Consider the following 115,343-nt stretch of genomic DNA (forward strand, 5'->3'; position numbering starts at 1 on the left):
GATGATGTCATCAACAGATTGACACTCTCTAGCTAAATCCTTGATTCTCATATTTTCGTAATTTTGCATAATGATCATCTCCTATAGGAAAGTTATGGTCATTTACACAAAATTTTATACGTTCTCGGAAGCGGTAGAAAATGCGGTGTTCACTGGGTTAAATATAGTGGGAGAAGCAGTAGTAGATGAGGTACTGTCAAATGACATGCAGGATATTGAGCTAGATGATGCTTTTGAGCTAGGGAGCGGTGTAAGGGGAGCTATTCGAAAAAATGGAGCGAAGGTTGTAGCAAAGAAAGCTGCTGGAAAATTTACTCATAAGGCTATGATTGGCTCACTAGCAGCTAAAAAAACTATTCTACTACTAAATGCTAACGTGGTTACCGGCGCATTAGTAACTGGTATGCTTTCTACCTTAGACATTTCCCGAGCTATAAAAGGTGAGATGTCTAAAACGCAGCTGTTTAAAAACATCACGAAAACAGCTGCAAATGTGGCAGGTAGTATAGGAGGTATGGCAATCGGTGCAGCCATAGGTGCTCTAATTCCATGGGGGAGTACAAGCACTGGGGCCCTAATAGGCGGTATAGTTGGTTTAATCATTGGTAGTATCGTCACATCTAAAATTGCAAGTAGGATTTTAAATCGTTTTATTGAAGACGATGCAAAAGAGATGCTAGATTTATTCGAGGTACAGCTCGAGCAGCATGTATACAATCATTTGCTGAACGAAAAAGAGCTTCAAAATCTTTTGGATTTATTTAAATCGAAATACAAAATCCCTAAATTATTGCGTCAAATGTTCAAGTCCAATGATCGTGAACAGTTTGCGCGAGAGATAATTCAAAAGGAGCTTGTTAGCATTTACAGTAATCGTAAAACCTTAAAGCTACCGACTATAAATGAAATCTATAAGGCTTTATTAGAAATGAAATAACAAAAGGCCATTGCTGAGAGCTATTCAGTAATGGCCTTACGTTATATATATGGAAAGAGATTGATTGCCGACATATCAATCTAGCCTCTATTTTTAAACTTCTTTGTTTCTCTCCGTAATTTCACAACCGTCATCTGTACAAGTTGCATCTGAATCAGTTTGAATATGCTGAAGAGGCGCGGTTTGATTTTCTTCCTCCCAAACTTTCTTCAATGTTTGGACGAAGGCTTCGTGAGGCTGCGCTCCAGAAATGGCATATTTTCTGTTGAAAACGAAGAAAGGCACTCCTTGAACACCGAGCTGTTGACCTTCTTGCTGATCCATTCGGACTTCATCTAAATAATCAGAGCTTGTTAGAACCTTGCTTGCTTCCTCACGATTTAATCCTACTTCGGTAGCTAAGTCTAAAAGAGTTTCGTGCTCACCTAGGAATTGAGATTCTAAGAAGTGAGCGCTTAAGAGACGTTCTGTTAATTCGCCACCTTTTCCTACCGACTCTGCATATTTCACTAAGCGATGCGCATCTAATGTATTGGTTTGTTTCATTTCGTCAAATTGGTATGCCAATCCTACTGTTGCTGCATTAGCAATGACCTGCTCATTCATTGCCTTTGCCTGCTCAGGGGACATATTCATCTTTTTAGCAAGCATTTCATGAACAGTTACACTTTTATCGCTTGGTAGATGAGGCTGTAGCTCAAAACTTTTAAAGCTAACTTCTACCTTGTCTTTTTGATCAAACTCCTCTAAAGCCTGCTCTAAACGACGCTTTCCAATATAACAAAATGGACAAACAAAATCCGACCATACTTCAATTTTCATGACTGTTCCCTACCTTCCTATTGATAGAGTTAATATAGCATAAATCATATAAAGAGCGGTCCTTGTTTGCTTAGACTAGCTACTTCACCGGAGCTTCTCCTAGAAAGAGAGCAATTTGTTGGATAAGGTCCCTCCAATTTAAGGAAGCGCGTGCAATGGATTGTAGCTCATAGCAAGTGCTTGAGAGTAATTTCTCATCGCTTGTTACTTTTTTTAATGTGTTAGCTATCCCTTCCCAGTCGGATGTGGAGTGTATCTTTCCATATCTTTGGTTGTACGTAATATCGGAGACGCCGTCCACGTCTGTGCAGATCAAATAACAACCATTCTTAGCTGCCTCTGCTAAGACATGAGCATGACATTCTACTATGGAGGTAAGGGTAAATATTTTCGCAGCTCTATATTCTTGTTCTAGGAGAACTTTATCGTAAATGGGACCTAAGATTTTTACTTGAGAGGCATAAGTATTTCCCTCTAATAAGGTTAATAATTTGGCTTTGAAATCCTCATTCATTGGTCCAACTAAGCGAAATTCCCAATTCGGAATTCCTGCAGATAAGAAAGCTATTATAGCTGGAAGGACTTGTTTCTCTGGGGAATCTAATCTACCTACTGTTAAAATTACATTTTTTTTATCTTTAAATAAAACAGGTTCTGTAGGAAAAAATTCATAAAAACCGTTTGGAATTCTTTTTACATTTAAATTCAGCATTTCGTTAATTTTATTTTGAATTGGCTCGCACTCAGAGGTAACTAAGTCACAGAGATTCAATAGTTCTTCAAAATAAGGCTCTTGTAATAACCGAGATAACCAGTATCGATTTACATCTAGTTTCATATAAATTTTCCCAAGCGGGTTATACATTTTATATGTCTTCAAAATAGATAGATAAGATGGGTAAGGACCAAATGCAACCGCAATATCAATTTCATGCGCATGCTCTATCATGTATAGTTTCATATTTTCCTCGAAGTTTCCCTCGGAGGAAACACGTGCAAACTTAACATTAGGAAAGGTCTCATGGAGTAATGTCTGGTTAATGTGAGCAGTTACTATGGTTACCTCGTATCCTAAATATTCACCAAGTAATATTGGAACAAGACATACATCCTTGAATAGATGAGCATCACCGAGCGTATAGGACTCAATACTGCACACAAGAGCAATTTTTTTGGACAATCTTTCAGCCCCTCTGGCTTTTATCTTTAACATATGTAAGTCAGCAGGAATGTTGAATGGTAAAGCAGAACTAAACGATTATGTATCGGTTTAAGAATTATAAGGGGCGATAATGGATGGACATAAATAAAATTATAAATAAATTAGGGATCACATCTTATACAAGTCTTGAAGAGGTACAGGGGGGAAAAGACTGCTTAGTATATAAAATACGAATACCGGATGGTACTAATCTTGCCCTTCGGATCCAACATGCGGAACGATATGATCAATTTTTATATGAAAAGAATATAAAGGAACTTGCATTAGAAAGTGGTATTCCGGTACCTATTGTGTATTCAGTTATAGTGGAAGATTCCTATGCTGCTATGCTAATGGAATGGATTAAAGGAGTAACTGTACTTCAAATGCTAATAGAAAAACCAACTGTAGCTCATCAGCTAGGAGCAGAATTTGGAAAGACACATGCAAAACTTCATCACATAACGGTACCGGAATCTTTAGAAATCAGAACTCCCAATTGGTTAACCCCAATCGGTTCAGAAAAAAAGATAATCGAAGAACTGCCACCAGCTAAAGAATGTCTTATTCACTTAGATTTTCATCCACTAAATGTTTTAACAGATGGTAGCAAGATTACGGGAGTAATAGATTGGACTAATGTAGCGTTAGGTGACCCAAGATTTGATTATGCAAGAACTCTATCTATTTTACAGATAGAGGGATATCGTCATTTTAAAGATAATCTATCTCTTATAAAGGCATTTGAAACAGGTTGGAGAACGGGCTATGAAAGTGTTGACGGGTCTTATAATAACCTTCCAGCATTTTTTGTTTGGGCGGGTATCAGAATGCAACGTGATATGGGGAATTCCTTAAGTGTAGAGCAGGAAAAGGACATAAAAGAATGGATTAACAGCTGGGGAATACATTTTTAAGAGTAGACCTCTTCTTGAGGTTATTTGTTTAATCCATTTGTATAAGGGAATTTAACAGGTAACACACTCTGTTTAAAGGAGAGGATTAATATGAATAAAAATGTCGCAGAGGTTATATTAGACCAGCTATCCCTTTTAGGGGTTAAGCGAATTTATGGGGTAACTGGTGATACTATTATTGGGCTTTTAGACGCAATGGCCAAACAGGATAAAATCGAATTTATTGCTGTAAAGCATGAGTCTGTGGCAGCATTCATGGCTTCGGCGGAAGCAAAACTGACTGGTAGATTAGCAGTATGTACTTCTACAATGGGCCCAGGTGCAGCCAATCTTTTAAATGGTCTTGGTGATGCATATTCAGACAAGGCACCTGTATTAGCGTTAACGGGTCAGGCGGAACAAAAAGAAATGGGGACAGACTTTCAGCAATATGTCGATCAGCAGGAGCTATTTAAGCCATTTGCAGCATACTCAGCAAACTTAAATAGTGAGAATGCCATCGTTGATTTACTTCAGAAGGCAGCTGAAATTTCTCTACAGCAGAGAACAGTGACTCACATATCGGTGCCTAAAAATTTATTTGAAAAAGAGACTACTGCAAAGGCTAGACAGCTCCCGAAAGTATTAGAGGGAACAGGCACCTTTGAACTAAATGATTTAGAAGAGGTAGCGGGAGTGATGAAACAGGCACGACAACCAATGATTTTAGCTGGTGCAGGAGCAAGAGGAGCAGCAGGAGATATAGCAGAGCTGGCTACGACTTGGGGAGCAGGAATTTTATTAAGTCTAGGCGGCAAAGGGATTTTTGAGGATGCTAAACCTCATCTCATCCAAGGGATTGGCGAGGGAGGAAATCCCCATGCCCCAAATGTATTTAAAGATGCGGATGTAGTTCTAATAGCAGGAGCAACATGGTGGCCGGAGGGATATGTACCAGAGGGTGCGACTATTATCCATATTGACCTTCATTTAGAGCATGCCAAGAAACGAGTGGCAGCTGATTATGGGATTAAGGGTAAAACTGAGCAGATTATTCCTCTTCTACTAGAAAGCATGAAAGGCAAACAGAAGAATGAAGAGTGGCTTAATCGTATAGAGGCAGTAAAAGAGAAATGGGCATATCAAAACGAACAGGAAGGTCAAATACAAGGATCTCCCGTTCATCCATCACGAATAGCAAGAGGACTAGAAAATAGGATAGCAGACGATGCAATCATTGCTTTAGACACAGGTGACGTAACAGTGTGGATGAATAGGAACTTCCGTCAAACAAACCAAAAGGTTCTCTTTTCAGGGTATTGGCGTTCCATGGGATTTGGGCTTCCTGCAGCAATTGCAGCAAAGTTAGAGCAACCAGAAAAACAAGTGGTAGCCGTGGTGGGAGACGGTGGTATAGAAATGACGTTAGCTGATTTATTGACTGCTACTCGTTATGGTCTGGATATCACGGTAGTAATTTTTAATAATGGAGCACTTCAAATGGAAAGCGATAAGATTCAAGCTGCTGGCAATGAAGAGTTAGGGACACAACTGACTAACCCAAATTTCGTTCAAGTGGCCGAGGCCTGTGGTTGGAAAGGGTTCCGAGTGGAAACGGATGAACACTTAGAAGAAATATTAAGCAAAGCCCTCCAAACTAAAGGACCAGTATTAGTCGACGTATGGACCGAGCAAGCATTTTTCCCAGAAACAGAATAACAAAAAAAGAAGCCCCAGAATAGGGCTTCTTTTTAAAAAGGGAAAATCCACGTCTGCATGTGGTCAGACGTGGATTTAGTCACCAATTAAAACATTGGGAATACGTAAGAGATTAGGAACCAAAGGATACCAAAGAATATTATTAGGTAAGCAGCATACTTGATGAAGGTTGCTCCTACCATCCCAGAATCAGTTCGTTCTTCACGATGTACTTCTACGCGTTTTTCTTCTTCAGCCATGTTTATTCCTCCTCTCACGGTATTTTTGAATATATTTTAATTAGGAAGGTTAATAAATGATTACCCACAAAGAAATTTGAATAAACCTATCGGGGATAGAAATGAGTTGAAGGGCATAGAGTCCTGTATTAAAATGAGGTAAATTGGAGGTAATAAAATGACGACAGCATTGCCGAAATGCCCAAAATGCAATTCCGAATATACATATGAAGATGGCTCTCTTTTAGTTTGTCCTGAATGTGCTCATGAATGGTCCTTAACAGAAGAAGTAGGAGATACAGCAGAAGAGTTGGTGGTGAAGGACTCTAACGGGAATATCCTCGAGGATGGAGACTCTGTTACAGTTATTAAAGATTTAAAAGTAAAAGGGAGCTCTTCCACGCTAAAAATCGGGACGAAAGTAAAGAGTATCCGCTTAGTAGATGGAGATCATAACATTGATTGTAAGATTGATGGCTTTGGGGCCATGAAGTTAAAGTCTGAGTTTGTGAAAAAGAGCTAATATATCTAAAGGAAGTGTGCAAGATGAAAGAGGAAGATCAAATATTTAGAGCATTTTTAAGAAGTCACATTGATTGGTTGTTAGAGGTGCAAATTGCAATAAAAGAAAAAGACCTTGAAAGAGCCGAGGAACTAATAGATAAAGTGATAAAACAAGCCAAGAACACATTAGAGGATTAAAAGAAAAGCTCACTTGAAAAGTGGGCTTTTTATTTAAATCAAGTTTGACAAATGATAGAGGTAGTCCAGTTTCATAATTAAAATCGAACAATATGTCTATATTTATTGGTTTATCCTCAAGAGAGCTGAAATTAATTTTTCTTTATTCTTAAAAAGAATATAATCTCATTGTGCCTTGTGCCTTATTTATCTCGTGTGTGTTCTTCATTAAAGTTAGAAATTAAGAATGTGACTAATGTATCTACTTTTAAAAAAAATATCACTTTATGCAAGCGTTTGCATTATAATGAATATATCAAATACTTCTGATGGGGGTCGGAGAACATGAAGACAAATAAGGAGCCTTGGTGGAAACGAAGTGTAGTTTATCAAATTTATCCACGTAGCTTTATGGATTCAAACGGAGATGGAATTGGGGATATACAGGGGATTATTTCTAAATTAGATTATATACAGAAGCTAGGTGTCAACGTTATTTGGTTGAGTCCTGTTTTCGACTCTCCGAACGATGACAATGGCTATGACATAAGAAACTACCGTACTATTTTAGATGAGTTTGGAACAATGGAAGATTTGGATCAATTGATAAGGGGAGCAGAAGCGAGAGACTTACGTATCGTAATGGACCTTGTTGTTAACCATACCTCAGACGAACATAAGTGGTTTGTCGAGTCCAAATCCTCAAAGGACTCTAAGTATAGAGACTACTATATCTGGAGGGAGGGGAAAGACAATTTGCCGCCGAATAACTGGGGCTCTGTTTTTTCCGGATCTGCATGGGAGAAGGATGAGGCGACAGATTCCTACTACTTACATTTGTTTTCTAAGAAGCAACCAGACTTGAATTGGGAAAACGAAATGCTTCGTAACGATATATATGAGATGATGACCTATTGGCTAGATAAGGGCATAGGCGGCTTCCGAATGGACGTTATTAATTTTATCTCCAAGGTGGAGGGACTACCGGATGGAAAGGTTGGACAAGGACAGCTATATGGCGATGGAAGTCCCTATTTTATGAATGGTCCTAAAATCCATACATATTTAAAAGAAATGAATGAGCGTGTTCTTCAAAACTATGATGTACTCACAGTAGGTGAAATGCCAGGAGCTTCTCCTAAGGATGCTCAGTTATATACCAATCCTGCCAACAAAGAAGTGAACATGGTATTCACGTTTGAACATATGGATTTAGACAGTGGTCCTTTTGAAAAATGGGATGCAAAGCCACTGGATTTAGTTGCGTTAAAACACAATCTTGAGAAATGGCAGCATGCACTTCATGGAGTAGGATGGAATAGCTTATATTGGAACAATCATGACCAGCCTCGTGTCGTTTCTCGTTTTGGAAATGACCAAGAATATCGTGTTACTTCTGCTAAAATGCTAGCTATTTGTCTTCATATGCTACAAGGAACTCCTTATATTTATCAAGGAGAAGAACTAGGTATGACTAACGTTAGATTTGATAGTATTGAAGACTACAAGGATATCGAAACGATTAATATGTATAATAGTAAAATAGAACAAGGTATACCAGAAGACGCTATTATGCGTGGTATTTATGCTAAGGGTAGAGACAATGCACGTACACCTATGCAGTGGACAAGTGATGGAGGATTTACAACTGGTACCCCATGGATACAGATGAACCCGAATACTACTGAGATTAATGTGGAACAGGCATTAAACGATTCTTCTTCCATCTTTTATACGTATCAAAAGCTTATTGAGTTGAGAAAACAGCACGACATTATAACTTATGGAAGCTTTCATTTGCTATTTCCAAACGATCCAAAGCTTTTTGTATATAAGCGCCAAACGGAGAAGGAAGAATGGCTTGTCATCTCGAATTTCTCAAATAGTACAGAGAAACTGCAATGGACTAGCTGTGAGGTAGATGGTCTTAGTGGAAAAGTAATAATAGCTAATTATGACTCTCTAGAAATAGACGAACAAGGGATAAGTGTACGTCCCTATGAAGCAGTAGTATTAGCTTTTGAAAGGAGATTATAAAGTGAAGAAGGTACTTGGCATAGATATTGGTGGAACCAAAATACGGATGGGCGTTGTGAATGAGACTGGAGAAGTCTTGGCTGATATAACAGTACCTACAGAGCTTCCCCTATACCCATATTTAGAGGAGCAGGTCTTAAAGATAAAAGATCAGTTCCCTGACATCTCAGGAGTTGGCATTGGGACCAGAGGAATGGTAGATGCTGAAACTGGAACAGTCACCTTTGAAAAGGAGCTGCCTGGCTGGGAGGGCACGCCAGTAAAACCGCTATTAGAGACAGCTACGGGACTTCGAGTCGAGTTAAATAATGACGCGAACTGTGCGGCACTTGCAGAGGCACGTATTGGAGCTGGAAGTAACTTTTCAAAAGTAGTTTGTGTAACGGTTGGTACCGGTCTTGGCGGTGGCTTTATATTTGATGGTCAGGTTATGAATGGTGCGAATGGTGGAGCTGGAGAAATCGGACATCTTATTTTATATCCTAACGGGTTAGTTTGTGGTTGTGGACGACCAGGCTGTAGTGAACAATACGTATCAGGAACCGCATTAAAGAGATTGATTAAAGAAGAGCATGTGATTGATCCGACTACAGGGGAATTAGCTAAGCCCCATACTTTATTTAAGCTAGCTTCTCGGGAGATTGAAAGTGCAAAACGTGCAAGAGATCGTTTTATAGCAGACTTTGCAATTGTTCTTTCTACCCTTCAAGCAGTAATTGATATGGATTGTATAGTTATTGGCGGTGGCGTTTCGGAATCTGCCGATGAATGGTGGGACTTGCTAATCGAAAAAGTAAAACCATTAATGCTTAAACCAGTTGAAATTAAACGAGCACAATTTGGTAATGAAGCAGGTATGCTTGGTGCCGCAATGCTTGTTGTGTAAATAAAATGCTTTGTCTCTTCTGGGACAAAGCATTTTTTAAAAGAAAAATGAAGAATCGGTCGGTTAAGTCAAATAATCGGTCGGTTTCACGAAAATATCGGTCGGTTCAACCCAATAATCGGTTGGTCCCGCCGGAAAATCGGTCGGTCCTGCAGTAAATAGGAAATCTCTACTGAAAAATGAAAAACTGTAGCCCCCAACAGGGAGGCTACAGTTTTAATATCCAGGCTTTTTAAGGATCTTAAAGATGTTTCGTTTATAGTCTTCTACTCCTGGCTGATCAAAAGGATTAATGTCCAGCAAGTAGGCACTATACGCACAAGTCATCATGTAGAAATATAATAAGTGGCCAATATGCTCTTCATCTAGCTGTTCCATCGTTAATGTGATTTGAGGAACACCACCATCTAAATGGGCAGAGGCAGTTGCTTCGTGACATGCTTTATTGAAATCATGTAACGTCAGACCGCTTAAGTAGTTTAGCTCATCACGATTATCCTCCGCTTCAAAGACCGTTAAATCATCTGAAACTTGTTCGATCATGAGGAATGTTTCGAATAGCATTCGCTTACCATCTTGGATGTATTGTCCTAATGAATGGAGGTCCGTTGAGTACAGTACGGAAGCAGGGAAAATACCTTTTCCTTCTTTTCCTTCACTCTCCCCAAATAACTGTTTCCACCATTCTTGGACATACTTCAGCTTCTCGTCAAAGGTAGCCATTATTTCCACAGGATATCCCTTACCGTATAAATGATTTCGGATGACAGCGTATTTAATAGCCGCATTCGAATGAACATCCATGACTTGAAATTCCTCTTCTGCTTGTTTAGCCCCTGCTATTAATTGGTCGATATTATGCCCAGCTGCTGCAATTGGTAATAGGCCAACTGCTGTAAAGACAGAATAGCGGCCACCGATATCTTCTGGTACTACATAGCGTTTGTAGCCCTTTTCCTTCGCAAGAGACAATAAAGCACCTTTTTCCTCGTCTGTAGTGACGATAATGCGAGCTGCAGCCTCTTCACCGTAGCGTGCTTCCATGTACTGGCGTAGGAATCGGAAAGCAATAGCAGGTTCGGTTGTCGTACCCGACTTAGAAATAACATTTAAAGTTACTTCCTTAGAGTCTAAGTAAGTAATCAATTGCTTTAAATAAGCACCACTAACTAGCTGTCCCGCGAAGATGACTTCTAATTGGCTGTCCTTTTGGAATGGAGTAGCGAGTGATTCTAGAACTGCTTTGGATCCAAGGTAAGACCCCCCAATCCCAATGACAACTAATACATCTGAATTAGAGCGAATATGCTCTGCGGTTTGTTTTATATCTTGTAAAAAAGCTTGCTGAGTGGAGCTTGGCCAATTAACCCATCCTAAAAAGTCAGATCCCAATCCTGTTTTTGACTGGATAAAATCATGAGTAGCCTCTAGTTTGTTATGTAATTCTTCTGTAAGGAGGCTTTGGTAATCCTCTGAGTAATTAACGGAAATTTTCATGAAGTACCCCTTTATTTTACATATTTTAATGACTTAATTTTACCATACCCCTCGGGAAAAGTTAAAAAAAGCTATCATTATATTTATTCTTCCTGCTATTGGCCGAGTTGACTCCAATACTACTTGTATATATTGAGAGTAGAAGCTAAAGAGGAGGATAAAAATGAAGATCCAGCAAATTGATTTGTGGGTATCTAACTTAGAGGAAGTGGTCATCTTCTACCGAGATACATTAGAGTTTCCTTTAACGTTATGGAAAGCTACCGAGGCCACATTTCAAATTGGAAATAGTTTGCTTAGATTTATTAAGGACAGTGAAGCCAAGGATACTTTCTATCACTTTGCTTTTAATATACACTCAAATATGTTTTCAAAGGCTAAATTATGGCTGCAAGAACGTGTAACGTTATCTATAGAGGAAGGGAAGGATGAGGTAGAATATAGTGGTCTTTTTAAAGCAAGGTCCTGCTATTTTCAGGATCTGGCAGGAAACATAGTGGAGTTTATTGCAAGAGAAGCAATTACACCAAAGTCGCATGCCATGCACTTCACTTCAAACAATGTTATTGAAATTAGTGAAATTGGATTAACTACCCACAATATCATTGAGTTCGCAGACAAAATAATGGAACTAGCGATCCCTTCACAAGATGAAATAATAGTGGATGAACCAGAACATTTAAACTTTATGGGGCATCAGGAGGATGGGGTATATATATTGCTTGGGCCTGTAGGTAGGAGATGGTTGTTTTCGGATAAAAGAGCAATAGCCTCGCCAGTGACAATCTACACAGACAAGGGCATTATAAGTAACGTTTTATAAAATTAGAGGCTAGGATAGACCTGCCTCATTACATAAATGAAGCTCCTTACATCTACTATCTGTAAATGTAAGGAGCTTTTAATATGACCGTATTTACTGGACTTCCATATGTAAGTCTCCAGTTTTAGCCCATCCTCGCTTTTTAAGCAGGTGATAAGCTGTCATAGAGATAACTGCCGGTGCTATAATGCCTAACACGATATACATAAGAAGCACTCCAATACCTTGGTTTGCTAGAACATTTAATGGAGCGATGAATGAATTTAGTCCAAGCCCCGCTAATGTAAATGGTACCTCAAAATTAAAGATTAATATAGCAATCGGAGCACAAATAATTGAGGATAGGAATGGCCCAATTACTAACCGTGGATTTTTCACCAAATTAGGTACTTGAACTTTAGGTGTCAAGAACGATTGTGCAATGTTCGCACCTAAGTCATTTTCTTTAAAGGACATAGCTGTCCATCCTGCAAATTGTGCTGTACACCCGATTAATGCTGCGGCACTAGATACTGGGTCTAGTTGTAACGCAATTGCGATTGCTGCTGAGGAAGCAGGAGACATGAGGAAAATACTCCACACCAGTGCAATAACAATCGATCCAAGTAAAGGAGATCCAGAAACAGAACCAGCAATAAACTCACTTAATTGCTGTAACAAAGGGGTAGTGACAGCTGCTAACCCAACCCCCGCGACACCACCTATCAGGATGGCGCAAAAAGGAATCGCAAGCATATCAAGCTTTGTTTTTCCTGCAATACGTTTTCCTACCCAGATAGCAACCACGGCTGCAAGTACTGCACTAATTGGTTGTCCTGTTGTCAAAACCCATAATCCATCTTGTAGTATGAGAGCATTCGCTCCAATGGTACTACAGGCCATCGCACTAAAAATAACTAATGTATTCCCTCCGAGCTGATAAGCGATACCTGCACCAATTGCTGGAGCAAGCATCAATTGAGCAGTTTTTCCAATAGCGATAAACCCTTCCCAGCCTGTAAACGTACCAATAGTTTCAATAAGTAGTCCAATTCCTAAAGTGACAAGAACGGCGTTTGCTAGTCCTTGGGAACCTCTGTACATTCGGTCGATTAGGTATGTCTTAGTTGCTTGCTTCATGATGATTCCTCCTAGTTATATAATATATCGCATAAAATATACCGAATATATTAAAAATAAATAGTCCTTATTTGGACTAACGCAATACGTTATATGTGAATAATAAAAAAATATTATTCCAACCTTTTAAATTGTTATAATATTAATATAATTTATAATAACAGTCAATACTTATTTTTAAATAGATAAAAGAGGCTGGGACAAAACTCTCCTCAAAAATAAAAAGCCTCGAAAATTCTACGACCTTGTAAATTTTCGAGGCTTCTATTCAAATATACCTGTAGTTGTTTTCCGTTACAGTGGACGCTTTCCGGGGGCACGGCTTCAATCTCCTCGTCGCTTCGCTCCTGTGGGGCTTTCAGCTCGTGCTGTTCCCCCAGGAGTCGCCACCTTCACTTCAAACAACTAGATTGAAAGGTAACTTACAAGAAATTGTGCGGACCTTAAAAATGAAGTAAAAACATGAAATCGAGTTTCCGTTTCATGTTTTTTAATTTATAGACTAGTTACGTCCCAGCCTCTTTTGAGATTAACTTTTAGATTGTTTCAATTTCATAACACCTACTACATAAGAGCATTTTCTAGTATAACGTCAAGAATGATTCAGGTGAATGGATTAAAAAACCTTCCATTGTTAATAAAAATAAATAAAACCATTAATAAAAATAATGAAGATGATATTAGAATAGCGATCAAATCTCTTTTTCTGAATTCCTTTAAGCTAAACCAGGAGCGAGTTTTAAATTTACCGAAACCTCGAAGATCCATTGTATTGCTGACTGTTTCAATACGTTCCAGACTAGAAAAAATAAGTGGCATTATAATAGAGCCAGCATTTTTTATTCGGGTAAATAGTTTTTCATTATTAGACATGTCCACCCCGCGAGCCTGCTTAGAACGAGAAATGGTTTTAAAATCCCTTTGTATATCAGGGATATAGCGTAGAGCAATAGAAACCGAGTAGGCAAGTCGATAGCTTACACCGATGCGGTTTAGAGAAGCTGCAAACTCACTTGGATGTGTGGTGACTAAGAACAAAAGAGCAGGAGGGATTACTGCAAAATATTTCAATGTAATATTTAACTGGTAAAACAATTGCTCCTGCGTAAGTGTATAGCGCCCCATGGACCCAGTAATAGGGTGGGAGGTACCATAAATAGTTGTCCCATGTTGAGGGGCGAACAAAAATATGGCTATATTGTTTAATAATAAAAACACGAGGATAAAACCAAGCACTAAGCTGATATCCTTTAATTTAATATCCGATATATAAAATAAAATAAAGCTACCGAGCAACAGCACCATTAAAACTCTTGTGTCATACGTTAACATGGCTGCAGTGGACCAAAGTAGGAAACAGATTAGCTTGGTTGAACCTGTTAGGCGATGGATAATAGAGTCACGATCAAGATAGCTTAGCAGTTCGTTGCCCATTAAATCGCACCTCCCGATCATATTGTATAAATTGCTCTACAAAATCAGAGGGATGCTCAATTTTAAGCTGCTTAGCAATCTCATATAAGGAAGATTCCTTTAAGTTAGCCTCTAGAATTAAAGAGGGATTCGATAGGATATGGGCTGGTGAGTCATCCACTAATATCTTCCCCTCTGTTAACACGATTGCGCGGTCTGTATATTCCGTCATTAGGTGCATATCATGGGTAATTAATATAATGGATGTACCCTTCTTCGTTAAATCTTCTAAGAACGTCATTAGTTCTGTAGTATGCTTGTAATCCTGCCCCGCTGTAGGCTCGTCCAATAATATAATTGGGGGCTCCATGATGAGGATAGAAGCAATTGATAAACGTTTTTTCTGCCCATAGCTCAAGGCTGCAATCGGCCAGTTTCTGAAAGGGTATAATCCACAAGTCTTTAATGTTTCCTCCACTCTTCTGTTAACTTCCCTATCTGATAGTCCAAATTGAATAAGTCCAAAAGCAACTTCATCGAAAACTGTTTGCTTAGAAAACATATGATTTGGATTTTGGAGGACAAAGCCTACACGATGAGCTCGTTCCTTGATAGAGTCGTTAATCGCATTAAAACCCTCGAAATATATAGTGCCTTCAGTAGGTCGTTCAAAACCACAGATAAGAGATGAAAGGGTAGATTTACCAGCTCCATTGGCTCCGATAAGGCTAATCATTTCTCCTTTATGTAATTGAAAAGACACGTTTTTAATAATGTCTAAATGATTCCCGTAGTGGAAGCTGATGTCATCAAGTGTCAGGACAGGCTCATTTTTATACCCAAGCTGAATTGGAGAGCATCTTGCATCGCTAAATGTTTTTAGCTTCTGCCGGAAGGAGTCATTTACAATGCTGTCAACCTTAGTTAGATTGGGGTGATCATTCAATTCACATCCAGCATATTTTAAAGCTTTAATGTAAAGTGGTTCTCGTATCCAATTATCCGTTAATAACGATCCTGCCAATAGCTCATTGGGGCTGCCGTCTGCAACTATCTGACCGTGATTCATTAATATTATGCGATCGATAGGTTCTGACAAAACATCCTCTAATCTGTGTTCTACAATGATAATCGTTTTGTTGCTATCTGCATGAAGCTGATCAATCAGTCTCATTGCTCCCTTCCCAGAAGCAGGATCAAGGTTAGCAAGAGGTTCATCAAACAATAGAATATTCACATCGTTTACTAAAACGCCAGCAAGAGCGACTCGTTGTTTTTGACCGCCCGAGAGCTCATGAATCCGAGCATCTAAATGATTGGACATTTTTACTAAAGAGGCTGCTTTTTGAACGCGTTCATGCATTTTTTGTGTGGGTACAGCATTATTTTCTAGGGAAAAGGCTATATCCTCGCCGACAGTAAGGCCAATAAACTGACCATCCGTATCCTGGAGTACCGTACCAACCTCCTGTGAAATGGTAAAGAGATCAAGCTCTCTGGTCTCTCTCCCATGAATGGTAAGGTTTCCTGTCATACTGCCTTTATAAGCAAAAGGGGCAAGCCCGTTCAGGCAATGAACGAGCGTGCTTTTCCCAGAGCCGGATGGTCCGACAATAGCTACTTTTTCCCCTTCGTAAATCACTAAGTTGATATCGTGCAAAGTAGGTTCGGATTGACTATTATATTGAAAGCTAAAGTGTTTAAATTCGATGACTGGCTTTTTCATGTAAATCTCCTTATCTACTTATTCCTCGTAGCTCAGGCTTCCTTTTTTAGTTCTTGTCTTTGCATACGCAGTAAGCAATAGTGTACCTAGAATTGCAACTGTAATAATATTAGAAGCAGCAGCGACGATCCCTTGTGTAAATACTTTATTTGCAGGCTCTGCATAAATAAGAATGTCCAATAATGGAGCTATTAAAGCCCATGCAATAACTTGAACAATGATTTGAATAATGTTAAATAATATGATGTGTTTTTTACCAAACTCTCCATCCTCAAAAGAAAACTTCTTAAAATATAATCCGATACCTAATCCAACAAATGCGGATGAAATGACCCAGCTCCACCATATAGAACCATAAGAAGTAAGGTCGTTTAAAGCATGACCAAATAATCCAACAAATAAACCCGCTATCGGTCCAAAAATAGCTGAAATGAGTGCTAAAAAAGCATAGGATGTTTGAATTGTCGTATTAGGTATACCGGTAGGGACTGCAGCAAACTTAGCTAAAATTAGGAACACAGCTGTTCCGATACCTATTGCAACAACCGTCCTAGTTGAAAAGATAGATTTTTTCATTTCATTTCTCCCCCTATATATTTTATTGCCAGTCATCCAATTAAGTGATTGTAATAACAGCTTTCCGGATCGTTATTGCTGTATTAGCACCTGTTGAAATTTTATAGGTATCAGCAAAGGAGCCTTGATTTAAGGCAATTCCTATATTATCAAGAGAATTCACATACATGAGTGCATCCCCTAATTCTGCGGCAGCGAAAGAACGACCATACGTAACTACTCCCTCATAGGCTACCTCTCCGTTAATAGAAAGCGAAACGTCAAATTTATCTCCATATTCTACATTCAGCTGCTTAAACTGTAGACGATGAATATTAGTCCAAAGATTGCCGAATGGTCGATCGATGACATCAATGACTCCTGTAATCGAATTATTTTCAATAACTGCCTCCTTTAATGGAAGTTCCACGATAAAGGATGTAGGGATAGAAGGTCCGATGTCCTCCATATGAATGTCACCAGAAGCAAGTCGTGCCCCTGTATAAGCAAAAATATCACGTCCATGAAACGTGTGAGATTCTCCAGAATTCGGTAGGCGGTTTTTAGACTCCTCAATTTCTCTCACTTCTTTAATACCAATAAATCGATTAATGTGGGTTAATGTGCCATTGTCCGGGGTGACGATATATTGATCGTTTACGGTCTTTGCAACTACACTTCTCCGATCCGATCCAACACCAGGGTCTACTATGGAAACAAATACTGTATCACTTGGCCAATAGTTGATGGTTTGTAAGAGACGATAGGATGCCTCCCAAATATTGTACTGAGGAATTTGGTGTGTCAGATCAAATAGCGGAAGTCCACGCTTCACACTATTGGCTACCCCATGCATGGCACTTACTGCACCGTCGTTGATACCAAAATCTGATTGAAATACTAATAAACCTTCTGTCATGTTAAAACACTCTCCTCATTGTTTTTGGAGGAGAGCGAATTAAAAAACTCGCCCTCCTCAATCATTGGATTGAAAAGGACGAGATACTCGTGTTACCACCTTTATTCACTACTTATTCACATAAGCAGCCTCAGCAAGTACAGAAATTCCGTTAATATGAAATTCTAGACTGTGGTGTGGATAACGGGTACCAATCCCGCTAGCATCTCAGGCGCAGGTAACTGCACGTTCAATGTAGTGCTCAGAGGCCATTGTTCAAATGGTGTTTTCTGCTTCTTTTCAGCTACCGAAGCTCTCTTTGAAGAAAACCACTCATCTTACTTTTTCTCTTCATCGCATTAACTTATTATAGTGAATTTACAATTAATTCTGATAACTGTCAAGCATTTTTTATAGTTCCTTTATACTTTCTTCCTGTGCCTTTTCCCATTCTTCTCTTAAAATACCCATTCGAATGGAATCATAGTAAACACCATTATATAAGCGGACTTTACGAATTCTTGCCTCCATAGACATTCCAAGCTTTTCTCCGACCCGAATCATCCGTTTATTACCTGACCAGGTCGTATAGCCTACTCGGACAAGTGGCATTGTAGTAAAAAGGTGGTTCATCCAAAGTCTCATAGCGCGGGTTCCTAGCCCTTTACCCCAGCTTGGAGCTTCATGAAAGCCTATACCCATCTCAAGCCATTTAGAAGGTTCATGCTCCCAATAATATGAAACGATTCCACGCAATATACCATCTACTTCAATCCCCCAAAAGCTTTTACTATCCACGTAAGACCCTGCTTTTTCCATAAATACCTCATAGGGAGTTGGCTTATAGTCATAATAAGGAGCATCCCACTTTTTCCACTCAGGCTCCTCATCTTTACACATTAATTCCCACAGTCTAGATAAATCATTGTACTGAATTGGTCGTATGATTAATTCTTGATCTTGATACAAGTTGTTTTCCTCTTTTCGTATTAGGTCTGTTTTTTTCTGTTTGTATTGAAAAGAGAAATGCTAGAAGTCTACTTTTCAATCACCATTAGTTTGTTTTTCATTCTCTATCAGTCCCTTCCATACTAGTAAACTAAGTATATAATAATTTTAGAAAAATGAGAAAATAAAAAATATATCGTGGTATAATTTTACTAACCAAATAAGGAAAGGGGATAGTTCTATGTTTTGTGCATTAAATTTTGTAGAGGTGAAATATAGCTAAACAAAAGGAGAGTCCAAATGAAATTAGAAACTGAGAGATTAGAAATTATCCCTTGTACGGAAGAAACTGCTCAAATGGCGGAAAAGCAAAGCTATGATAATGGGCCACAGATTTCTATGTCTTTAGAGATGCTTAAAGCGGATCCTTCCTCAATGGGTTGGGGAGCGTGGCTGGTGATAAAGAAAAGTGATGGTCAGGTCATTGGGGATATTGGTTTTAAGGGAAATCCTAATGTAGATAACCAAGTAGAGGTAGGCTATGGTTTATTAAAGGAGTATTGGAATAAAGGCTATGCAACAGAGGCAGTAGGCGCCATCATTCAATGGGCTTTTGCAACTGGTAAGGTGGATGCAATTATTGCGGAAACACTTTCCGATAATCTTGGCTCCATGCGTGTATTAGAAAAGCTAAATATGCAACGAGTAGGAACTTCTGAGCAAATGGTCAATTGGAAATTGGTGAAATAAAACAAAAAATCCTGTGATAAAAAACACAGGATTTTTTATAAATATATGTATTAATTTCTCAAGGCTTTTCCTAGCTCCTCGATCGAGCTAACAATGACGCCGTTTTGCTTGATCAGTCCAATAACAAACAAGTTGCGGTACATAAATTGATTTTCGGTTCCATCTTCAATTAATGCGTTAATTTTTTTCTTATTTTCCCGACCTTGTTGGCGTGTATCGGTATAGAGTGCATAAATTGGCCGATTTAACATAGAGAATGCACCAATTTCTGCTGCAACACCAGAATCTATTTCAACTCCATCAATTACGGCAACAAGGAAGTCACTCTTCTTCAGGGCATCGATGTCTGCACTAGCGATAAGCAGGCTATCTGCATAGGCCATTTTATCATTAATTGCTGTATTTTCCTGTGGTACATATAAGTCAACGCCTGGGAGTGAAGCTCGAATCTCCTTTGCTACTAGTTCATTTACTAAACGATCTCCTAATCCAAATAATCCATTTGCTAAATAACCTTTTTTCATCATTCATCCTCCTTTTCCATCTTTCATTGTAGGGAATTTTATATGAAATGCATAGGTAAAAAGGAAATAAGATTATATAAAGAGAATTATCAGAAGGGGAACTTATATGAAAACCAAAAGCTTATATTTTATTAGACATTGTAAGGCAGGGGGACAAGAATCGAATGCTCCTTTAACAAAAGACGGGGAACAAAGTGCCAAAGACCTTGTGCCGTTGTTAGAAAAATTACAGATTGACTATATCATTTCTAGTCCCTTTAAGCGGGCCGTCCAAACAATCGAGCCTTTTGCTCACCAAGCTGGTTTGAAGATACATATTGATGAAGCGCTAAGTGAGCGTATTTTAAGTAAAGAGCCTATGGATGATTGGCTAGTGCAATTAAAGAAGACTTTTGAAGATATAGATCTTACCTTTCCCGGTGGAGAATCTAGCCGAGAGGCACTTGGCCGTATTTTGAATGTAGTAAATGAGGTGTCAGGTATAAAGGGTGTTAAAAATGTGGGAATAGTGTCTCATGGGAATATCATGTCTCTATTAATCAATCATTTTGATAGTACATTTGGTTTTGACGAATGGAGTCGCATGAAAAATCCAGACATTTTCTTGCTAGAAGGCAAAAATATTAGTCGTGTAGAAATAGAAAAAATCCTGTCTAATTAAAGGCAGGATTTTTGTCATAATATAATACGCTTTTAAGATTCTTTACTGCTTGAGGAGCTTGAAGGTATACGAATATTGCTCATTTGACGTTCTTGTTCTTGCTCAGCGATTATATCGTTGTCCTCAGCGTTATCACGGGTAACCTTTTGGGTAAGGATTGCCCCTACTGCTACTAAAATCATTACTGCAATATAATATCCTTTTTCGTTTAGCTGCAAATTATCTGCATTGTATAGCCCAATACTAAACATGACGACCCCTGCAAAAAAAGTGAAATAAGCTAGCACCGTAAAAGCCATCGTATTTCTTCGTCTATACCTCTTTGTATTCATGACATACGCCCCTTTGTATTGGTTTTAATTGTTATTATATGAATTATATTCTAGCACGAAAGGATAATAGTGTAAAATATTCTAAAGTATATGATTATTGTTAAAGATTTATAATTAGACATATTTCGTTATTATTCTCTAGCTTTAGAAATATAGTGAGATGCTAGCACTTGGCAAGGTATAAATAAAATAATAGGAGATGGAAAATGAAATATAGCATACCGGAATTAGCAGAAATACAAACACTAACATCCAGAATAAATACAATTCAATCATTACCAGGTAATCCTATGGGAGCAGAACGAGTAGTAAGAGGCAATACCCATGCTTTTGCTGTGAAGGAAATACCGGGACCTGCTTTTAATACGGTGAGAGGATTAAATAGTTACGATTTAAAATACTTAGATGAAATCCTTTTCTTTTATAAGGAGCTATCTGTTTCTTTTCGAATAGAGGTTACTCCACTGAATAGTTCTGATCAACTGTTTCGCAAGCTATCAGATATGGAATATTATCAATCTGGTTTTCATTCCTCCTTTATAAGGTCTGTCTCTAGTATTAAAAGTGGAAGTTTGTCGACAACTATCGAAGTTCGTCCTCTTAAAAAGGATGAATTTAACTTGTTTTCAGCTATCTATATAAATGCTTTCGGTCTGCCTACTTTTATACAAGACGGGATACAGCAAAACAACCAAATATTATATGACGTGCCGGGCTGGAATTTTTACTTAGCACTTCGACAAAATGTCCCAGTAGGCATTGGAGTTTTATATGTGGAAGGGGAACTTGCCACCTTGGCAGCTGCCGCAACTCTACCAGCTTATCGGGGAATGGGAGTACAGCGTGCACTGCTAAATAAGCGAATAGAGAAAGCGGTGGAGCAGGGTGCAAAGTATATTACTAGTGAGGCTGTTTTCGGAAGTAGTAGTCATCGAAACATGGAACGTCAAGGGATGAAGTTAGCCTATACGAAAGCTATATGGACAAAGCGCTAAGGGAGTGATGGGCATGTATTATCGACGAAAGTATTATCGTGTAAAGGAAGAATTTGTGGAGAGCTTCAACAAGCTATTCAATGAAATTAATTTGCCGAATCAGTTAAAGCATGGTTCTCGCCTAGTAGGAAGATGGATGACGGCTACAAAAGATGATTTAGTCGAGATTTTTGCCATTTGGGAATATAACAGCTACGAGGAATATTTGCAAATAGAGGCTGCAGTAAGAAGTGATCAGCCACATGTTGCAAGCGTTAAAGACTGGTATGAACAATATGGTGGCAAGGAGTATGTTCAAGAAAATTTTTTAATAGAAGTAAAAGATGAAAAACTAATATCAACGGTAGAGAAAAATTATGACTAAAATGCTAGCTGTTTTTTTAAGAATGGGTTTAGGAATTGCCTTATTTCCATTAACCATATGGAATATAACCATGAATCACAAAAATAAAATAAATCCTCCAGGCAATATTATTAAAACTAAGAACTCTAATGTACACGTTATATTGGAAGGAGAGGGGCCTGATGTAGTCATATTAGAAGCGGGATTAGGCTCAATCTCTATTGACTGGTCCGAAATTCAGCCCAAAGTTTCTAAGATTGCTAAAGTATTGTCCTATGATCGAGGAAATTACGGATGGAGTAAAACAAGACGACAAGCTCTAACTGCTCGAGATTATGTAGAGGAGTTAAAGGAGCTGTTGGAAAAGTTAGATCTTCAACCACCTTATACTTTAGTAGGGCATTCCTTTGGAGGACTTATCATGAGGCTATACGCGAGCTTGTATCCAGAACAGGTGAAGGGTCTACTCCTAGTCGATGCTGTGCATGAGAACCAGTATGCTCCTGGTAACCAAAACAGAGGATTTAAATGGTTGGTGACTTTTGGGTATGTGACTTCTCTTATGGGTCTGCCTAGAATATTAAAGCAAAAGGCAGGAAGAAAGTTTTTGCTTGGAGAGAAAAATCATTATTTAAATTATACTGGGTATACAATGGGGGCTTACCAAACGATTTATCAAGAGTATATGGATATTGTCATTTCAGCAGATCAATTAAAGAATGCAAAGCCCCTTTTAAGTAACTTGCCTGTCACTGTATTAAGTTCTAATAACCTCGAGGAAAGATGGGTTCAACAGCAGCTTTTGTTATCCAAGTTAACAGCCAGGACAGAGCATATCCAAACAGATAAAGGTCACTCTATTCATTTAGAGGATCCTTTCGTAGTTACCAATGCTATTATCAAGTTACTAAACACAGAAGAATCCAGAAATGTTTAACGTACAACAAATTTTAACAAAAATAAAAAGCGTAAACCGTCCTTTTGTTTTAGGGGTAGACGGGCTAAGTGGAGCAGGAAAGACTACTTTTACGGATCAACTAGCTCAAGAACTGCAGGAAGCGGGTCATAAGATTGTTATTATCCACCTTGATGATTTAATAGAGGTTCGAGAAAAGCGTTATAACACCGGGCAACCAGAATGGTATGAATACTATAGCATGCAATGGGATGTTTTAGACATTCAGGAAAGATTGTTTAAGTCAATTCATGAGAAGGCAAAGGTTCTTCAGCTTAAATTTTATAATGCCCAAGAAGATCAGTGCTTATCAAAGGAAGTCCCCCTGAAGGACTGTACAGTTCTATTAATTGAGGGGGTGTTCCTTCAACGTAAGGAATGGCGTAGTTTTGTTGATTATTTAATCTATTTGGATTGTCCGAGAGTGATTCGAAACAGACGGGTGTTGAAGCGAGATTCCTATATAGGAGATATGGAAGCACGGCTAAATAAGTATGAACGAAGGTATTGGAAGGGTGAAGAGTTTTACCTAAGGGAAGAAAGACCATTGGAACAAGCAGATCTAGTTTTAGATGTAGAAAACGCCTCTATCATAAAAAATGTGCAATAAGTTAAATAGAAGGATAAAAAGCTAGTCTTGAAGAATATATCTAATATTTAATTTGACGGGGGGATGAAAGTGTTTAATGAGGTTAAGGTCGAACAGGTAACATCTACCGTAGAACATATGGAGGAGCTTTCTGAGCTATTAATACAAGTGGTAGAAGATGGTGCCTCTATTGGCTTTTTGCCTCCAATGGAGCTAGCTAATGCCATGGATTATTGGGAAGATGTCTTAACTCCTGAGGTTATCTTGTTTGTTGCAAAAAGGAACAATCGTATTATTGGTAGTATCCAGCTCCATCTCTGTAGTAAACAAAATGGTATGCACCGTGCAGAGATCGCTAAACTAATGACTCATCCCCATTACCGGAGAAATGGAATAGGACGGCAGTTAATGGAGAAGGCAGAAAATAGAGCTGCAAGAGAGGGTAGATCCTTGATAGTTTTGGACACAAGAGAGGGCGATGCTTCCAATAATTTATATACTTCTCTAGGATATATACAGGCTGGCAAGATTCCCGGTTATGCCAAATCTGCTAATGGTGAAATGAGTACGACGATTTTTTATTACAAAAGAATAGAGGAATCTATTTAATACCGATGAGATAGATTACTTCTAACATTATACTTCAAAAAAGCATCAGAAATTTTACTGTATGTAAAATTTCTGATGCTTTTTGTGTTAACGTAAATACATTTTTCAGCAAATATTTAAATTAGATGAAAAAATAACTTTTAGGGAGATATAAGGTTCCATTAACCCGTCTATTTAAGTCGAAAATAAGAATATTTTGACTATTTTTGTATTATTCTAAGAAGTTTTATCGAATAGATTGAAAAGATCTGAATCAAAAGTATAATAATCTTAATCTTCTGTTAAAAAGCAGAGAAATTTAACAGAAGTAGAGGTGGAATATTCTATATACCTATAGAAAAGGAGGGTAATTAAGTAATTAGGTTCATTGTCCATAATACTTTAGTTCTAGGTAGAGAAAGTGACTGGGGGGAAGTGAAATTCGGAAAATAGTAGTGGTTATTACATTTATACTACTGGTTTTTGTTGGTTCTAGCTACATCTCGGCAAGTAGTATTAACTATTTTTCTCTAGGAAATTGGTTTGTCAAAGTTCAGGAAGTGAAGGAACAAAAAGAGGTTGACGAGTCTATTAGTAATTCGTTAGTAGGATATGAAGTGATTCTTAAAGACTCTTTACAGTATCTAACTGACTCTATTCAAGAAAACCTTTTAGAAAAACAAATCTATCTTTCTAAAAAAGAGATTACAAAAACACAAGGAGAATTTAAGAGTGAGTTAAGTGAAGTTGTAAGCGATCTTGAAAACATGAATTTGGATGAACCAACTATTGAGAAGGAACTGGAAGAACAACTGGAACTAGATATCGAAAATACGTTTAAAAAAGTACTAGAAGGAATTTAAATAAACTATTAACTACTACTAACTAAAAGGGGATATTTAGGATGATGAAAACAGTTAAAGGGAAAATAATAACAGGAACAGTGGCTGTTACATTACTTGTTGGAGCGGGATCTGCATTTGGGGCATCTAATGCTGGAGAAATGCTACAAAATTGGTTTAATACGCAGTTTGGTGCAGCTACCGAGGAGTTTGATGAGACGGTAGGTGGATATCAAGACGATAAAACATTAGTAGCATCAACTCAGTACGGGGCTTTAGAGGCGAAAGCTACCAATAAGATTGGTGAATCTCAAGAAGACTCTACTGCAGGTGCTGCTTCTAAGATTGATAAAGACTTGCAAGAGCATAAGGCAGCTTTAGAGGCGAAAAAAGTAGAGCTTACTAATTACACTAATGCTGAGTTCACTAAAATTTATGAGGCAGAAAAAGAGAATATACGTCTTCTCTGGTTAGAGGCAAATCGAAAAGCAGAAAGAGATATGGAGGCACATACGATAGCCGAAGGATCTGCTGCTTTAGATACATTAAATGCTGAATTAGAAGCTGCAACAACAGCAGCACTTTCTGAGCTAGAAGCAGCAATAGAAGCTTCCAAGTCAGGTCTTCAGGCTACCATTGACAATCATGTGGATACTAAAACGGATGATTTGAAAGGAAAAATAGATAAAGAATTAGCAGACTTTACGCTTTGGACACAAATGATGACTAACTTCATGATTCAGACCCAAACAGATGCAATAGAAGCAGCTGCCAAAGATTTAGAGACAGCAGCGTTAACTTCTATGCAGGATTTAGTAAATGGGATAAATGAATAGGAACTCGGTAAGGTTACCAGGTTAGGGAAGATTACACCTTAAGATGGAGGATGTGAAATGAAGAGATATTCTAAATATGTTCAAAAATATAAGGTGGTTCTCCTTGTCTTTCTTATCCTGTTTGCTATGGCGATAGGAGGGGGTATTAGAACCGCTTTTGCTGATCAAGACATTGCGCTTATGATGAGTAATTGGTTTAACAAGAAGAAAGAAGCTTCCGTAGCAGATATAGAACAAGCGATTACAAAGGAAAAACAAATTCTTTTAAATGACCTTGAAGTTTCTTTATCTAGAGAAATGCAGAAAGCGGCAGACCAATTAATATCGTTTGCTAATCTTGAAAAACAAAATAGAATAGTATCTCTAAACGAGTATGCTGAGTCCTTGAAGTCTCAGATGAAAATAGACAACTCTGAACAGGAGAAAGTTATTCGGAATAACCTGGATGCTATTGTTGCACACGCAAAGGCTCAAATGGATGGACAAGCTAATGAACTAACATTACTTCCGATTCCTCCTGTAACGGAGGAAAAAGAGAAAGAAGCTCCTAACGTTCCATTAGAGAATGAAGAAGAGCAAGGAAAAGGGGAACAAGAAGAGCATCCTAATAATACAGATCAGGAAGGAGAAAAGAAAACAACCCCTATAGATGATAAGGATAATACAGTGGATCCGATAGTAGGAGCTGATCAACCAAAGGTAGTTGATATCTATTCCATTACAGATTGGTTTAACCCACCTAATATACAAGGTATTCTAGTTGAAGAGATTGAAATCCCAAATGGCGTATTTTCAATTAATAATTCATTTTCCGATATATTAATGAATCCTCAAGCTGCGGATTCTATGAGAAGTATACTTCGGGGAATTGAAAAGCACCCACAATTCGCTGAAATCCAATATAAGTCAATAGATGAAATGTCTCGAATATGCCCTGCTTTGTTTAACGAAACCATTTTATATATGCTTAACAAATCGCTTGTTCAAATAAAAATATAATAAAAAAATTACGAGTGTTAGGTTAATCAGCAATTAGAATTGTTGATTAACCTGGCACTCGTTTCTTTATAGCGTAAATTAATTTACCCTATAAAAATATAATATTGCTTTTTAAAGTAATTTAAATTACTATTAAAAGTAATTGAGGGGGGATAATGTGGAAGAAATAAGATTAAATGTTGCTTTACTTCGAAGAAAGGTGCCAAACCTAACGACTGCAGCTAAATCTATTGGAATACGTCCTGCTACAGTTTCTAACTTATGCACTGGGAAAATCGATTTAGGAAAAGCAGAGGTAAAGACTCTTGTTGGTTTAGCTTCCTTGGCAAATTGCACGGTAGATGAATTAATCATTAGGGGGGAGAAAAAAGACATGATTGAAACTCAAATTAAAGCATTGGACTTTTTTGCGCCATTAGTAAAAGGAGGCACAACGGGCTTGGTTGCTAGACCTGGAATGGGACAGCTAGTAATACTAGCCGAGCTCATGCATCGTTTTAAAGAAAGTGGTTTTACTTCCGTGTTTTTATTGCCAAAAGAAGAGCATAGTGAATTAGAGGGGACCACGGAGTTAGCTGATATTGTAACTACTTCTATAGAGGAAGCCTATCAAAAGCTCGCACACATATCTGGGGAAGCAGTTTTTATTACTGATAGAAGCTATATTATTTCGGGGGAACTATTAGATTTGCAGGAAAAAATTCTTTCGGACAATATAGAGGGTATTACAACTATTTTAGTCGACTTATCAGGAGATGTAGTGGATGAAGAAATGCCATTTGGACCATTAGAAACGGTTTGGCAGTTAGATGCAGACCTTGCAACTCGTCATATGTATCCAGCTATTCATCCCATTTATTCGACGTCATCGATAATGGAGGGAACGGATGTGGACCAACGTCATTTTGGTTTAAGACAACGCGCCCAAAAGCTACTACGACGTTATAGAGAATTACGTTCTATTGTAATGGTACATGGGATTCAAAAGCTTCCGGAAGGGGAGCAAACAACCTATGATCGTGGAGAGAGGTTAGAGGCATATTTGACGCAGCCATTCTATGTTGCGGAAAAATTCACTGGTCCAGGAGAAGTTGTTTCTATAGAACAAACGTTGAATGATGTGGAAGCAATTCTAGAAGGAAAACAAGATCAGGAAAGTGTAGAGAAGTTAAAGTTTATTGGGTGCTTGAGCTAAATAAAAATAGGTGAGAGATGTAAATGATATAGTCATTTGCATCTTTTTTTATTTGGGTGGTTAATCGTCGGTCTAAACCAAGCGTTAGCTTATTTGTTTAAGAACAGGAATTCAGGGAAAAACTACAAATAAAAAAATATATTTGTTCAAGGGAAAGGAGGACGCCATGACTACTTTAAAAAGTAATGCACCTACCAAAGAAAATCAAAAACGTTATTCCAAAAAGAATATGTGGACTGGAATACTGTTTGGATTAGGAGTCGTTGCCTTTATAGATGAAGTGGTTTTCCATCAAATCTTACATTGGCATCATTTCTATGATAAATCCACAACAGATATTGGCTTAGTTTCCGATGGATTATTCCATGCATTTAGCTTCTTTGCTACTGTGGGCTCGGCTTTTTTAATGGCAGATCTTCATCGACGCCAGGCTTTTTGGCCAAAAAGATGGCTAGGAGGCATCTTTTTAGGAGCCGGAGTTTTTCAGCTATATGATGGTACGATCCAGCATAAGCTAATGGGTTTACATCAAATTCGTTATAATGTCGATATTCTCCCGTATGACTTAGTTTGGAACATAACTGCAATTTTAATGATTATCGTTGGTTTAGTTCTATTAAAACAAACGAGTACTAAGAGTGGAGGTGATTAGGATTGCATCATCACCAACAAGAAAGTGGTTTAAATATCGATATTGCTCAAATACTACTAGGTGCTCCATTTATAATCATGCTTTTTTTATATTTACTAGCCGTATATATGTCTAATAAAAGTAAACGAAAGTGGCCAAAATATAGAACGCTATTATGGGGAGTAGGAATTGTTTTAGCAATTATATCTGTATCGGGTCCCCTCGCACAGCAAGCACATACAGACTTTGTAGCTCACATGGTTGGTCATTTGTTTTTAGGGATGCTAGCACCGTTGCTTTTAGCTTTAGCGGCACCAATGACACTATTTCTTAGGGCTTTGCCGGTCAAAACTTCGCGAAGTATTACTAGAATACTTCGAACTAGATTTATTCACTTTTTTCAAAACCCAATCGTTGCATCTATATTAAATGTCGGTGGACTTTGGTTGTTATATACCACACCTTTATTTGAAATGATGCATGAGAATAGTTTGCTTTATATCTTCATTCATATACACATTTTTCTAGCCGGCTACCTTTTTACAATCTCCATTATATATATTGACCCAACACCTCATAGAAAGAGTTATATATATAGATCAGTGGTTTTTTTATTTGCTCTAGCGGGTCATGCCATTCTTTCCAAATATATTTATGCAAACCCTCCAATTGGTATTTCGAAAACAGAAGCAGAAATGGGAGGGATGATTATGTATTACGGTGGGGACGCTATTGAGATAGGATTAATTATTATTCTTTTTTACCAATGGTTCAAACAAACCGGTCCTAAAGCTGAGATTATTAATCCTACACCTATCAATAGAAAAGAGGAGCTTATATGAAGGAGAATAATGCAAAATATACGGTTGCAGGCACTAATATTGAGGAAGTTAAAAGGCAAAATGCTAATTCTGGGTTAACTTATAATGAGTTAAACGAATTGATAGCTAAACAGTTAAAGGATGAGGAAATAAATAGTCAAAAATCAACTTAAAAGAAAGGACTGTGGTTTTGAAATGTATTTCAAAGCATTTCTCATTAAGTTTATTATGACAACAGCCGTCATTTGGATCGTACTAGGTTATTATGGGGTAGAATTATTAAATATTTTTATTACAAGTATTGCTTTAACTGTTTTAGGCTTTGTAGGTGATATCTTTTTAATGCCAAAGATCGGTAATATGCTTGCAACCTTTGGTGATTTCATACTGGCACTTGCAGTAGTTTGGCTAATAGGTATTTACTTATTCGACCCTTCCGTTCCTGCAGGAAGAGCAGCATTTATTATTTCTCTTATATTGATAATCGGAGAAATGTACTTGCATCAATATATAAAATTGCATATTTTCGAACCAAGAGTAACAAATCCAAGCGATAAAGCAGGTTATTATCAAAGAACGGATACACAATTGGAATTTGCAAAAGCATTTAGTAAAGAGGATTTTAAGAAAAAATAAAAAATGTATATTTTATCGTTTATAGCCCATTCTAATACGGTAGAAGGGGGGTAAAACAAAATGTCAAACAACAACAACAACCGTAATAACATCAACCGCAACAACAACAATAACAATAACAATAACAACAACGAATTCGGTGAAGAGTTCAACTTTGAAAACCTAAACAACAATAATAACAACAATAATGACAGAAACAACCGCAACAACAACCGTAATAATAACAACAATAACAATAACAACAACGATAATAACAATAACCTGTAGTTTTTAGGTTAAAAAGGCAACTTTACCTTCCTGGTAAAGTTGCCTTTTGTTTAAAAAAACAAAATAAGTGGTACCTATAGGTTAAGAAACGGGGGAATGGAATGTGGTAAACAAGTTAAAGGAGTTAGAAGTAGAAAAAGCATATGTTACTTTTATGTTCCCATTCGCCTTTCATGAAAATCAGAGACAAAAAATGATGGAAACGCTAGAAAGGCATCATTTTAAATTTTTTAATTTAAAAAACAAAGCACTTCAAGCTGGTTATTATGGAAAAGGAGTAAAAGTTCGACATGAACAACTAAGTCAATTTTTTTTACCTTATATAGAAGATAAACTATTCCCCCAAACCACCAAAAATAGGGGGTTTTTAAGATATTCAAAAGAAATAAATGAGGAATTCACATGGGAACTTAAAGAACAAAAAAGTAATTTTCTTATTAATAGCGTAGACATCACGCTATGCCCCTTTGGAATTGGGGTTATAACAATCCGTACGTTAAAGGAAGGGCAAGAAAATTTGTCAGAGTTCCTGCACTTTATTTCTCACTTTAGAGTATTAGAACCTAAGCTGGAAGAGGAACAGGGAGTTAGTATATATAATGATTCCTATAAGTTTGAAACAACAAACCAACTAGTCTTAGATTACTTATGCCCGTCAGTTAAGCCATTTATTATAAGGAATGAACATTTAGAAGGATATTATGGTAGTCTTCCTTTTTTTGAAGATGCAAGAATGCTTTCTTCCGTTTTTCTCGTAGTAAAGGAAGATCAAGAAATTTTATCGGAACATCTGTATCGGGTTGCACAGGTTGATGGTAAAATGGACGGAAATCCATATATATCTAGCACTAACCCTGAGTACATCGAGCAATTTGTAGAGAAACGATTACATAATCGATGGGCTCCATTTACATATACTATTACCTCTGAGAATGTTCAGGCAACTGTTACAAAAATAGACGAGAAAGCTTCACCAAATAGCATCTCTGATTTTATGGGAACGATGTATTATAACTTATTGTTGCATTACTACTATAAGATAATGCTATTAAAACTCTCATTTGAGCATAGTGAGGTAAGCTGGTCCAAGGACAAAGAGTACGTGAGAGAGCTTATGGAGCTTATTTCTAAATTTTATTCAAGATACTACTTTGGTCAGGTTTCTCCAAGGCAAGAAGGGAAGGAGCTTACCCATTTACTTCGAGAGGCATTTAATCTAAACCATCTCTTTATTGAAGTAAAAAAGACATTGGATGATTTGTATCGTGCTCAAGATAACCAAACAAGCACTCGTCATAACATGCTTTTGTTTATGCTGACAGTCTATACGACCATTTCCGGTATCTATGGGATGAACTTGGTAATAGAGGATTGGAAGGGATTCACGGACTGGTCTAAGGTACCTGGATACTCATTCTTTGAATGGATATCCCTTGTTACTGCACTAAGTGGAATTGGATTGGCTATTGCGCTACTTGTAAGTACAGGCGGCAAAGGGTTGGCGAATAGATATAGAAAGTGGAAAAGAGAACGTACAGATTGATCCCCTATTAGGGGATTTCAGAGTGTAGACAAAAGGGTTGGAAATCGAAACGATTTCCAACCCTTTTGCTATTATCACAGTTTACAATCTGGAAAAGAGCAAATTCAGCTCTCGATTTTGTTTATTTTACGCCATTTTTGGCGTTTTCCAGGTCCAACTGGCCAACTTCTTAAAATTTAAGGCAGCAAAAGTTAGCAACGCCTGCATGGACAAATTTTTTAAGACCCTTTAAGGTTGTCCATCGCATACCATGCTTTTCTTTGGCATCGACAAAGCCACGCTCGATCGTCTCTTTACGCTTCCCGTAAATTTCTTTCATTTCATAGTTATGACTTCATTGGTTTGATTTTTCGTCATCATATCGCAGAGTAAGAATAAACAAAAGATGATTCAACGTCATATCTGGCAAGACTATTTGGATGTAGCTGAGGACTTATCATTCATTTTATAGAAGGCACCGTTGATTGGAGCGAAGAACGGCGACTCCTGCGGGAACAGCGCGAGCTGAAGACCCTGGACTGAGCGCAGCGAGGGAAGCGGCTGAAGCCGTGCCCGCGGAAAGCGTCCGTTCGTAGCGGAAATCAACTCTCCCTCGCGTTATTTCTATTTTAAAAGAAAAAAGACTGTAGGCAAACTCCATATTTTTTGGAGTTTGTCTACAGTCTGTAATCCCCTAGTAGGGGATTTTTTTGTATAAGAAGATAATGTTACATTGTCTACTTTATGTTGATAAAGTGCTAGATTATAGGATAATAATAGTTACAAGATAAAAGAAAAAATGGGGTAACGTTGTGAATTCTGAAAAAACATCTAAATCAATTGTATTACCGTTAATAGTTTCTATTGTTGCGATTTCGTTTGCAGCTATTTTTGTGAAATGGTCCAATGCACCAGCAACTATTTTAAGTATGTATCGAATGATCCTAGCTAGCTTATTGCTTTTGCCAGTTGTCTGGATAAAAAGGAACGAATTTAAAAGAATTTCAAAAAGTGAATGGTACCTTTTGTTCTTCTCTGGAATGTTCTTAGCTTTGCATTTTGCTCTCTGGTTTGGCTCGTTGAAGCTAACTACTGTAGCAAGCTCAACGATAATACTAGCGCTCCAACCAATTATTGCTTTAATCGGTGGAATGATTTTGTTTAAAGAAAGAACTACTGCTAGTGCCCTGCTTACTATGGGAATTGCTGTTGTAGGTGCTGTTATGGTGGGCTGGGGAGATTTTGGCCTTAGTAAAAGTGCCATATTAGGAGACATTCTTTCATTTTTAAGTGTCATTGCAGTAGTGGGGTATTTACTAATTGGTCAAAGTGCTGTAAAGAAAGTATCTCATTGGATTTATAGTTTCTGTGTATTTGGATTTGCTGCAGTCGCTTTAATTCTTTATAATGTTGTCACTTCGGTTCAATTAACAGGCTATGATGCAAAGGAATGGGGGATTTTTGTTTTATTGGCTGTTGTTCCTACTATTTCACATCTTATAAATAACTGGCTTCTTAATTATGTAAATGCTACGACCATTTCTATGAGTATTCTTGGAGAGCCTGTCGGAGCAACAATATTAGCTGTTATTATTCTAGGTGAACGTATAGTTGCTTGGCAGATAATCGGTGGCCTGATAGTTTTAGTTGGAGTCTTCTTTTTCCTTATGCAACAAATCAGTGGATATAAGAAAATAAGTAAAGCAAAGGTGGGGTGAGTTTACATGAATAACGCGGCGATGCTAAAAATGACATTGTCCATGGCTATTTTTGGTTCAATCGGTTTTTTTACAGTAAAAACCGGTATTCCTGCTATAGAGCTAGTGTTTGTTCGCTGTATTTGTGCAACCCTTTTCCTTGGTGCATTATGGTTAATCACTGGTCAGCATAAGACAGAAAAGTGGGGAAGAAGAGAAGTGGGTCAAACTCTTCTATGTGGCATCTTCTTAGTTTTCAATTGGGTATTCCTTTTCAAGGCTTTTGAGGTTACTTCTATTACGGTTGCTATAACCATATATAATTTGGCTCCGATATTTGTATTGTTACTTGGAACCTTATTTTTGAAGGAGAGGATGACATGGACTTCTCTCATTGCAGTCCTAGTCTGCTTTCTTGGGAGTGTTATGATTGTCGGTATTAACACTACTCAGTCATTCTCAGAATTTATGGGCTCGGGTTTTCTTTGGGCGCTTCTTGCTGCTCTTTGTTATGCAATGACTATGCTTCTTGGAAAAGGTGTTAACCAGTTAAGTGCATATGCAATGACTTTTTTGCAGACTTCAGTTGGAATAGTAATTCTGTTACCGTTCCTGCGGTTCCATGTATTTGAAGGATTAACTACGGAAAACTGGATTTACATACTTGGTACGGGCTTGATACATACAGGTTTTGTTTATTATCTGTTTTTTGATAGTCTTAGAAAGCTAACCGCTGTAGTAATTTCTGCTTTAGTATTTGTAGACCCGGTGGTAGCTATATTACTCGATACACTCATCTTAGATTTCCGTCCAACACTTGTCCAAGCTTTAGGGATATTCATGATTTTCGGAGGAATTATTTATACACTTATTGAATCGAGTAAGAGGGATTCCACAGGATCGCATTAGCCGAATATGCTAAAAGGTAGCTATGACTATGAAAAAGTCATTACTACCTTTTTTATTTACCTTTGTAAGCTTCGTTTTCGGACAGGAGACAATATAAGGGTGGATATGATTATCAAAGCAGCTATAACAACCGCCGAATAGAATAGCCCTCCGTAGCCATCTTGTGCAGCTATTGTAGTCACTTGATTGATACTTTTTAAAAGAGTCTGTAGTAATGTTGGATCTTGTATTTGGTCTAACAATGGTGACATAGTTTCCTGGGAAATAATTTCCCCGTTTTTCAGCACTTGTTGTGAAAGGTTCTGAAACTCCTGGAGTTCTGCTTCACTAAGGTTTGCTTCTTGGATGTTTTCCTGTAATATTCTTGGGAAATCATTTTGAAAGATGGTTGGCATTTCGGTAAATCCTCTCGTAATAAATCCTGCATAAATAGTTGGAGCAATAGTCATTCCAATTTGTCTGCTTAAAGAGAGGGTTGCTAAGGCTGTGCCCTTGTCAGTATTTAGTTTTTCGGTTGCCAATATATTTAAAGGTGCTCCCAAAATTATACCCATTCCAAATCCAGCTACTGAAGACGCGATGATGAAATGCCACTTAGCTTCAATCCAAGTAGGGAACAATAGAAAACCAATGGCAGAAATAATACCAGATAAAAATACAGCTACAATCGGTCCTTTTTTATCGACTAACATACCACCCATCGCTGCGCCTAAACCAGCTGCTAATGCAAGAGGTGTCATCCAATATCCAGCGTTTTCTTGGGCTATCCCAAGCACTTGCTCAGAAAAGGCAGGGATAAAAATCATACCTGCTAATAGAGCTCCTGAAAACATACCGATTAACAAGGTTAATAAGTATGACGATTCGGATAGCAGACGAAACGGAAGGATGGGATCACCCCCACGTTTTTCTAATCTACTTTCATGGAATAATAATAGAAGTAAAAGAACAATCCCTGCTAAGATATATCCATATACCTCTAACTCCAGCAAGCTCGTAAAGAAGTTGACTCCTTCAATATTAGTCAACCCATACATAATTCCGAGAATAGACAAGGAAAGTAAAGTAATTCCTAGTAAATCGAGTTTTCCAACTGCTGCATCCTTTGTTTCTTCTAGTTTTAAAAAACCAAGTATAACAAGAGCGATTGCAATAGGTATATTAATGAGAAACAAGAAATGCCAACTTCCTGTAAGGTCTAACAATACACTACCAAGATTGGGTCCTAATACTGCAGCAATACCATTCATCCCCCCTAGCATACCTAAAGCCTTACCTTGTTTTTCTACCGGCAGAGTGCTTAAAATATGAGAGCTTCCGATAATGAATATACCGCCTCCACCTAAAGCTTGGATGAAACGGGCGATTAAATAAAAAGTGAAGTTAGGACTTAAGGCAACTAGCAAGGAACCAATCCCAAAAATGGCAATCTCCACAATGAAAAGCCGCTTGCGACCATAACGATCAGAGAGCTTTCCTACTATTGGTACGCTGATTGCAAGACCGAGAGTGTAGAGTGTTATTCCCCACGCCCCCCAGTTTGCATTAACCTCAAAAGAACTATTGATGGTTGTAAGAGCAGCACTGATAATCCCGTTATCAAGAGCAGCCATAAAAACACCAATAGAAAATAATACGATTGCCCATGTTTGAGAAGTATTTTTTTCTGTCATACCATTCCCCCTCTCTTTTTATTTGATATCTAACTTATTTATACAATATTTTACATTAGCGTTATATCTTTTGATAGCCTAAATAATATAGATATACGTATAAAAATGATATTATTAGAGCAACCATTCAAAGGAGAAAATATAAATGCCAACATATCATTATACGCAGCCGTTAGAGATAGAAATTACCCCTAAAACCACAGTATACAAGGAAGATGGAAAGGAAATTTGCACTTTTCAACGGTATTACTCAAATAAACTAAAGCGGTTCTTGGATAGAGCCATGGAATACCGTTACTTCCTTCGATATGACATATATGATTTAAATGATCAAGTTATTTTCACGTGTAAAAAGGTATCAAAGAAGGGAAGGGTATTTTTTCAAGCGTTTGATTATGAAACAAAAGAACACTTCACTATAACCTATGATAAATGGAAGGAACTAGTGGCGGACCTCTTAATTCTTGGTAAGGATTTAAATATAGTAATTGAAAAGGAGCTTGAAGATTGGACGAGCTATGTTTGGGAAGGTAAAGAAATTGCTAGATGGAGAGCAAGGGTAGAGGGGGAGTTCTTGATAGAACTCGAAATTCATGAAGAATCTCCTATTCAAAATCCTGCTTTTTTTGTGGCTATTAGTCAATGTGCATTATATATCGGTAGTTAATTTGTGTAGCTTTGCAGGTGTTTTTAGTAACCTCTGTAAAGCTTTTTTATATGTCTTAAGAAAAGTTATATTCTTTTACTTTTTCTACAAAATGGGATATTCTATAAATGTATCGTGCACGATGTATTTATGCAAGGAGCGTTTGACATGAAGAAAGAGAAACCCTCTAAATTAGAGCAACAGCTATGTTTTGAGGTGTATAAGACTTCCAGCAACTTTGCTAAGCTGTATGCAAAAACCTTAGAGCCTTATCATTTAACCTTTCCACAATATTTGGTTTTGTTAGCATTATGGGAAGAAGATCATTTGCTAACGAGGGATATTGGAAAACGATTGGAGTTAGGCATTGGTACATTAAACCCGATTATTAACCGAATGATTGATCGGGGATGGCTCGAAAAGAATCAATCTAATGAGGATAAAAGAGCTTATATTATTTCTTTAACTGACAGAGCTAAAAATGCAGAAAATGAAATTGAACAATCTATTTTACAGAAAATTACTAGCTGTAACTTCCTAGACATGAATGCTATTACACTCATGTCCCAATTAAAAGAACTGAATACTTTTTTATCGAAAATGGAGGAATGATGAAAATGAGTATTTATGACATTAAAGTACAAAAATCGGACGGAACGGAATATGACTTAAGTATGTACAAAGGAAAGCCAATGTTAATCGTTAACACGGCAACTAAGTGTGGGCTTAGTAATCAGTTTGACAGCCTCGAAAATCTATACAAAAAGTATCAGGATGAGGGACTAGTAGTGCTTGGTTTTCCATCCAATCAGTTTTTTCAAGAGCCTGGAAATGGAGCGGAAGCAGAACAGGCTTGTCGTATGAGCTACGGAGTAACCTTTCCCATGCATGAAATGGTAAAACTAAATGGCAGTGAGGCACATCCGTTATTTAAATACTTGACGACGCATACCAAAGGATTGCTTTCAAGCAAGATTAAATGGAACTTCACAAAATTTTTAATCGACAAAGACGGAAATATAGTTAAAAGATACGCACCAACTGACAATCCTAATGATTTTGAAGAAGACATAAAAAATTTAATAAATGAATAAAGTAAAGGACCTGGATTGCCAAAGATCTAGGTCCTTTATGTTTAAGTTTTAGGAAAAAAAGGAATAAAGAGAAAAAGAGACGAAATGGGGAAATAGCATGGAGAGACTAACTGTAAAAGAACAAACACTACTTGCCTATTACGTGTGCAATTTTCTGGAAAAGGGATCAGAAGGTAGCTTATCAAAAGCTTTGAAGGAAGGGTTAGGTGACCGACTCTCTACCATTCAGGAGGAACTTACAAAAAAAGGTCTGTTGAGTAAAGAGGATAAAATGATAACAAATGAAGGAATTTTATACATGGATAACACTTTACACATCCAATCATATGCAACAGAAGGAAATAAACTAGCATACGTCAAAGATAGCTTACAAATAAATGAAATCGAGCTTTCGGAGCCCGCGTTAAAGCATTACATTCATCAAAATATTGGAATTGAACAACCATCTATTCATTAACCATAAAATACGTCTGACTCTAAAGAGTCAGACGTATTTTATGTCCACTATTGTCCAAAATGCTCAATATTACTTGCACTTAAATTATTCCCATCGGGATCTTTAAATCCAAAACCTCCTAGACCCTCCTCATTTACATTCAGTGGCCCAACCTCAACTTTATTTTTCTTCAACCATTGATAAAAATCTTTTAACAAAGGCGTATAAAAGTCGATGATACTATGGATCACATTAGAGTGAGTGTTAGTAAAAAATAAAGGTCGAACTTCTTTTGTTTCTACTAAAAAAATAGTAGGAACTCCTTTCGTATGAAAGGAAAGCATGGCAGTCTTGTCTCCTTTAGATTCAACATGAACCCCGAGAACAGTCATATAAAAATCCATGGAGCTCTCTAAATTACTGACGGGTATTTCTACAGTGGCGATACGAGAGATAAAGTGAGACATCTGCGTTAGACCTCCTATAAAGAATATACGTACTAATATATTCTATTTTTACCCTTATTTTCCCTCTATAAATCTAATAAATTTTAGCATAATTTAAATAAAATATAATAAAAATGTAATAGTAAACTGTCCACTTTTAACTTGAAGCTTAATTTTAAATTAAATGAAAAGTATAAAATATTATTAGTAGATTGAAGGATTCTATGGTAAGATTTTTCCTGTGAAAAAATGAAAGTAAAGAAGGAATAAACTTGGCAATTAGACAAAAGAAGGATTTAGGAGAAAAGCTAAGCTTATTTCATTTAACTTGGCCAATCTTTTTAGAAGTATTTTTGTTTATGTTAATGGGAATAGCAGACACTTTTATGTTAAGTGCAGTATCCGATAATGCTGTTTCAGGAGTTGGGGCAGCCAACCAATATATCCATATTGCGATATTAATCTTAGAGGTAGTAGGTAATGGTGCTGCTATCGTAGTTTCACAATATTTAGGTTCTAGAAGATATATAGAGGCCTCAAAGATTTCCGGTCTTGCCGTAACTTTAAATCTTGGTGTAGGAATTATTCTTAGTATTGGATTTGTCATATTTTCTAAAAGTATTATGGCTGGTATGAACCTAGAGGGAGAGGTCCTTGAGTTTGCCAATCAATATTTGATGATTGTTGGCGGTGGTATTTTTCTTCAAGCATTGATTAATGCTTTGGCTGCCATTATCCGTGTACATGGTTATACAAAGCAAACCATGTTTGTTTCGCTAGGGATGAATATAATTCATGTCGTGGGTAACTATGCCTTAATCTTCGGTAAATTTGGCTTTCCTGAGCTAGGTGTACAAGGTGCTGCCATATCATCTGTAGTGAGTCGATTTATAGCGCTTCTTGTGTTCTTTTGGCTTCTATATCAAGTAATGGAGTACCGTGTGCAAGTAAGCTACTATTTCACCATCTCTAAAGAGTATGTGGGAAAAATACTTAAAATAGGTTTACCTTCAGCTTTTGAACAAATTTTATATCAAGGCTGTCAAATCGTATTTTTATATTATGCGACTTATTTAGGAGCAGAAGCATTGGCTGCTAGGCAGTATGCTGTCAATATATCGATGTTTACGTATTTGTTTGCAGTCGCAATAGGTATGGGAACTGCAATAATTGTCGGGAGGTTTGTAGGGGCCAATGAAAAAGAGGAGGCCTATAAATCTGTTTGGTATAGTGTAAAAAGGGCATTTGTATTTACATTAGCAATGGTTGCTGTTGTAATCACGTTCCGTCATCCTTTGATGAGTTTATTCACCGATAACGAGGAAATTATTAAAATTGGAGCTTCTGTACTTGTCTTAAGCATCATACTTGAAACTGGTCGTACGTTGAATATAGTAATTATCAATTCGTTGCGTGCCGCCGGGGATGCAACCTTCCCGGTAATAATGGGCGCCTTATCTATGGTGATGATGAGCGTGCCGTTAGGATATTTATTTGTTTTTGTTCTTGATATGGGACTACCAGGAATTTGGTTAGCTATAGCAGCAGATGAGTGGCTACGTGGAATTATCATGTTCTTTAGATGGAAGAGTAAAAAATGGGAAAAGTATGCGCTTGTTCATGAAAAAGAAGAGAACTCTGATTTAGACAGTCAGACAGTCTAATGTTTAGCTGTCAGATTAAAAACCATCGACAGCTAAATGTCGATGGTTTTTCTGTTACTTAGATGATAATTATAGAACTAATGAATTAAACTTTAGCTTCTTTAATTGTTCGATGGCTCTTTTTAGTATTTCTACATTTTGAACCAATGCAATTCGTACATAGCCAGCTCCTGCTGAACCAAAGACAGTACCTGGAACCATCACCACACCAGTTTGATCGATTGCCTCGAAGACAAATTCCTTATCTGAGATTTCATAAGGGTACTTAGCCCAAACGAACATGCCACCATTAGAGGGTGCTACATTCCATCCAAGGTCTCTTAATCCATCCATAACTACTCTGTGTCTTTCAGAGAAGGTTTTGCGTAGTGATTCCGTAATTTCCTCAGCGTGATTAAGAGCAACAATTCCTGCCTCTTGAATTGGACCGTAAATGCCAAAGTCTAAATTAGATTTTAATTGTTTCATAATACCGATCATTTCCGAATTTCCAGCGATATAAGCTATCCGGGTTCCTGCCAAACTAAAGCTCTTAGATAAGGAGTTAATCTCCATGCCTACTTCAAGAGCACCAGGTGTTGAAAGAAAGCTACAAGGAGAGTCTCCAGTAAAGTAAAATTCAGAGTATGCTGCATCGTGTAGAATAATGACATTATATGTATTAGCAAAAGCAACTACCTGTTGGAAAAACTCCTCGCTTGGCATAGCAGGTACCGGGTTTCCAGGTAAATTTAATATCATTAGTTTGGCTTTTTGAGCTATTTCTGTTGGAATTGCACCTAGATCAGGTAAGTAGTCATTCTCTTCTAGAAGGTCCATATAGTAAGGCTCTGCTCCTGCCAATTTTATACCGGCATCATACGCAACATATCCAGGGTTGGTCGTTAGAATGATATCCCCCTCATCACAAAAGGCTAGAGGTAAATGGACTAGTCCCTCCTGAGAGCCCATCGTTTGGACAATTTCGGTCTCGGGATTTAATGGAACGTTATAACGTCGCTGATAGTAATTAGCCACTGCCTCGTAAAAACGCTTCGTTCCACTTAATGTATAGCCATAAGAATCTGCTGAAAAGCTCAAATCAGATAGTACTTTCCTAGCCGCCTCACTTGGCGGGATGTCAGGACTGCCTAGGCTAAGGTCATATAGCTCGAATCCGGATTCTTTTTTTCTGGCTGCCGCTGCTTTTAAGTCACCAAAGATTGCTGGCTCAAATAAGGACATTTTAGTAGAAGGTTGAATGATCAATGAAAGCACTCCCTTGCAAACAATTAATAAATTTTATGTATCATCATAACACAAATTATATTAATATTGAGAAAAATATAAGATATTGTTTTGTAATGGGGAGTAAAAGCCATAAACAGAGCTTTATTTAATCATCAAATATTTTTACGTAGTACATTTTATAAAAAAAGAAGGCTGTTGCCAGCCCCCTAAAAGTAGTATTTAGTGAGATAGTGGATCAGTTTGCTCCACTTCCTTTTTGCTTTTTTCTTCTAATATTCCATCCGTCATGACATACACTTTATCGCAGTATTCAATTAAACGAGTATCATGAGTTACCACAATCGTAGTAGTTTCATTATTTTCTGTTTCTTTCTTCAATAGCTTCATCACTTCGTATGCACGATCAGAGTCTAAAGAAGCGGTTGGTTCATCAGCTAACAGAATAGAAGGCTTACTATATAATGCCTTGGCAATTGCGACACGCTGTCTTTCACCACCAGATAAATCAGAAGGATACTTTTTACGCAACTCAGTAATACCGAGGTTTTCGTACAACGTATCGAGCTCTTCTTTTGTCATATTGTCTTTTTTTACATTATCGAGTAATTTCATCTGTTTATCTACTGTTAGAAAAGGTACCAAGTTGGAGGCCTGCAATATAAAGCCTATTTCCTTAAGTCGAATTTTAGACCGTTTTTTTTCATTTAAATTGGTGAGATTTTGATTGTTTACAATAATCTCTCCGCTAGAAGGGGATTGCAGCCCTCCGGCAATGGTCAGGAAAGTACTCTTTCCTGAACCTGAAGGACCAATCACTGCAATAAGTTCCCCTTTATCGGCTACAAAATCAGTTTCCTTTAAAGCATCAACCTGCTTATGACCTGAACCGAATGTTTTCTTTACCTTATCTAACTTTAAAATTGCCATTTACTTATCCTCCAATCGCCTTTAACGGGTCTATTTTCACAATGGTAAATACAGAGAAAACTGCTCCTAGAATTGCAACAACAACTAATACAGCGCCATAGATTAACATAGTCGTTAAATCAAAGGCTACAGGAACTGCACTTGGTAAAAATTTTCCTGTTAAAATCGTTAAGCCGAATCCTACGACAACTCCTATGAAGGCAAGGAGAAAGGTTTGGACGATTACTGAAACTGAGAGATAACCATTAGAAATTCCTTGGGCCTTCATGACACCAAACATACTAATTTTTTGAACGGTTAAAACATACAGGAAAATTGCAACGATGACAGATGAGATCCCAAATAGGAAGTAAATCATAAAGTTTAAGGTAAGAGATTGCTCAGTGTACCCAGGAAGGCTCTCTATGAAGTTCTCAATCTCAGTAATTTGAAGCTCATCATTGCTTGTATTTATAGCATCTAGGCTGTCATCCGAAACAACAATACCATTTATTTGATCCTCATTTGCTTCAGCTGCTTCACCGAACTTTACTTTATGAAAGGTTGCTAGTTCCCCATAGAGCACGGGTGCACCATTAAATCGTGAGCTTTCTGTAAAGCCGACGATCATTAATGTTTCATCCGTAGATGAAAGTTCTAGTTCATCTCCGATTTTAAAACCCTCTTCTTTTAAATTATCACTTGCTACTACTTCATTTTCGTCGGAGAATTCTTCACCTTCACTGACTTCTGGCATCAAAAATTCTTCTTTGTCTATGCCAAATATAGACACATTCTGCTTAGAATCCCCGTTTGTCGCAATAGCACTTATTTGTCCAAGTATTGCCTTATCCTTAGCTTCGATGTTATCTAATTCATCGGTGCTAATAAATGATTGCGGTAGACTTTTATCCGATTCCTCGGCAAGTACAATAGCAGTTGCATTCCACTTGTCTACTGCTTCGCGATTTAGGTTTGCTAACCCGGTAGCAAGCCCGGAAAGGAAAAATACAAGGTATGCCACTAACATTAAGACTCCTATGATTAGAAAAAAGCGTAGCTTATTTTTTTTAATTTCATTCCATGCTAAAAACATTCCATTCACTTCCTATCTCTTTTATTAAAGCTGTACTGCTGTTTGATAGAGGCTATCGGCTGTTACAGCAACTGTTTTAGTATCATTTGAAATATCTCTAATTGCCTCTACAAGGTTTGACACTTGAAACTCTACTTGGTTTATATAGTCGGTGTTTTCATCTATAGAAAAAAGGATTTTATTGAATTTCCGATTAGTATCCTGGGAGCTTTCTAATCCTAGCTCAACACTCTTTTCCATATTTGCAATAGTGTTAACGGCTTTGTTTGTAAGCTTGGTAGAGGTTTGTACCAAGTATGTAATTTCTTCTACAGAGCGTTTAGACTGCTCCGCTAGTTTTCTTACTTCCTGTGCCACCACTGCAAAGCCTTTTCCATGCTCACCTGCTCGAGCTGCTTCTATAGATGCGTTTAATGCCAGCAAATTGGTTTGTTCCGCTATTTGCTTTACTAGCCCAACGATGTGAAAAATCTCTTCCGAAGAATGTTTTAAATCAACAATAATTTTTGCCATTTCTCCTGTATTACCAGTGACAAGCTCCATTTGTTTTTGAAGAAGTTCTATTAACTTGTTACCGTCGTTAGCTTCTGTTTGTATTTGTTTAACGCTGTCCATATTAGCCTGAACACTTTCACGTATCCTAGCGGTATTCAATTCGACCTGTTCCATGGAGGTAGTCGTCTCATCGGTTAAGCCTGCCAAGTCCTCACTTATTGATGAAATTTTACTTTTTAACTCTGTTTTAACTGTATCGTATTGCTGTTGGCGAAGCTTCACGTTTTCTTTTTCATATTCTTCTAGCACAAGCTGCATTTCTAAATTAATAAGCTTAGATATAGTAAGAGAGATCTCTTCTTTTTGGGCGTGATCCCTTATTTCCTTGTTAACTAACGAAATGATTATTGTTTGTATTTGATGGAAGGTCCCCATATACCACTTAGGCTCTAATCCAATCCGAAAGTGCATTTGGGCTAGTCTTCGTTTTCTCTCAATGGTAGTTTCCGTGAACTCACCACTAAACATCTCTATAATATAACTGCCGACTGTTTTCTTAAGACGCTCGATTTGAGTTCTTTCTTCAATAATTGCTCGTAAGGAGGGAACAGAAAGGACTTGCTCATAAAAAACAGAGACAATATCGTCTATACCCTTTTCCACATAGGGCTGAAACGTATGTATCATTCTTATATCGTCCTTGCCTAGACCAATTAACTTCATTTGCTTCTTTAATTCTGGATATAGCTCCAACTGTATAACTGGTTCTTTTACGGTTGTATTTATTTCCGTTTCTTTAAACCATTTTTTCGCAAAAGGTATTACCAATCTAATCTCTCCTTATTGAATAAACTTGATGAATACGTGCAATTGGATTTTCTTATACTCTTATTATTAACAGGACGTATTACGTTTGTCAAATGTTTGTATAATATTATTTATAATACATTATACAAATTAGTTCCGAATGAATCATGCAAATATACTCTATTAATCCCTCGGTTTAGAGATATTAGGGTGAGGATTTTATGCTAGAATTTTATTTTTAGTAGAACTACTGTATAATGTTGAGGGAATGATGTTATACTATAGATTAATTAACAAAAGCAACAACAGCTTTTACATAGAGGCTGAAAGGATGAATATGGATGATGCAAGCTCGCCCAAATAGTAGTTATAATATTCAGCAGGTGTCTAATGTAACAGGTTTGTCAAAGCAGGTTATTCGGAAATGGGAAGAGCGCTATGACTTGATTCAACCTGAACGTTTAGATAACGGCTATCGGGTTTATAGTGAAGAGGATATAAAGAAGCTTTTAAAAGTGAAGGTATTATCTGAGAAGGGATACTCTCTAAAGCAAGCAGTTGCGCAGGTTTTGGAGGAAAAACAATTAGATCATGCCCAAGTGGAGCTACCTATAGAAAAGGAATCCTCCTTTCCAGAGTTTAATGATTTTGTTTTTAAGCTGTTGGAGCATGGGACAGATCTCGATGAAATAGAGCTAACGTATACTTTGCAGCAAGCATACTTTCACTACGGGTTAGAGAATTTTTTAGATAAGGTCGTATTACCCTTTTTACTCGAGGTGGGAAACCGATGGGAAAAGGAAGAATGGGATGAGTATCAGGAGGCTGTTTCTAGTATGATTGTGCGTGATTTCCTCGTGCAAATTCGTCGTAATTTTCATTATAGGGATGATGCGCCACTAGTGATAGGGTGCTGTCTTCCTCATGAAACCCATGAAATCCCGGTTCATATTTTATTACTACAGTTTATGATGAAGGGGTGGAAATCCTTTTTAGTAGGTGCTTCTCCTGCACCAGGTGCAATAGAGTCCATGGTAGAAAAACTAAAACCACAAAAAGTACTATTATCAGCTTCGACAAGCATACCCTTTGAACGCAACCCTAAATTGTTAGCAGGTTTGGATCAGTTTGCTGAAAATCATAAAGAAATTAAATTTTATATAGGTGGAGCAGGTGCTATGCAATACTTTGCCTGCAAAAATTTAAAAAATATAAGCTTAGCCAATTCTATAGAAGAAGTAATCAATTAAAAAAGCTACTTGTTTTCCATGAGAAAACAAGTAGCTTTTTTGGCTGTTTAGGAAATTATAAAGTTCTGAATCTGTGGACCAATTGATGTCTAGCTCCACCGCCTTGCCCCTCGGGGTCAAATGGATAAAAGGTGCTCCTGCGCAAGCTCGTCGCAAACAAGAGCGTTTGCGGTGGCTGAGGAACTGCCTCCTCGCTTTTTCCCATTTGCCTGTCGGGGCAGACATAGGCGCTTGCGCTTTTCTTGCTAATTCCGTTAGAAATTAGATGTCAGACTAATATTCCGCCTGTTTTTAAATACTTTTCAATACCTTCTGCAGTACGATAAGCTAATGCTCCTACGGTACCTGTAGGATTCATACCTGAATTATGAGGGAAAGCGGATGCTCCTGGTACAAATACATTTTCACAATCCCACATTTGAAGGTAACTGTTCAATGCACTTGTTTCAGGGTCAGCACCCATAATCACTCCACCAGTGTTATGAGTGGTTTGATATTTTGTCGTATCCCAGTCTCCTTGATCTCCAGGAACTGTGATTTCATCAGCACCCATTTCTTCAAGAATTTTGGCAGTAATTTCTCTAATATATTTTTGTTGATTTTTTTCGTTGTCATGATAGTTAAACGTCATACGGATAAGTGGATCTCCAAAAGCATCTTTATACGTAGGATCCAAATCAATATAGTTATCCTTATGAGGCATAACAGCCCCTTGAGAGCCTACTGATAGATTGCGGTTTGCCCAGTAAATAGTGGCATCCTTGTATTCCTTACCCCAGGCTGGAGTTCCTTTTGGTACACTATTACTTGAAATAGGTCGTTTACCGTAATGGCCAAGAGCAATGTTGCCTCCGTGTATGAAGTCTAAATCAGAGTGATCAAAATTATCTCCGTTAAAATCATCTAACACACCAGCAAGAGATCCTGTACCTGCATAAAGGTTAAATTCTCTATCCTTAAAGAAACCAGTAGAGGCAGCGGATGTCATTTGATATGCATAGTTTTTACCGATAACGCCAGTTCCTGTTTTAGGATCATAAGGGCGTCCAAGCTCTGAGTTAAGTAAAATTTTAATATTGTTTAGAGCATAGGCTGAAACCACGACAACATCGGCTTCTTGTATATACTCTTCGCCTGTACGAGTGTCTACGTATAATACCCCAGTTGCTTTACCATTAGTATGAAGCACTCGGCGAACAACAGAGAACGTACGAATTTCAAAATTACCCGTTTCTTTGGCTACAGGTAAAACAGTTACTACAGGAGATGCTTTAGAACCGTACTCACATCCGAATCTTTCACAGAAACCACAATACTGGCAAGCTCCTCGTGAAACTCCATCGGGATTTGTGTAGCTTTCAGAAAGAGTAGCAGCTGGAGCTACATAGGGATGATATCCTAAATTCTTGGCAGCTTCTCTAAACATTTTCATAGAAGGTGTTTCTTTTAATGGAACTGTTGGATATTTTACTTTTGGAACTTCTGGATGTGGATTTTCCTCTCCAGAAATACCGGCCATAGCCTCAAACTTTTCAAAATAAGGCACTAGCTCGTCATAAGTGATACCCCAATCTTGTAGTGGCATATCTGCAGGAATCTTATCTTTTCCGTAGCGTTCTACTGTTTTGGAATAGATTTCAAAGTCATAAGGAAAGAAACGATACGTCAAACCATTCCAATGCTCACCGGAACCACCTAAACCGTCCCCAATTAAAAATGAACCATGCTGACGATATGGTAGCGCTCTCTGGGAGGGATTATGTCTTACAGTCAGTGTTTCCTTGGATAGGTCTTGCATCATTTCGTTTCTTTGCTGATATCTCAACTCATCATGTACCATCATGTAGTCTTCGACTGATCTTGATTTGCCTCGTTCAAGACCAACTACTTTATACCCTTTTTTAGTTAGCTCTGAAGCTACGATTCCGCCAGTCCAGCCTACTCCAACTAAAACTATATCTGTTTTTGGTAATTTTTTAGCCATTATTATTTACTCCCTTAAATTAATGATTATGTTGTGAATTTAAACTTTGAGGTTCGAAAGTGACAAACTCTTCTTTTTCGATAATATCTGCATAGCTCATTTGATGACCAGGGAATTTTTTCATTTTCCACCCTTGCATGTCTTTGTTTCCACCATATAAAGGATCGGAATAGACACCTTCTATTGTTGCACTTTTCAATAGCTTAAAGAAAAAAGAGGAAGTGACTGCACCGTTTAATGTTATTTCTCCTGCTTCCATAGCTGTTAGGATGCTTATTTGTTCTTCATCACTAATCTCAGCAAATCTTTTATCATATTGTTTTTTTGCTTCGGTGTTTAGTGCTTCAATACCTAAGTCAAAAATTTGTTGTCTATTTAAATGAGTTTGATGTCCAAATAACGCTGTAGCTTCTGCTGGATAGAAAGGGCCACTCATGTATTCCTTTGCATTGAGCCCCCAGTTCCCAGCCAATTGATGGTCAATATAGTAAGTAACTAATAAGTCTTTTGCGCCAGGTCCAACATCTGTTTTAGGGAAAATTTGTTCTGTTGCCGCCTCAACGGTATCGAATTGCGACTTATCAAAATACATTAATGCTTGGTTGAAATTAGTGGAGGATTTAGATGCAACATGAGTTTCGTTCTTCACACCAGCAGAATCTTTTCCTAAAAGACTACCAAGGGCTCCACCTAAAACTACTCCACCTACTGTTAACCCTGAATTTTTTATAAATTTACGTCTAGAAGAACGTTTTTCTAGAAATTCGGTTTTTGTTTCCTGTTCTGACATATTGATACCCTCCGATGTTAAATGATAGAAAATCCAATTATTTACTTAGTTAAATTATGGATAAAAATAAAAAATATTTTAATGAAGCAGGTTGCCCCAGTTGTAAACTAGAGAAAACAAAACGGTGAATACTAAAAGAGAACCAATAAAGTATGTATGCTTTTTCCCTGTCCAACATAGAACTATTATTGCTAGTCCAATCCCGGTACCTAATAAAGCAAACCAAGGAAACGAAGAGTTATAGAAAAATAAAGCAAGTGCTAAATCAGCAACGATGAATAATGCGAAAAGTACTTGGTTTAATATTTTTAGTTCTGCTAAATTGTAAGCTGTCACATCTTTTCCTCTTTCTTTTATAAAAATTATCACTTAATAATAGTGAAAAATAACCGTCCTCAATTTTACTCTTTTTTTTCATTAAATCTACCTATTTTATACTATTTTTTAAAGTTTATATTTTCAGAAAAAAAGTATGCTATTTTATTTGTAGGTTATAAGATATTACATTAGCCGTTCAAAATGAATGGCGCAGTATCCATTAAATGTGATATGATTGAAATTAGTAACAGGTACTAATAACAGGTAAAAACGGGAGGTTCTTATGAAGGACTTAATACAGCTAAAAGATAAAAATATTGTAGTGATGGGTGTAGCAAATGAGAGAAGTCTTGCTTGGGGAGTTGCAAAATCCTTATATGACGTAGGCGCTAATGTTATTTTTACTTATCGTAAAGAAAGATCATTAGGTAAAATTCAAAAATTATTAAGTGCTAATGACTTGGAAGCTAAGCTAGTAGTAGAATGTGATGTTAATAGTGATGATAGTATTAAATCCGCATTCGAAACAATAGGCAAGGAAGTGGGAGTCATTCACGGAGTTGTACACTCTGTAGCGTTTGCCCATGCAGAGGATTTAAAGGATGATTTCATTAAAACATCTAGAGAGGGCTATGCCTTTGCCCAAGATACCAGTGCATATTCTCTAATTGCAGCTGCAAGAGAGGCGGCACCATTTATGACAGAGGGCGGATCCATTGTTACGATGACATATTTGGGAGCAGAACGTGTTTTAGAGGGGTACAACGTTATGGGGGTAGCGAAAGCATCATTGGAGGCGTCGGTAAAATATCTTGCTTTAGACCTAGGTAAACAGAATGTACGAGTCAATGCAATTTCTGCTGGAGCAATTCGTACGTTAGCGGCTAAGGGCATCTCTTCATTTAACACTATTCTACACAAGATTGAAGAAACAGCTCCTTTACAAAGAAACGTAACACAAGAAGAAGTTGGCGATATGACGGTTGCTCTTTTAGGTAATCTGTCCAGAGGAGTCACAGGTGAAATAGTGTACGTAGATTCTGGATACAATATTATGGGATAAATATTAGGGACTGTAGTTGATAACTATTCAACTACAGCCCTTTTTCTTTTCTCCTATTGGAACTAGAGAGGCTCCAACTGTTCTCCTGTTTGAAAGGTCTTTTCACTCTGTCATACCTAATTTAAGTCATTCCTTATTAATAAAGATTATTAAAAACGTTTTTTTTATGAAAATTAGGGTATTTACACAAATAGAGTCGAAATGGATTAGAGGAGGAATTAGTTTGGATAAAAAAGTAAATGAAAATAGCAAACATCAACAATTAGAACAATTTCGTGCGGTAGATAAAGATAAAGCTATGACAACTAATCATGGTTTAAAAGTTTCAGAGGATGAATTTTCTTTAAAGGCCGGAGATCGTGGTCCAACACTTATGGAGGATTTTCATTTTAGAGAAAAGATGACACATTTTGATCATGAGCGAATTCCAGAGCGAATTGTTCATGCTAGAGGATATGGTGCCCATGGAGTATTTGAAGTGTACGAATCCATGAAGCCTTATACAAAAGCGAAGTTCTTACAAACACCTGGTTCTAAGACCCCTGTCTTTGTAAGGTTTTCGACAGTAGCTGGTTCCCGCGGTTCAGGAGAGCTAGCGCGTGATGCTCGAGGGTTCTCGACTAAATTCTATACAGAAGAAGGAAACTACGATTTAGTGGCGAACAATATACCTGTCTTTTTCATTCAAGATGCTATTAAGTTTCCTGATTTAATCCATGCGATGAAGCCGGAGCCTCATAACGAAATGCCTCAAGCGGCTACGGCACATGATACATTTTGGGACTTTATAGCGAACAACCAGGAATCGGCGCATATGATTATGTGGGCTATGTCGGATCGAGCAATCCCTAGAAGCTATCGTATGATGGAAGGCTTTGGTGTACATACCTTCCGATTTATCAATGAAGAAGGAAAGGCTCACTTTGTTAAATTCCATTGGAAGCCTTTGCTTGGAACTCACTCGGTAGTTTGGGATGAAGCACAAAAAATTAATGGTAAGGATCCTGATTTCCATCGCCGTGACCTATATGAAGCAATAGAAAAAGGCGACTATCCAGAATACGAGTTTGGCGTTCAAATTATTTCAGAAGAGGATGAGTTTGCTTTTGACTTTGATATATTAGATCCTACTAAAATATGGCCAGAGGAAGATGTTCCAGTTAAACGAATAGGGAAAATGACGTTAAACAGAAATGTTGATAATGTATTTGCTGAGACAGAACAGGTTGCTTTCCACCCTGGTAATGTCGTTCCTGGAATAGATTTTACAAACGATCCCCTTTTACAAGGACGATTATTCTCTTATACGGATACACAGCTGATAAGACTTGGCGGTCCAAACTTCCATGAGCTACCGATTAACCGTCCAGTATGTCCATTCCATAATAACCAAAGAGATGGTTATGGTAGACAAACAATTAACGTTGGACAAGTAAGCTATCACAAAAACTCCCTAGCTAACAACACTCCAGCTCCAGTTAGTGAAGCAGAGGGGGGCTATGCACATTACCAAGAAAAAATAGATGCACGTAAAGTAAGAGCGCGTAGTGAAAGCTTTAAGGATCATTTCACACAAGCTACTATGTTCTGGAATAGCATGAGTCAACCCGAGAAAGAGCACATTATTGAAGCGTTTAGCTTTGAGCTTGGTAAATGTGTAGAGAAGTCAGTACGTACTCAAGCATTAGAAATGATTGCAAATATAGATTTAGACATGGCTAGCAAGGTAGCGGAAAATCTAGGTATGGTTATTCAAGGAACTGCTGAGAATAAAGTAACCAAATCTTCACCAGCCTTAAGTCAGCTAAATACAGTAATGAAGCCTGATACTAGAAAAATAGCAATTCTCGTAGGAGATGGCTTTGATGAAGAGCTATTGAGCTTTATGGAGGCTTTAAAAGCAAAAGGAACTCTTCCTATGGTCGTGAGTGATCATCATGGAAGTGTAAATGGAGCAAACGGTGCAAGCCTACCAGTAGATCACACCTTCTTAACAGCGGATTCTGTTTTATTTGATGCAGTCTACGTGGCTAGCAATAATGGAACAACACCGGCATTTAAGAAGAATGCGATGTTATTTGTCCAAGAAGCATTTACTCACTATAAGCCTATCGGATCTACCTTTAGTGGCGACGAGCTACTAGAAGAAATGGGACTTGTAGGTCAAATTGGTGTGTTAGCTAATGACAAAGTACATTTTGTAGATGACTTCATCAATGCAGTGGCAGCACATCGCTTTTGGGATCGTGCAGTTTAATAAGGTTACAGTTAAAGAGGTATGTCCTTTAATACAGGGCATACCTCTTTTGATTGAGATTAACTTAATGAAATTAAGGGCATTGTTAACAATAGAAGGAACATTATCACCCAAACGAGAAGTAATAGAAAGAGGTATGAGGAGGAGAGCTATATGCATTACGTGATTATAGGCGGTGATGCAGCTGGTATGAGTGCTGCAATGGAGATTTTTCGCAATGATTCTACAGCAGAAATTACGACTTTAGAAAAAGGAAATATTTACTCATACGGACAATGTGGCCTACCATATGTAGTTGGCCAAAAAATATTTTCTACGACAGATGTAATCGCACGAAGCGTGGAGATGTTTCGAACGAAATACAAGATTGATGCAAAGATTGGGCATGAAGTAACGGATGTAAACCCTCTGAACAAAACAGTTGCAGGTAATGTATTAGTAACTGGAGAAAGATTTGAAGTTAAGTATGACCGCCTATTAGTAGCAACAGGTGCTAGCTCCATCGTACCTGATTGGGGGGGGACACAACTAGATGGAATACATACATTTAAAACCATTCCGCAAACGGAGGCATTAATAGCTGAGCTGAAAGATGTGAACCACGTAACTATTATCGGTGGAGGATATATTGGTTTAGAAATGGCAGAAAACATAAGAGAAATTGGTAAAAAGGTCCGAGTAATTCAACGTGGAGATCGACTAATGCCAATTCTTGATCCAGAGATGTCAGACATATTACTACAAAAGGCAAAGGAAAAACATGTGGAGGTCAAACTAAATGAGGAGGTTAAATCCTTTACGGGAAACACACGAGTCCAAGAAGTGGTAACTGACAAAGGGACCTACTCGACAGACTTAGTGTTGATAGCTATTGGCATAAAACCAGCAACTAATTTCCTTAAGGAGACAGGAATAGAAACTCTAGAGAATGGAGCCATAATCGTAAATAAATATTTGGAAACAAGTATTCCAGATATTTATGCGGCAGGAGATTGCGCCACTCATTTTAATCGTTTGAAACAAAAAAACGATTATGTCCCGCTAGGTACTACTGCCAATAAACAAGGTAGGCTTGCAGGATTCAATATGATTGGAGAAAAAATACCGTTTAAAGGTATTGTCGGTACCTCTATTATGAAATTCTTTGAATTGTCGATTGGTAGAACCGGACTATCAGAGGAGGAAGTAAAGGAACTAGACATTCCTTTCGACACAAGTACGATTGAGGCCAGTGATATTGCAGGGTATTATCCTGGGAAAGAGTTAATGCAGATAAAACTCCTTTATCGTAAAGAGGATCAATTGCTTCTAGGTGGGCAGATCGTTGGGGGGCATGGAGTAGACAAGCGCACTGATGTATTGGCTACTGCCCTGTACCATGGTATGACGCTCCCGGATTTATTAGACCTGGACCTATCGTATGCTCCTCCATTTAACGGTGTATGGGATCCTTTGCAGCAGCTTGCTAAAAGAAACTTTGATAAGAATAAATAAAGAAAAGTGGGGGAATTGAGAGATGGAAATAGAGACAAAGGAATATAAGGTTAGAGATATCTCATATAAGATTAGATCGGCTAGTCAGCTGGATGCAAAGCAGCTGTCCGAGGTAAGGGTTCAAATCGACGGGGAAACGGAGAATCTAGATAGAGAACAAGGGGAAGCATTCATTGATGTCACAGGCTTTGAAAAGCTAATTGAAGATGACACCCTTTCCGTGAACAATCTCTTTTTAGTCGCAGAGATTGAGGGGAGGATTGTTGGTTTTTCTAGATGTGAAGGGAACGACTTAAAGCGGTTTGCGCATAAAGTGGAATTTGGTGTTTGTGTCTTAAAAGAATATTGGGGGCTGAGTATCGGTACCAACTTTTTGAAGGAGTCTATTGCATGGGCAGATGCCGGTAGTATCAAAAAGATCTCATTAAATGTATTACATACTAACGAAAAAGCGATTGCCTTATATAAAAAGTATGGCTTCGAGGTAGAGGGTATATTAAAAAACGATAAAGTTTTAAAGGATGAGCAATACTATCACACCGTTGTGATGGGACGTTCTTTCATTTAAAATAAAATTTAGTTGACTATTCTAAACTCATTGAATATACTATTAAAAATCAATTTATGTTATTTAGGCAAAGAAAAGGACATGAGTCATTTAGGTAATTTCTTATTAGAGAGCAGGGTCATCGGCTGAAAGCCCTGTAAGAAAAACGAATGATTTACCACCTTGGAGCTATTATGGGGAACAACTAGTATCCATAATCGGGAAACCGTTATCTTTTAGAGAGCCGTATTTTTTATTTGACGGCAAAATTAGGGTGGAACCACGACCACACTCGTCCCTTTTACCGGGATGGGTGTGGTTTTTTGTATGCACAATTTAATATTTAAGCTATGAAAAGGACATGAATTATTCCTCAACTTCTAATTAGAGAGCAGGGTCATCGGCTGAAAGCCCTGTTAGAAAGTTGAATCGTTTACCACCTTGGAGCTATTATGGGGAACAACTAGTATCCATAATCGGGAAACCGTTATATTTTATGAGAGCCGTAATTTTTAATGACGGCAAAATTAGGGTGGAACCACGACCACACTCGTCCCTTTACTGGGATGGGTGTGGTCTTTTTATATTTAAACAAAACTAGGAGGAATTATAATGTCAGTAAAAGCAGAAGAAAGACTAAGTCATCAAAAATTGGGTCAGCAACTAGAATTATTTATGTCCATGGAGGAAGCTCCAGGTATGCCATTTTATTTGCCAAAAGGAATGGTTTTACGAAATGAACTCGAAAATTTATGGAGAGAAAAACATCAGCGAGCGGGCTATCAGGAGATAAAAACTCCTATCATGATGAAGCAGGAGCTGTGGGAGAAATCGGGACACTGGGATCATTACCATGAAAACATGTATTTTGCTGATGTGGATGAACAAAAGTATGCGATTAAGCCAATGAACTGTCCGGGAGCAGTTTTAATCTTTAATAGTAAAAGAAGAGGCTATCGAGAACTTCCTATACGATATGCAGAGCTAGGGTTAGTACACCGTCATGAGCTTTCGGGATCTTTGAATGGTCTATTGCGTGTTCGAGCATTTACTCAAGACGATGCACATCTGTTTGTTCTAGAAGAGCAAATTGAAAGTGAGCTTGCGAAGGTGTTAGATCTAGTAGATGAATTCTACCTGAAATTTGGATTTAGCTATAAAGTGGAGCTATCAACTCGTCCAGAGGATTTTATGGGCTCTGTGGAAGTATGGGACCAAGCAGAAGAAGCGCTAGAATCGGTATTGAAGAGTAAACAGGTTGAATATCAAGTAAACGAGGGAGATGGAGCTTTTTACGGTCCTAAAATTGACTTTCATATACTCGATTCACTTGGACGTAGCTGGCAGTGTGGAACAGTTCAGCTTGATTTTCAAATGCCGGAAAAATTTAATTGCCAGTACGTCGATGAAAACAATCAACTACGTCGTCCTATCATGATTCACCGAGCAATATATGGTTCTATCGAACGTTTTATCGCGATTCTATTAGAACACTTTCAAGGTAATTTTCCACTTTGGCTAGCCCCGGTTCAAGTGAAGGTGTTGCCTATCGCAGACGCTCATCTAGCTTATGCGGAGGAAGTAAAGTCGCGGCTACAACAAGAAGGCTACCGGGTAGAAGTAGATGACCGCGTAGAAAAAATTGGATTGAAGATACGAGAGGCAGCCATGCAAAAACATCCGTATATGCTGATCATTGGTGACCAGGAAATGGAGAATCAAGTTGTTTCCGTTAGGAAGCATCGAGTAGGAAGCCTTGGTGATATTGGGATAGAAGCATTTATTGGACACCACCTGAGAGAGTAAAGTTGTTGTGGTAAGTGGATAGGATGACGGATTGTCGTAAAGTATCCGGTCATTGTAGTAATCGGAGGGTGGATTGTCGTAAACTTGCTGGAACTTGTGAGGGTATGGAGCGTCATGCGGTCAACCGAGCCATCGAATTGTAGTAGAGATCCTTTAGCACCATTAAAAAAGGATTTTATGGCCACCATCTCGAATAAACTCTCGATAGGAAGTGTCGCTATGGTTAAATGGTTTATCTTGTTTGGTGGAATAGTTTTATTAGGGATTAACTTTTATGCTGTCTATGACGTGTACCAGCCGAAAGTTGGTCCTATAGGAAGTGGAAGAATATCTATGTACTTTTGGATAAGCATTTTTATTAGTACCCTGTCAGGGATAATTGCCATATCTCAATTCTTTGTATTATTTGCCTATGATCAACGTAATAAAAATTTTCCTAGAATGGAAACGAAACGGTTTGTACTACGCCAGATAGAGCTGACCGATGCAGAAGAGGTATTCTATTATTTTTCTCAGTATGAGGTTATGAAGTACTATGATCTTGATGTCTTAAAGGATGTTAGTGAAGCAAGAAGAATAATAAAAAACTGGCAGACAAAATACCATAAAAACGAAGGCTTGCGTTGGGGAATAGCGACAAAGGAAGACAATAAGATTATTGGAAGCTGTGGGTTCCATAATTGGGAGAAAGAACATTTCAAAGCGGAAATCGGTTTTGAGGTTACGCCAGAATACTGGCGAAGCGGAGTGATGACGGAGGTTTTGCAGCCTATACTAACTTATGGCTTTGAAAAGATGGAGCTTCACAGAATAGAAGCCCTCTATGATCCCGACAATATGGCATCCAAAAAAACATTGGAAAAAGCAGGATTTATATATGAGGGTACATTAAGAGAATCTGCGTTTGAAAAAGGACAATTTTGTGATGCTTCCATTTGCTCTTTGTTAAAAAAGGAGTTTGCTAAATAGCAAACCCCTTTATAAATTATATTAATATCGAACCCAGCTCAGACCAATGGTACCTTCTCCCGCATGCACTCCTACACAGGCACTTAGTGGGATAACAATTACCTTAAGGTTAGGGAATTCCTGCAGGATTTCTTCTCTCCACGTTTGAGCATCCTTTTTGTTGTTGCAGTTGATTACTGCAACTTCTGGAACTTCTGCTATTTTCATATCTTTTCGAAGGCGTCCCATTACATAGTTTTTAGCTCTTTTAGTAGCACGTACTTTTTCTGTCGGGACGGTTTTTCCATTATCAAAGGAAATAACCACTTTTATATTTAATAGATTGCTAAGAAACGCTGCTGTGCCGGAAACGCGACCACTTTTATGAAGCTGAGTCAAGCTAGATGGAATGAAGGATAACTCAGAGTTATTTGTCATATTTTCTATATGAGCTACAACTTCCTCTACGCCTCGGCCTTCTTCTAACAAGCTTTTCCCAACCTCTAGCATTTTGACCATTGGATAAGAGCCTATTTTCGAGTCAATGGAATATACTTTGAAATTGGCCATTTTAGAAGCGGTTTGTGAGCTGTGGTAGGTGCCAGACAAACCGCTTGATGTATGGACGGCAACTGCACAATCATATCCTTCTGCTTTTAGGTCTTCATATAGTTGTACCATTTCACCAATTGGAGGCTGAGAGGTCTTTGGATGAACTTTAGCATTTCTTAATTTGTCATAGAATTCATCATGTGTCATATCAATCGTTTCTTTGAATGCACCCTCTTCAAAAACAATATTTAACGGTAAGACATGTATATTATGTTTTTCAATAAATGATTGTTCCAATAAAGCGGCAGTATCAGTGATCCAAGCAACTTTTTTATTCACAGTTGATAATCTCCTTAATAAAAATAATTTGTTAGCGATAATGTAACGCAGATGAATACATATCAATAGTGTTACTTGTCATGTTTTGTCGAAATTTCGGGAACTGGAACATATTTTGAACATATTTAGAGGAGGTGAAAGGTTGAAGTATTTATTACCGTATTCTCTACATAATTTAATGCAACTATATCTACAGCAATTAAATACACATTTGCCTATGAATTTAATAGAAGGAGTCTATTTGTATGGCTCCGTTGCTTTAGACGCTTTTGATGAGAAAAAGAGTGATATAGACTTTATCGTTTTATTAAATCGACAGGTAAATGAGAAAGAGATAGAAATGATAAAGGATCTTCATTTTCAATTGTCTAAAGAGGAATTAGGTTCTCGGATGGACGGTATGTATATCCAAGCAACTGACCTTAGTAAGGGGAACGAAACAATGCAACCTTATCCTTTTTGTGCGGATGGCGTTGTTAGAGTTGGGCATTGGGACATTAATCATGTGACTTGGTGGGTGTTAAAGGAGCATGGAATTACATTGCAGGGAACAGATATTCAAGAGTTAAAGATTTCTACTGAATGGGAGGACGTCTTAGGGACGTTAAAATACAATATTAATCAATATTGGTATGAGAAAACAAAAGAAATACCAGATTCAGTGACTGATGAAGTGGTGGAGGCTGTTACAGCTACTATTTGCAGAATTCTTTATTCACTCGAATATCAGCAGATCATTTCAAAAAAAGAAGCACTGAGAAAAGGGTTAAGTATGCTTCCAAATGTTTGGCATCCTTTAATACAAGAAGGGATGAGAATTCGTACATTAGAGCAATCTCCTTCGCTATTTGCAACAGAAAGCTCACGTGCAGAAGCTTGTCGAGATTTAATATTGTACGCACATGAACTTTGCAATGCACGCTATTTTCAGGAGGTATAGAAATGGAAATTAGAAGATTAATAGGTGATGATGCAGAGGCATATTGGCAGCTAAGGCTTGAGGCACTGCAAAATAACCCCGAAGCATTTGGTACTAGTTATGAAGAGGCTATTCAAAGAGAAAATCCAATTGAACGAGTAAGAAGCAATTTTCAAGTAAATGGGAATTATACGTTCGGCGCATTTGAGGGAGATAAATTAATCGGTATGGTTACTCTTTTACAGGAGAGTGGCTCAAAAATGAAGCATAGAGCAAATATATTTGCGATGTATGTTAGTCCACACGGGAGAAGAAAAGGTGCCGGTAAGTCCTTAATGGAGCAGGCGATTAAACAGGCAAGAGAAACTAATGAAATTGAAAAGATTAATCTCTCCGTAGTATCTAGTAATGAGTCTGCAAAAAATTTATACCTGCAGCTAGGATTTAAAGTATTTGGAACAGAAGAAATGGCTTTAAAGGAAAGAGATGTTTATTACGAGGAACATCATATGACCCTTATATTAAAATAAAGGAGAGATAGTATGGAGGAAAAGACAAGTAAACAAAAGGATAATACCAAGCTGCCTATGATACAAACACCAATACGTTCTATTTTTGAAAAGTTTTCTAGAGAAAAGGATGCTTCTTTAATATACGGGGACCCAATTATTATGGACAATAAACGGATTCTGCCAGTAGCCAAAGTGAACTACTTCGTAGGTGGAGGAGGAGGCGGTGGATTTACAGACGAGCAAAATGCTAGTGGTCAAGGAGAAGGAGCAGGTGGTGTATTTTCGATTAAACCAGTTGGAGTTTATGAAATCACCGAGGAAAATGTAAAATTCAAGCCTATACTTCCGATTAATCAATTACTTACTGTGTTCTCCATTATCACCTTAGGTCTTGCCTTCCTATTAAAGAAAAGTCGAAAATAAGTTCTTTAAATAGCTTAATAGAAAAACGCTACCTTTTAAATTTAGTGGGTAGCGTTTTTTCTATTCTTTAACCATTGAACAAGCGTTAGCAATAGCATGGCAAAAATTGCGCCACTTGTATCTAATAGAACATCCTGAAAGAGTGCAGATCGTCCACTCGTAAAGGATTGATGGAATTCATCTGCTGCTCCTAGAAAAAAGGTAATCAGTATGGCCAACAGCTTTCTGTACTTTTTTTTCGGTAAAGCAATATAAATGGCTAATCCAATCAAACCAAAATAAAAAAAGTGCGTTCCTTTTCTGATTAAAAATTCAACAAATGCATAGTAGCCACGTTCCTCGACAGAGACATAAAATCCCCAATATGGAATATGAAATAAAGACAAAAAGGATTCCAATGGCTTGTTGGGAAGCCAGTTTTTAAGCACAGCCTCTAAAGATTGCTGCTCGGAAGTTTGACCCGAAGCAATAAATACAAAGAGAATTAAAAGTAATAGTGGGATATATTTTTTCATATAAAAACAGTAGCATAAACTGAACAAGAAACAAACTAATTACTAGTTTTAACACTAGATAACCATTTCTATCCCAAAATGATACGCTATGGTACACTTACGATAAGTGAATAATTTATTGCAGGGAAAAGGTGCTGACTTGTCAGCTTAATTGGGAATTCGGTGAAAAACCGAAGCTGTATCCGCAACTGTAAATGCAGATGAAATAAGAAAAATACCACTGTCGGCTAGAAGTCGATGGGAAGGTTCTTAGAGTAAAATGATGCATGAGCCAGGAGACCAGCCTTTTCTTGAACGTATAAATACTCTTCGGAAGTTAAGGGGTTGTACGGCACGTGTCTATTTTTTCGATTGAATTTATAAAACGATAAATAGTATTGCGCCGCCCTTTTTGGGGTGGCGTTTTTTGTGCTGTAAGAGGTCGAGTATTGTATTGCATATGTTCACATTTACTAGGAAGGGAGGGGAAAAGGTGAAAAAGGACATGCGTTATATTTGTTATCCGTTTATGAGAGAGAAGCCTTCTACAGTAGACTTTGAGATTCGAACGGACTCACTGACGACACGTATCGGCTTGGCTGCTTCTTTAACAAAAGATATTCCAAGAGTATATGAGGACCTTATGTATTTGGCCCCGATGGCATACCACTTAAATGGGTCTGTCAGAGGGAAGCTCGCGATCCATGAAGAAGATTTACAAATCCTCAGCGATATGTACGATTCCTACGTAAGCGAAGTAGAAGGAAGAGTAGATATATTCGTACTTCCACAAGGTTCAACGGTTGCTTGTGAGTTGCACGTATGTCGAAGTGAAGCAAAAAAGTCGGTCAGAGCTTTACATAAAGTCTCTTTAGAAAGAGAAGTACCTGAGATTTTATTTGACTACACGCAGCTATTAGCAAATGTATTGTTTGCAATGGCGGTATATGTAAATAAGTATCATGGAGTTGACGAGATTCAATTTGTCAGTAAATCATATCCCATGAGAAAAAAGAAAGAATTGGGGGATTAACATATGAATAAACAATTAAGAAATTGGTTAGCGGTACTAATACTTTCTATCTTACTTGTAGGCTGCCAAGAGGCTGAAAAGAATACAGCTGTTGAAACAGATTCTGTACAAGAAGTAAAGGAATACACTGTAACGGACGATATGGGGAACGAAATTACATTTGAAGAAGTTCCCGACTCGGTTGTGTCTCTACAACCAAGCAACACAGAAATTCTATTTGCCCTTGGCGTGGGAGATAAAATAGTGGGAGCTACAGAGTATGATACCTATCCAGAAGAAGCACTGGAAATTGAAAGAATTTCCGATTCTATGAGCTTTAATGCAGAACGGATTTTAGAGATAAGCCCAGATGTAGTGATAGCGTATACCACCGGTTCTGAGGAAGAGCTTAAAGTGTTGGAAGATGCGGGTTTAGACGTTTTTGTCATTCAATCGGCACTGTCATTTGAAGACGTCTATGGTGATATTGAACAGTTGGCCGCAGTAATGGGAGTTGAGGATAAAGGAATAAACCTTGTTAACTCTATTAAAACTACTATTCAAAGTGTTGAGGACAAAGTATCGGGTGTAGCTAATCAGAAACAAGTTTATTTTGAGATAAGCCCCTCTCCTGAAATTTTTACAACTGGTAAAAATACGTTTCAACAAGAAGTTTTGAATAATGCTTCTGTTGTGAACATTTTTGGAGACCAAGAGGGATGGATTAAATTATCTGAGGAAGATGTCATTAAGAAAAATCCTCCGATTATCTTAACTACCGTAAATTATGTAGAAGATCCAATTGGTGAGATTAAGGCTCGTCCAGGCTGGAACCAGCTAGAGGCTGTACAAAACAACGCCATCTTCCAATTAGATTCGGACATAATGTCTCGCCCTGGTCCACGAATTGGTGAAGCTGTGGAACTAGTAGCCAAAACCGTTTATCCAGAATTATTTAAATAAAGTAAAGGATGGTCTCGTTTTGAGGAGGCCATCTTCTTTTATTTTAAAACAGGTACCTTGCAATGGATAATAGTGTTATGGTATAGTACTATTTAATGAATAGTACCGAGGAGGAGTTAGAAGTGACAGCAAACGTTTATATTGAGACATTAGAAAAACAGCTATATATTTTAAATGCTAAGGAGCGCCAAGCGGTTGTTCGAGATTTCCAAAAATATTTTTGTGACTTGTTAAGAGAGGGGAAATCCGAGCAAGCAATAATAGAATCATTAGGAGCACCATCGTATATAGCAAGGGAACTACTTAAGGCTTACTCCGAAGAGGAAATGATCGTAACAGAAGTGGCATATGAAAGTGCATATATATAAAATGCTACAAAGGCTAGTTACCCTTTGTAGCATGACTTCATTGACAAGTTTTAACTGGTTCATTGGGAATCCAAATTTTACAGTTTGAATCTGATAAATCCCCGTCTGTATAAACTTTCATCTCTGGTGTGTTGCCTATATCACTAACCCCTATCCCATCACACAAACTCCAAGAGGCCCTTTTATTTCTTCGTTATTTAAAGAAATAAAGAGCAACAAGCTTTTGTATAGATTCTTATAGACTGATATCTAGGAATGTATATTAACACATGCAAAAAGCCGCCTATTAGAATTTGGCGGCTTTTTGCATTAGATATTTTTTTTAGTTACTGTTTCTTTGTCTTCTATTTTAAATTCTTCTGCAACATCGTCTACTATATCTTTAGTTGAGCTTTTAAATTCTTTTAACGTCTCTCCAATTGCTCTACCCAATTGAGGTAATTTTTTCGGACCGAACACGATTAAAGCAATAATTAATATAATGATTAAACCTGGTATTCCGATATTTGGCATTATAATCTCTCCTATACTGTTTCTGTATATTCTCATGTGTTTTTTCAATAGTAGTTAATCATACATAAAATTGGTTGTTTTGTATCAATAACACATTATACTCCTACGTTTAAATTTGTAAATAATTTAGTGTTAAAAATAATCTAAGCGTTTTGAACTGGAAAAGTCTCTTCGTTATAAAAGTACCTTAATCCCTTCTGCAAAAATTTAATTATATAAATATAATCTTATCGTTTATTTATCCAGGAAATACTAATTAATTTATGCCCATAATACAAAGGTTTTTCTATTATTCTGCATTAATTATAAAAATTTAATGTTTTTTCAGAATAAAATTATATTTTTATAATCGAAATAAATATCTAGTTTTTAAGAAATAAAAGGAGTAGACTGTAAAACGGTTGTTTTGTATTTATAAAAATTACGTTTTCATAGTTGTGTGTACTATGTTAAAGGAGAATAAAAGTGACGCAATATAACTTAGAAGAATTAAAACTGTTGAATCAAGTAATTTTTGCTTTATTTATAGTAGCAGATTTAGCTCTTGGCCTCTTTTACTTTAATAATGAGTTTCCTTGGTTCGCGTTAATAGGTTCAAGTATCGGACTAGCTATAATTGTTCTTTGCTGGACTGGAAAAAAATATATATACTTTGTCTCATTTTTATTGGTTTATACGATCCTATTCTCATTAGTTTATAACTGGAATGCAGTTTTTCATTAATCAGAATATCTTTTAAGCCATTGTTTACCTAAATAAACAATAAGCTATTTATACTAATTTACATTGGAGGTCATATTATGTCAGAACAGGAAAACAAGACTACTTACTTAGATAAACGTTCATCTAGACGTACTTTTATCAAAAACTCTGGATTAACAGTTGGTGGAGTTGTATTAGGTGGAGCACTCGGTTCTTTACTAGGGAAAGACTCAACATCTAAAACTAATGAAACTGGGGTTCATTCAGCAACTACTAGTGTTAACTTCAACCAAGCACTTATGTATTTTGACAAAGCACAATTTGACACGATAGAAGCTGCAGCAGAGCAAATTTTTCCTAAAACTGAGGTAGGACCCGGGGCGAAAGAATTACTTGTTGCATATTATATTGATCACCAACTCGCAGGAAGCTTTGGCCTAAACTCAAAAGAATATATGACCGGTCCTTTCTTCCCTGCAGAAGCAGTTCCACAACAAGGGTACCAAACACATTTGAACCGTCAGCAAGTGTTTAATCTTGGAATTGCAGCTTTAAATACAGAGGCTGCAAAGAAATCCGATGATAAACCTAAATTTGCTAATTTAACAGAAGAACAACAAATCGAAATCTTAAAAGATTTTGAAGCTGATAAAGTTAAATTAAATGGAGCCGTTAGTTCCTCCTTTTTCTTCTCTTTACTTAGAAAAGTAACAATTGAAGGAGTATATGCTGACCCTATGTACGGCGGTAACAAAGATATGGCTGGTTGGAAAATGAAGAATTTCCCTGGACATCAATCAAGTTATACTAATGTATTAGAAAAAGATGAATTCGTGAAAATAGATCCTATGAGCTTAAACTCTCAGCATCAACACTAATCAGCACAAATAGAAAGGGTGAACAACTTTGGCAACTAAATTACCAAAAACAGATATAGTTTTAGTAGGGGTAGGCTGGGTAGGCGGTATTATTGCAGCAGAACTTACAAAAAAAGGATACAAAGTAGTAGGTATCGAACGTGGTAAAGAACGTTCAACTGAGGATTACTTTATGGCTCACGATGAACTACGTTACGCAGAGCGTAAAGAAATGATGCAGGATCTTTCTAAAGAAACAATTACATTCCGTCACGATATGACACAACGAGCATTACCTTACCGTGAATGGGGTAGCTTCCTAATCGGAGAAGGAACAGGTGGTTCAGGAGAGCATTGGAATGGTCAAACTTACCGCTTCCTTCCATACGATTTCGAAATCTATTCAGAAACTGTTAAACGTTACGGAAAAGGTAAAATCCCTAAAGGGATGATGCTTCAAGACTGGGGTATAACATACGAAGAGTTAGAACCATACTTCGATAAATTTGACGCTATGACGGGTATTAGCGGTGAGGAGAATCCACTACCTGGCTCTCCACAAATAAAATACCCTAACCCGCCAATGCTGGAAACACCTGCTATAAAATTATTCAAAAGTGCAGCGAAAGAGCTTGGTTATCATCCATACCATATGCCTTCTAACAATTTATCGCAATCTTATACTAATCCAGATGGCGTTTCTCGTGGCGCTTGTCAATATTGCGGTTTTTGTGAGCGTTTTGGTTGCGAATATGGAGCAAAAGCTTCACCAGTAGTTACAGTATTACCTGTAGCTAAAGAAACTGGTAACTTCGAAGTACGTACTCATTCTGTTGTACGTAAAGTTCTACACACTAATGGAAAAGCTACTGGCGTGTTATACGTTGATATACGTACTGGTGAAGAGTTTATCCAAGAGGCAGATGTAGTTGTAGTATCAGCTTATCAAATGAACAATATTAAACTATTATTAAACTCTCAACTTGGCCGTCCATATGATCCAGTTACTGGTACAGGTGTCATTGGTAGAAACTATGCATACCAAACAATTCTAGGGACTGCTGTAGGTTTCTTTGATAAAGAGTTCAATTTATACGGTGGTGCAGGATCTCTAGGAGCACAAATTGATGACTTTAACGGAGACTTCTTTGATCATACTGACTTAGATTTCTTACATGGTGCGACAATTCAAATTACCCAATTAGGGGATCGTCCTATTGCCAACAATCAGATTCCAGCAGGCGTTCCAACTTGGGGGAAAGAATTTAAAGATGCTTCTGTTACAAATGCAAACCGTGTTCTTATTGTTAAAGCACAAGGAGCTTCCCTTCCTTGGCAAGATAATTACATCGATCAAGATCCAACGTATAAAGATGCATTCGGTGATCCATTACTTCGTATGACGTTTAATTGGAAAGATCAAGACCGTCAGCTAATGAAGTTTATGGGCGAAAAATCAGCTGAGATCATGAAAAAAATGGGTGCAAAAGATATCAAAATTAATGGCCTCGAAGTCGGAGATTACGATATTCGTAACTACCAATCTACTCATAATACTGGTGGAGTAATTATGGGCTCTAATCCAGAAACAAGTGCTTTAAACAGCTATCTACAAATGTGGGATTGTGAAAACGTATTTGTACCTGGTGCAAGTGCTTTTGCTCAAAACTCAGGTTACAACCCAACTGGTACAGTTGGAGCACTAGCATATCGTGCTGCGGAAGGTATTGAAAAATACTTAAAAACTGGCGGATTATTAGTTTAAAATCGAGAAGCTTCTATATAAAGAAATAATATTTGCTTAAACTTAACAAATAATTTTTACTCATAGAATTAGCCAACAACTTAAAAACTGCTATCTTCTTTCCATCAAAAGAAGGTAGCAGTTTTTTAATATATGGATTCATCCACAAACTTTTAACTACTCTTTTGGATTTCTAAGAAGCTTGCACAGTTTGTGTAAATTTCAGGCTGTTCATTATGAACCGAATTTTTGTGGGTTCCTTGGACTGTTTAATCTGCCAAGATTGCTTCTACTATTTCTTTAGGACGAACATCAAGAGTAGATAAATCCTTGAGGTCGATCCAAATCGGTTCATATTTTCCTTTTTCTTTAGAAGTGCTTACATATTCATCTCCACCTCCGGATCCAAACGTACCGCTTACAATATCAGCTAAATAATAATATTGAGTTCCGCTATATGGTAGTACTTTAAAAAGTCTTTGGATGCGAACATGTACCCCTAGCTCCTCATATGTCTCACGAATAGCTGCCTCCTCAGGGGTTTCTCCATTCTCGATACCTCCACCCGGAAATACATAGTAGGTGGTATAAGGCTTAGTCCTTTTGATCAGTGCAACTCGTCCTTGTTCTAAAATAATAGTGGCTCCTCGATTTCTCATCTTATTCCCCCCTTCACCTATTTTTAAGAAAATTATAACAATAAATTAATGGAAATATGTAAAGAGTTCTTTACATTGGAGAAATTTTTGATTATTCTGTATGTAAAGATATATTTACATTGTAAGCAAGGAGGAAGTAAATGGCAAAGGTCATTAATCATATAAGAGAAATCCGTTTAAAAAAGGGGATAACACAGATTCAAATGGCGGGTGATTTACAAATTACCAGACAAACCATTACAGCGATTGAAAACAATAAATACAATCCCAGCTTAGAGCTTGCACTTAAACTAGTACGTTATTTTGATGTACCTATTGAAGAATTATTTTATCTAGAGGAGGAATAAGGATGAAGAAGGGCTATGAGATCCTATTGTATGGAATAATTAGTGGATGTATCATTGGTGGCTCGTTTTTAGGGGTGTATATCTCGGGTAAAGAGGAGGGCATCTTCGATTGGGGGCTTTTCTTGCCAATGTTAGCTGGAGCATTAGGGGGCTTTTCTGTCTTTTTGCTTTATGCATGGTGGCGACAAAAACGTATAGGAAATGTACCGGATATGGATGAACGCACAACTGTGATGATGAAGAATTATTTTTCTACTGTACTTTATTTTGTCCTCTTCGGTACAGGGGCCATATTATTAATATTATTTGCGCTTGGTGTTGAAACAATAGAAATAGGAATACTCATTATTTATATGATGATCCTATTTATGTTAATTGGTATTGGTACTTTTATAATCAAGAAGATTTGAGGGACATAGAAAGGGTATTATAAAGGTAGTTTATAAGGTCTATAAAGCGTATGCAGTATAAATTGACTAAGAAGGGATGTTAAGAAATGGTTCATGTTTTATTTGTCTGTCTAGGTAATATTTGTCGTTCTCCCATGGCGGAGGCTGTATTTAAGCATCTAGTAGCAAAGGAAAAATTAGAAGCGAGTATTCGAGTAGATTCAGCTGCTACAAGTGAGTGGCATATTGGAGCCCCGCCACATCCAGGGACAATAGCCAAGCTAAAAGAATATGACATTTCGACAGAGGGTATATCCGGACGTCAGCTACAAAAAGAAGATTTTGAAGAATTTGACTATATTGTTGGTATGGATGAAAATAATATTAAAGATATACGACAAATGCTTGGTCAACCTGATCATCCCAAAATTATTCGTTTTTTAGATTTGACTGAGCACAAGAAAGATGTACCTGATCCTTATTTCACTGGTGATTTTCAGGAAACCTATGATTTGGTTTTAGAGGGCTGTGATGCACTTCTAGGCAAAGTTAAACTTGATTATAAAGAGCAACTGTAGCAAGAGGGGGAATAAAAGTGGAGTATGAATATTTTCATGGGGTACCGGACAAACAGACGCTTTCTGGTGTTTTGGAGCTACATAAGCATGTATTTGACGGCTCAGACTTGGCAACAGAAAAGTTAAAAGAAAAAAACAATTTAATCCTGTTTGTAGCAAAGGATGGAGACCGTGTAGTAGGATTTAAAATTGGCTATGACTACGGAAATCGCACCTTTTATAGCTGGCTGGGCGGTGTTCACAAGGATTATCGTGGAAAAGGAATAGCGAAAGAGCTGATGTGCAGACAGCATGAACTTGTTAAGTCAATGGGGTACACAAAAGCCCGTACCATCTCAAGAAATGAAAAAAGAGAAATGCTAATTTTAAATATAAAGTTTGGGTTTGATATTAAAGAAACATTTATAAGTAATAAAGGTACGCATAAAATTGTGCTAGAAAAAATGCTATAGGGAGGAAACTAAATGACGGATTGCTTAGGCTGTATGTTAGCGAATAAAAAACAAGAGATATTTGTTATATTTGAGAATGATCATATTACCTGCTTTTTAGACCAAGAACCCTTTAATAATGGGCATGTGCTTATACTTCCAAAAAGGCATTATGAGGATGTGGATGACCTAGATGTTGAGGTAGCCTATTCGATCATGGATGCATCAAGGCTAATCTCTAAGGCTATCAAAAGATTATATGCCCCAGATGGGATTACAATCTGTCAAAATGGAGGAGTCTTTAGTGAATTGACTCATTACCATATGCATGTTGTCCCGAGGTATCAGGGGCAACAATTCGCAGAATTTTATCAAGATGAGCCACTCGTACGCAATCTAGAAAGCATGCAAACTGTTACAGCTAAATTAAGAGACTCAGTTCGGAATGTTATAGCAGAAGGTAAATAAAATAATTCGTGTAGAGTCTTGTCCGAGAAGGAAAGGCTCTTTTTTAGCTTATGGAATTGTTATTGTTAATAGTTCGGTCTAACTAGGATATTCACATATACTTAAAGGTATCTTAGTGTGAAGTGAATGGAAGTTAATGTATTAATTTTTGCTACTTACAAGGAATCTAATGTATAATAACACAGTAGAATTCTAGAGTACGAAAACAATAGGAGAAAGAGAGTGGGACTTTATGGGTCGTAAATGGAATAATATCAAGGAAAAGAAAGCTTCCAAGGATGCGAATACTAGTCGTATTTATGCCAAATTTGGTCGTGAAATATACGTTGCAGCAAGACAAGGTGAACCTGATCCCGTCTCCAATCAAGCGTTAAAGGTTGTATTAGAGCGTGCGAAAACTTACAGTGTACCAAAACATATTATTGATAAAGCAATTGAAAAAGCAAAAGGTGGATCTGAGGAAAGCTATGACGAGCTTCGCTATGAAGGATTTGGTCCAGGTGGATCAATGGTTATCGTAGATGCATTAACAAATAACGTAAATCGTACTGCTTCTGATGTGCGTGCTGCATTTGGTAAAAATGGCGGCAACATGGGAGTTAGTGGTTCCGTATCTTACATGTTTGATGCAACAGCAGTTATTGGGTTAGAAGGAAAAACAGCTGACGAGGTATTAGAAATCCTAATGGAGGCTGATGTGGATGCTCGTGACATCTTGGAAGAAGACGACGCGGTCATCGTATACGCTGAGCCAGATCAATTCCATGTGGTGCAAGAAGCTTTAAGAGCAGCAGGAGTTGAGGAATTTACAATTTCTGAGCTTACAATGCTTGCACAAAACGACATTGCATTGGATGCAGATGCACAAGCACAATTTGAAAAAATGATTGATGCTATTGAAGACTTAGAGGACGTTCAGCAAGTTTATCACAATGTAGAATTAGCTTAATGATATACAGAGGAAATCTTCACTTCAGGAAACTGGAGTGAGGATTTTTTGTGATATGGACTTTCTACAAAGTATATGAAACCCAAAGACAAATCATTTAGCTGAATGGATATAAGTGACACCTGGGCTAAGCGTTTATCAAGGCAAGAAGAATCCTATTAAATTTTTTAAAGGGAGAAACTGTTGGAATTATGGAGCGTCTAATTGGTAAAAGGAGGAAGTGGAAATGAGGAAATCCTTTATTTTTTATTATGCATTAATCCTGCTGTTAGGCAGCTTCTTTATCCTAAGCCCAGCTATGGCAAGCTGGGCTTATCAGTTTGTAGTTTGGGATGGTGACGTGTATATAATTACGGAAGAAAACGTAGAGAAAATAGGCAAGGAGATTGGACATGTAACAAAATACTCAGATAGAGAAGGAACGTATTCAGGTAATTTTTCTAATACATTTCCTAAAGGGACTAAGTATTATGAAATAGTGGAAGTAGATCCAGAGGAAGCTATTGCTGTTGAATCAGAAGTAGGGATATACGTGAAAGCAAATAGTGACGGAGAGTATGCGAGAAGTAAGAAGAACAATTGGAATACAACATACGTTTTCATTGGAGGAGGGGTACTCCTTGTTCTCTTCATAGCCATTGCAATAACGTATGGCCTTGGAATGAAAGGGAAAACCAATCGTGGATAAACCAGTTCTTATCACCGTAACTCATGATCCAGATGGGAAAAGTGTAGACCTATTTAAAGCTTACCATCAGACACTTTCTAATATATATGGAGATGTATATTTAACCATAAGTGATGAATCTTCAAAGAAATTGTTAGAAGTAATACAAAACAGTGCAGTTAAATATCGTGTAATTCCTAAAAAGGGAGCAGCTAATGCTAGAAGGCAAGCTCTAAAATTTTCACTTCAGAGTCATAGTGAGCATTACCATTATTGTGATTTAGATCGGATACTGACATGGATACACAGCTATCCAAATGAATTAAAGCGAGTAGTAAATCAAATACTCAATTATGACTATTTAGTTATAGGCAGAACAGAACAGGCAATGCTCACTCATCCATTGGAATGGATCGAGACTGAAAGAGTGACCAATAAAATATTTTCGTTGGAGGTAGGGCAGAGCTTTGATATTACAGCTGGATCCTGCGCCTTTAAAAGAGAATGCGCTAAGTATATCATTCATTATTCGAAAGCCTTAATGACGGATGCAGAATGGGCCATGATTGCATACAGAATAGCAGGATTCCAATTAGGCTACTTGGAAGTGAATGGACTGGAGTATCACGAAGAGGTAAATGGTATAACAGGAGAAATGAATGAATCGGAGAGATGGTTTAAGCGGTTGAAACTAAGCTATATCATTAGTGAAACAGCTAGAAGTACCGGAAGAAACATGAATGGTGAAGAGTGAAGACACTCTTTGTGCTTTGGGTAATCGTTAATGTCAAATAAAAAAAGAGTAGAACTGTGACTAACGGATTCGGTTGATGCTATTAGCAATGTAAATTTCACACTAATCAGCATTAGTTACAACAGTAAATTGACAATATAATCGGCAAGTAAAAAAGGCTCGGAAATCTGAGCCTTTTTTGACGTGTATTTTACCATCCTTGGTACACCAAATTACTAAATAATTAAGTAATTGGTTCTCAATTAATTTTTTATTAAATAGATATAATCATCTCTTCTTTCAACCTGAAAAGTTAAATCGCCTTGCGCACTGAGAAGAGAAACAGGTGTTGATTCGGCTGAACTGTCGCCCGTGAAATAAATGCCGTATCCATTATTCGTAGGGTATCCATATACATAACAAACCACTTTTCCATCCTTCATGAAAACCAATTGATTCATACCTTCACTTACCGTTTCACTGATTCTGTCCCATTTATAGCCGACGGTTTTATAGATAACAGCTTTGGATGTATATGGGTCAAATGAATACACGTAATCCCATTCGAATGGAGTCACATCAGATAAATTCACAGTCTCTGAAGATTCTTCGATGCTCAACACTGCCTGTTTCAACAGTGTTTCATTCGCTTCCCATAAATCTTTTTTAATTATTTTTACTAATAGAATGGCGAACAGTATTATGACTGCTATTATCAGCATTTTTTTCTTAATCATACTGATTTTCCCCTCCCTCCCCAAACTGATAAATTCCTCATTATAAACATAAACGAATCCTTTTTGGAAAAGTTATAAAGTAATTGTCACAGTTTGTAAAATAAATAAATAACCTTTACAGTTCTTTGGTATTTCTTATATATAGGTTAATCTAAAAACTCCAATATCCTACTAAAAATTAAGTGTTATGAATTACTTTTAATACATCAATTCACAACCCTTTTAGCACTGGCTTTAACGGTCTTGCATAAATTTAGTGGTAGTTTCAATTTGTGTGCGAATTGATATGTCAATTCATTTGTTAAACCTGTTAAAGCCTTGACATGACAACAAAAAAGGCGACACCAATTCATAATAGAATTGTGTCCCCAATTAGACTGCTGTTTAATGTTTTCTCCCCAATAACCGAACCCGTTAAGCTGTGACGTTCTTCTATTTTTTATTGTTAATGGGCAGCAGAGTTATTTCTCCGATATTTCCATTGCTGATATTGGAAACGAAAGAAGCAACCTATACAAAACCCTAAGATAGCCACAAATGCTGCTAAGCCAACCATGACGGTTGCAATATTAAATAAAATGCTCCACTTTAGGAAAAAGCTAATGCTAGCTACAGCTAAAAAGCCAACTGCAAGCCATTGGTTAAATCTTAGCTGATCATAATCTTCTTGGATGTATTCACTACTAGGTTTCTTTAAAAACCTTTTAGCTACAACTAAAATTGGATGGAAGCCAACTAATAAACTGGATAGATTAGCGATTAACGGGATAAGTAGAATCCATGCTGATTGAGTAAGAAGCGCTATGATTACGGAGGTTACTATTGACCACTGGTTGACCATAACAAGGGGTTTTGGAATTGTCTTCATCTTAAAACCTACTTTTCTTATTGGATTTATACTATTATATGTTGATTTTCAGTTAATGTAAATTAATTAAGAACTAAATGACCTATTTCCCGGGAAATCGACATATTTTTTGAAAAGTGTCTGAGAAATAACTAGTCAATAAATTAAAAGACGTGAAATCAACAACAACTTGATTTTCACGTCCTTATTTCTTTTTAAATCATCTCTCTTATTGTTTGGTAGGGAGACGGCGACGAGGAGATTGAAGCCGTGCCCTCGGAAAGCTTCTGTCGTAACAGAAAACATACATTTTATTTTGAGGAGTGTTACGTCACATCCTCTTTTGTGTTATTTGGTTTTTAACTGATTAATCTTTTGGGTCAGTAAATTAAATTGCTCATCTAACTCGGCATATTTGGAATCCTTAGGAAGAAGGTAGCTTAACTGACCTAAAATGGCGAGACGCTCTGTTTCTAAAGTGAGGAGAATTTTTTCGACTTCATTTTCCTCTTCTCTATGGAGCCACTCATTGTAAGTCATCTCGACTTTCTGGACTTTCTTATTTTCAAATATAAGTAGCTTGTTGGTTAGCTTTTCTAAAAAATAACGATCATGAGTTACAAGTAAAATAGTACCTGGATAAGTGGAAAGAGTTTTTTCTAGCTGCTCTCGAGAGGGTAAATCGAGATGATTTGTAGGTTCATCTAAAATAAGTACATCTTTTTGATCTAACATGAACTCCATTAACTTGAGTTTTACCCTTTCACCCATACTCATAGTAGAAATGGGACGTAGCCAATGGTCCTTTGAAAATCCCAAGTTGGTCATCAGAGTTTGAATGATTCCTCTTGTTTCGAAATCTGTAGTTGCAAAAAAGTCAGAGGGGGTCTGCTCATTCGGAAGGTCGAATACAGTTTGTCGTAAATAGCCGATATTCATCGAATCCGTTTTCCAAAGCTCACCGTCAAAGGGTTCCTCTCCTATAAGCATCCGGAAGAAGGTTGTTTTACCACTTCCATTAGCACCTATAATACCAACGCGTTCATTTGATTGAATAGTAAAGGAGGTATCTTGGAAAAGAGTTTTGGCATTAAAGGATTTGCTTAAATTTTTGGCTTCTAGAATGCGTTTTCCCTTTTTCTTATTCCCATCAATAGAGAAGTTGACTTCCTTTTCCTCTACTGGACGATCTACCCGATGCTTAGAAAGCTCTAGCTCTAGTCGTTTTTGTTTAGAGCGGATTTGAACATCCTTTTTCTTTGCCTTCATTCGGAAATATTCTTTGTAGCCATCCTTCTTTGTCGAATCAGCATGAGCCTTATTAGTCCATTTTTTTAACTCTGCAATTTGTTTTTCTACGAGTTGTACTTTCGATTGTTGCGCGTTATATTCTCTCTGTTGAGTATGGATTATTTCTTCTTTTCTTTTGCGGTAGGTAGAATAGTTTCCTTTGTAAGGAGTTAGTTTTTGATATTCAATTTCCCATATATAATTTGATACTTGGTCTAAAAAGTAACGGTCATGAGAGACTAAAATAATGGTTCCTGGATAGGTAGCTATTTGCTCCTTTAAAAAGGATAGACTGCTTTGGTCTAAATGATTAGTAGGCTCATCAAGTAATAGTAAGTGAGACCTTTCTGCAAAAACTTTAGCTAGTCTTTTTTTCATTTTTTCTCCGCCGCTTAAACTATTATAAGAAAGGGTACGGGGAACAGACCACTTGCTCATATAAGTCCATTCATCCTTCTCCACTTCAGTTGAAAAGAAATTCTCGTCCTCTTGCTTGCAGTAGCTAATGGTCGGAGGAGCTCCTATCCATTCGATTTGTCCAGAAGAGGAGGGAGCTTCGCCTGAAAGGACGGATAGAAGCGAAGATTTGCCTTCACCATTTCTTCCTACAATACCTATTACAGCACCTAAAGGTATATCCGTTTTTATATTTTTAATAATTTCTTTATGACCATGTGTAATGCTTAGATTTACTATTCTTCCTTGTATTGTCATAACATTTCCTCCCTGCCGGAGAGACTAAAAAATCCCTCCGAGTATAGACGGAAGGATTCTGCTGCCATTTAAATGTACGACAAAAAATAACTACAAAATGTTTGCAGTATTCATTGATCTGATTTGAAAAATGGGCAGACTCATCCTATTTCCGTTTTAGCTAAAAATATTTTTCTGCGTTAAGCAGCAATATTAAGCGAGAAATAAGATTATAAAATCATAGTCCACCCATCGTCCCTTCGATATTAGTTACTAATTAATATAACATATTCTTCTGAAAATTAAAGGGTTAATTAATACAGTGCTTGACTAGACCTTGGACTTTCCATTTCAAGTTCATCGTCTGTTCTTCTTTTTTGTATGAACCAAATTCCTATGATAAGCACGAGTCCAATCCCACTACTTAAAACCTCAGGAACAATAAGCATTAACCCGGCTACAAATAAGACAGATCGCTCCCAAAACCTTGAATATCTGATGAAATAGCCAATCATAGAGCTGCTTACCGCAACCATCCCAATTAAAGCACCAGCCAAGGATAGTATCAGACTGACCAGTTCCACATCCACCATAACTAAAATGGGATTATAGATAAAGATATATGGAACGATAAAGGCTGCTATGGCTAGTTTGACTGCATTTAAACCTGTTTTAAAGGGGTTTGCCCCTGCAATACCTGCCCCCGCATAAGCTGCAAGACAGACAGGAGGAGTGATATCCGCAACTATTCCGAAATAGAATACAAACATATGAGCAGCAATTGGAGCTACCCCGAATTCATTTATTAAAACTGGAGCCGCAATAGTAGCTGTAACTACGTAGTTTGCTGTAGTAGGTAATCCCATTCCTAAGATAATACAAGCTATCATAGTGAATATGAGAGCAAGAATTAGATAACCATTGGATAGGGCCACCACTCCTGCAGCAAATTTGGAGCCAAGGCCTGTCATACTTACAATGCCAGCTATAATTCCAGCTGTAGCAACCGCTGCTATAACTGGAAGAGCAACTCTTGTACCTTGCTCTAAAACGTGTATTGTCTTTTTAAAGGACATTCTTGTTTCTTTTCGTATTAAGCTCACTAGAAAGGCAGCGATTATTCCAAACAGTGCAGCACGTTGCGGAGTAAAACCGTAAATAATGGTTCCTGTAATTACGAAAAGTGGTAAAAGCATATACCAATTCCGTTTCATTGTCTTTGTAAAAGAGGGTAATTGTGACTTAGGTAATCCATGTATCTTCAGTTTTTTTGCCTCAAAATGAGTGCCTATAAAAATACCTGTAAAATAAAGAATAGCTGGAATAATAGCCGCCAACATAATAGCCCCGTAGGATACACCTAAAATCTCCATCATAATAAATGCTGCTGCACCCATCATAGGAGGCATAATTTGACCGCCGGTAGATGAAGCAGCTTCAGTTGCACCAGCAAATTCTGGCTTGAATCCTGCTTTCTTCATCATAGGAATGGTGAAGGACCCTGTTGCCACCGTATTACCAACGGAGCTCCCTGAAATAGTTCCTTGCAGTGCACTCGCTACAACTGCTGTTTTTGCTGTACCGCCTGTATATCTTCCTGTTAAGGAAAAGGCTAAATCATTGAAGAATTTCCCTACATTTGTTTGTACGAGCATTACGCCAAAAAATAGAAAGAGGAATATGAACTTTGCTGAAATTTGAACTGGGGTGCCGAAGATTCCACTTTCCTTGTACCAAAGTGCAGTAGCGGTTCGCTCAATCGAAAATCCAGGATGTGAAAGGATTTGAGTAGGGACAAAATTTCCGAAGATAGCATAAAGTATGGCTACTAAAGCCACTATGACGATTGGCAAACCAACCGTTCTTCTGGTCGCTTCCAGGACGAGAAAAATCCCAAGGATGGAGATAATTACATCAGGTATGCTATATCCGGAAATTCTGCTCTGTAAAATTGAATCAAAAAAGAATATTTTATGATAGGTCACATACATCGCAGTAAAGGCAAGTACAATGTCATACCAGGGGATATTTTTTTGTGTTTTTAGCAAATCTCTTTTAAATGGGTACAACAGAAAAATAACTCCGAGAGCAGTTCCTACATGGACGGCTCCTTGTTTTTGAGTGGGTAAAGTTCCATAGTAGGCAGTATATAGATGGAATACGGTTAAGGCTACACCTAAAAAGGTAACGACCCATGCCCACTTTCCAATATTTGTTCGGAATTGATTTTCTTTATCGTATTTTTCCAATATTTCTTGCGCATTTACAGGTTGCTGATCTTTCATTGCCTCACCTCATCTTTAACTGGATTTATTTATACATCGATTTTATTTTACATCGTCTAAGCTTTTAATATCGGAGCTTTCACGTGTAACAATTTGAATAACCTCTGGATAAATATGACCAATAAAAGCGGCGTTCGGAACCTCATGTCCTTCAAATGCAGCCTCACCATTTACTGCTTGTAATGCTGGCACATGTACAGACATACCTAAATCCATGTTTCCATCTCGAATACTGGATAGATTTTCTACGGATGCTCCAGTTTCTGTATTCGTTAAGTTAAATCCTTCTATATGTTTGTTCCAAATGCTTGCCATCTCTCCACCTAGTGGATAATAAGTGCCGCCTTGGCTTCCGGTGCCTAGTATAAAATCATTTTTTCGATTGCTTTTATCAGCAGTCAGCTCAGCAACCGGATTGTCTACAGTAAGACCCTGTTCCTCATAGTAACGTTTAGCTCCAGGATGAATTGGAAGCCCCTCAGCTCCATTTAGCGCATTTTCTAAAATCATTTGTTTTGCCTGAGCATGTGTATTTTCATTGGCATTTTCAATCATGATCTTAGTTAGCTCATACCCAAGTTCTTCATCAATCGTATCCGTACTTCCCATTAAAATGGCGTACGCTGTAACCGTTTCTACATCGGAATCCAAAAAGTCGTATGTGTCCTTAGGTATAGTGTGACGTCTATAGCCACTATTCTCTTCGATATAAGAAATTGCATCATCAGATAAGCTCATCATTACTACATCTCCGGCAGAATTCTGCAAGCTCTCAATACTAGCAGCAGGGAGGCCAAGAATACCAATAGAAATATCAATATTTCCATCCTGAACACCATCAGCAGCATCTCCGAATCCTTCCTGATAAGCCTTGTAATCATCGTCTGTAATTCCATATGCATCTAAAATTAGCTTAGAAACAGAGTTAGTTTCACTAGCAGGTGGCCCAATTGCAATATTTGGCTTACCCCCACTACATCCAGCCATAAACAATGCTAAAACTGTGATAAACAAAATAATGCTAAAACTTTTCTTCTTCATTTTCTCTCCCCCCAAAGGATTATTATCATCTCAATGACAGCGTTTTCAAAATTAAAAACAACAATATAATTGTCATTTTAAGTAGATGATTATTAATATTATACTTTTAATCTAAAATTTTACAACTAAATATCAGTATTTTCAGATATTTAAGGTTTGATTACAGAGAGATTGCAGGTGCCTGGCACCTGCAATCTCTCTGTAATCATTCTGGGTACGGATGTTTGTTTGTATTTATAGATGGAGTTAATTAATTATTTCAAAATGTATTTAAATTCGTGATTTTTAATAAAAATTACTGTACAATAAGCACATATTTGAGGAGGTAATGAGAACATGAAACAGTTAGATGCACATGAGATTATTTCTTACATTCAACACGCAAAGAAATCCACACAAGTGAAGGTACACATAAAGGGAAATGGTATTGACCAACTTTCTTTTGGGGAAAATACAAAAGTTTTTGGACAAGGAAATTCTCTTATTCTATTTGGAGAATGGTCGGAAATTCAACCTACTTTAGAACAGCATAAGGATCAAATCGAAGATGTAGTAGTAGAAAATGAGAGCAGAAATTCTGCTATTCCACTATTAGATTTAAAAGGGATAAATGCAAGAATTGAACCAGGTGCTGTTATCCGTGATCAAGTGAGCATTGGGGATAATGCGATTATCATGCTTGGTGCAGTGATTAATATCGGAGCTGTAATAGGTAAAGGAACAATGATCGACATGGGAGCAATCCTTGGTGGCCGTGCGACGGTTGGAGACAATTGTCATATCGGAGCTGGAGCAGTGCTTGCAGGTGTTATAGAGCCACCTTCTGCTACTCCGGTAATTATTGAAGACGACGTATTAATCGGTGCGAATGCCGTAGTCCTAGAGGGATGCCGTGTTGGTAAAGGAGCAGTTGTTGCAGCTGGAGCAGTTGTTACGAAAGATGTGCCACCGTATACAGTTGTTGCTGGTACCCCTGCAAAAGTGATTAAGGATATCGATGCACAAACAAAATCGAAAACAGAAATCATGCAAGAACTACGTCAAATTTAAGAAGGTGACATATGAAGGCCTTACTTGATATTCGTCGCGATTTGCATCGTATACCGGAGCTTGGCTTTGAAGAAGTGAAAACGCAGGCATATCTTTTAGAGCAGATAGGATCCCTTCGACAGGATCGGTTAACGACTATTACATGGAAAACAGGAATTGTAGTGAAAGTAGAAGGGCTTCAACCAACTCAAACGATTGGCTGGAGAGCTGATATTGATGGTCTGCCAATCAAAGAAGCTACAGAGGTTAAATTTTCTTCCGAGCATCCAGGGAAAATGCATGCATGTGGTCATGATATGCATATGACTGTTGCACTTGGCTTGCTAGAAAAAATAGTAGATACACCAATAAACGATCATATGGTGTTCTTGTTTCAGCCAGCAGAGGAAAGCCCAGGTGGTGCTCTTCCGATGCTTAACTGGCTAAGGGAAGAGCATCCTGAGCTAGTTCCTAACAAGATATTTGCTTATCACGTAGCACCGGAGTATCCAGTTGGGACAATCGCTACTCGACCTGGCCTCCTATTTGCCAATACGTCAGAGCTCTACATTGACTTAATAGGGAAGGAAGGGCATGCTGCCTACCCCCATCAAGCAAGGGATATGTCAATCGCAGCAGCAACTCTTTTGCTACAGCTACAATCCATCGTGAGCCGTACAATTAACCCAATGAAGCCTGCAGTATTAACTATTGGTAAATTTACATCTGGTACTGTACAAAATATTATTTCAGGTCATGCCCGTCTTGAAGGAACGATTCGTACGATGGATGCTACTACGATGGCATTAATAAAAGAAAAGATAGAGGCTTTTTGCCATGCTACTGAAATCGCATTTGAGTGTGAGGTAAAAATTGATTATGGATCATCCTATTATCAGGTGTATAACAATCATGACATTACCAATGATTTTCTTGCTTTTGCTGAGCAGCATCAAGCAACTAATGCCATTCATTGTGATGCAGCGATGACAGGTGAAGATTTTGGATATTTTTTAAAAGACATACCAGGCATGTTATTCTGGGCGGGTGTCGATTCTCCTTTTGGTCTTCATCATGCAAAGATGAACCCAAGTGAAGAGCTATTAGACTATCTTGTCCCTTTTGTGGATCAGTACTTTAGAACACTTACAAGCAATTAAACAAGAAAAGCGCAGGCGCCTATCCCTGCCCCGACAGGCAAATGGGAAAATGCGAGGAGGCAGTCCCTCAGCCACCGCAGTATTTTCCCATTTGACCCCGAGGGGCAAGGCGGTGGAGCTAGACATCGAGAAAAGCGCAGTCGCCGAAGTTATACATCAATCTATCCACAGGTGCAGAATTCAATAATTTTTTTAATAACGTAAAAGACAGAGATACTTACTCTCTGTCCTTTTTTATAAAATTTTGTAGAAACCACTTCTAGCTCTTTGGAACACTATTAATGTACCAAACAAATATATTTAAGAAAGCTGGTGTTTTATGAGTAATATTATTAGCTATTACAATCAATTTGACGAGTGGGGGAGACTGGAAAGGGAACCGATTGAATTTCAAGTGAATTGGCACTACATAAGTACGTACCTGCCTCCTAATGGGAACGTCCTTGATAATGGTGCAGGCCCGGGAAAATATGCGATGAAGCTGGCTCTGGAAGGATTCAATGTGACTCTAACGGATTTAACTCCCAAACTAGTGGAAATAGCGAGAGAAAAGGCAGAAGAATTTAATCTAAAAGGTCGCTTCACCGATTTCCTAGTGGCGGATGCAAGAGACTTATCCAAAATCCAAGATGAGCAATTTGATGCCTCTCTTATGCTTGGCCCAATGTATCATATACAGGGAGAAGCCGATCGTATAAAAGCAATCCAGGAATTACATAGAGTAACTAAAAAAGACGGTCTTGTTTTTGTTGCCTTTATGCCGAGAGTTAAACACTTATTAACCTCCTTGACACACCCAGAGAACTGGAAACCGCATGACCAAATGGACAACATCCTTCAATTCAATCAAACCGGCTGCTTTGATCATCAGGAGACTGGACGTTTTACTGGAGCCTATTATTATAATATCGATGAGATAAATCCTTTTATGGAATCAAACGGATTTCAAGGTTTGGAATTGATTGGCTCTAACGTGGCTGCAACATTGAACAAGGAAAGCTGGGACTACTGGAAGGAAAAAGGGGAGCAGGAATATGAAAAACTAATTAACCTGCTAATTGAAAAAGCCAGCGACCCTTATATGCTAGGGGTCTCATCTCACCTGCTGTACATTGGAGTAAAAAAGTAAAAAAGAGCGTGGACGTTATAGTTCACGTCCAGCCCTCTATCCATTAATCAACGAGTTGTACATTATAATCCTTAAACCAAATATGCATTTGAGCCAAATATGCCAACAGCTGAGGACCCGTCATCAATTGACCATACCAAGGAGTTTTAAAAGCTTCTCCATTTGATTCGATTAAAGAGTGAAGGCTGCTTGGTGTAAATAATTCATGTAAAATAGAATTCTTATCTAATAACTGTTCCTTGAGCATAAGCTGTACCTTTGCCGCGTAAATAGGGTTATGTGTTTTTGGATAAGGACTCTTTTTACGATAAAGTACCTCGTTAGGAAGAATTCCCTCTAAAGCCTTGCGAAGTATACCTTTTTCTTGATTTCCAACCATTTTAAAATCCCACGGAATATTCCACGCGTATTCTACAAGTCGGTGGTCAGCAAAGGGAACGCGAACCTCCAAACTTGCTCCCATGCTCATACGGTCTTTACGGTCTAGCAGAGTGGTCATAAACCAAATCATATTCATATAAAAAAGCTCTCTTCGTTCAGCTTCTAAGGAGGATTCTCCAAATAGCTGAGGCGTTTCAGCTGCACTGACGTCATAAGCATTTTGGACATAGTCATCGATGTTCAATTTCTTCTGCCAGCTATCATTTAGCAATGAGTGTCTTTCATGCTTGGAGCGAATCCAAGGAAAGCCTGTTTCTGCATTCCCTATCTTATGGAACCAAGGATAGCCTCCAAAAATTTCATCCGCACATTCTCCAGATAATCCAACGGTAAAATCCTTTTTGATCTCCTTACAAAACCATAAAAGAGAGGAATCGATATCTGCCATTCCAGGTAAATCGCGAACATGGACTGCCTCCGTTAAGAATTGGGCTAAATCATCCTGTGTAATAACAGAAAAGTGGTGGGTAGTATTAAGAGTGCTGGAGACCTTTTGGATGAAAGGAAAATCCTCGCTCGGCTGAAATTCATTTCCCTTGAAATGTACGTTATTATTTTCATAATCGATGGAATAAGTATGAAGAGCAGGCTTTCCGTCTCTTTTATAAGCATTCGCCGCCACAGCCGAAATAGCACTTGAGTCTATTCCTCCTGAAAGGAATGTACATAAAGGTACATCGGAAACGAGCTGTCTTTCTACTGCATCTGTAAATAAGAATCTTACATTCTCCACCGTGTCCTCTAAGCTATCGGTATGCTCCTTACTTTCCACATTCCAATATCTCCAGATACGTAGACCATTCTTAGAAAAGATTAAGGCATGTGCGGGACGAAGCTCCATTATCCCTTTATAAACACCAAAGCCAGGGGTACGAGAAGGACCTAGCCCAATAATTTCTGATAAACCAATACGATCGATTTCCGTTGGGACATCTGGATGTACAAGCAATGATTTTAATTCAGATCCGAAGAGTAACCCTTCATTTCTTTCTGTATAAAACAAAGGCTTTACCCCTAAGCGGTCTCTTGCCATAAAAATCTTTTGTTCTTCTTCGTCCCAAATCGCAAATGCAAAAATCCCATTAAAATAATCAATACACTGTTCCTTCCACTCGATATAAGAGGTTAATAATACCTCTGTATCGGAGTGGCCAGAGAATGAATGCCCTCGACTTAATAATTCTTTTCGAAGCTCCTCTGTATTGTATAGCTCACCATTATAGCAAAGTGTGTAGTTCCTAGATTGATAGCTTTTGCTCATGGGCTGCTTACCACCAATAGGGTCAACCACTGTTAATCTTCGGTGACCAAACGCAGCATGCGCTGTACTCCATACGTTATGGTCATCTGGTCCTCGTTTTTTTAAACACTCTGCCATTTTCTCGACAATAGGGGAATAGCCCCTTAAATCTTTTTTAAAATCAATCCATCCCGTTATCCCACACATATAATTCGCATCCCTTCTTTCACCCCCATAGTATATGCAAAAAAGTACTGTAAAAGTGACGAGAGAAATACACTCCAAATAGTAAAAAGTACCGCGAACATGTAAGGTTCGCGATACTTTCATTTAATATTAGGTTGTTACCTTCAGCATCGTTTTAATCTTTTGAATCATACCACCAGTGCTATACGTAAGAACGCTTCGTTTATAGAAGGAAAGACTAATGACGAATGCGATAATAGAAGTAATAACGAGTATGCCTAAAGCTAACATTGGCTCGAATGCCCCAATGTCTGTTGCACCAATACGTAGTGGCATTACCATCCCGGATGTAAATGGAATATATGAAAATACCTTTACTAGCATAGTGTCCGGACTTTGTGCGCCAAAGATTAACACATAGAATCCAATGATTCCTATAATCGTCATTGGCATAACAGCCTGGCCCGCTTCCTCCACTTTAGAAACCAGTGAGCCTAATAATGCTCCAATGATTAGATTTAATATTATTGTCAGTATTAAAAAGGCAAAAGCATACCCAATGTAAGAGTAGGAAAGCTCCTCAATCATAGGCTGTAGGCTATCCATTTTGGAGCCACCATCAACTGTCATGAAGATGACTGCTAAAACTAGGATCAAAGCTGCAATTTGAGTAATCGCCAAGAGAAATGTCCCAGTCAATTTAGCGATTAAATGAGTAGATGGTTTAACGCTTGCAAGTAGCACTTCTAAAACACGAGAACCCTTTTCAGAAGCTACATCTGTGGTAATCATAGATAAAAATGAAATTAAGAATCCATAAATTAAAGACCCAACAAGCATAGAAGCAACGATTCCTATCGCCTTCTCATCCTCACTCTTACCACCAACCGAGGCTTCATCTAAATTTTTCATAGTGATGACTGTCTCAGATTGCAGGATTTTATCAGCTTCCTCAGCGGATAAATCTAACTGTTGTACCTCATACAATTTTCCTGCATATTGAAGGGTTGAAGATAAGCTAAGCTGATCATTAAATGTGAGTGGTTCATACGTAGCAATCTCAGCACTTAAAGAATTCCCTTCATCTTTTATAAAAATAGCAGCCGCATAGTCTCCATCAATTACTTCCTTTTCTACTTCATTATTAGATTCCGTAGGAAAGGTGAAGGCTAAATCACTATTCGATTGGAATAAAGCATCAATATCGGCATCTGTTTCATTTATCACAGCAATTTCCAATGCTTCACTTTCAAAGAAGGCGGCCTTTATATCTGACCAAAACATCACGATAGAAATTACACCGACATAGATAGCAAGCATGACAATAAATGACTTTGCCTTTATCTTTTCGGTATATAGCTGTTTTACAAGCAACCAGAATTTAGACATTCTTGCCACCTACCTTATCCTTGAAGATTTCATCTAATGACAAGTAATCCAGGCTAAATTTTTCAATATATTTACCATCAAAAATGGAGTCGAAAATCGCTTGAGCATATTTTTCGTCTGCTAGTGTAAGTACATACTGGTCTTTGCCAACATGGACTTGCTTGACGCCTTCCATACTTTCCAGCTTATTCTTAGGTATATCTGTTCGAATGGTTAGTCTTGTCTTCCCGTATTGCTTCTTCAAGTCTAGTAAGCTACCAGCAAACAAAGAGACACCTCGTTTTAATAGACACAAATGGTCACAAAGCTCTTCTACATTTTCCATTTGATGACTAGAAAATAAAATGGTCGTGCCTTTCTCTTTTAGCTCTAAAATAGCTCCCTTTAACAAGTCCTTATTAACTGGATCCAAGCCACTGAAAGGTTCATCTAGAATGAGAAAAGCAGGCTGGTGTATGAAGCTTGCGATTAATTGAACCTTTTGCTGATTACCCTTTGATAAAGTTTCGGCTTTTGCTTTTCTTTTATCCTCTAATTCAAAACGGTCAATCCAATAATCGACTTCTTTTTTTAGTTCCTTTCGGGATTTACCACGAAGCTCACCAAAGAAGTAAAGCTGATCCTCTACTTTCATTGCAGGAAAAATCCCTCTTTCCTCGGGTAAATAGCCAAGAAGGTCTCGGTTAATATTGTTGATATTCGTACCATCCCATGTAATGGTTCCTTCTGTAGTTTCCTGTAAATCTAGTATCATACGAAAAGTTGTTGTTTTACCTGCACCATTTTGGCCGATTAAGCCAAAGATTTCACCTTTTTCGATGGTGAAGGAAAGATGGTCTACTGCAGTAAAATCATGGTAACGCTTGGTTACTTCATTGATTACTAATGCCATACATATTCTCCATTCCTAAGTATTTTTACATAATACTTTATACGTGCAATTACCCTAAACGTTTCAAAAAATTGTGAAACGTTTAGTATAGCCTTCCGTCTAATACATTGATAACAACAAAGGGGACGGTAAAAAATGAAAAAATTACGCTATCTTTATTTAAGCTTTATAGCCATTTGTCTTCTTCTCGCACCTACATTTGTGTTAGCAAAGGAGGGGGAGGATTCCATGAAGTCTAAATTAGAGGGGTTTACCGGAGTGGTTAAAGAAATCACTCATAAAGCGGACAGTGTCATACTTACGGTAGAAACAGAGGAAAAAGAACCAATTGTCACTATTTTTACTATTTCAGATGAGACACTTTTATTTAATAGCGGTACCAAGAAGGAAATTAAACAAAAGGATTTTGTTAAAGGACAACGAATAGAAGCCTATTATGACAAAACACAGCCTAGGATTATGATTTATCCTGCCCAAATCACTCCTGAGCTAATAATTGCGCATGATTCCAAAAATGTAGGCTTTGCTAAAGTGGGAATTTTTAATGATCAGTTAACAAGTGAAGACAATCAGCTGAAGCTTAACATTACTAAGGACACGCTTGTGGTTAATAAGCATGGAGAGAGTATTATACAAAAGAATTTTGCAGGTCATGAGCTAATTGTTTTTTACACCTCCACAACTAGAAGTATTCCTGCACAAGCAATACCATCCAAAGTAGTGGTCTTGGATGATGAAGAGCAGAATGCCAGCAACTTTATCAAATTTACAGGAACCGTTAAGGAAGTTACTAAAGATAATAAAGAAGTGACCTTGACTGTAGAGTCAGACAATGACGAGAAATTGGTATCTATGTTTATATTGAACAAAGACGTTATAGCGCTTAACGATGCTTCAACCAAAGAAGTATCGATTGACTCGTTTCAAAAGGGAACTAAAGTGGATGCTTATTATGATAAAAATAAACCAATGATTCTGATCTATCCACCAAGAATCACACCAGATATAATAGTTGCTCATGGAAAAAAGGGTAGCTTAGTAAAGGTGTCAAAATTCAATGAGGATTTTGTGAGCTTAGACAGTGAGCTTCATCTTCAAATCACCGATCAAACCAAATTAATGGACGAAAAGGGTAAGAAAATTAAACAAAAGGATTTAAAGGGTAAGGAGTTAATCGTATTCTATAGCGCTCCTAAGGGAGAACAGAAGCTTATAACTCCTTCTAAAATTATCGCAATAGACTATGTTGAACCTGCTTTAAAGGAGCTCAATCTTCTAATAGAAGATAACCATTTTATCCACAATGGGGTTAAAATGATTCCTTTACGCCAAGTGGCTCAATACTTAGGATATGAGGTCATATCCCATCCAAAACGAAATAGTATGTATTTAAAGCTTGGTAACGGTTCTTTTACCATAACACGTGGTGAGCTGAAATATGGATATAATAAAAGTATAAGGGAATTCCAAGAGGCTCCTGTTTTGCACAACAAGCAAACCTATGTGTCTGAGGATATTTTAGAGTTATTGATACCTGAGTCGTGAACGAAAGCCATCCCTGCTTTTAGAGAGGGATGGCTTTTGTTTAGATAAAAATATAGAGGATGGAGAAAAAGTAAATGAATATACATAAAATAGATAGCAATTATCCAATGGAATTATTGCTATTAGCTGATCCCTCAGAGGAATTGGTGGAAGCCTATTTAGATAGAGGGCAATGTTATATAGCGAAAGATAGCGACGAAACAATTGGAGTTTATGTATTGTTATCCGTGGATGACGATACTATAGAGCTCAAAAACATAGCTGTGCATGAGCGATATCAAGGAAGAGGTCTAGGAAAAGAATTGGTACTTCATGCGATTGAAAGATCCATGGAGCTTGGATATAAAATAATAGAGGTAGGTACGGGAAACTCTAGTTTAAACCAGCTGGCGCTCTATCAAAAGTGTGGTTTTCGAATCGTATCTGTGGATAGAGATTTCTTCACTAATCATTATTCGGAAGAAATTGTGGAAAACGGAATTCCGTGTGTGGATATGATACGACTAGAAAAAAGATTATCCACAGGAGGACGATAAGAGCGTTAGAGTCAATCTCAACATTCTCGATTTCAAACGGGAGTCATCGCCCCGTTTGAAATCGTGCATAAAGCTATGCGTTATGTAGAAGCTTTAAAACTTTCTTTAACTCGGCAGCTTTAATTTGTCCGGGAGCGGAAGCAGAGAGAACGGAACCAAATGTAGCGGCTGAACCAAAAATCTCTCCAGCCATACGACTAACGATACCTGCCTTAGCCATAGACATCGTAATAATTGGACGGTCTGCATATGTAGAATACATTGTGTAGGTAGCATCCAAAAGGGTAAGAACGTCTGCGGGGCTACTAGGCATCACAGCTATTTTGGGGATATCTGCCCCTAGCTTTTGCATAGTTGTCATTCGTTCTATTATAACTTCTTTGGGAGGTGTTCCTTTAAAATCATGGCTTGACATTACAATAGAAATTTGAAAATCCTTAGCTAAAGCTACTAATTCCTCTACATCCTCCGAAAAAAGCTCTATATCCACTAAATCTATTTCTTTTGTTTGGATGACCTCACGCAAAAGCTGCTTATAATAGGTGCTCTCTATAACAGTAGAACCGCCCTCCTTATGACTTCTAAAGGTAAATAGAAGAGGAATTGGATACAAAAAATTGCGTATATAGGAAAGGGTATCCTTGACCACTTCTAGGTTTTCCACTCCTTGCAACAAATCTACTCTCCACTCCACTATATCTGGAGCGCTTTCTTTAACTAGTGGTAGCTCATTTAAAAGGAAGTCTTTATCTTTTCCTATTAATGGAACAATGACCTTAGGAAGTCCTTCTCCAATGTGAATATCCCGAATAGAAATAATTTTCATAAATATCTCCCATCATGCAACGTTTTACGTTATATTAACATAAAACGTTTCAAAGGGGATGTAAAAATGAGATTTCAAATCTATGAAAGTGCAGAGAATTTTTACGAGAAGGCAATACCTTTTTTAAAGGAAAATGAGGACAAATTTAGCTTGTTTCTAGGGGTGCTAGAAAGAATACGAGTAGGTGGATATGAAAACCCGCTAATGGCGACTATTGAAGAAGATGGAGAGTTAATTGCTCTTTTTCAAATGACTCCACCACATCCTCTAAATATTATTTTTGTGGATCCAAATAAAATAGAGGCATCCACTGATTTAGGTATAGAAGAAATCATACAACGAGGTATACATATTGATTCTATAATAAGTGTGAAAGATTGGGCTATGCATTTTGCAGAGAAATGGGAAGAAAAAACCGGTCAACCTCACTCTCTATTAATGGACCAGGGGCTATACCGATTAGATCAAGTAGACGATACGTTAGAAGCAAGTCCTGGCTCCTGGAGGCTTGCTAATGACAAAGACGCTCCACTAATCGAATCATGGCTTAGCCAATTTGAAGGAGATACAGGACTTCCGAGAAGCGCAAAAGAAGATATAGCTCAAAGAGTGGAAGCTATGTTAAATGCTCGTGAGGTTTTTCTTTGGGAGGATGAAGGGGAAATCGTGTCCATGATGAAGAAGGCGAGACCTTCCGCGCATGGGGTGACTGTTTCAATGGTGTTTACTCCTAAAGAGAAACGACGCAAAGGATATGCTAGAACGATGGTTGCAGCCTGCAGTAAGGAGCTTTTAAAGGAATATGATTTCTGTGTTTTATATACCGATATGCTAAACCCGACCTCCAATAAAATCTACCAAGAAATTGGTTATCAGAAGCTATTAGATTCGGTTCATTTACAGCTTGGCGAAACAAAATAGGGCGTACCTTTAAAAAAATAGCGACTCATATTGACTTTCATATTTTGTTCCTTTAAAATAAGTGAAAATTCATACACAATTCGATGATAAAGAGAGTATTTGAAGAGATAATGTTTAGCGAGTCAGGGGTGGTGAAAGCCTGATACAGGACTTTTCAGAGAAACGCACTTTGGAGAAGCTTTTTGAACTAAGAGTAGAAAAGACCGGGGAAGTCCTCGTTACTAACGTTAAAGCGGTCACAACGTGTGACAACTAGAGTGGTACCACGGGAATTTCAGCTCTCGTCTCTTCATAGAGGCGAGGGCTTTTTATATGGAAGAATTAAATGGGAGGATGACTGTACATGGAATTAGTAAAGCAAATTGCTGCTTTGATTGGTGCCCAACTAGAAGGACTAACAGTAGAGGAAATAGAAAAGCTTTTAGAAACGCCAAAGAACGTAGAACTAGGAGATGTAGCATTTCCTTGTTTTACGCTAGCAAAAATATATAAAAAATCTCCTCAGCTTATTGCCGCTGAATTGGCAAAGCAGCTCAAGGGAGTACTTATTATAAAGGCGGGGTCAGTAGGAGGATATGTGAACCTTTTTTATAATCAGCAAACAGTAGCTAAACTAGTATTAGAGGAAATACTTAAAGATCCAAATCATTACGGCCAGCTGCCAATGAAGAACGAGAAAATTACGATAGATTTCTCCTCACCGAATATCGCTAAGCCCTTTTCTATGGGACATCTACGTTCTACGGTAATAGGAAATGCACTAGCCAATATAGCAGAAAAGAACGGATACAAGACTATTCGTATTAACCATTTAGGAGACTGGGGAACCCAGTTTGGTAAGCTGATTGTTGCTTATAAGCTATGGGGGGATAAAGAAAAAATAGAAGCCTCTCCAATAGAGGAGCTATTGAAAATCTATGTGAAATTCCATGAGGAAGCAGTAAGCGACGAATCGCTGAATGATAAGGCGAGAGCTGCCTTCAAGCATTTGGAGCAGGGGGATGAGGAGGCTAGAGAACTTTGGAAATGGTTCAAGGAAGCCTCTCTTAAAGAATTTCAAGGTATTTATGAATTGTTAGGAATTCAATTTGATTCCCTGGATGGCGAGGCTTTTTATAACGATAAAATGGCAATAGTCGTTAAGGATCTAGAAGAGAGAGGTTTGCTAGTCGAGTCTAGCGGTGCATTAGTAGTGGAGCTCGAGGATATGCCGCCATGCTTGATTCAGAAAACGGATGGAGCAACTCTTTATGCTACGAGAGATTTATCGGCAGCCTTGTATCGCAAAAAAGAATATGATTTTGCAAAGTCATTTTATGTAGTGGGCAACGAGCAATCACTTCATTTTAAACAGTTGTTCAAAGTATTAGATAAGATGGGATATGGTTGGGCAAAAGCATGTCAGCATGTCCCTTTTGGAATGATGCTAAAGGATGGCAAGAAGATGTCGACCCGTAAAGGGAAAGTAGTTTTATTGAAAGGAGTGTTAGAAGAAGCGATTCAAGAGGCAAAAAGAGGTATTGAAGAGAAAAATCCATCTCTTCCTAATAAAGAAGAGGTCGCAAAATCGGTTGGGGTAGGTGCAGTCATCTTCCATGATTTAAAAAATCATCGTATGAATGATGTAGAATTTTCACTAGAACAAATGCTCAACTTCGAAGGGGAAACTGGCCCGTACGTTCAGTATACACATGCAAGAATATGTTCCCTTCTTCAAAAGGGCAATTTTGATGCTAACAATGTAAGCCTGGAGGGGTTAAAGAAAGAGACTTGGCAAACGATTACGACACTTCAACGTTTTCCACAGGTTATTCAGAAATCCTTTGAACAGGTAGATCCGTCCCTTATAGCAAAATACTGCCTAACGCTATCTCGGCATTTTAATAAATATTATGCACATACAAAAATCCTCGTTGATGATGAGACAAAGGTATCCAAACTGACACTTTGTTATGCGGTTGCGATAGTTTTAAAGGAAGGGTTGAACTTACTGGGTATAGAAGCTCCGGAACAGATGTAAAAGAAAAAAGACTGGTCGTGATTCTGCTCACAACCAGTTTTTTGTATAGTTATTTTAAATCAATAATGATGTCTTCCATTTGGAATTGTTTTTGATCGGCGGTTATACTGCCTTTGTATCCCTTATCTTCTTCAATAGGCTCATAATTACGTAATTCTACCTCGGGAGTTATAATAAGCTGAGTAGCCTGAGGATCAACTTTTTCATATATGGCGCCCCATTTAGTCGAGTGCTTATGAACAGAATAACTCCCACTTTGTTCTTCTTGCGAATAACGATTTTCTAAATTATCCTTAACTAATAATTCAACGATAGCGCTATCCCACTTTTCATATAATTTATTAGTGTCAATTTGTTCAAATAGAAGATGAAACGAATTTGGAGATATCGTTAGCTTTTGAAGATGTACTGTAAGGTCATTTTGACTAAGCTTTTTATCTAATTTATAAATATCAATGTCTGCTTTGTTTAAAGTAAAGTTAAATTTCCAATTACCCTCGATGGGCTCGTTATCAGTGGTTCTTCCTGGGCGCAAATAATCTATATTCCATTCTATTGGTAAAGAGGTTTCTTCTTCCTCCATTTTCATAGTGATAATACCTACATACTTATTCTCACTCTCTGATACTTTACTTGCCTCATGACTTCCAGTTTTAGGAGAGCCTTGAAGGTGAGGTATCCCTCTAATTACCAAGGGGTTCCCAAGATCTCTATTGGCCTTGATTGTATACGTCACAATCATAGATTCACCATCGTAAATGGCATCATCAACAGTTACGTTTACCCCATTACTTGTTGCTGTTAAGTTAATCATAGTAGCATTTTCAGCGTAGTCTCCATAAAATTCTCCATTTTTATCTCTGTAATCATAAAAGAATTTATAAATATTACTAATTACTGGAATATTGTCCGCGTAGGCTGTGAAGGAAAGTCCTACTAAAGCAGAGATACTGAGTCCTGCAGCAAGAGAAGCGGCAGCTAAAATCTTTTTTCCTTTCTTTTGTTTAGGAGAGATTTTATTTTTTAATTCTTTTTTTACCTTCGCTCTCTCAAATTCACTAACTTCGATTTCTTCAAATTCATCTAGATCTATATCAATTTCATTAAATTGCTTGTAAAGGTCCTTCATACAAAGCTACCTCCTAGAAGAAATTTTGTAACCTGTCCATTTAGCCTTTTCTTTCCTCGATATATACGATTATCGACAGACGCTTTTGTTTTTCCAAGCTTCTTAGCGATTGCCTCTGTGCTTTCGCCAAGAAAAAAACGCATGATGAAGATTTGTTGGTCGATTGGGTCTAGCTTATGGATTAATTGCATTAGCTCGTTTCGGTTTTCTGTAAGGATTAGACGTTTTTCTATTGAATCAGCTGGCTGAAGCTCCATCTGCTCACTGGAAACCTCCATATTACGAGTTGCTTTTCGGTAGTAATCAATTGCCTTAAATTTAGCAATCACACAGATCCATTTTTTAAAATCAGTTGTATTCCCATTAAAATCCTTGGAGTGATCCCAAATGGATAAAAAAATATCATTAATACATTCATCCATCATTCCACCATTATTTAAAGGGGAGAGAACCTTGTAGGTAACGCCCTTTATTAGCGGTAAGTAATTATCCACAATATATTCGAGTGCATCTTCTTTTCCAGATTGCAGCCTGTGGATAAAATTAGATTCAGTTGATTTCATCTACAATAGCTCCTTTTGGTAGTTGTAAAAGCTTTTACACTCTATATAACGTCTACGATTTTGATTTTTCTCAAAAATAAAATATTTATTTTAGAGTAACATGAGAAAGTAAAAAAATGGGCATAAAAAAAGGCTGCGTGTTGCACGCAGCGATGGCTTATTGACTATTTTTACTTTGCTGAAGTATTTGTGATTCCCCTGATAACTCCCAGTTCTCTACTGTTTCGTATGCTTGCTCAGGGGTATAGCCTTTACCGACTAGAACCCCCATAAGTATAAATTCTTGTAGGATGTGCTTCGTATTAATGCCTCTTTCCACATCATTTAGACCTTCATTTACAAGGTACTCCGTATATTGAATCCATTGATCTGGAAAGGCAACTGGCTCAGGAGCATTGCTTGTGGTAGTAGATGCAGTGTTTTCAGTTGCTGTCTTCTCAGGGGCATTCATCGCAAAATTCTCCGTTAAAATATAATTATACAATTGGGCGTGCTTCATTTCGTCTGTTAATATCTCAAAGACAATGTCTCTATACTCGCGATAGGGAAGGCCTTCCCGTATGACTCTGTACTTTTCCATTGCTTTTAGCTCACCGAAAAATGCTTTCTTAATACCACTTATATAATCGGCTGGAGGTACGAATTGCTCTTCCGTGGTTATGACAACCTCATTACCAGTTACTGCTTTGTACATTTGTTTGAACCATTGATTATGCTTTACTTCATCGTTTCGAATGGAGGTGATTATTTCAATTTGCTCTTGCGTAGGAGCTAAGGAAATTAAATAATCATAAAAAACTTGATCTTCTTTTTCTCCTTGTACTGCTTCCGCTATTAGTGCTAAGGATTGTTGAAAAGCCTGTTGAGCATACATCTGCTGGTTGTAGTTTTCTGTTTTATTCATACATTTCCCCTTTTGTTATAGTCCTTACCTAGTCTATGAGAAAAGGGGAGAAAGAGTGTTTATAATTTAATTCCAGAAACTGCACGTTTAGCAACAGTTAGTCTGCCGTTGTCAGATGTTAGTCTTACTTGATGAGTCCCTGCACCAAAGACTGTTTTAGAATTACGTTCCCCAAAAATATCTACTTTGCCCCAATCGACTTTTGCAGAGATAGATACATCTGAAGGGTCGGATTCTGTTTCAATCATGATACTTCCGTTGTCAGTTTTAAGATCAATCATTCGATCAATGCTAGTTGTTAACAGTTCAATTCGGCCGTTGTCCGTTTTCCCCAGGATATCCCCATTTACATATTGCATGGTGATGCGGCCATTGTCAGTTTCTGCATGAACTTTCTCAGTATCCACATTGCGCAATTCGATTCGCCCATTGTCGGTTGTTGTCGTTAGCTTGTCACTCTGCACTCGGTCTAGCTCAATCCGTCCATTATCTGTTTTAACTTCCATTAAGGTAGAAGCTATTTCTTGAAGTAAAATAGACCCGTTGTCGGAATTGACCTTTACAATTTTGCCAAGTAATTTCTCTGCTCGAATACGACCGTGATCAGACTTCATAGTGATAGTTGAATAGAGCTTTTTTGGTAGTGCGACATTTACTTTCAATTCCTTGACTTGAAAAATAAAAGTAAAGAAGCTCATTTTTTTAGACTTCAACTTAACAGAAAGTGTATCACCAATCACTTCAGCCACGAATGAAAGCTTTTCACTTTCTCCAATTAGCTCAACGATTGTTTCATCTGACTCAGATGGAAACAGATTTAGAGCTCCATAGTCTAGATCTATTAACACATTAGTAAACGTAGAGTCCGGAATACGTATCAACTTATCGCTTGTAAATGTTTTAGGCTGGGACTTTACCGGAACATAGTTTTCAAGAAGCTCCTGTGCAATCTGCTTTGGAGAGCCAAGTGAAGAAGAAATATCAATATCGGTTTTCCCATCCTCTCGTGCATTAGAGAAATACTCTCGAATATCCGATACTATTTCGTTACGCTCGTCAGCTGTCATTTGATGTAATGCAAGTTCCAATTCCTTAATAAATTGTTGCTCATTCATTTTTTACACCCTCTTCGATTAGATTATTCACACCATCCGTAAAGCTTTTCCATTCCTTTAATTGCTCATGAAGATATGTTCTACCGAGATCCGTCAGCTTATAATATTTACGTGGGGGACCTTCCGTTGATTCCTGTAAATAAGTTGTGAAGTAGCCTTCCTTTGTTAATCGTCTAAGGAGTGGATAAACTGAGCCCTCAGAAATCGAGATTTGATCTGATATTTTTTGTACAAGTTCGTAGCCATATCGATCCTGCTTATCCAATAAGACAAGCACGCACAGATTTAGTACACCCTTTTTAAATTGTATATTCATTTTTCTTCACTCCCTTCGCTACTATTTAATAAACAGTACCGTTGGAAGTAATATACCATATGCTATTATACAATGCAAGGTACTGGATAAAATAATGTGTGTTAGGGTACATTTTTTGATTTATGGGCTTTTCTGAGACCGTAATGGGACACTTTCTATAAGCTTATGGGCGATTCTGGCCGGTTAATGGGTCACTTTCACCAAGGTAATGGGCGAATTCGCTAGGAGAAGGGGCGAATTAACGATTTATGGATGTATATATAGATTTACTGGCGAATTTGGCGGATTAATAGATCACTCTCTCCATGGTAGTTAATAGGCGCGGATGCACTACAAGTAGGGTAGCTTCTATAATTTAGTAATGCTACCCAGCAGTACGGTATAATAGAAGAATAATATTTTATAGCTTAGGAAGGGCAGTGGAAAGAATGTTTAAATGGCAAGGGGCGGCTGGTGTTTTTTTTAATGAGCGAAAAGAAGTGTTAATGGTTTTACAGGCAGCACCGGGAGAGGATAAGCTGTGGACAGTTCCTTCAGGGACGGTGGAGGAAGGGGAAACCTTTGAAGAATGCTGTGTCCGAGAATTTTGGGAGGAGACAGGCTTAACTGTTCGTCCAATTGAAATGATACATAAAAAAAGTGGAGTATTAAGTGATTATGGTATCTCGTATTATGTAGAGTACTTTATAGTAGAATTTATAAGTGGAGAATTAACGATTCATGATCCAGATGAATTTATCCATGAGATTGCTTGGAAGTCATTTGACGAAATGAAGAACTTGCCACTAGCTTATCCGGATGATATCCACATAATAGAAAAACTTTTAAAAAACTAGAAGGCTAGCCTTCTAGTTTTTAGTATATTCTACAATAGCATCACGTAAAAATTGCGCCGCACCTGGTTGCACCTTATCGTAATAAGCTTTAAAGCGTTCGTCTGCTACATACATTTCAGCTAGGCCTGCATGCGCTTCCGTTGAATATTTTGGCCAATGAAAACTTATCCACTGTTTATGCAGTTCTGCTGTCTTTTGCCCGGGTTTACTTGTTGGGTCACCAGCAGCAATCGCTTCTTTTAAGCTATCTAATACCTCTTGCTCTAATTTTACAACCTCCTCATATTGTTCTTTGGTCATGTTTTTTAGCCTAGCATAGGATTGGTCTACAGCATCATTCCCATAATTGTTTCGAATTTCCTCACCATACATATCCTCATTGTTGTCCACAAGCTCTTGTTTAAATCCTTCAAATTTTTCTTTGTCTGTCATTTTAATACCCCTTTCATATTCTTGAATCGATTTATCCACATTATTTATTAACAAATCTAGCTGAGCTCTTTTTTGAATTAGTTTTTCCTTATGCTCCTTTAAAGCAACAGTACTGTCGAATCCTGGTGAAATGAGGATTTCTTTTATTTGTCCCAAGCTTATCCCCAACTCTCGGTAAAACAATATTTGTTGAAGGCGATTTACCTCCGCTGATCCGTACATTCTATAACCTGCTTCGCTTAGGCTTGCTGGTTTTAATAAATCAATTTCATCGTAGTAGCGAATAGTTCGAGTACTAATTCCAGCAAGTTCTCCAAGCTTCTGAATTGTATATATCATTACTTCACCTCCTGATATATGTAGTGTAAAGGTTTACGTAGCGTGAAGGTCAAGGCTTAAAAAGAATTTTTTTCAAAAACCTTTTTGACCGCACTTTACGAAAAGTATTTTCTATCTTATCTTTGAACAAAGGGGGTTATTAAAATGACTACAATAGCTTTTATTAGACATGGTGTGACAGCTTGGAATAAAGAAGGACGAGCGCAGGGTAAAACGGATGTGCCGTTAGATGAAGAAGGAATTTTAATGGCAGAGCGAGTTGCCGAGCGGATGGGAAAAGAGCAGTGGGATGTAATGTATACTAGTCCACTAATTAGAGCAAAGCGTACAGCTGAGATTATAGCCGAAAAGCAACCTAAGATTAATTTTAATACAGATATCCGTTTAGGAGAAATTGGTGGAGGTCTTATTGAGGGAACTACCGAGCAAGAACGAGTAGATAAGTGGGGACTAAAATGGAGAGAGCAGGATATGGGCTTCGAGAAGGAAGAAGTCATTATCGCTAGAGGGATGTCCTTTATCGAGGATATACAAAAGGCGCATCCAGGTAAGAAAATCATAGTTGTTAGTCATGGGGGCTTTCTTGCTAGAGTTTTAAATGCACTTATACCAGGTGGAGATTTCTCAAATGATATTGGAAATACCTCAGTTACCATCGTTGAGTTAAAAGACGAGAAAAACCATTGCCACCTATTTAACTGCATGAAGCATTTAGAAATGAGGGAGGTATGATGGAAAAGGACGCTTCCTATTATATTGAGCATTTAGGCTTAGAGCCACATGCAGAGGGTGGATACTTTCATTCAACCTTTTCCTCTGACAATACAATAAGTGCAAATGGATCAGATAGAAAGCTATACACAAGTATATACTTTTTACTTGGGGAAAAAGATATCTCTCATTTACATCGTTTGAAATCAGATGAACTTTGGTATTTTCATGGGGGCGATCCTTTAACCGTCCATGTAATTGATCAAGAAGGAAGTTACCATGAATACAAGCTTGGATTAGATATAGTGAATGGTGAAGTCCCACAATTAATTGTGCCTGGAAAATCCATCTTTGGTTCATCGGTTTCAGAAGGGGGAGCATTTTCTTTAGTTGGGTGTATGGTTGCACCGGGCTTTGAATATGAAGACTTTGAACTATTCACACAGGATGAGCTGCTAAAGAAATATCCTGAGCATGCTTCAGTCATTTATAAGCTTGCATACAAAAGTATTCCAAATACGTATTAGTTATGAAACGTAATGAACTATTAGAGAAATGAAATATAAAACAAGCTTAAACCGTATTTTTAAGCTTGTTTTATCTTCAAAACGTTGCACCTACTGTCACCATAGAGAGTTTTTGCTTATTGACGCACAATGGGCATGGAACAACATCTGAATGACCCGCCTGACTTAATAATTTCGGAAAAGTCTACCTCCAACACTTCGTATCCGTGTTTTCTCATTTGGTCGTTCACGCCACGGTTTACAGGTAAACTCAGTACTCGATTTTGACCAATCGACAATACATTGGTCCCCATAGAGAACTGTTCCTGTTCGCTCACTTCTATCAAATGATACATGCTTGATAAATGCTCCACCGTTTCCTGATCGAGCGCATCTGGAAATATTAATGCATCTTTTGAGGAAAGAATATTGAATACACAATCTAAGTGCAAATACTTTGGGTTAAAAGGGATGGGGATAATTTCAAAATCAGGTAATTCACTTTGGAGATTTTGAATAGCATTCTGACTTGTGCGATGACTAATCCCTATAAATACACGTTTTCCGTCAACAATTACATCGCCACCTTCAATCGAATGATTGGAGAGTTTCTTATATGTTATATCATGTTCCTTCATCCACTCGGCAAGCACCTTCTCTTCACCTTGACGAATGGGATTCGCCATTTCAGAAATAAAGAGATGATTGCCCAAAGTAAAACCAATATCTCTAGTGAAGACTTGTTCAGGATGGTCTTTACTTGGTTTTAGTTTAATTACCTCGATTCCTGCATCCCTTAAAGTTTGTTCAAATTGCTTATGCTGGGACAGGGCAAGAGATCGGTCAATATTATCATTTATATATTGTTTTTGAACATCATTAATCACTTCTTTAATTTCCATATATTGAGGTTCACATAAGAATACCTTTTTTAGTGAGCCATATTCACTTTGACAATTTATTTGTGTTATATCTTCTATCATCTTCACTATAATTCATCCTCCAGTTTATTCATTCACCCTTTATATTCCCCAAATCAGTATTTTATAACCTATTGGTAAAATTTATTTGTTGTTTCAGGAAATCGAGTAAGGGGTAAAGACCCATAAAGATTTGTGCGAACAAGATAGTGGAGGAGATTATATGATTACGAAGGAACAAGCGTTATTAACAAAGGAAGACTTTAAAACTAGAACAGACTTGCCGAGTTGGCTGTATAAGGAATACGAAACATTTCACAATACGGTAACTGATAAAACATTCCCGTGTTTTTTTGGAATGAGTGGCGAACTGAAAGGCGAGCTCCGCTATGCTTATATTAGTCAAGATGACTGGAGTAACTTACCTTATGCAGTAGCAGATTTTCTGGACTTATTTAAATTACCAAACTATAAGAGACATGGTCTTTTTGTATTTGTTGAGCCTTTTGAACAAGAAGGTTCTATTGATGATTACCGAAAGCAATTTTGGGATATCCTTCAGTATTTACATGAGGTCGATGAGGTGGAATGGCCGGAAGATAGTCCTCGTGACCCGGACCACTATTTATGGGATTTTCGATTTAATGGAGAGCCAATATTCGTATTCGGAAATGCACCTGCCTATAAGAAGCGCAAGACACGACACTTAGGAAACGCAATGGTGCTAGGATTCCAACCACGGAAAATATTCGAGGGGTTAGAAGGAACGGAAAAAGGTGGAATTATGTCACGTGAGAAAGTTCGTAAACGTGTAGAAGCATGGGACCAGCTCCCTAAGCATCCAGATATCGGTCACTTCGGTGATCCAACTCATAATGAATGGAAACAATCCTTTATAGGTGATGACATTGAGCCGATTCAAGGTAAATGTCCATTTCACCATAAATCGCAAGCTTAAGTCCCCTTTTTAGGGGATTTTTTTGTTGTTTAGGAAATTAAAAAGTTCTGAACCTGTGGGTAAATTGATGTCTAGCTTCATCGCCTTGCCCCTCGGGGTCAAATGGATAAAAGCTACTCCTGCGCAAGCTCGTCGCAAACAAGAGCGTTTGCGGTGGCTGAGGAACTGCCTCCTCGCTTTTCTCCATTTGCCTGTCGGGGCAGACATAGGCGCTTGCGCTTTTCTTGATTAATGAAGGACGGTAAAGGAGATATGCATATCTTCCCCTAAATATTTATAAATAATAACGAGAAAAAAGGTATAGTGCCTATACTAATTGAAATACAATAAGGTAGACGAGTGTTCGGAGGCCTTAAATATGACAAAAAAAATTGCGGTAATCTTAGTGGTAATATTTTTCTTTACTATAATAGAAGCAGTTTTAACAACGAATAAAGAGGAAGAGCCGAAAGAGTTTATAAAGAAAGAGGAAACAGCAACCGGAGGGCAGGCAGTTGTCTCTCTCGTTTTTGAGTTAGCAGAAAAAAGGCAGGTTATAAATGTTCCGTTTATCGTTGGCGAGACCGATACGGAACAATTGTACGAGCTATGGGGAGTACCTGATGAAAGCAGTAACCTCTCCAATGATATTTATGATACTTATCTAACTCGTTACGCAACGATTGGACATCATTCGGGAACAGTTTTTGACGTTAGAACTAATTCCTCATATATACAGGAAGTTCAGTTAAAGGACATCCATTCAGTTGCAGGTGAGCCAGACATGATACGAAGCTACCAGGATGAGGGGAAAGAAGAAACTATCCTAGTTTATGAAGTAGCTCCAAATATACAATTAAAGTGGATTTTACCGAAGCCAACAGAAAGTGTTCCTAATCCCAATGTTCATCATATTTCAGTATACACAGATTTAAAAGAGGCAAGCTCCCCAGTGAAAACTTCTTCAGTAGACCGAATGACCTTAGAAGAAAAAATTGGTCAAATGATTTTTGGAGGAATTGATGGAGTGGAATTATCGGAGGAAGGTAGGAGAATGGTTAGGGAGGATAAGGTTGGTGGTGTTATCCTTTTTAAAGATAACTTAGTGAATGCAAACCAAATCGTAACCTTACTGAATTCCTTAAAGGCTGAGAATCAGGAAGAAGACCCTCCACTTTTTTTAGGGGTAGATCAAGAGGGAGGACGAGTGACTAGGATTCCGGAACTTAATGATTTACCAACGAACAAACAAATTGGTCAAAAAAATAATTTAGATTTAGCAAAACAATTAGGGGTTATATTAGGTAGGCAACTAAATGCATATGGATTTAATCTAGACTTTGCTCCTGTAATGGACATAGATAGTAACCCTGACAATCCCATTATTGGCGATCGTTCTTTTGGAAGTAATCCTAAAGTGGTAAGTGAGTTTGGAATTTCAACTATGAAGGGTTTACAAAGTCAAAATGTTATCTCGGTTATTAAGCATTTCCCTGGTCATGGTGATACAGAAGTTGATTCGCATGTTGAGCTACCAATAGTAAATAAGGATTTAAAGGAACTTGAAGAGTTAGAGTTAATTCCCTTTGAAAATGCTATTAAAAGCGGAGCTGATGTTGTAATGATTGGTCATATTCTTTTGCCTAAGATAGATGAGAATATGCCTTCTTCTATCTCTAAAAAGATTATTACAGATATACTGCGTGATCATTTACAGTATGAAGGAGTCATCATGACGGATGATATGACAATGAAGGCTATTTTAAATCATCATGAAATAGGAGAGGCAGCAGTAGAAGCTATAAAGGCTGGCAATGATATTGTATTAATCGCTCATGACTATGAAAAAGTAGAAAGAGCAATTCAAGCTATTTTAGATGCTGTCCGTAATGGAGAGATAAAAGAAGAACAGATTAATAAGAGTGTGGATCGTATTCTCCATTTAAAAGAAAAGTACCAACTAAGCAACAATCAGCTTTCTTCCATTAATATAGAAGAGATCAATAATTTAACGAATGAGTTCACTAACAATATTTTGAAATAATAAAAGCTTCCTATTTAAATAGGAAACAAAAGGTATGGAGTAGAAATCTCCATACCTTTTTATTTTTATAAGCAAATTACTATATGTGATTATCTTTAACCAAGCTTGTCTATCATATAGTGATGAGGAATAATAATTTATAGTCCGTTATTTTTTAAGTTAATCGAAAGGGAACCATTTGTTTGTAATTGGGCAAAATAAACCTCTTCTATAGATTGAATTCCTTGCTTACGTAGTTTTTTCATTAACCAATCTTCATCTAAGTTTAATTCTTTGAGATTTTTACGGACAATTTTACCATCTGATATAATTTCAGTAGGCATATAAGTCGGTAATGACACATCTGCCTTCACATCTTGCTTTGTTGCTCCTTGTTCCGCAGGCTTTTTAAAAACACTAAGCTCTCCATTTGTCTCTAATACCGCGAACTGTACGTCATCTATGGAAAAAATGGATTGCTCTCTTAGTAACATCATGACATCATCCATATTCATGCGTGCAGATTTTAAGGATTTTAAAGAAATTTTTCCATCTTTGACTATAATGGTTGGCTCATCATCTAATAGCAGACGTATTTTTGGGGAAAGCTGCGAGATATATGTCATTATGATTGTAAGTACTGCCCACCATATTAACGATATAATTCCGTCCACAAAGGGAGTTTCTTTTTGCGACGCTATTTCCGCTGCTATAGAACCAATTGTTATTCCTGTGACGTAATGGAAGAAAGTTAGTTGGCTAATTTGTTTTTTTCCCATTATTCGTGCTAAAAATAGTAAAACAGCAAAGGAAATGGTGGTTCTCCAAATCATTTCCCAAAAGCTAATGTCACCCATTGTGATCGATACTCCTTTAAATAAATATAATACTAAGTATTGTGCACCACTTCCTTCAATGTATTCTCTAAAAGATAATTTTATAAAATCTAAGGTTTTAAGATATAATAATGAAACTAACTCTGTTGATAGGGAAGTGTGCAAAATTGTCTCAAATTGCAACTCAGGATAAACAGGGAAATCCTATTTATCCAATTATGGTAGCCATGGGAATATGTCATTTATTTAATGACACGCTACAATCTATAGTTCCAGCTATGTTCCCCATTTTAAAAGATGAAGTAGGATTAACCTTTACACAGCTAGGCTTCATTTCGTTTGCGCTTAATATGGTTGCTTCTTTACTACAGCCAGTTGTAGGCTTTATAAGCGACAAAAAGCCAATGCCTTATGCACTTCCTCTAGGAATGGTAAGTTCCTTTATTGGTGTGGTCGGACTGGCTTTTGCAACGGATTATTGGATTATAATCATTGCGGTATTGTTTTTGGGTTTAGGCTCGGCGGTCTTTCATCCTGAGGGGTCGAGAGTTTCTTATATGGCAGCGGGTAATAAAAGAGGGCTTTCTCAGTCTATTTATCAGGTGGGAGGAAACTCCGGACAAGCATTGGCCCCTCTTATCAGTGCATTTATCCTAATTCCACTAGGGCAAAGGGGAGCTGCATTGTTTTTAATCGTGGCGGCGATCGGAATCTTCATGTTAAGCAAAATTTCAAGTTGGTACAAGGCACAGCTGAATGAGGTCAATTTGGCAGCTAAGAAAAAAGCATTTATATCTTCGTTGCCTGCTTTAACTAAGAAACAAGTAGGCATTGCTCTTGGACTTTTAATGGTCGTTATTTTTGTGCGTTCTTTTTATGTAACGAATATTACTAGCTTTTATATATTTCATCTGACCGAGAATTACAATTTTGTTACGCAGAAAGGCCAACTTATCGTTTTCCTATTTCTTGCTGTAGGAGCAGTGGGAACATTTTTTGGAGGTCCTATGGCTGACAAAATGGGTAGAAAAAAAGTAATAGTCATCTCAACTGTTGTCCCAATTCCTTTATGTCTTATTTTACCTTATGTACCTGTTTGGGCTATTTTGTTATTGTTAGCTGCTATTGGATTTTTAATAATGCTCAGTTTTTCTGTGACAGTTGTTTATGCCCAGGAACTAGTACCCAACAAGATTGGGACGATGGCGGGTCTCACAGTAGGACTGGCCTTTGGAATGGGAGCCTTGGGATCCGTTCTTATAGGTATTTTAATGGATTACATAGGGATCTATTCCACAATGGTCGTGGTGTCGCTGCTACCCTTACTAGGAATAGTAGCATTTGCCTTGCCAAGGGATGGCAGGTCTTAAAATGTGGTAAAGTTAAAATCCTCAAAACAAAGAGACTGTAAGCCAACTTCAAAATTTTCTTCTGAGGTGGTTTACAGTCTCTTAAACAGTTCAATATATAATATGTTATCTTGCTTTTAGTGTACAATCATCTGGTACTTGAGAAGGATCTGTAACTAAATTATCTTGAATATGAACTTGCTGCATTTTGTTATTATGCATAAATTTGAAAATCCCGTTATCAAAATCTGTTCCTATTTCCTTGAAGAATATTCCTTCTTGGCACATATTTTTTGCGCATGTAAAGGAAACCTTGTAAGTTTCTCCGTCATTGACTAAATATGCTCTTACACCTTTTTCAAAGACGCCTTCTTCTTCATCTTTAATAGCACGTTCAACTGATACCACATGGAAATCAACAAAAGGGATTTCTTTTAACAAGACATTCATAAACGATCCTTTAGTAATTTCTTCCCATCTACTTTGGGCAGTTTGTCCAATGATTATTTGTGTAATATTCAGGTTATGAGCAACTTCTTTAATTACCTTAGGAGAAGGACGTTTTTCATTATCCCGAATGATAAATTCTTCTACGTCTAGTTCTTCTGCTAATGCTTTCCATTGATCTACGTAACCTGACTTTTCTGCATCGAAAGCATCGTATGGAAGTGGATCCACTGTTAATATATAAAGAGGGCAGTCCATAATACTAGCCATTTTGTGTCCTCTTCTAATAAGTCGTTCACCGTTTGGTCCATAGTATACGCAGACAAGTATACTTTCATCCATCCTACCTTTTGTGCGTTTCACGGTTGTCTACACCCCATTTATCTTAGTCTCATCTATTCTAGTGACATGTACAAAATAATGCAAATTATAAGCTATAGTAAACACTATAAGTGCAGAGAAGTGTGGTTTAGTGTATAATTTACTTAGGAAAAACAAGAATATACCTAATTTAATATCGTTAAGGAGTGAAAAAAAATCATTTTCTCCTTAATACTGCATAAAGAGATTGTAAGGCCTAGTCTCTTGTTGCTGGCTTTACCCTCTATGATCAGGCTACCGAATATAAAATAGTTATTCTAGCTTAGCCATTTATATTAACGTAAAATCATGCCGAGAAAGTGGCTATGATTTATACCTCTTATTCTACTGACATTCATATGAGAACCCCATATGGAATCCTATTATGCAACTAGTTACCCTAATAGTCAAGTCTCTCTTTCAAATGAAATAAATCTTTCTATATAGAATTTTCATACATATATGGAAATAGGAGGTTAACAATTGTTTTCAATTAACTTTGCTATTATATTCCCATTTATAGTAGCTGCAACTATACCCATTTTTTATAGATACTTGAAAAAAATACATATAGGCTGGCTTGTCTTGTTAGTACCAACCATTTTGTTTGTAATGCTTGCAAGTTTTATTCCCTCGATTGCAAGTGGAAAAACATACTATCACACATACAATTGGATCCCCTCGTTGGATATTAATTTCACCACTTATTTAGATGGTCTAAGTATCATATTAGGTTTGCTTATTACTGGTGTAGGTAGTTTAGTTATCATTTATTCTATTTTTTATCTTTCTAGTAAGGAATCTCTCCATAATTTTTATTGTTACTTACTACTCTTTATGGGCGCAATGCTCGGAGTCGTGTTCTCTGATAATTTAATGGTTTTATATGTATTCTGGGAACTAACAAGTGTATCCTCTTTCCTTTTAATAGCATTTTGGAGCCACCGCAATGCATCTAGACAAGGTGCTCAAAAGGCAATGCTTATCACGGTGAGCGGTGGTATTGCAATGCTGGTAGGGTTCATTATGATTTATACGATGACTGGCACATTCAGTATTCGCGAAATTATTCCGATTGCATTGGAGTTAACTAATCATGATTTATTTGTACCAGCATTAATTTTGGTCCTATTAGGTGCCTTTACAAAATCTGCACAGTTTCCTTTCCATATTTGGTTACCGGATGCGATGGAAGCACCGACCCCGGTCAGCGCGTATCTACATTCCGCAACAATGGTTAAGGCAGGAATATACTTGGTAGCTCGCTTTACACCGATTTTCGGCATGGATCAAACATGGTTTTGGACAGTAAGTACGGTTGGGATGATCACTATGTTCTGGGGATCATTCAATGCAGTAAAGCAAACCGATTTAAAGGCACTACTCGCCTTTTCTACAGTAAGTCAGCTCGGCTTAATTATGAGTCTGTTAGGTCTTGGTTCAATTGCTTTACAATACGGCTATTCTGAGGAGTCTGTCATCTATACGCAGGCCACGTTTGCAGCACTATTTCATATGATTAACCATTCTACTTTTAAAGGTGCGCTCTTCATGGTAGTTGGTATACTCGACCATGAGCTCGGAACACGTGATATCCGTCGATTAGGCGGACTAATGACCTTTATGCCAATTACCTTTACAGTTGGTACAATCGGAAGCCTATCAATGGCAGGACTGCCACCCTTTAATGGCTTTTTAAGTAAAGAAATGTTCTTTACAGCTACCATTTCTATAATGGAAGCAGATGTTTTTTCCTTGCAGTCATGGGGAGTGATTTTTCCCGTAATTGCATGGGTAGGTAGTGTGCTGACTTTCGTATATTGTATGGTTTTCATCTTTAAAACTTTCTTAGGTAAGGCACAGCCTGAAAAATTGGATAAACCAATCCATGAGGCACCGATTGGTATGCTTATTTCACCAATCATCCTTACTATTTTAGTGGTCGGTATATTTTTCTTTCCCAATATAGTTGGAAATTATTTATTGAAACCAGCAATGGCCAGTATTTATCCAACCTTTGGAGATCCTGAGAAGCTAACGCCTTCCATCTATGCTTGGCATGGTTTTAATACTGAGTTAAAGATGACATTAGCAGTTATAGTAGTAGGTTTTCTTCTTTTTAAAGTTTTAAGATATTGGAGACCAATTTATAGCATACTACCACAGAAACACTCCTTTAATGCTCTGTATATGAATTTTTTAAGCTTCTCAGAGAAGCAGTCTACAATAGCGACTAAAAGTTATATGACTGGCTATTTAAGAGATTACCTATCATATATTTATATATTCTTTATCGCAACAGTTGGTGGGTACTTAATTATGTCGGGTGCTTTTTCATTTGATACAACACCAAGTGCAAAGTTTAGAACATACGAGATTATTTTAGTATTAATTATGGTAATTGCTAGCTTAGCCATGTTAATTGCAAAATCTAGAATTACTGCAACTTTATTAAATGGGGTTTTAGGCTATACCGTAGCTATTTTCTTCGTAATATTTAGAGCTCCAGATCTAGCATTAACACAATTGGTAGTAGAATCCGTTACAACTGCACTTTTCCTTTTGGCATTTTCACATTTGCCTGATTGGCAAAAAGAAAAAGTATCATCAAAAACTAAGAATATGAATGCCATTATATCAATTGGAGTAGGGCTAGTAGTAGTTTTAGTGGGATTGTCAGTGTTGAACTACGATCAGTTTGAACGGATTTCTTATCTATTTGAAGATGCATATAACTTAGCGGGAGGAGCTAATATTGTAAACGCGATATTAGGCGATTTCCGTGGGTTCGATACGATGCTAGAAGTAGTTGTTCTTTTTATAGCAGGCTTAGGTATATATACCATGATTAAGCTTAGAGCGAAAAAGGAGGACACTGACAGTGAAAATCAATGATGTTATTCTTCGTAATGTTGCTAAAATAGGTGTTTTTATCATTTTAACCTTTGGAGTTTATTTATTTCTTTCGGGTCATAATACACCAGGGGGAGGCTTCATCGGAGGACTGGTTTTAGCTTCTGCCTTCGTCCTTCTTTACTTATCAAATGGTATAGAAAAGGTTCAAAAAAGTCTTCCCTTAGACTTTAAGCTGGTAGCTGCGGTAGGTGTGTTATTAGCTACCGGGACAGGTTTAGGTTCCTTGTTATTTGGAGTTCCATTTATGTCCCAAACGTTTGCTTATTTTGACTTGCCGATCTTCGGTAAAACGGAGCTAACAACTGTCACGATTTTTGAAGCAGGAGTTGCCTTAACGGTAGTTGGGGTGCTCGTTACAATAATTTTAAGCATAAGTGAGGATGATAGCTAATGGAAACAATTATGGTTATATTAATCGGTATTTTAGTTGCCGTTGCTACTTATCTAATCTTATCTCGTAATATAATTCGAGTAATTTTAGGGACTGCAGTATTATCTCATGCAGCTCATTTACTTATATTGACTATGGGTGATTTAAAAAGAGGGAACGTGCCCTTGTTAAAGGAAGCAAACGCACCTTATACGGATGCGCTGCCACAAGCCTTGATATTAACTGCTATTGTAATTAGTTTTGCAGTAACAGCTTTTATACTTGTTCTTGCATACCGAGCGTATCAGGACATTGGCACAGATGACCTGGATGCATTGAGAGGAACAAATGATGAATAATATTATTGTCTTACCTTTAATCATTCCTATTATGATAGGAGTTTTATTAGTATTTTTTAATCGTCAAGTTAAATTGCAACGTATCATTACTTTAGTGACCTTGCTTTCGATTACAGGAATTAGTATATATACTTTAAATACCATACAAAAAGAAGGAATTCTTCGATTAGACTTTGGCGGCTGGGAGCCTCCATTTGGAATTCTATTTGTGGCAGATTCCTTTTCCATGTTACTAGTGTTGACGGCAAGTATTGTAACTACACTTTGTATGATGTATGCCTTTTCTTCTATTGGAGAAAGACACGAGAAGATGTACTTTTATCCGTTTGTGTTGTTTCTGTTAGCTGGGGTAAACGGCTCATTTTTGACAGGTGATATGTTTAACCTATTTGTCTGTTTTGAAGTTACACTATTGGCATCCTATGTATTAATAACCTTAGGGGGCACAAAACGCCAGCTAAGAGAATCTATTAAATATGTAGTGATTAATGTGGTTGCTTCCTGGTTCTTTTTATTGGCACTTGCTTATCTATATGGTTCTCTTGGCACGCTTAATATGGCCCATCTATCAGAGAGGGTAGCTGAAGCAGGACAAGATCCCTTATTAACAACTATAGGTATACTGTTTCTAGTTGTTTTTAGCGTAAAAGCGGGACTATTACTATTCTTTTGGTTACCAGGTTCGTATAGTGCGCCACCAATGGCAATAGCTGCTTTATTTGGTGCTCTTCTAACAAAGGTTGGTATCTATGCCTTGTTCCGTACTTTTACGATCATTTTCTATCATGATCCTTTTATAACGCACACGCTGCTCGGTATTATGGCTGGTATTACGCTCATAGTTGGATGTATGGGAGCAATTGCCTACAAAGATATGCGCTTGATAGCCTCTTATAATGTTGTAATTGCTGTTGGGTTCATGCTTGTTGGTTTAGCAATAGGAACTACTGTGGCTATTGAAGGTTCTATATATTATATCGTGCACGACATGATTGCTAAGGCAATGCTATTTTTATTAGTGGGTACAATGATTTCTTTAACAGGTAAAACAAGAATTAATGAAATAAGCGGTTTGATTAAAAACTATCCATTACTTGGTTGGATGTTCTTCATTGTGACTTGTTCCTTAGCAGGAATTCCGCCACTTAGCGGTTTTGTAGGTAAAATATTAGTAGGTCAAGGGGCAATTGAGTCAGGGGCATATATATTATTAGCCTTAGCATTTCTCTCGAGCATAGTAGTTCTGTATTCGTTGCTTCGCATATTTTTAAATTCCATATTCGGTGAAACTATTATCAGTCTAGAAGATGAAACACCCTTGAAGTTTGGCATGATTTTTCCAATATTCTTACTAGGTATTGGAACGCTTGCACTCGGTCTGGGAGCAGAGGTGGTATCGGTGTATGTTAGTGATGCAGCAAATACGCTGACCAATCCTTCCATATATATTGATGCCATTCTAGGCAGAGAAGAGTAATGGGAGGGGTGATATATAATGCCAGCACAGTTTCTACTTAATTTATTCATAGCATTTTTGTGGACATTACTAATGGACACAGAGGAGTTACAATTACAAACCTTTGTAAGCGGATTTTTCGTTGGTATTGGAATTGTGTTCCTCATGCACCGATTTTTTGGAACACAATTTTATCTGAAGCGTCTATTTTCAATTTTAAAGTTGATTTTTATCTTTAACAGGGAATTGGCTACATCTAGTATTGTGATTAGTAAACAGATACTTAGTCCTAAGCTTAAGATTAAGCCAGGGATCTTTACGTATAAGACTAAGTTATCTAGTGAATGGGAGATTACGACGCTTGCACTATTACTTACTTTAACTCCGGGGTCGGTCGTAATGGAGGTAAATCCAGAAGGAGATACTTTTTATATTCATGCGATGGATATGGAAACCTCAAAAGCAGATGTTTTACGATCATTAAAGAAATTTGAAAAAGCAATTATGGAGGTGACCCGTTAAATGGTAGAGAAAATACTAGTATTATCACTTTCGTTATTTGCAGTTTCCATAGGAATAGCACTTTTTCGAATTATAAAGGGTCCTTCCATGCCAGATAGAGCCGTAGCTTTAGATATGATTGGGGTAAACTTAATATCTATAATTGCTATAGTATCGATTGTACTTAAGACAAAGGCCTTTCTAGAGGCAATTCTTATATTAGGAATATTAGCATTTATAAGTACGATTGCGATTTCTCGATATATTGAGAGGGGTGTTATCATTGAGCGTAAGTCAGACAGTTGAGTTGCTTGCAGCACTGATCGTCCTTTTAGGAAGTATAATGAGTGTTATTAGTGCGATAGGAATTATTAGGCTTCCAGATGTTTACACCCGCTCACATGCTGCTACAAAAAGCTCTACAGTTGCAGTATTACTAACTCTTTCGGGGGCGTTTGTATATTTTTGGGTTCATGATGGCTTTGTGAGTATTAGATTAATATTAGGTATTTTATTTGTATTTTTAACTGCTCCTGTTGCAGGGCACCTATTGACAAGGGCTGCATATAGAACAAATGTAGAATTGGCTGAAAACTCTTCTGATAATTCTTTAACAGAAATTTTATTTGAAGAAGAAGATGAAAACGCTAAAAATAGTTAGCTGATGAAGTTATTTTATTGGCTAACTATTTTTTGTTTAAATTAAACAATTATTCTATAAGTTTTTATAATATATTGCATTCTGCATAAATACATAGTATTATCATGATTATTATTAACATTTAAGTGATGATGAAAGATCATTTAACACATTTTTTCCTTACAATATGACAATATAGAAGAAATGAGTATTTCTTAAATCACAGGAGGCAATTCATTTGGACAATAAATTATCCTTTTCAAGTTATTTAGTTATTGGAATAATGTTATTTGCTTTATTTTTTGGAGCAGGTAATTTAATATTCCCAGCGAGCCTTGGACAAAATGCTGGGACAAGCTTATGGGTTGCTATAATAGGATTTTTAATAACTGGTATTGGACTCCCATTTTTAGGGACATTAGCAATGGGCTTCTCTGGAAGTAAGAATTTACAGGAACTGTCTAGTAGAGTACACCCTATTTTTGCTATTATTTTTACATCTTTACTTTATTTAACAATCGGTCCATTTTTCGCATTGCCTAGAACTGGTGCTGTTTCATATGAAATTGGAATCATGCCCTTTATAAATTCTGAATATACACAAATCGGGTTGTTCGTGTTTACAGTTATTTTCTTCGGTCTTACATTATGGCTTTCCTTGAATCCATCGAAGATTGTAGATAATGTGGGGAAATACCTTTCTCCAGGAATACTAATAGGTCTCCTGATCTTATTGGTTCTTGTTATATTCAAGCCTATGGGAGATTTTAGTGCACCGCAGGGAAGCTACGTTGATAATGCCTTTATGACAGGTTTTACAGAAGGGTATAATACAATGGATGCTTTGGCTTCCTTAGTCTTCGGTATTATAGTCATTAATGCAGTGCGTGCAATGGGTGTAACCTCTAAAAAAGGTATCCTAGCTGCAACTGCTAAGTCTGGTGCCATTGCAATTTTCTTCTTAGGAGTAATTTATGCTGGTATTGGATATCTTGGAGCTACGTCTGTTGATATGTTTGGGATAATGGATACTGGAGGTCCTGTTTTAAGTGCAGCTTCCGAGCATTATTTTGGTTCCTTTGGAGCTATTCTATTAGCCATTGTAATAATCTTAGCTTGTTTAACAACGAGCATTGGCTTAACGACTGCTTGTGCCGAGTATTTCAATACATTGATACCTGCTGTAAGTTATAAAGTATTTGTAATTGTTTTTAGTGTATTTACATGTGTTATCGCTAACTTTGGATTAGCGAATATTATTACATACTCTGTACCAGTGCTAATGCTTTTATATCCATTGGCTATTGTTTTAATATTGCTAGCTTTTTTATCCCCATTGTTCTATCATTCAAGGCTAGTATACGTAGTAGTGATGTTCTTTACTTTCCTAATCAGTATTGTAGATGGATTGAAAGCGCTATGTGAATCTTTAGAAATAGAGTATTTTGGATGGTTACAATCCATTCTAAACTTGTATGACAATATATTACCATTTTACGGTGTAGGGCTTGGCTGGGTCATTCCTTTCATTGTTATCACTGTTATAACATCTCTTATTGCTAGGGTAATTAGATAATATTAAATTTGAGGCTGGGACATAACTAGTCCATAAATTAAAAGACGTGAAATCAGCAATTTGATTTCACGTCTTTATTTTTTTTTGTCTATGTTAAAGGTTAGGGTTGATTTAGGATGCTTTCTAAATCGGATAGTAGTATTGATTTCTGCGCCAGCCGGACGCTTTTTCGTGGGGTGAGCGTTAAGCCATCACCCGTCGCTTACGCACGCGGTTGTGATGTCTTAACTGTCTCACTCATCCCACAGGAGTCGCTGTCTGGCGCTCCAATCAATAAATGGAGTAGGGCTGTATTTCAATAAATCCTATTTATAAATTACTCGCATAAATAATACCGGAAAACTGACTCCAACCACACGCTATAATCTAATTTTGTTCTAACTAGCCATTTAAATTGTACAGTCAGTATAAAAACGCAATGTCTATCCAAAATAAACCAATAACTTTAACAAAGCTATTTTTTTAAGGTAATTAAAATTCTTCAATCGTATAAATCCAGTTAGCGCGCATTACTTCTGTAAGCTTTGAAACTTCCTTGTCTTTAAATAACTGAATTAATTCTTGATGTTGTTTAATTGATTGCTCTCTTAAATTAATTTTTTCGTAATAATAAAGTCTTCTTACATGAGCCTGGAGCATTTCTACCATAGAGAATATGTATGGATTATTCGCACGATCCACAATCAGCTGATGGAATTCTTCATCAATTTTTAGTGCTTTTGTAAATTCTTTAGCTTGCAGCGCCGTTGCGAATTCTTTATTTTTTTCTTCGAGCATATTTAAAATTTCTTCGTCCATATTAGGAGTTGCAAGTTCAGCTGCGAGCGCTTGTAATGCTGCTAAAGGAGGGAGTAAATTATAAATGTCCTCCGGTTCCACAGGAGTAACCTGTGTTGCTCTTCCTGGTTGCATGGATACAAAGCCCTGGGATTCCAATAGCTGAAGTGATTCTCTTATTGGTGTACGACTAACACCTAAAGCTTGTGCTAGCTCTATATCGTTTAGCTTCTCATCTGGTTGAAGAGTACCATCGATAATCCATTGTTGTAGCTGATTGAACGCATGTAGCTTAGCGGTAGTACGTACTGGTTTGGTATGGTCAATTGGTATAGGCATAAAACAACCTCCTTCAAAAAGTATTAGTTGTTTCATATTATACACTATATTATGCAATATATCGCAGGTTTTATTGAAAAATTTTCCTTATTCTACTAAAATTTTTAACGTAATATTTTTAACGTCTATGACAGATTCCTCAGCAATAATATCCTGGAGCATGACTTCCTTAAAATAGGTAACACTTTCTTTAAGTGGTAAGTGTAATATCTTTCTTAATGCAGTCTCATACATCTTGATAAATTCTGGGTCAGTATTGCCGTGCTGTAGCTCTGTAAAAGCTTCATAAACCTGATCCATTTTATCTGCTAGCTCTAGCAAACGACCTTCAATTGTTTCGTCCTTACCCTCTTTCATTCGATCAAAAAATACAGGTTGGAATTCTTCAGGTATTTCATTTAGTATAAATTTTTCCATCATTTTCTCTTCCACGTGTGAAAGC

123 protein-coding genes, 1 pseudogene, 1 riboswitch and 4 other annotated features (1 of these 129 running past the window's edge) are annotated in these 115,343 nt (G+C 37.5%); of the genes and pseudogenes, 76 read left to right on the forward strand and 48 right to left on the reverse strand.

Annotation, left to right across the window (positions count from 1 at the left end):
• The first annotated feature begins 70 nt into the window (after positions 1–70).
• Positions 71–937 (forward strand): hypothetical protein, encoded by an 867-nt coding sequence (locus tag M3627_RS05190; RefSeq protein ID WP_251553214.1) that lies wholly within the window; start codon positions 71–73, stop codon positions 935–937.
• 93 nt (positions 938–1,030) lie between these two features.
• Here M3627_RS05190 and M3627_RS05195 read toward each other — a convergent pair whose 3' ends face one another.
• A complete protein-coding gene (locus M3627_RS05195) occupies positions 1,031–1,759 on the reverse strand; it encodes a DsbA family oxidoreductase (RefSeq protein WP_169358354.1) in 729 nt (242 codons plus the stop codon).
• Between the two features lie 79 nt (positions 1,760–1,838).
• Complete coding sequence (locus M3627_RS05200) at positions 1,839–2,972, reverse strand: glycosyltransferase family 4 protein (protein WP_251553215.1); 1,134 nt, start codon at positions 2,970–2,972, stop codon at positions 1,839–1,841.
• 83 nt (positions 2,973–3,055) lie between these two features.
• On the opposite strand from M3627_RS05200, the gene M3627_RS05205 reads away from it, so the two are divergent.
• The gene (locus tag M3627_RS05205; protein ID WP_251553216.1) at positions 3,056–3,877 is read left to right on the forward strand and encodes a phosphotransferase family protein; all 822 of its coding nucleotides are present in this window, start codon (positions 3,056–3,058) and stop codon (positions 3,875–3,877) included.
• A gap of 90 nt (positions 3,878–3,967) precedes the next feature.
• Entirely contained in the window at positions 3,968–5,575 is a 1,608-nt protein-coding gene (locus M3627_RS05210; protein ID WP_251553217.1) for a thiamine pyrophosphate-binding protein, read from the forward strand.
• A gap of 86 nt (positions 5,576–5,661) precedes the next feature.
• Here the strand turns inward: M3627_RS05210 and M3627_RS05215 are convergent, their stop codons facing one another.
• A complete protein-coding gene (locus M3627_RS05215; RefSeq protein ID WP_169358358.1) occupies positions 5,662–5,814 on the reverse strand; it encodes a hypothetical protein in 153 nt (50 codons plus the stop codon).
• Between the two features lie 157 nt (positions 5,815–5,971).
• On the opposite strand from M3627_RS05215, the gene M3627_RS05220 reads away from it, so the two are divergent.
• From M3627_RS05220 to M3627_RS05235, 4 genes are all read left to right on the forward strand, one after another.
• Positions 5,972–6,316: a zinc ribbon domain-containing protein YjdM gene (locus M3627_RS05220; RefSeq protein ID WP_251553218.1), complete on the forward strand. Its 345-nt coding sequence runs from the start codon at positions 5,972–5,974 to the stop codon at positions 6,314–6,316.
• Positions 6,317–6,339: 23 nt separating this feature from the next.
• On the forward strand, positions 6,340–6,495 hold the full coding sequence (locus tag M3627_RS05225; RefSeq protein WP_251553221.1) for a hypothetical protein: 156 nt from the start codon (positions 6,340–6,342) through the stop codon (positions 6,493–6,495).
• Positions 6,496–6,819: 324 nt separating this feature from the next.
• A complete protein-coding gene (locus tag M3627_RS05230) occupies positions 6,820–8,511 on the forward strand; it encodes a glycoside hydrolase family 13 protein (RefSeq protein ID WP_251553222.1) in 1,692 nt (563 codons plus the stop codon).
• A gap of 1 nt (position 8,512) precedes the next feature.
• Positions 8,513–9,397 (forward strand): ROK family protein, encoded by an 885-nt coding sequence (locus M3627_RS05235; protein ID WP_169358361.1) that lies wholly within the window; start codon positions 8,513–8,515, stop codon positions 9,395–9,397.
• A gap of 216 nt (positions 9,398–9,613) precedes the next feature.
• Here the strand turns inward: M3627_RS05235 and M3627_RS05240 are convergent, their stop codons facing one another.
• The gene (locus M3627_RS05240) at positions 9,614–10,894 is read right to left on the reverse strand and encodes a glucose-6-phosphate isomerase (protein WP_251553223.1); all 1,281 of its coding nucleotides are present in this window, start codon (positions 10,892–10,894) and stop codon (positions 9,614–9,616) included.
• A 163-nt stretch (positions 10,895–11,057) separates the two neighbouring features.
• Between M3627_RS05240 and M3627_RS05245 the strand changes: the two genes are divergently transcribed.
• Positions 11,058–11,717, forward strand: coding sequence for a hypothetical protein (locus tag M3627_RS05245; protein WP_251553224.1), 660 nt, complete (start codon positions 11,058–11,060; stop codon positions 11,715–11,717).
• Between the two features lie 93 nt (positions 11,718–11,810).
• Here M3627_RS05245 and M3627_RS05250 read toward each other — a convergent pair whose 3' ends face one another.
• The 6 genes from M3627_RS05250 to M3627_RS05275 all read right to left on the reverse strand — a co-directional run bounded on the left by M3627_RS05250 (position 11,811) and on the right by M3627_RS05275 (position 18,397).
• A complete protein-coding gene (locus M3627_RS05250) occupies positions 11,811–12,836 on the reverse strand; it encodes a PTS sugar transporter subunit IIC (RefSeq protein ID WP_251553225.1) in 1,026 nt (341 codons plus the stop codon).
• Between the two features lie 603 nt (positions 12,837–13,439).
• A complete protein-coding gene (locus tag M3627_RS05255; RefSeq protein WP_169358365.1) occupies positions 13,440–14,270 on the reverse strand; it encodes an energy-coupling factor transporter transmembrane component T family protein in 831 nt (276 codons plus the stop codon).
• Positions 14,242–15,975 carry an ABC transporter ATP-binding protein gene (locus tag M3627_RS05260; RefSeq protein WP_169358366.1) on the reverse strand — a complete coding sequence of 578 codons (1,734 nt, stop codon included), beginning with the start codon at positions 15,973–15,975 and terminating at the stop codon, positions 14,242–14,244. Before M3627_RS05260 ends, M3627_RS05255 begins: the two co-directional genes overlap by 29 nt.
• 18 nt (positions 15,976–15,993) lie before the next feature.
• Positions 15,994–16,551, reverse strand: coding sequence for an ECF-type riboflavin transporter substrate-binding protein (locus tag M3627_RS05265; protein ID WP_169358367.1), 558 nt, complete (start codon positions 16,549–16,551; stop codon positions 15,994–15,996).
• Positions 16,552–16,591: 40 nt separating this feature from the next.
• The gene (locus tag M3627_RS05270) at positions 16,592–17,449 is read right to left on the reverse strand and encodes an SAM hydrolase/SAM-dependent halogenase family protein (RefSeq protein WP_169358368.1); all 858 of its coding nucleotides are present in this window, start codon (positions 17,447–17,449) and stop codon (positions 16,592–16,594) included.
• Between the two features lie 71 nt (positions 17,450–17,520).
• Positions 17,521–17,792: a binding site (T-box leader), on the reverse strand.
• A 47-nt stretch (positions 17,793–17,839) separates the two neighbouring features.
• The gene (locus M3627_RS05275; RefSeq protein WP_169358369.1) at positions 17,840–18,397 is read right to left on the reverse strand and encodes a GNAT family N-acetyltransferase; all 558 of its coding nucleotides are present in this window, start codon (positions 18,395–18,397) and stop codon (positions 17,840–17,842) included.
• 279 nt (positions 18,398–18,676) lie between these two features.
• On the opposite strand from M3627_RS05275, the gene M3627_RS05280 reads away from it, so the two are divergent.
• Positions 18,677–19,126 (forward strand): GNAT family N-acetyltransferase, encoded by a 450-nt coding sequence (locus M3627_RS05280; RefSeq protein ID WP_169358370.1) that lies wholly within the window; start codon positions 18,677–18,679, stop codon positions 19,124–19,126.
• A 50-nt stretch (positions 19,127–19,176) separates the two neighbouring features.
• Here M3627_RS05280 and M3627_RS05285 read toward each other — a convergent pair whose 3' ends face one another.
• Positions 19,177–19,650: a nucleoside 2-deoxyribosyltransferase gene (locus M3627_RS05285; protein ID WP_169358371.1), complete on the reverse strand. Its 474-nt coding sequence runs from the start codon at positions 19,648–19,650 to the stop codon at positions 19,177–19,179.
• Positions 19,651–19,756: 106 nt separating this feature from the next.
• On the opposite strand from M3627_RS05285, the gene M3627_RS05290 reads away from it, so the two are divergent.
• Complete coding sequence (locus tag M3627_RS05290) at positions 19,757–20,311, forward strand: histidine phosphatase family protein (RefSeq protein ID WP_251553226.1); 555 nt, start codon at positions 19,757–19,759, stop codon at positions 20,309–20,311.
• 32 nt (positions 20,312–20,343) lie between these two features.
• Here M3627_RS05290 and M3627_RS05295 read toward each other — a convergent pair whose 3' ends face one another.
• Entirely contained in the window at positions 20,344–20,643 is a 300-nt protein-coding gene (locus tag M3627_RS05295; protein WP_169358373.1) for a YiaA/YiaB family inner membrane protein, read from the reverse strand.
• Between the two features lie 206 nt (positions 20,644–20,849).
• Here M3627_RS05295 and M3627_RS05300 point away from each other — a divergent pair, with 206 nt between their 5' ends.
• The 14 genes from M3627_RS05300 to M3627_RS05365 all read left to right on the forward strand — a co-directional run bounded on the left by M3627_RS05300 (position 20,850) and on the right by M3627_RS05365 (position 31,883).
• Positions 20,850–21,638: a GNAT family N-acetyltransferase gene (locus M3627_RS05300; RefSeq protein ID WP_251553227.1), complete on the forward strand. Its 789-nt coding sequence runs from the start codon at positions 20,850–20,852 to the stop codon at positions 21,636–21,638.
• 13 nt (positions 21,639–21,651) lie between these two features.
• Entirely contained in the window at positions 21,652–22,002 is a 351-nt protein-coding gene (locus M3627_RS05305) for an NIPSNAP family protein (protein ID WP_251553228.1), read from the forward strand.
• Positions 21,995–22,918, forward strand: coding sequence for an alpha/beta hydrolase (locus M3627_RS05310; protein ID WP_251553229.1), 924 nt, complete (start codon positions 21,995–21,997; stop codon positions 22,916–22,918). The genes M3627_RS05305 and M3627_RS05310 overlap by 8 nt, the downstream gene beginning before the upstream one ends.
• A complete protein-coding gene (locus tag M3627_RS05315; protein ID WP_251553230.1) occupies positions 22,911–23,546 on the forward strand; it encodes a kinase in 636 nt (211 codons plus the stop codon). Before M3627_RS05310 ends, M3627_RS05315 begins: the two co-directional genes overlap by 8 nt.
• Positions 23,547–23,663: 117 nt before the next feature.
• Positions 23,664–24,134 (forward strand): GNAT family N-acetyltransferase, encoded by a 471-nt coding sequence (locus tag M3627_RS05320; RefSeq protein WP_483315279.1) that lies wholly within the window; start codon positions 23,664–23,666, stop codon positions 24,132–24,134.
• A 434-nt stretch (positions 24,135–24,568) separates the two neighbouring features.
• Positions 24,569–24,976: a hypothetical protein gene (locus M3627_RS05325; RefSeq protein WP_251553232.1), complete on the forward strand. Its 408-nt coding sequence runs from the start codon at positions 24,569–24,571 to the stop codon at positions 24,974–24,976.
• 41 nt (positions 24,977–25,017) lie between these two features.
• A complete protein-coding gene (locus M3627_RS05330; protein WP_251553233.1) occupies positions 25,018–25,791 on the forward strand; it encodes a hypothetical protein in 774 nt (257 codons plus the stop codon).
• 57 nt (positions 25,792–25,848) lie between these two features.
• Entirely contained in the window at positions 25,849–26,790 is a 942-nt protein-coding gene (locus M3627_RS05335) for a hypothetical protein (protein ID WP_251553234.1), read from the forward strand.
• Positions 26,791–26,947: 157 nt separating this feature from the next.
• Entirely contained in the window at positions 26,948–27,985 is a 1,038-nt protein-coding gene (locus M3627_RS05340; RefSeq protein WP_169358382.1) for an ATP synthase beta subunit C-terminal domain-containing protein, read from the forward strand.
• A 166-nt stretch (positions 27,986–28,151) separates the two neighbouring features.
• A complete protein-coding gene (locus M3627_RS05345) occupies positions 28,152–28,637 on the forward strand; it encodes a DUF2243 domain-containing protein (protein WP_169358383.1) in 486 nt (161 codons plus the stop codon).
• 2 nt (positions 28,638–28,639) lie between these two features.
• Positions 28,640–29,458 (forward strand): cytochrome c oxidase assembly protein, encoded by an 819-nt coding sequence (locus tag M3627_RS05350; protein WP_251553235.1) that lies wholly within the window; start codon positions 28,640–28,642, stop codon positions 29,456–29,458.
• Positions 29,455–29,610 carry a hypothetical protein gene (locus M3627_RS05355; RefSeq protein WP_169358384.1) on the forward strand — a complete coding sequence of 52 codons (156 nt, stop codon included), beginning with the start codon at positions 29,455–29,457 and terminating at the stop codon, positions 29,608–29,610. Before M3627_RS05350 ends, M3627_RS05355 begins: the two co-directional genes overlap by 4 nt.
• A gap of 22 nt (positions 29,611–29,632) precedes the next feature.
• On the forward strand, positions 29,633–30,073 hold the full coding sequence (locus tag M3627_RS05360; RefSeq protein WP_169358385.1) for a DUF2512 family protein: 441 nt from the start codon (positions 29,633–29,635) through the stop codon (positions 30,071–30,073).
• A gap of 370 nt (positions 30,074–30,443) precedes the next feature.
• Positions 30,444–31,883, forward strand: a complete 1,440-nt coding sequence (locus M3627_RS05365) for a CorA family divalent cation transporter (protein WP_251553237.1) — start codon at positions 30,444–30,446, stop codon at positions 31,881–31,883.
• Between the two features lie 126 nt (positions 31,884–32,009).
• On the opposite strand, the pseudogene M3627_RS05370 reads toward M3627_RS05365, so the two are convergent.
• Positions 32,010–32,214, reverse strand: a pseudogene (locus M3627_RS05370) (transposase); the annotation flags it as partial.
• 460 nt (positions 32,215–32,674) lie between these two features.
• Between M3627_RS05370 and M3627_RS05375 the strand changes: the two are divergent.
• Positions 32,675–33,580, forward strand: a complete 906-nt coding sequence (locus tag M3627_RS05375) for an EamA family transporter (RefSeq protein WP_169358386.1) — start codon at positions 32,675–32,677, stop codon at positions 33,578–33,580.
• 6 nt (positions 33,581–33,586) lie between these two features.
• Positions 33,587–34,468: a DMT family transporter gene (locus M3627_RS05380; RefSeq protein WP_169358387.1), complete on the forward strand. Its 882-nt coding sequence runs from the start codon at positions 33,587–33,589 to the stop codon at positions 34,466–34,468.
• Positions 34,469–34,524: 56 nt separating this feature from the next.
• Here the strand turns inward: M3627_RS05380 and M3627_RS05385 are convergent, their stop codons facing one another.
• The gene (locus M3627_RS05385) at positions 34,525–36,141 is read right to left on the reverse strand and encodes an MFS transporter (RefSeq protein WP_251553238.1); all 1,617 of its coding nucleotides are present in this window, start codon (positions 36,139–36,141) and stop codon (positions 34,525–34,527) included.
• A 145-nt stretch (positions 36,142–36,286) separates the two neighbouring features.
• Between M3627_RS05385 and M3627_RS05390 the strand changes: the two genes are divergently transcribed.
• The 4 genes from M3627_RS05390 (at position 36,287) to M3627_RS05405 (ending at position 38,338) form a co-directional block, all read left to right on the forward strand.
• Positions 36,287–36,808, forward strand: a complete 522-nt coding sequence (locus M3627_RS05390; protein ID WP_251553239.1) for a tubby C-terminal domain-like protein — start codon at positions 36,287–36,289, stop codon at positions 36,806–36,808.
• A 147-nt stretch (positions 36,809–36,955) separates the two neighbouring features.
• Positions 36,956–37,399 (forward strand): MarR family winged helix-turn-helix transcriptional regulator, encoded by a 444-nt coding sequence (locus M3627_RS05395; protein WP_251553240.1) that lies wholly within the window; start codon positions 36,956–36,958, stop codon positions 37,397–37,399.
• 5 nt (positions 37,400–37,404) lie between these two features.
• Positions 37,405–37,881: a glutathione peroxidase gene (locus M3627_RS05400; RefSeq protein ID WP_251553241.1), complete on the forward strand. Its 477-nt coding sequence runs from the start codon at positions 37,405–37,407 to the stop codon at positions 37,879–37,881.
• A gap of 97 nt (positions 37,882–37,978) precedes the next feature.
• A complete protein-coding gene (locus tag M3627_RS05405; RefSeq protein WP_169358392.1) occupies positions 37,979–38,338 on the forward strand; it encodes a hypothetical protein in 360 nt (119 codons plus the stop codon).
• 47 nt (positions 38,339–38,385) lie between these two features.
• Here the strand turns inward: M3627_RS05405 and M3627_RS05410 are convergent, their stop codons facing one another.
• A complete protein-coding gene (locus M3627_RS05410; RefSeq protein ID WP_169358393.1) occupies positions 38,386–38,784 on the reverse strand; it encodes a VOC family protein in 399 nt (132 codons plus the stop codon).
• A gap of 245 nt (positions 38,785–39,029) precedes the next feature.
• Between M3627_RS05410 and M3627_RS05415 the strand changes: the two genes are divergently transcribed.
• Positions 39,030–40,427, forward strand: a complete 1,398-nt coding sequence (locus M3627_RS05415; protein ID WP_251553348.1) for an MATE family efflux transporter — start codon at positions 39,030–39,032, stop codon at positions 40,425–40,427.
• Between the two features lie 69 nt (positions 40,428–40,496).
• Here the strand turns inward: M3627_RS05415 and M3627_RS05420 are convergent, their stop codons facing one another.
• The 4 genes from M3627_RS05420 to M3627_RS05435 form a co-directional block, all read right to left on the reverse strand.
• Positions 40,497–41,675 carry an aminotransferase class I/II-fold pyridoxal phosphate-dependent enzyme gene (locus M3627_RS05420; RefSeq protein ID WP_251553243.1) on the reverse strand — a complete coding sequence of 393 codons (1,179 nt, stop codon included), beginning with the start codon at positions 41,673–41,675 and terminating at the stop codon, positions 40,497–40,499.
• Between the two features lie 201 nt (positions 41,676–41,876).
• Positions 41,877–42,584, reverse strand: coding sequence for an ABC transporter ATP-binding protein (locus M3627_RS05425; protein WP_169358395.1), 708 nt, complete (start codon positions 42,582–42,584; stop codon positions 41,877–41,879).
• A 4-nt stretch (positions 42,585–42,588) separates the two neighbouring features.
• Complete coding sequence (locus M3627_RS05430; RefSeq protein ID WP_169358396.1) at positions 42,589–43,659, reverse strand: ABC transporter permease; 1,071 nt, start codon at positions 43,657–43,659, stop codon at positions 42,589–42,591.
• 24 nt (positions 43,660–43,683) lie between these two features.
• Complete coding sequence (locus M3627_RS05435) at positions 43,684–44,982, reverse strand: globin-coupled sensor protein (RefSeq protein ID WP_169358397.1); 1,299 nt, start codon at positions 44,980–44,982, stop codon at positions 43,684–43,686.
• A gap of 320 nt (positions 44,983–45,302) precedes the next feature.
• Between M3627_RS05435 and M3627_RS05440 the strand changes: the two genes are divergently transcribed.
• Complete coding sequence (locus tag M3627_RS05440) at positions 45,303–46,211, forward strand: MerR family transcriptional regulator (protein WP_251553244.1); 909 nt, start codon at positions 45,303–45,305, stop codon at positions 46,209–46,211.
• Positions 46,212–46,266: 55 nt separating this feature from the next.
• On the opposite strand, the gene M3627_RS05445 is transcribed toward M3627_RS05440, so the two are convergent.
• The 4 genes from M3627_RS05445 to M3627_RS05460 form a co-directional block, all read right to left on the reverse strand.
• Entirely contained in the window at positions 46,267–46,416 is a 150-nt protein-coding gene (locus M3627_RS05445) for a hypothetical protein (protein ID WP_251553245.1), read from the reverse strand.
• Positions 46,417–46,479: 63 nt separating this feature from the next.
• Complete coding sequence (locus tag M3627_RS05450) at positions 46,480–48,195, reverse strand: GMC family oxidoreductase (RefSeq protein WP_169358398.1); 1,716 nt, start codon at positions 48,193–48,195, stop codon at positions 46,480–46,482.
• A 19-nt stretch (positions 48,196–48,214) separates the two neighbouring features.
• Positions 48,215–48,985: a gluconate 2-dehydrogenase subunit 3 family protein gene (locus tag M3627_RS05455; RefSeq protein WP_169358399.1), complete on the reverse strand. Its 771-nt coding sequence runs from the start codon at positions 48,983–48,985 to the stop codon at positions 48,215–48,217.
• A gap of 78 nt (positions 48,986–49,063) precedes the next feature.
• Positions 49,064–49,321 carry a hypothetical protein gene (locus M3627_RS05460; RefSeq protein WP_169358400.1) on the reverse strand — a complete coding sequence of 86 codons (258 nt, stop codon included), beginning with the start codon at positions 49,319–49,321 and terminating at the stop codon, positions 49,064–49,066.
• 265 nt (positions 49,322–49,586) lie between these two features.
• Here M3627_RS05460 and fabI point away from each other — a divergent pair, with 265 nt between their 5' ends.
• The 6 genes from fabI to M3627_RS05490 all read left to right on the forward strand — a co-directional run bounded on the left by fabI (position 49,587) and on the right by M3627_RS05490 (position 57,439).
• A complete protein-coding gene (fabI, locus tag M3627_RS05465) occupies positions 49,587–50,366 on the forward strand; it encodes an enoyl-ACP reductase FabI (protein ID WP_169358401.1) in 780 nt (259 codons plus the stop codon).
• Positions 50,367–50,583: 217 nt separating this feature from the next.
• Entirely contained in the window at positions 50,584–52,623 is a 2,040-nt protein-coding gene (locus M3627_RS05470; protein ID WP_483315280.1) for a catalase, read from the forward strand.
• 153 nt (positions 52,624–52,776) lie between these two features.
• Entirely contained in the window at positions 52,777–54,117 is a 1,341-nt protein-coding gene (locus tag M3627_RS05475) for a CoA-disulfide reductase (protein ID WP_251553247.1), read from the forward strand.
• A 22-nt stretch (positions 54,118–54,139) separates the two neighbouring features.
• Entirely contained in the window at positions 54,140–54,685 is a 546-nt protein-coding gene (locus tag M3627_RS05480; RefSeq protein ID WP_251553248.1) for a GNAT family N-acetyltransferase, read from the forward strand.
• A gap of 61 nt (positions 54,686–54,746) precedes the next feature.
• Positions 54,747–54,967: a binding site (T-box leader), on the forward strand.
• A gap of 38 nt (positions 54,968–55,005) precedes the next feature.
• Positions 55,006–55,225: a binding site (T-box leader), on the forward strand.
• A 51-nt stretch (positions 55,226–55,276) separates the two neighbouring features.
• Positions 55,277–56,470: a threonine--tRNA ligase gene (gene thrS, locus M3627_RS05485; RefSeq protein ID WP_251553249.1), complete on the forward strand. Its 1,194-nt coding sequence runs from the start codon at positions 55,277–55,279 to the stop codon at positions 56,468–56,470.
• Positions 56,471–56,689: 219 nt separating this feature from the next.
• Entirely contained in the window at positions 56,690–57,439 is a 750-nt protein-coding gene (locus M3627_RS05490) for a GNAT family N-acetyltransferase (RefSeq protein WP_240949585.1), read from the forward strand.
• Between the two features lie 21 nt (positions 57,440–57,460).
• On the opposite strand, the gene M3627_RS05495 is transcribed toward M3627_RS05490, so the two are convergent.
• Positions 57,461–58,309 carry a DegV family protein gene (locus M3627_RS05495; protein WP_169358406.1) on the reverse strand — a complete coding sequence of 283 codons (849 nt, stop codon included), beginning with the start codon at positions 58,307–58,309 and terminating at the stop codon, positions 57,461–57,463.
• 142 nt (positions 58,310–58,451) lie between these two features.
• On the opposite strand from M3627_RS05495, the gene M3627_RS05500 reads away from it, so the two are divergent.
• From M3627_RS05500 to M3627_RS05510, 3 genes are read left to right on the forward strand one after another with little or no spacing between them, the layout of a single operon-like run.
• Positions 58,452–59,249 (forward strand): aminoglycoside adenylyltransferase domain-containing protein, encoded by a 798-nt coding sequence (locus tag M3627_RS05500; RefSeq protein ID WP_251553250.1) that lies wholly within the window; start codon positions 58,452–58,454, stop codon positions 59,247–59,249.
• 2 nt (positions 59,250–59,251) lie between these two features.
• Positions 59,252–59,758, forward strand: a complete 507-nt coding sequence (locus tag M3627_RS05505) for a GNAT family N-acetyltransferase (protein ID WP_251553251.1) — start codon at positions 59,252–59,254, stop codon at positions 59,756–59,758.
• A gap of 12 nt (positions 59,759–59,770) precedes the next feature.
• A complete protein-coding gene (locus M3627_RS05510; RefSeq protein WP_251553252.1) occupies positions 59,771–60,163 on the forward strand; it encodes a GerW family sporulation protein in 393 nt (130 codons plus the stop codon).
• Positions 60,164–60,204: 41 nt separating this feature from the next.
• Here the strand turns inward: M3627_RS05510 and M3627_RS05515 are convergent, their stop codons facing one another.
• Positions 60,205–60,678 carry a VanZ family protein gene (locus M3627_RS05515; protein WP_251553253.1) on the reverse strand — a complete coding sequence of 158 codons (474 nt, stop codon included), beginning with the start codon at positions 60,676–60,678 and terminating at the stop codon, positions 60,205–60,207.
• A 112-nt stretch (positions 60,679–60,790) separates the two neighbouring features.
• Positions 60,791–60,980: riboswitch (cobalamin riboswitch) on the forward strand.
• A gap of 170 nt (positions 60,981–61,150) precedes the next feature.
• Between M3627_RS05515 and M3627_RS05520 the strand changes: the two genes are divergently transcribed.
• From M3627_RS05520 to M3627_RS05530, 3 genes are all read left to right on the forward strand, one after another.
• Entirely contained in the window at positions 61,151–61,690 is a 540-nt protein-coding gene (locus tag M3627_RS05520) for a hypothetical protein (protein WP_251553254.1), read from the forward strand.
• A gap of 3 nt (positions 61,691–61,693) precedes the next feature.
• On the forward strand, positions 61,694–62,632 hold the full coding sequence (locus tag M3627_RS05525; RefSeq protein WP_251553255.1) for an ABC transporter substrate-binding protein: 939 nt from the start codon (positions 61,694–61,696) through the stop codon (positions 62,630–62,632).
• 122 nt (positions 62,633–62,754) lie between these two features.
• On the forward strand, positions 62,755–63,000 hold the full coding sequence (locus M3627_RS05530) for an HAAS signaling domain-containing protein (RefSeq protein ID WP_169358413.1): 246 nt from the start codon (positions 62,755–62,757) through the stop codon (positions 62,998–63,000).
• Positions 63,001–63,309: 309 nt separating this feature from the next.
• On the opposite strand, the gene tatA is transcribed toward M3627_RS05530, so the two are convergent.
• Positions 63,310–63,516, reverse strand: a complete 207-nt coding sequence (gene tatA, locus M3627_RS05535; protein WP_169358520.1) for a twin-arginine translocase TatA/TatE family subunit — start codon at positions 63,514–63,516, stop codon at positions 63,310–63,312.
• Between the two features lie 462 nt (positions 63,517–63,978).
• Between tatA and M3627_RS05540 the strand changes: the two genes are divergently transcribed.
• The 3 genes from M3627_RS05540 to M3627_RS05550 all read left to right on the forward strand — a co-directional run bounded on the left by M3627_RS05540 (position 63,979) and on the right by M3627_RS05550 (position 66,837).
• Complete coding sequence (locus M3627_RS05540; RefSeq protein WP_251553256.1) at positions 63,979–64,236, forward strand: hypothetical protein; 258 nt, start codon at positions 63,979–63,981, stop codon at positions 64,234–64,236.
• 77 nt (positions 64,237–64,313) lie between these two features.
• On the forward strand, positions 64,314–65,093 hold the full coding sequence (locus M3627_RS05545) for a gluconate 2-dehydrogenase subunit 3 family protein (protein ID WP_251553257.1): 780 nt from the start codon (positions 64,314–64,316) through the stop codon (positions 65,091–65,093).
• Positions 65,094–65,121: 28 nt separating this feature from the next.
• On the forward strand, positions 65,122–66,837 hold the full coding sequence (locus M3627_RS05550; RefSeq protein ID WP_251553258.1) for a GMC family oxidoreductase: 1,716 nt from the start codon (positions 65,122–65,124) through the stop codon (positions 66,835–66,837).
• Between the two features lie 248 nt (positions 66,838–67,085).
• Here M3627_RS05550 and M3627_RS05555 read toward each other — a convergent pair whose 3' ends face one another.
• Positions 67,086–67,475: an NUDIX hydrolase gene (locus tag M3627_RS05555; protein WP_169358417.1), complete on the reverse strand. Its 390-nt coding sequence runs from the start codon at positions 67,473–67,475 to the stop codon at positions 67,086–67,088.
• A 140-nt stretch (positions 67,476–67,615) separates the two neighbouring features.
• Here M3627_RS05555 and M3627_RS05560 point away from each other — a divergent pair, with 140 nt between their 5' ends.
• From M3627_RS05560 to M3627_RS05595, 8 genes are all read left to right on the forward strand, one after another.
• Complete coding sequence (locus tag M3627_RS05560) at positions 67,616–67,822, forward strand: helix-turn-helix transcriptional regulator (RefSeq protein ID WP_169358418.1); 207 nt, start codon at positions 67,616–67,618, stop codon at positions 67,820–67,822.
• 2 nt (positions 67,823–67,824) lie between these two features.
• A complete protein-coding gene (locus tag M3627_RS05565; protein WP_169358419.1) occupies positions 67,825–68,232 on the forward strand; it encodes a hypothetical protein in 408 nt (135 codons plus the stop codon).
• Positions 68,233–68,318: 86 nt separating this feature from the next.
• Complete coding sequence (locus M3627_RS05570) at positions 68,319–68,789, forward strand: low molecular weight protein-tyrosine-phosphatase (protein WP_169358420.1); 471 nt, start codon at positions 68,319–68,321, stop codon at positions 68,787–68,789.
• Between the two features lie 17 nt (positions 68,790–68,806).
• Complete coding sequence (locus M3627_RS05575; RefSeq protein WP_169358421.1) at positions 68,807–69,241, forward strand: GNAT family N-acetyltransferase; 435 nt, start codon at positions 68,807–68,809, stop codon at positions 69,239–69,241.
• Between the two features lie 12 nt (positions 69,242–69,253).
• Entirely contained in the window at positions 69,254–69,688 is a 435-nt protein-coding gene (locus tag M3627_RS05580) for an HIT family protein (protein ID WP_251553259.1), read from the forward strand.
• A gap of 232 nt (positions 69,689–69,920) precedes the next feature.
• Positions 69,921–70,637 carry a YebC/PmpR family DNA-binding transcriptional regulator gene (locus M3627_RS05585; protein WP_169358423.1) on the forward strand — a complete coding sequence of 239 codons (717 nt, stop codon included), beginning with the start codon at positions 69,921–69,923 and terminating at the stop codon, positions 70,635–70,637.
• A gap of 226 nt (positions 70,638–70,863) precedes the next feature.
• A complete protein-coding gene (locus tag M3627_RS05590; RefSeq protein WP_251553260.1) occupies positions 70,864–71,325 on the forward strand; it encodes a hypothetical protein in 462 nt (153 codons plus the stop codon).
• Positions 71,318–72,058: a hypothetical protein gene (locus M3627_RS05595; protein WP_251553261.1), complete on the forward strand. Its 741-nt coding sequence runs from the start codon at positions 71,318–71,320 to the stop codon at positions 72,056–72,058. Before M3627_RS05590 ends, M3627_RS05595 begins: the two co-directional genes overlap by 8 nt.
• Positions 72,059–72,300: 242 nt before the next feature.
• Here the strand turns inward: M3627_RS05595 and M3627_RS05600 are convergent, their stop codons facing one another.
• The 5 genes from M3627_RS05600 to M3627_RS05620 all read right to left on the reverse strand — a co-directional run bounded on the left by M3627_RS05600 (position 72,301) and on the right by M3627_RS05620 (position 78,930).
• Positions 72,301–72,774 carry a hypothetical protein gene (locus tag M3627_RS05600; RefSeq protein WP_251553262.1) on the reverse strand — a complete coding sequence of 158 codons (474 nt, stop codon included), beginning with the start codon at positions 72,772–72,774 and terminating at the stop codon, positions 72,301–72,303.
• Between the two features lie 445 nt (positions 72,775–73,219).
• Positions 73,220–73,642, reverse strand: a complete 423-nt coding sequence (locus M3627_RS05605) for a DUF4395 domain-containing protein (protein ID WP_251553263.1) — start codon at positions 73,640–73,642, stop codon at positions 73,220–73,222.
• Positions 73,643–73,969: 327 nt separating this feature from the next.
• On the reverse strand, positions 73,970–75,625 hold the full coding sequence (gene abc-f / locus M3627_RS05610; protein WP_251553264.1) for a ribosomal protection-like ABC-F family protein: 1,656 nt from the start codon (positions 75,623–75,625) through the stop codon (positions 73,970–73,972).
• 293 nt (positions 75,626–75,918) lie between these two features.
• A complete protein-coding gene (locus M3627_RS05615; protein WP_169358426.1) occupies positions 75,919–77,889 on the reverse strand; it encodes a TRAP transporter permease in 1,971 nt (656 codons plus the stop codon).
• Between the two features lie 42 nt (positions 77,890–77,931).
• Entirely contained in the window at positions 77,932–78,930 is a 999-nt protein-coding gene (locus M3627_RS05620; RefSeq protein WP_169358427.1) for a TAXI family TRAP transporter solute-binding subunit, read from the reverse strand.
• A gap of 336 nt (positions 78,931–79,266) precedes the next feature.
• Between M3627_RS05620 and dapD the strand changes: the two genes are divergently transcribed.
• From dapD to M3627_RS05635, 3 genes are all read left to right on the forward strand, one after another.
• The gene (gene dapD, locus M3627_RS05625; RefSeq protein ID WP_251553265.1) at positions 79,267–79,980 is read left to right on the forward strand and encodes a 2,3,4,5-tetrahydropyridine-2,6-dicarboxylate N-acetyltransferase; all 714 of its coding nucleotides are present in this window, start codon (positions 79,267–79,269) and stop codon (positions 79,978–79,980) included.
• An 11-nt stretch (positions 79,981–79,991) separates the two neighbouring features.
• The gene (locus M3627_RS05630) at positions 79,992–81,119 is read left to right on the forward strand and encodes an N-acetyldiaminopimelate deacetylase (RefSeq protein ID WP_169358429.1); all 1,128 of its coding nucleotides are present in this window, start codon (positions 79,992–79,994) and stop codon (positions 81,117–81,119) included.
• A 319-nt stretch (positions 81,120–81,438) separates the two neighbouring features.
• The gene (locus tag M3627_RS05635; RefSeq protein ID WP_169358430.1) at positions 81,439–82,248 is read left to right on the forward strand and encodes a class I SAM-dependent methyltransferase; all 810 of its coding nucleotides are present in this window, start codon (positions 81,439–81,441) and stop codon (positions 82,246–82,248) included.
• 43 nt (positions 82,249–82,291) lie between these two features.
• Here M3627_RS05635 and asnB read toward each other — a convergent pair whose 3' ends face one another.
• The 3 genes from asnB to M3627_RS05650 all read right to left on the reverse strand — a co-directional run bounded on the left by asnB (position 82,292) and on the right by M3627_RS05650 (position 86,396).
• Positions 82,292–84,136 (reverse strand): asparagine synthase (glutamine-hydrolyzing), encoded by a 1,845-nt coding sequence (asnB, locus tag M3627_RS05640; RefSeq protein WP_251553266.1) that lies wholly within the window; start codon positions 84,134–84,136, stop codon positions 82,292–82,294.
• 129 nt (positions 84,137–84,265) lie between these two features.
• Positions 84,266–85,504 carry an ABC transporter permease gene (locus tag M3627_RS05645; protein ID WP_169358432.1) on the reverse strand — a complete coding sequence of 413 codons (1,239 nt, stop codon included), beginning with the start codon at positions 85,502–85,504 and terminating at the stop codon, positions 84,266–84,268.
• The gene (locus M3627_RS05650; protein WP_169358433.1) at positions 85,497–86,396 is read right to left on the reverse strand and encodes an ABC transporter ATP-binding protein; all 900 of its coding nucleotides are present in this window, start codon (positions 86,394–86,396) and stop codon (positions 85,497–85,499) included. The genes M3627_RS05645 and M3627_RS05650 overlap by 8 nt, the downstream gene beginning before the upstream one ends.
• 228 nt (positions 86,397–86,624) lie before the next feature.
• Between M3627_RS05650 and M3627_RS05655 the strand changes: the two genes are divergently transcribed.
• Positions 86,625–87,941 carry a stalk domain-containing protein gene (locus M3627_RS05655; RefSeq protein WP_251553267.1) on the forward strand — a complete coding sequence of 439 codons (1,317 nt, stop codon included), beginning with the start codon at positions 86,625–86,627 and terminating at the stop codon, positions 87,939–87,941.
• Positions 87,942–88,015: 74 nt separating this feature from the next.
• Entirely contained in the window at positions 88,016–88,477 is a 462-nt protein-coding gene (locus tag M3627_RS05660; protein WP_251553268.1) for a GNAT family N-acetyltransferase, read from the forward strand.
• Between the two features lie 73 nt (positions 88,478–88,550).
• Here M3627_RS05660 and aroD read toward each other — a convergent pair whose 3' ends face one another.
• A complete protein-coding gene (gene aroD, locus M3627_RS05665) occupies positions 88,551–89,303 on the reverse strand; it encodes a type I 3-dehydroquinate dehydratase (RefSeq protein ID WP_251553269.1) in 753 nt (250 codons plus the stop codon).
• Between the two features lie 66 nt (positions 89,304–89,369).
• On the opposite strand from aroD, the gene M3627_RS05670 reads away from it, so the two are divergent.
• Together M3627_RS05670 and argS are read left to right on the forward strand one after the other, a co-directional pair.
• Positions 89,370–90,224, forward strand: a complete 855-nt coding sequence (locus tag M3627_RS05670) for a GNAT family N-acetyltransferase (RefSeq protein ID WP_251553271.1) — start codon at positions 89,370–89,372, stop codon at positions 90,222–90,224.
• A 74-nt stretch (positions 90,225–90,298) separates the two neighbouring features.
• Positions 90,299–90,516 (forward strand) — a binding site (T-box leader).
• Between the two features lie 51 nt (positions 90,517–90,567).
• Entirely contained in the window at positions 90,568–92,244 is a 1,677-nt protein-coding gene (argS, locus tag M3627_RS05675) for an arginine--tRNA ligase (protein WP_251553273.1), read from the forward strand.
• Positions 92,245–92,293: 49 nt separating this feature from the next.
• Here argS and M3627_RS05680 read toward each other — a convergent pair whose 3' ends face one another.
• The 5 genes from M3627_RS05680 to M3627_RS05700 form a co-directional block, all read right to left on the reverse strand.
• Positions 92,294–93,373, reverse strand: a complete 1,080-nt coding sequence (locus M3627_RS05680; RefSeq protein ID WP_251553275.1) for a DUF4179 domain-containing protein — start codon at positions 93,371–93,373, stop codon at positions 92,294–92,296.
• Positions 93,370–93,936 (reverse strand): sigma-70 family RNA polymerase sigma factor, encoded by a 567-nt coding sequence (locus M3627_RS05685; protein ID WP_251553276.1) that lies wholly within the window; start codon positions 93,934–93,936, stop codon positions 93,370–93,372. The genes M3627_RS05680 and M3627_RS05685 overlap by 4 nt, the downstream gene beginning before the upstream one ends.
• A gap of 157 nt (positions 93,937–94,093) precedes the next feature.
• Positions 94,094–94,840: a ferritin-like domain-containing protein gene (locus M3627_RS05690; protein ID WP_169358441.1), complete on the reverse strand. Its 747-nt coding sequence runs from the start codon at positions 94,838–94,840 to the stop codon at positions 94,094–94,096.
• Positions 94,841–94,899: 59 nt separating this feature from the next.
• Positions 94,900–95,955 carry a DUF4097 family beta strand repeat-containing protein gene (locus tag M3627_RS05695; protein WP_251553277.1) on the reverse strand — a complete coding sequence of 352 codons (1,056 nt, stop codon included), beginning with the start codon at positions 95,953–95,955 and terminating at the stop codon, positions 94,900–94,902.
• Complete coding sequence (locus M3627_RS05700) at positions 95,948–96,271, reverse strand: PadR family transcriptional regulator (RefSeq protein WP_169358443.1); 324 nt, start codon at positions 96,269–96,271, stop codon at positions 95,948–95,950. The genes M3627_RS05695 and M3627_RS05700 overlap by 8 nt, the downstream gene beginning before the upstream one ends.
• 428 nt (positions 96,272–96,699) lie before the next feature.
• Here M3627_RS05700 and M3627_RS05705 point away from each other — a divergent pair, with 428 nt between their 5' ends.
• Entirely contained in the window at positions 96,700–97,107 is a 408-nt protein-coding gene (locus M3627_RS05705; protein ID WP_251553278.1) for an NUDIX hydrolase, read from the forward strand.
• A gap of 12 nt (positions 97,108–97,119) precedes the next feature.
• On the opposite strand, the gene M3627_RS05710 is transcribed toward M3627_RS05705, so the two are convergent.
• Complete coding sequence (locus M3627_RS05710) at positions 97,120–97,878, reverse strand: MerR family transcriptional regulator (protein WP_169358445.1); 759 nt, start codon at positions 97,876–97,878, stop codon at positions 97,120–97,122.
• Positions 97,879–98,022: 144 nt separating this feature from the next.
• Here M3627_RS05710 and M3627_RS05715 point away from each other — a divergent pair, with 144 nt between their 5' ends.
• Both M3627_RS05715 and M3627_RS05720 read left to right on the forward strand, forming a co-directional pair.
• Positions 98,023–98,610, forward strand: a complete 588-nt coding sequence (locus tag M3627_RS05715; RefSeq protein WP_251553279.1) for a histidine phosphatase family protein — start codon at positions 98,023–98,025, stop codon at positions 98,608–98,610.
• Positions 98,607–99,116, forward strand: a complete 510-nt coding sequence (locus M3627_RS05720) for a cupin domain-containing protein (protein WP_240949588.1) — start codon at positions 98,607–98,609, stop codon at positions 99,114–99,116. The genes M3627_RS05715 and M3627_RS05720 overlap by 4 nt, the downstream gene beginning before the upstream one ends.
• A 116-nt stretch (positions 99,117–99,232) precedes the next feature.
• Here M3627_RS05720 and M3627_RS05725 read toward each other — a convergent pair whose 3' ends face one another.
• The gene (locus M3627_RS05725; RefSeq protein ID WP_205963979.1) at positions 99,233–100,078 is read right to left on the reverse strand and encodes a dimethylarginine dimethylaminohydrolase family protein; all 846 of its coding nucleotides are present in this window, start codon (positions 100,076–100,078) and stop codon (positions 99,233–99,235) included.
• A 160-nt stretch (positions 100,079–100,238) separates the two neighbouring features.
• Here M3627_RS05725 and M3627_RS05730 point away from each other — a divergent pair, with 160 nt between their 5' ends.
• Entirely contained in the window at positions 100,239–100,973 is a 735-nt protein-coding gene (locus tag M3627_RS05730) for a YqcI/YcgG family protein (RefSeq protein WP_169358447.1), read from the forward strand.
• A gap of 37 nt (positions 100,974–101,010) precedes the next feature.
• Here the strand turns inward: M3627_RS05730 and M3627_RS05735 are convergent, their stop codons facing one another.
• Positions 101,011–101,160 carry a hypothetical protein gene (locus M3627_RS05735; RefSeq protein WP_251553280.1) on the reverse strand — a complete coding sequence of 50 codons (150 nt, stop codon included), beginning with the start codon at positions 101,158–101,160 and terminating at the stop codon, positions 101,011–101,013.
• Positions 101,161–101,331: 171 nt separating this feature from the next.
• On the opposite strand from M3627_RS05735, the gene nagZ reads away from it, so the two are divergent.
• A complete protein-coding gene (nagZ, locus tag M3627_RS05740; protein WP_251553281.1) occupies positions 101,332–102,996 on the forward strand; it encodes a beta-N-acetylhexosaminidase in 1,665 nt (554 codons plus the stop codon).
• Positions 102,997–103,133: 137 nt separating this feature from the next.
• Here the strand turns inward: nagZ and M3627_RS05745 are convergent, their stop codons facing one another.
• A complete protein-coding gene (locus M3627_RS05745) occupies positions 103,134–103,832 on the reverse strand; it encodes a YetF domain-containing protein (RefSeq protein ID WP_251553283.1) in 699 nt (232 codons plus the stop codon).
• 197 nt (positions 103,833–104,029) lie between these two features.
• On the opposite strand from M3627_RS05745, the gene M3627_RS05750 reads away from it, so the two are divergent.
• Entirely contained in the window at positions 104,030–105,181 is a 1,152-nt protein-coding gene (locus M3627_RS05750) for an MFS transporter (protein WP_251553349.1), read from the forward strand.
• 105 nt (positions 105,182–105,286) lie between these two features.
• On the opposite strand, the gene M3627_RS05755 is transcribed toward M3627_RS05750, so the two are convergent.
• Positions 105,287–105,970 carry an adenine nucleotide alpha hydrolase family protein gene (locus M3627_RS05755; protein ID WP_169358450.1) on the reverse strand — a complete coding sequence of 228 codons (684 nt, stop codon included), beginning with the start codon at positions 105,968–105,970 and terminating at the stop codon, positions 105,287–105,289.
• A 480-nt stretch (positions 105,971–106,450) separates the two neighbouring features.
• Here M3627_RS05755 and M3627_RS05760 point away from each other — a divergent pair, with 480 nt between their 5' ends.
• The 8 genes from M3627_RS05760 to brnQ all read left to right on the forward strand — a co-directional run bounded on the left by M3627_RS05760 (position 106,451) and on the right by brnQ (position 113,785).
• Entirely contained in the window at positions 106,451–108,862 is a 2,412-nt protein-coding gene (locus tag M3627_RS05760; RefSeq protein WP_251553284.1) for a Na+/H+ antiporter subunit A, read from the forward strand.
• The gene (locus M3627_RS05765; protein WP_251553285.1) at positions 108,849–109,274 is read left to right on the forward strand and encodes a Na(+)/H(+) antiporter subunit B; all 426 of its coding nucleotides are present in this window, start codon (positions 108,849–108,851) and stop codon (positions 109,272–109,274) included. Before M3627_RS05760 ends, M3627_RS05765 begins: the two co-directional genes overlap by 14 nt.
• Positions 109,274–109,612, forward strand: a complete 339-nt coding sequence (locus M3627_RS05770) for a Na(+)/H(+) antiporter subunit C (RefSeq protein ID WP_251553286.1) — start codon at positions 109,274–109,276, stop codon at positions 109,610–109,612. The genes M3627_RS05765 and M3627_RS05770 overlap by 1 nt, the downstream gene beginning before the upstream one ends.
• Positions 109,605–111,089, forward strand: a complete 1,485-nt coding sequence (locus M3627_RS05775; RefSeq protein WP_251553287.1) for a Na+/H+ antiporter subunit D — start codon at positions 109,605–109,607, stop codon at positions 111,087–111,089. Before M3627_RS05770 ends, M3627_RS05775 begins: the two co-directional genes overlap by 8 nt.
• A gap of 18 nt (positions 111,090–111,107) precedes the next feature.
• Complete coding sequence (locus M3627_RS05780; RefSeq protein WP_251553288.1) at positions 111,108–111,590, forward strand: Na+/H+ antiporter subunit E; 483 nt, start codon at positions 111,108–111,110, stop codon at positions 111,588–111,590.
• A complete protein-coding gene (locus tag M3627_RS05785; RefSeq protein WP_169358455.1) occupies positions 111,591–111,875 on the forward strand; it encodes a Na(+)/H(+) antiporter subunit F1 in 285 nt (94 codons plus the stop codon).
• Positions 111,853–112,230 carry a Na+/H+ antiporter subunit G gene (locus M3627_RS05790; protein ID WP_169358456.1) on the forward strand — a complete coding sequence of 126 codons (378 nt, stop codon included), beginning with the start codon at positions 111,853–111,855 and terminating at the stop codon, positions 112,228–112,230. The genes M3627_RS05785 and M3627_RS05790 overlap by 23 nt, the downstream gene beginning before the upstream one ends.
• Before the next feature lie 217 nt (positions 112,231–112,447).
• Positions 112,448–113,785, forward strand: coding sequence for a branched-chain amino acid transport system II carrier protein (brnQ, locus tag M3627_RS05795; protein ID WP_169358457.1), 1,338 nt, complete (start codon positions 112,448–112,450; stop codon positions 113,783–113,785).
• A 471-nt stretch (positions 113,786–114,256) separates the two neighbouring features.
• Here brnQ and M3627_RS05800 read toward each other — a convergent pair whose 3' ends face one another.
• Together M3627_RS05800 and M3627_RS05805 are read right to left on the reverse strand one after the other, a co-directional pair.
• Positions 114,257–114,901 carry a GntR family transcriptional regulator gene (locus tag M3627_RS05800; RefSeq protein ID WP_169358458.1) on the reverse strand — a complete coding sequence of 215 codons (645 nt, stop codon included), beginning with the start codon at positions 114,899–114,901 and terminating at the stop codon, positions 114,257–114,259.
• A gap of 87 nt (positions 114,902–114,988) precedes the next feature.
• A protein-coding gene (locus M3627_RS05805) for a YfbR-like 5'-deoxynucleotidase (protein WP_169358459.1) crosses the window boundary here: on the reverse strand, positions 114,989–115,343 show its 3' portion. 272 nt of this gene lie beyond the right edge of the window; the window shows 355 of its 627 coding nt (coding positions 273–627); its start codon lies off the right edge, out of view; it ends in the stop codon at positions 114,989–114,991.

Source organism: Psychrobacillus sp. MER TA 171 (genome assembly GCF_023713305.1).
In the GTDB taxonomy this organism is placed as follows: Bacteria; Bacillota; Bacilli; order Bacillales_A; family Planococcaceae; genus Psychrobacillus.

Excerpts from the sequence above, each read along its gene's own strand:
- M3627_RS05225 (WP_251553221.1), top strand. The coding sequence starts at position 6,340 with ATGAAAGAGGAAGATCAAATATTTAGAGCATTTTTAAGAAGTCACATT.
- M3627_RS05745 (WP_251553283.1), bottom strand. The coding sequence starts at position 103,832 with ATGGGTGACATTAGCTTTTGGGAAATGATTTGGAGAACCACCATTTCC.
- M3627_RS05605 (WP_251553263.1), bottom strand. The coding sequence starts at position 73,642 with ATGAAGACAATTCCAAAACCCCTTGTTATGGTCAACCAGTGGTCAATA.
- M3627_RS05645 (WP_169358432.1), bottom strand. The coding sequence starts at position 85,504 with ATGTCTAAATTCTGGTTGCTTGTAAAACAGCTATATACCGAAAAGATA.
- M3627_RS05580 (WP_251553259.1), top strand. The coding sequence starts at position 69,254 with ATGACGGATTGCTTAGGCTGTATGTTAGCGAATAAAAAACAAGAGATA.
- M3627_RS05410 (WP_169358393.1), bottom strand. The coding sequence starts at position 38,784 with ATGTCTCACTTTATCTCTCGTATCGCCACTGTAGAAATACCCGTCAGT.
- M3627_RS05715 (WP_251553279.1), top strand. The coding sequence starts at position 98,023 with ATGACTACAATAGCTTTTATTAGACATGGTGTGACAGCTTGGAATAAA.
- M3627_RS05585 (WP_169358423.1), top strand. The coding sequence starts at position 69,921 with ATGGGTCGTAAATGGAATAATATCAAGGAAAAGAAAGCTTCCAAGGAT.
- M3627_RS05290 (WP_251553226.1), top strand. The coding sequence starts at position 19,757 with ATGAAAACCAAAAGCTTATATTTTATTAGACATTGTAAGGCAGGGGGA.
- M3627_RS05215 (WP_169358358.1), bottom strand. The coding sequence starts at position 5,814 with ATGGCTGAAGAAGAAAAACGCGTAGAAGTACATCGTGAAGAACGAACT.
- M3627_RS05445 (WP_251553245.1), bottom strand. The coding sequence starts at position 46,416 with ATGGGAAAAAGCGAGGAGGCAGTTCCTCAGCCACCGCAAACGCTCTTG.
- M3627_RS05345 (WP_169358383.1), top strand. The coding sequence starts at position 28,152 with ATGACTACTTTAAAAAGTAATGCACCTACCAAAGAAAATCAAAAACGT.
- M3627_RS05800 (WP_169358458.1), bottom strand. The coding sequence starts at position 114,901 with ATGCCTATACCAATTGACCATACCAAACCAGTACGTACTACCGCTAAG.
- M3627_RS05685 (WP_251553276.1), bottom strand. The coding sequence starts at position 93,936 with ATGAAATCAACTGAATCTAATTTTATCCACAGGCTGCAATCTGGAAAA.
- M3627_RS05750 (WP_251553349.1), top strand. The coding sequence starts at position 104,030 with ATGGTAGCCATGGGAATATGTCATTTATTTAATGACACGCTACAATCT.
- M3627_RS05200 (WP_251553215.1), bottom strand. The coding sequence starts at position 2,972 with ATGTTAAAGATAAAAGCCAGAGGGGCTGAAAGATTGTCCAAAAAAATT.
- M3627_RS05430 (WP_169358396.1), bottom strand. The coding sequence starts at position 43,659 with ATGTTTTTAGCATGGAATGAAATTAAAAAAAATAAGCTACGCTTTTTT.
- M3627_RS05390 (WP_251553239.1), top strand. The coding sequence starts at position 36,287 with ATGCCAACATATCATTATACGCAGCCGTTAGAGATAGAAATTACCCCT.
- M3627_RS05190 (WP_251553214.1), top strand. The coding sequence starts at position 71 with ATGATCATCTCCTATAGGAAAGTTATGGTCATTTACACAAAATTTTAT.
- M3627_RS05295 (WP_169358373.1), bottom strand. The coding sequence starts at position 20,643 with ATGAATACAAAGAGGTATAGACGAAGAAATACGATGGCTTTTACGGTG.
- M3627_RS05730 (WP_169358447.1), top strand. The coding sequence starts at position 100,239 with ATGATTACGAAGGAACAAGCGTTATTAACAAAGGAAGACTTTAAAACT.
- thrS (WP_251553249.1), top strand. The coding sequence starts at position 55,277 with ATGTCAGTAAAAGCAGAAGAAAGACTAAGTCATCAAAAATTGGGTCAG.
- M3627_RS05475 (WP_251553247.1), top strand. The coding sequence starts at position 52,777 with ATGCATTACGTGATTATAGGCGGTGATGCAGCTGGTATGAGTGCTGCA.
- M3627_RS05490 (WP_240949585.1), top strand. The coding sequence starts at position 56,690 with ATGGTTAAATGGTTTATCTTGTTTGGTGGAATAGTTTTATTAGGGATT.
- M3627_RS05590 (WP_251553260.1), top strand. The coding sequence starts at position 70,864 with ATGAGGAAATCCTTTATTTTTTATTATGCATTAATCCTGCTGTTAGGC.
- M3627_RS05710 (WP_169358445.1), bottom strand. The coding sequence starts at position 97,878 with ATGATATATACAATTCAGAAGCTTGGAGAACTTGCTGGAATTAGTACT.
- M3627_RS05725 (WP_205963979.1), bottom strand. The coding sequence starts at position 100,078 with ATGATAGAAGATATAACACAAATAAATTGTCAAAGTGAATATGGCTCA.
- M3627_RS05680 (WP_251553275.1), bottom strand. The coding sequence starts at position 93,373 with ATGAAGGACCTTTACAAGCAATTTAATGAAATTGATATAGATCTAGAT.
- M3627_RS05695 (WP_251553277.1), bottom strand. The coding sequence starts at position 95,955 with ATGAATGAGCAACAATTTATTAAGGAATTGGAACTTGCATTACATCAA.
- M3627_RS05720 (WP_240949588.1), top strand. The coding sequence starts at position 98,607 with ATGATGGAAAAGGACGCTTCCTATTATATTGAGCATTTAGGCTTAGAG.
- M3627_RS05560 (WP_169358418.1), top strand. The coding sequence starts at position 67,616 with ATGGCAAAGGTCATTAATCATATAAGAGAAATCCGTTTAAAAAAGGGG.
- M3627_RS05405 (WP_169358392.1), top strand. The coding sequence starts at position 37,979 with ATGGAGAGACTAACTGTAAAAGAACAAACACTACTTGCCTATTACGTG.
- M3627_RS05775 (WP_251553287.1), top strand. The coding sequence starts at position 109,605 with ATGAATAATATTATTGTCTTACCTTTAATCATTCCTATTATGATAGGA.
- fabI (WP_169358401.1), top strand. The coding sequence starts at position 49,587 with ATGAAGGACTTAATACAGCTAAAAGATAAAAATATTGTAGTGATGGGT.
- M3627_RS05660 (WP_251553268.1), top strand. The coding sequence starts at position 88,016 with ATGAATATACATAAAATAGATAGCAATTATCCAATGGAATTATTGCTA.
- M3627_RS05655 (WP_251553267.1), top strand. The coding sequence starts at position 86,625 with ATGAAGTCTAAATTAGAGGGGTTTACCGGAGTGGTTAAAGAAATCACT.
- M3627_RS05355 (WP_169358384.1), top strand. The coding sequence starts at position 29,455 with ATGAAGGAGAATAATGCAAAATATACGGTTGCAGGCACTAATATTGAG.
- M3627_RS05335 (WP_251553234.1), top strand. The coding sequence starts at position 25,849 with ATGAAGAGATATTCTAAATATGTTCAAAAATATAAGGTGGTTCTCCTT.
- M3627_RS05650 (WP_169358433.1), bottom strand. The coding sequence starts at position 86,396 with ATGGCATTAGTAATCAATGAAGTAACCAAGCGTTACCATGATTTTACT.
- M3627_RS05285 (WP_169358371.1), bottom strand. The coding sequence starts at position 19,650 with ATGAAAAAAGGTTATTTAGCAAATGGATTATTTGGATTAGGAGATCGT.
- argS (WP_251553273.1), top strand. The coding sequence starts at position 90,568 with ATGGAATTAGTAAAGCAAATTGCTGCTTTGATTGGTGCCCAACTAGAA.
- M3627_RS05565 (WP_169358419.1), top strand. The coding sequence starts at position 67,825 with ATGAAGAAGGGCTATGAGATCCTATTGTATGGAATAATTAGTGGATGT.
- M3627_RS05280 (WP_169358370.1), top strand. The coding sequence starts at position 18,677 with ATGAAATTAGAAACTGAGAGATTAGAAATTATCCCTTGTACGGAAGAA.
- M3627_RS05600 (WP_251553262.1), bottom strand. The coding sequence starts at position 72,774 with ATGATTAAGAAAAAAATGCTGATAATAGCAGTCATAATACTGTTCGCC.
- abc-f (WP_251553264.1), bottom strand. The coding sequence starts at position 75,625 with ATGACAATACAAGGAAGAATAGTAAATCTAAGCATTACACATGGTCAT.
- M3627_RS05510 (WP_251553252.1), top strand. The coding sequence starts at position 59,771 with ATGGAGGAAAAGACAAGTAAACAAAAGGATAATACCAAGCTGCCTATG.
- M3627_RS05570 (WP_169358420.1), top strand. The coding sequence starts at position 68,319 with ATGGTTCATGTTTTATTTGTCTGTCTAGGTAATATTTGTCGTTCTCCC.
- M3627_RS05455 (WP_169358399.1), bottom strand. The coding sequence starts at position 48,985 with ATGTCAGAACAGGAAACAAAAACCGAATTTCTAGAAAAACGTTCTTCT.
- M3627_RS05385 (WP_251553238.1), bottom strand. The coding sequence starts at position 36,141 with ATGACAGAAAAAAATACTTCTCAAACATGGGCAATCGTATTATTTTCT.
- M3627_RS05255 (WP_169358365.1), bottom strand. The coding sequence starts at position 14,270 with ATGGGCAACGAACTGCTAAGCTATCTTGATCGTGACTCTATTATCCAT.
- M3627_RS05545 (WP_251553257.1), top strand. The coding sequence starts at position 64,314 with ATGTCAGAACAGGAAAACAAGACTACTTACTTAGATAAACGTTCATCT.
- M3627_RS05320 (WP_483315279.1), top strand. The coding sequence starts at position 23,664 with ATGGAGGAGCTTTCTGAGCTATTAATACAAGTGGTAGAAGATGGTGCC.
- M3627_RS05735 (WP_251553280.1), bottom strand. The coding sequence starts at position 101,160 with ATGGAGAAAAGCGAGGAGGCAGTTCCTCAGCCACCGCAAACGCTCTTG.
- M3627_RS05310 (WP_251553229.1), top strand. The coding sequence starts at position 21,995 with ATGACTAAAATGCTAGCTGTTTTTTTAAGAATGGGTTTAGGAATTGCC.
- M3627_RS05300 (WP_251553227.1), top strand. The coding sequence starts at position 20,850 with ATGAAATATAGCATACCGGAATTAGCAGAAATACAAACACTAACATCC.
- M3627_RS05700 (WP_169358443.1), bottom strand. The coding sequence starts at position 96,271 with ATGAATATACAATTTAAAAAGGGTGTACTAAATCTGTGCGTGCTTGTC.
- M3627_RS05425 (WP_169358395.1), bottom strand. The coding sequence starts at position 42,584 with ATGGCAATTTTAAAGTTAGATAAGGTAAAGAAAACATTCGGTTCAGGT.
- M3627_RS05195 (WP_169358354.1), bottom strand. The coding sequence starts at position 1,759 with ATGAAAATTGAAGTATGGTCGGATTTTGTTTGTCCATTTTGTTATATT.
- M3627_RS05210 (WP_251553217.1), top strand. The coding sequence starts at position 3,968 with ATGAATAAAAATGTCGCAGAGGTTATATTAGACCAGCTATCCCTTTTA.
- M3627_RS05780 (WP_251553288.1), top strand. The coding sequence starts at position 111,108 with ATGCCAGCACAGTTTCTACTTAATTTATTCATAGCATTTTTGTGGACA.
- M3627_RS05330 (WP_251553233.1), top strand. The coding sequence starts at position 25,018 with ATGATGAAAACAGTTAAAGGGAAAATAATAACAGGAACAGTGGCTGTT.
- aroD (WP_251553269.1), bottom strand. The coding sequence starts at position 89,303 with ATGAAAATTATTTCTATTCGGGATATTCACATTGGAGAAGGACTTCCT.
- M3627_RS05305 (WP_251553228.1), top strand. The coding sequence starts at position 21,652 with ATGTATTATCGACGAAAGTATTATCGTGTAAAGGAAGAATTTGTGGAG.
- M3627_RS05260 (WP_169358366.1), bottom strand. The coding sequence starts at position 15,975 with ATGAAAAAGCCAGTCATCGAATTTAAACACTTTAGCTTTCAATATAAT.
- M3627_RS05395 (WP_251553240.1), top strand. The coding sequence starts at position 36,956 with ATGAAGAAAGAGAAACCCTCTAAATTAGAGCAACAGCTATGTTTTGAG.
- M3627_RS05615 (WP_169358426.1), bottom strand. The coding sequence starts at position 77,889 with ATGAAAGATCAGCAACCTGTAAATGCGCAAGAAATATTGGAAAAATAC.
- nagZ (WP_251553281.1), top strand. The coding sequence starts at position 101,332 with ATGACAAAAAAAATTGCGGTAATCTTAGTGGTAATATTTTTCTTTACT.
- M3627_RS05360 (WP_169358385.1), top strand. The coding sequence starts at position 29,633 with ATGTATTTCAAAGCATTTCTCATTAAGTTTATTATGACAACAGCCGTC.
- M3627_RS05480 (WP_251553248.1), top strand. The coding sequence starts at position 54,140 with ATGGAAATAGAGACAAAGGAATATAAGGTTAGAGATATCTCATATAAG.
- M3627_RS05250 (WP_251553225.1), bottom strand. The coding sequence starts at position 12,836 with ATGAAGCAAGCAACTAAGACATACCTAATCGACCGAATGTACAGAGGT.
- M3627_RS05380 (WP_169358387.1), top strand. The coding sequence starts at position 33,587 with ATGAATAACGCGGCGATGCTAAAAATGACATTGTCCATGGCTATTTTT.
- M3627_RS05270 (WP_169358368.1), bottom strand. The coding sequence starts at position 17,449 with ATGACAGAAGGTTTATTAGTATTTCAATCAGATTTTGGTATCAACGAC.
- M3627_RS05555 (WP_169358417.1), bottom strand. The coding sequence starts at position 67,475 with ATGAGAAATCGAGGAGCCACTATTATTTTAGAACAAGGACGAGTTGCA.
- M3627_RS05630 (WP_169358429.1), top strand. The coding sequence starts at position 79,992 with ATGAAGGCCTTACTTGATATTCGTCGCGATTTGCATCGTATACCGGAG.
- M3627_RS05400 (WP_251553241.1), top strand. The coding sequence starts at position 37,405 with ATGAGTATTTATGACATTAAAGTACAAAAATCGGACGGAACGGAATAT.
- M3627_RS05205 (WP_251553216.1), top strand. The coding sequence starts at position 3,056 with ATGGACATAAATAAAATTATAAATAAATTAGGGATCACATCTTATACA.
- M3627_RS05635 (WP_169358430.1), top strand. The coding sequence starts at position 81,439 with ATGAGTAATATTATTAGCTATTACAATCAATTTGACGAGTGGGGGAGA.
- M3627_RS05245 (WP_251553224.1), top strand. The coding sequence starts at position 11,058 with ATGAAGATCCAGCAAATTGATTTGTGGGTATCTAACTTAGAGGAAGTG.
- M3627_RS05770 (WP_251553286.1), top strand. The coding sequence starts at position 109,274 with ATGGAAACAATTATGGTTATATTAATCGGTATTTTAGTTGCCGTTGCT.
- M3627_RS05450 (WP_169358398.1), bottom strand. The coding sequence starts at position 48,195 with ATGGCTAAAAAATTACCAAAAACAGATATAGTTTTAGTTGGAGTAGGC.
- M3627_RS05620 (WP_169358427.1), bottom strand. The coding sequence starts at position 78,930 with ATGAAGAAGAAAAGTTTTAGCATTATTTTGTTTATCACAGTTTTAGCA.
- M3627_RS05515 (WP_251553253.1), bottom strand. The coding sequence starts at position 60,678 with ATGAAAAAATATATCCCACTATTACTTTTAATTCTCTTTGTATTTATT.
- asnB (WP_251553266.1), bottom strand. The coding sequence starts at position 84,136 with ATGTGTGGGATAACGGGATGGATTGATTTTAAAAAAGATTTAAGGGGC.
- M3627_RS05230 (WP_251553222.1), top strand. The coding sequence starts at position 6,820 with ATGAAGACAAATAAGGAGCCTTGGTGGAAACGAAGTGTAGTTTATCAA.
- M3627_RS05690 (WP_169358441.1), bottom strand. The coding sequence starts at position 94,840 with ATGAATAAAACAGAAAACTACAACCAGCAGATGTATGCTCAACAGGCT.
- M3627_RS05785 (WP_169358455.1), top strand. The coding sequence starts at position 111,591 with ATGGTAGAGAAAATACTAGTATTATCACTTTCGTTATTTGCAGTTTCC.
- M3627_RS05265 (WP_169358367.1), bottom strand. The coding sequence starts at position 16,551 with ATGAAAAAATCTATCTTTTCAACTAGGACGGTTGTTGCAATAGGTATC.
- M3627_RS05705 (WP_251553278.1), top strand. The coding sequence starts at position 96,700 with ATGTTTAAATGGCAAGGGGCGGCTGGTGTTTTTTTTAATGAGCGAAAA.
- M3627_RS05220 (WP_251553218.1), top strand. The coding sequence starts at position 5,972 with ATGACGACAGCATTGCCGAAATGCCCAAAATGCAATTCCGAATATACA.
- M3627_RS05505 (WP_251553251.1), top strand. The coding sequence starts at position 59,252 with ATGGAAATTAGAAGATTAATAGGTGATGATGCAGAGGCATATTGGCAG.
- M3627_RS05525 (WP_251553255.1), top strand. The coding sequence starts at position 61,694 with ATGAATAAACAATTAAGAAATTGGTTAGCGGTACTAATACTTTCTATC.
- dapD (WP_251553265.1), top strand. The coding sequence starts at position 79,267 with ATGAAACAGTTAGATGCACATGAGATTATTTCTTACATTCAACACGCA.
- M3627_RS05315 (WP_251553230.1), top strand. The coding sequence starts at position 22,911 with ATGTTTAACGTACAACAAATTTTAACAAAAATAAAAAGCGTAAACCGT.
- M3627_RS05240 (WP_251553223.1), bottom strand. The coding sequence starts at position 10,894 with ATGAAAATTTCCGTTAATTACTCAGAGGATTACCAAAGCCTCCTTACA.
- M3627_RS05670 (WP_251553271.1), top strand. The coding sequence starts at position 89,370 with ATGAGATTTCAAATCTATGAAAGTGCAGAGAATTTTTACGAGAAGGCA.
- M3627_RS05440 (WP_251553244.1), top strand. The coding sequence starts at position 45,303 with ATGATGCAAGCTCGCCCAAATAGTAGTTATAATATTCAGCAGGTGTCT.